This is a genomic window from Psychrobacter fulvigenes, assembly GCF_904846155.1.
GTDB classification, from domain to species: domain Bacteria; phylum Pseudomonadota; class Gammaproteobacteria; order Pseudomonadales; family Moraxellaceae; genus Psychrobacter; species Psychrobacter fulvigenes.
Window position 1 is genome coordinate 2133077 of the sequence record NZ_CAJGZP010000001.1, and the last position, 115343, is coordinate 2248419.

The 115343-nt window shown below is 44.5% G+C and carries 91 protein-coding genes and 2 pseudogenes (2 of these 93 running past the window's edge); 42 read left to right on the forward strand and 51 right to left on the reverse strand.

Annotated elements, in window-relative coordinates; all coding sequences use genetic code 11:
• Positions 1-663, reverse strand: partial view of an acyl-CoA dehydrogenase gene (locus JMX03_RS09065; RefSeq protein WP_201596275.1) — the start only. 1170 nt of this gene lie to the left of the window's left edge; only the first 663 of its 1833 coding nucleotides appear in the window; its start codon is at positions 661-663; its stop codon lies off the left edge, out of view.
• A 181-nt stretch (positions 664-844) separates the two neighbouring features.
• On the opposite strand from JMX03_RS09065, the gene JMX03_RS09070 reads away from it, so the two are divergent.
• Positions 845-1867 carry a GlxA family transcriptional regulator gene (locus JMX03_RS09070; protein ID WP_201596277.1) on the forward strand — a complete coding sequence of 341 codons (1023 nt, stop codon included), beginning with the start codon at positions 845-847 and terminating at the stop codon, positions 1865-1867.
• Between the two features lie 121 nt (positions 1868-1988).
• Here JMX03_RS09070 and JMX03_RS09075 read toward each other — a convergent pair whose 3' ends face one another.
• The 3 genes from JMX03_RS09075 to speB form a co-directional block, all read right to left on the reverse strand.
• Positions 1989-3395 carry a YjiH family protein gene (locus tag JMX03_RS09075; RefSeq protein WP_201596279.1) on the reverse strand — a complete coding sequence of 469 codons (1407 nt, stop codon included), beginning with the start codon at positions 3393-3395 and terminating at the stop codon, positions 1989-1991.
• 126 nt (positions 3396-3521) lie between these two features.
• Entirely contained in the window at positions 3522-5264 is a 1743-nt protein-coding gene (locus JMX03_RS09080; RefSeq protein ID WP_201596281.1) for a 5-guanidino-2-oxopentanoate decarboxylase, read from the reverse strand.
• A 120-nt stretch (positions 5265-5384) separates the two neighbouring features.
• Positions 5385-6353: an agmatinase gene (speB, locus tag JMX03_RS09085; RefSeq protein ID WP_201596283.1), complete on the reverse strand. Its 969-nt coding sequence runs from the start codon at positions 6351-6353 to the stop codon at positions 5385-5387.
• Between the two features lie 254 nt (positions 6354-6607).
• Here speB and JMX03_RS09090 point away from each other — a divergent pair, with 254 nt between their 5' ends.
• Positions 6608-7513 carry a LysR family transcriptional regulator gene (locus tag JMX03_RS09090; RefSeq protein WP_201596285.1) on the forward strand — a complete coding sequence of 302 codons (906 nt, stop codon included), beginning with the start codon at positions 6608-6610 and terminating at the stop codon, positions 7511-7513.
• 109 nt (positions 7514-7622) lie between these two features.
• Here the strand turns inward: JMX03_RS09090 and JMX03_RS09095 are convergent, their stop codons facing one another.
• Positions 7623-7961 (reverse strand): RidA family protein, encoded by a 339-nt coding sequence (locus tag JMX03_RS09095; protein ID WP_201597968.1) that lies wholly within the window; start codon positions 7959-7961, stop codon positions 7623-7625.
• A gap of 38 nt (positions 7962-7999) precedes the next feature.
• A complete protein-coding gene (locus JMX03_RS09100; RefSeq protein ID WP_201596287.1) occupies positions 8000-9259 on the reverse strand; it encodes an NAD(P)/FAD-dependent oxidoreductase in 1260 nt (419 codons plus the stop codon).
• Positions 9260-9496: 237 nt separating this feature from the next.
• Here JMX03_RS09100 and JMX03_RS09105 point away from each other — a divergent pair, with 237 nt between their 5' ends.
• Positions 9497-9841, forward strand: a complete 345-nt coding sequence (locus tag JMX03_RS09105) for a DMT family transporter (protein ID WP_201596289.1) — start codon at positions 9497-9499, stop codon at positions 9839-9841.
• Between the two features lie 14 nt (positions 9842-9855).
• Here the strand turns inward: JMX03_RS09105 and JMX03_RS09110 are convergent, their stop codons facing one another.
• The 3 genes from JMX03_RS09110 to surE all read right to left on the reverse strand — a co-directional run bounded on the left by JMX03_RS09110 (position 9856) and on the right by surE (position 14311).
• Positions 9856-12042: a UvrD-helicase domain-containing protein gene (locus JMX03_RS09110; RefSeq protein ID WP_201596291.1), complete on the reverse strand. Its 2187-nt coding sequence runs from the start codon at positions 12040-12042 to the stop codon at positions 9856-9858.
• 331 nt (positions 12043-12373) lie between these two features.
• Complete coding sequence (locus JMX03_RS09115; protein WP_201596293.1) at positions 12374-13171, reverse strand: LysM peptidoglycan-binding domain-containing M23 family metallopeptidase; 798 nt, start codon at positions 13169-13171, stop codon at positions 12374-12376.
• A gap of 297 nt (positions 13172-13468) precedes the next feature.
• Entirely contained in the window at positions 13469-14311 is an 843-nt protein-coding gene (gene surE / locus JMX03_RS09120) for a 5'/3'-nucleotidase SurE (RefSeq protein ID WP_201596295.1), read from the reverse strand.
• 470 nt (positions 14312-14781) lie between these two features.
• Between surE and JMX03_RS09125 the strand changes: the two genes are divergently transcribed.
• The 3 genes from JMX03_RS09125 (at position 14782) to JMX03_RS15170 (ending at position 17022) form a co-directional block, all read left to right on the forward strand.
• On the forward strand, positions 14782-15192 hold the full coding sequence (locus JMX03_RS09125; protein WP_227677664.1) for an MCR_0457 family protein: 411 nt from the start codon (positions 14782-14784) through the stop codon (positions 15190-15192).
• Positions 15193-15624: 432 nt separating this feature from the next.
• On the forward strand, positions 15625-16791 hold the full coding sequence (locus JMX03_RS09130; protein ID WP_201596297.1) for a D-alanyl-D-alanine carboxypeptidase family protein: 1167 nt from the start codon (positions 15625-15627) through the stop codon (positions 16789-16791).
• 105 nt (positions 16792-16896) lie between these two features.
• Complete coding sequence (locus JMX03_RS15170) at positions 16897-17022, forward strand: hypothetical protein (RefSeq protein ID WP_265090472.1); 126 nt, start codon at positions 16897-16899, stop codon at positions 17020-17022.
• Positions 17023-17185: 163 nt separating this feature from the next.
• On the opposite strand, the gene JMX03_RS09135 is transcribed toward JMX03_RS15170, so the two are convergent.
• The 3 genes from JMX03_RS09135 to JMX03_RS09145 form a co-directional block, all read right to left on the reverse strand.
• A complete protein-coding gene (locus JMX03_RS09135; protein WP_201596299.1) occupies positions 17186-17803 on the reverse strand; it encodes a flavodoxin family protein in 618 nt (205 codons plus the stop codon).
• Positions 17804-17879: 76 nt separating this feature from the next.
• Positions 17880-18911 carry a polyphenol oxidase family protein gene (locus JMX03_RS09140; RefSeq protein WP_201596301.1) on the reverse strand — a complete coding sequence of 344 codons (1032 nt, stop codon included), beginning with the start codon at positions 18909-18911 and terminating at the stop codon, positions 17880-17882.
• Between the two features lie 75 nt (positions 18912-18986).
• Positions 18987-20222, reverse strand: coding sequence for an RluA family pseudouridine synthase (locus JMX03_RS09145; RefSeq protein WP_227695569.1), 1236 nt, complete (start codon positions 20220-20222; stop codon positions 18987-18989).
• 509 nt (positions 20223-20731) lie between these two features.
• Between JMX03_RS09145 and JMX03_RS09150 the strand changes: the two genes are divergently transcribed.
• The 14 genes and pseudogenes from JMX03_RS09150 to JMX03_RS09215 all read left to right on the forward strand — a co-directional run.
• Positions 20732-21949 (forward strand): outer membrane protein assembly factor BamD, encoded by a 1218-nt coding sequence (locus tag JMX03_RS09150; RefSeq protein WP_201596303.1) that lies wholly within the window; start codon positions 20732-20734, stop codon positions 21947-21949.
• Positions 21950-22119: 170 nt separating this feature from the next.
• The gene (locus tag JMX03_RS09155; protein WP_201596305.1) at positions 22120-24285 is read left to right on the forward strand and encodes a DNA primase; all 2166 of its coding nucleotides are present in this window, start codon (positions 22120-22122) and stop codon (positions 24283-24285) included.
• 643 nt (positions 24286-24928) lie between these two features.
• Positions 24929-26812 (forward strand): RNA polymerase sigma factor RpoD, encoded by a 1884-nt coding sequence (rpoD, locus tag JMX03_RS09160; protein ID WP_201596307.1) that lies wholly within the window; start codon positions 24929-24931, stop codon positions 26810-26812.
• A gap of 486 nt (positions 26813-27298) precedes the next feature.
• A complete protein-coding gene (gene tenA, locus JMX03_RS09165; RefSeq protein WP_201596309.1) occupies positions 27299-27946 on the forward strand; it encodes a thiaminase II in 648 nt (215 codons plus the stop codon).
• 55 nt (positions 27947-28001) lie between these two features.
• Complete coding sequence (locus tag JMX03_RS09170) at positions 28002-28700, forward strand: class I SAM-dependent DNA methyltransferase (protein ID WP_201596311.1); 699 nt, start codon at positions 28002-28004, stop codon at positions 28698-28700.
• A 519-nt stretch (positions 28701-29219) separates the two neighbouring features.
• Entirely contained in the window at positions 29220-29615 is a 396-nt protein-coding gene (locus tag JMX03_RS09175; protein WP_201596313.1) for a YbeD family protein, read from the forward strand.
• Positions 29616-30138: 523 nt separating this feature from the next.
• A complete protein-coding gene (gene nrdA / locus JMX03_RS09180) occupies positions 30139-32415 on the forward strand; it encodes a class 1a ribonucleoside-diphosphate reductase subunit alpha (protein WP_201596315.1) in 2277 nt (758 codons plus the stop codon).
• A gap of 158 nt (positions 32416-32573) precedes the next feature.
• Positions 32574-34070, forward strand: coding sequence for a hypothetical protein (locus JMX03_RS09185; RefSeq protein ID WP_201596317.1), 1497 nt, complete (start codon positions 32574-32576; stop codon positions 34068-34070).
• A gap of 234 nt (positions 34071-34304) precedes the next feature.
• The gene (locus tag JMX03_RS09190) at positions 34305-34961 is read left to right on the forward strand and encodes a hypothetical protein (RefSeq protein ID WP_201596319.1); all 657 of its coding nucleotides are present in this window, start codon (positions 34305-34307) and stop codon (positions 34959-34961) included.
• A 469-nt stretch (positions 34962-35430) separates the two neighbouring features.
• Positions 35431-35805: a hypothetical protein gene (locus JMX03_RS09195; RefSeq protein ID WP_201596320.1), complete on the forward strand. Its 375-nt coding sequence runs from the start codon at positions 35431-35433 to the stop codon at positions 35803-35805.
• A 101-nt stretch (positions 35806-35906) separates the two neighbouring features.
• On the forward strand, positions 35907-37040 hold the full coding sequence (gene nrdB, locus JMX03_RS09200) for a class Ia ribonucleoside-diphosphate reductase subunit beta (RefSeq protein WP_201574354.1): 1134 nt from the start codon (positions 35907-35909) through the stop codon (positions 37038-37040).
• Positions 37041-37180: 140 nt separating this feature from the next.
• Entirely contained in the window at positions 37181-37447 is a 267-nt protein-coding gene (gene yfaE / locus JMX03_RS09205) for a class I ribonucleotide reductase maintenance protein YfaE (protein ID WP_201574353.1), read from the forward strand.
• Positions 37448-37537: 90 nt separating this feature from the next.
• Positions 37538-38056 (forward strand): helix-turn-helix domain-containing protein, encoded by a 519-nt coding sequence (locus JMX03_RS09210; RefSeq protein ID WP_201596322.1) that lies wholly within the window; start codon positions 37538-37540, stop codon positions 38054-38056.
• Positions 38041-38889: pseudogene (locus JMX03_RS09215) on the forward strand (IS3 family transposase); the annotation flags it as partial. The gene JMX03_RS09210 and the pseudogene JMX03_RS09215, both read left to right, overlap by 16 nt.
• An 80-nt stretch (positions 38890-38969) precedes the next feature.
• On the opposite strand, the gene JMX03_RS09220 reads toward JMX03_RS09215, so the two are convergent.
• Entirely contained in the window at positions 38970-40292 is a 1323-nt protein-coding gene (locus JMX03_RS09220) for a S1C family serine protease (RefSeq protein WP_201596325.1), read from the reverse strand.
• A 335-nt stretch (positions 40293-40627) separates the two neighbouring features.
• Between JMX03_RS09220 and JMX03_RS09225 the strand changes: the two genes are divergently transcribed.
• Entirely contained in the window at positions 40628-41470 is an 843-nt protein-coding gene (locus JMX03_RS09225; RefSeq protein WP_201596327.1) for a Nif3-like dinuclear metal center hexameric protein, read from the forward strand.
• 802 nt (positions 41471-42272) lie between these two features.
• Complete coding sequence (locus tag JMX03_RS09230) at positions 42273-43490, forward strand: MltF family protein (protein ID WP_201596329.1); 1218 nt, start codon at positions 42273-42275, stop codon at positions 43488-43490.
• Positions 43491-43619: 129 nt separating this feature from the next.
• Here the strand turns inward: JMX03_RS09230 and JMX03_RS09235 are convergent, their stop codons facing one another.
• From JMX03_RS09235 to JMX03_RS09245, 3 genes are all read right to left on the reverse strand, one after another.
• Complete coding sequence (locus tag JMX03_RS09235) at positions 43620-46625, reverse strand: lytic transglycosylase (RefSeq protein ID WP_201596331.1); 3006 nt, start codon at positions 46623-46625, stop codon at positions 43620-43622.
• A 388-nt stretch (positions 46626-47013) separates the two neighbouring features.
• On the reverse strand, positions 47014-47508 hold the full coding sequence (locus tag JMX03_RS09240; RefSeq protein ID WP_201574348.1) for a hypothetical protein: 495 nt from the start codon (positions 47506-47508) through the stop codon (positions 47014-47016).
• A gap of 181 nt (positions 47509-47689) precedes the next feature.
• On the reverse strand, positions 47690-48802 hold the full coding sequence (locus JMX03_RS09245; protein ID WP_201597981.1) for a CNNM domain-containing protein: 1113 nt from the start codon (positions 48800-48802) through the stop codon (positions 47690-47692).
• A 693-nt stretch (positions 48803-49495) separates the two neighbouring features.
• On the opposite strand from JMX03_RS09245, the gene yajC reads away from it, so the two are divergent.
• The 6 genes from yajC to JMX03_RS09275 all read left to right on the forward strand — a co-directional run bounded on the left by yajC (position 49496) and on the right by JMX03_RS09275 (position 56343).
• Positions 49496-49825, forward strand: coding sequence for a preprotein translocase subunit YajC (gene yajC / locus JMX03_RS09250; protein ID WP_201574347.1), 330 nt, complete (start codon positions 49496-49498; stop codon positions 49823-49825).
• Positions 49826-50183: 358 nt separating this feature from the next.
• On the forward strand, positions 50184-52061 hold the full coding sequence (gene secD, locus JMX03_RS09255; protein WP_201596333.1) for a protein translocase subunit SecD: 1878 nt from the start codon (positions 50184-50186) through the stop codon (positions 52059-52061).
• A gap of 9 nt (positions 52062-52070) precedes the next feature.
• On the forward strand, positions 52071-53351 hold the full coding sequence (secF, locus tag JMX03_RS09260) for a protein translocase subunit SecF (protein ID WP_201574345.1): 1281 nt from the start codon (positions 52071-52073) through the stop codon (positions 53349-53351).
• A 307-nt stretch (positions 53352-53658) separates the two neighbouring features.
• The gene (locus tag JMX03_RS09265) at positions 53659-55053 is read left to right on the forward strand and encodes an MATE family efflux transporter (protein ID WP_201596335.1); all 1395 of its coding nucleotides are present in this window, start codon (positions 53659-53661) and stop codon (positions 55051-55053) included.
• Between the two features lie 295 nt (positions 55054-55348).
• Positions 55349-55987 (forward strand): AzlC family ABC transporter permease, encoded by a 639-nt coding sequence (locus JMX03_RS09270; protein WP_201577186.1) that lies wholly within the window; start codon positions 55349-55351, stop codon positions 55985-55987.
• On the forward strand, positions 55984-56343 hold the full coding sequence (locus JMX03_RS09275) for an AzlD domain-containing protein (RefSeq protein WP_201574344.1): 360 nt from the start codon (positions 55984-55986) through the stop codon (positions 56341-56343). The genes JMX03_RS09270 and JMX03_RS09275 overlap by 4 nt, the downstream gene beginning before the upstream one ends.
• Positions 56344-56493: 150 nt before the next feature.
• Here JMX03_RS09275 and purF read toward each other — a convergent pair whose 3' ends face one another.
• The 11 genes from purF to JMX03_RS09330 all read right to left on the reverse strand — a co-directional run bounded on the left by purF (position 56494) and on the right by JMX03_RS09330 (position 67639).
• Positions 56494-58017: an amidophosphoribosyltransferase gene (purF, locus tag JMX03_RS09280; RefSeq protein WP_201574343.1), complete on the reverse strand. Its 1524-nt coding sequence runs from the start codon at positions 58015-58017 to the stop codon at positions 56494-56496.
• A 394-nt stretch (positions 58018-58411) separates the two neighbouring features.
• On the reverse strand, positions 58412-58909 hold the full coding sequence (locus JMX03_RS09285) for a CvpA family protein (protein ID WP_201596337.1): 498 nt from the start codon (positions 58907-58909) through the stop codon (positions 58412-58414).
• Between the two features lie 65 nt (positions 58910-58974).
• The gene (locus tag JMX03_RS09290; RefSeq protein WP_201596339.1) at positions 58975-60009 is read right to left on the reverse strand and encodes a quinone-dependent dihydroorotate dehydrogenase; all 1035 of its coding nucleotides are present in this window, start codon (positions 60007-60009) and stop codon (positions 58975-58977) included.
• Between the two features lie 172 nt (positions 60010-60181).
• Positions 60182-60703 (reverse strand): DUF4870 family protein, encoded by a 522-nt coding sequence (locus JMX03_RS09295; RefSeq protein WP_227695574.1) that lies wholly within the window; start codon positions 60701-60703, stop codon positions 60182-60184.
• Positions 60704-60816: 113 nt separating this feature from the next.
• Positions 60817-61338: a type II secretion system protein GspM gene (gene gspM, locus JMX03_RS09300; RefSeq protein ID WP_201596341.1), complete on the reverse strand. Its 522-nt coding sequence runs from the start codon at positions 61336-61338 to the stop codon at positions 60817-60819.
• A gap of 92 nt (positions 61339-61430) precedes the next feature.
• The gene (gene gspL, locus JMX03_RS09305; protein ID WP_201596343.1) at positions 61431-62747 is read right to left on the reverse strand and encodes a type II secretion system protein GspL; all 1317 of its coding nucleotides are present in this window, start codon (positions 62745-62747) and stop codon (positions 61431-61433) included.
• Positions 62748-62889: 142 nt separating this feature from the next.
• Positions 62890-63348, reverse strand: a complete 459-nt coding sequence (sixA, locus tag JMX03_RS09310) for a phosphohistidine phosphatase SixA (protein WP_201574338.1) — start codon at positions 63346-63348, stop codon at positions 62890-62892.
• 21 nt (positions 63349-63369) lie between these two features.
• Positions 63370-64743 (reverse strand): NAD(P)H-dependent glycerol-3-phosphate dehydrogenase, encoded by a 1374-nt coding sequence (locus JMX03_RS09315; RefSeq protein WP_201596345.1) that lies wholly within the window; start codon positions 64741-64743, stop codon positions 63370-63372.
• Positions 64744-64887: 144 nt separating this feature from the next.
• A complete protein-coding gene (locus JMX03_RS09320) occupies positions 64888-65571 on the reverse strand; it encodes a nitroreductase family protein (protein ID WP_201596347.1) in 684 nt (227 codons plus the stop codon).
• Positions 65572-65659: 88 nt separating this feature from the next.
• Positions 65660-66763 (reverse strand): cell division protein ZapE, encoded by a 1104-nt coding sequence (gene zapE / locus JMX03_RS09325; protein ID WP_201596349.1) that lies wholly within the window; start codon positions 66761-66763, stop codon positions 65660-65662.
• A gap of 222 nt (positions 66764-66985) precedes the next feature.
• Complete coding sequence (locus JMX03_RS09330) at positions 66986-67639, reverse strand: alpha/beta hydrolase (protein WP_201596351.1); 654 nt, start codon at positions 67637-67639, stop codon at positions 66986-66988.
• A gap of 535 nt (positions 67640-68174) precedes the next feature.
• Here JMX03_RS09330 and JMX03_RS09335 point away from each other — a divergent pair.
• The 5 genes from JMX03_RS09335 to JMX03_RS09350 all read left to right on the forward strand — a co-directional run bounded on the left by JMX03_RS09335 (position 68175) and on the right by JMX03_RS09350 (position 72419).
• Positions 68175-68543, forward strand: a complete 369-nt coding sequence (locus tag JMX03_RS09335; protein ID WP_201596353.1) for a hypothetical protein — start codon at positions 68175-68177, stop codon at positions 68541-68543.
• 237 nt (positions 68544-68780) lie between these two features.
• Positions 68781-70292 (forward strand): exodeoxyribonuclease VII large subunit, encoded by a 1512-nt coding sequence (xseA, locus tag JMX03_RS09340; RefSeq protein ID WP_201596355.1) that lies wholly within the window; start codon positions 68781-68783, stop codon positions 70290-70292.
• Between the two features lie 100 nt (positions 70293-70392).
• On the forward strand, positions 70393-70635 hold the full coding sequence (xseB, locus tag JMX03_RS09345) for an exodeoxyribonuclease VII small subunit (protein ID WP_201596357.1): 243 nt from the start codon (positions 70393-70395) through the stop codon (positions 70633-70635).
• 60 nt (positions 70636-70695) lie between these two features.
• Positions 70696-70830, forward strand: coding sequence for a hypothetical protein (locus JMX03_RS15175; RefSeq protein WP_265090473.1), 135 nt, complete (start codon positions 70696-70698; stop codon positions 70828-70830).
• Positions 70831-70864: 34 nt separating this feature from the next.
• Positions 70865-72419 (forward strand): IS3 family transposase gene (locus tag JMX03_RS09350; RefSeq protein ID WP_201596136.1). Its coding sequence is split into 2 segments (ribosomal slippage): positions 70865-71322 and positions 71321-72419, totalling 1557 coding nucleotides; the frame shifts between segments, so codons are not numbered across the junction.
• Between the two features lie 196 nt (positions 72420-72615).
• Here the strand turns inward: JMX03_RS09350 and JMX03_RS09355 are convergent.
• The 6 genes and pseudogenes from JMX03_RS09355 to JMX03_RS09380 form a co-directional block, all read right to left on the reverse strand.
• Positions 72616-73362: pseudogene (locus JMX03_RS09355) on the reverse strand (IS5 family transposase).
• A 548-nt stretch (positions 73363-73910) separates the two neighbouring features.
• Positions 73911-75137, reverse strand: a complete 1227-nt coding sequence (gene pncB, locus JMX03_RS09360) for a nicotinate phosphoribosyltransferase (protein WP_201596359.1) — start codon at positions 75135-75137, stop codon at positions 73911-73913.
• A 256-nt stretch (positions 75138-75393) separates the two neighbouring features.
• Positions 75394-77259, reverse strand: a complete 1866-nt coding sequence (gene msrAB, locus JMX03_RS09365) for a bifunctional peptide-methionine (S)-S-oxide reductase MsrA/peptide-methionine (R)-S-oxide reductase MsrB (RefSeq protein WP_406947710.1) — start codon at positions 77257-77259, stop codon at positions 75394-75396.
• Between the two features lie 460 nt (positions 77260-77719).
• On the reverse strand, positions 77720-78604 hold the full coding sequence (locus tag JMX03_RS09370) for an ATP-binding cassette domain-containing protein (protein WP_201596361.1): 885 nt from the start codon (positions 78602-78604) through the stop codon (positions 77720-77722).
• 24 nt (positions 78605-78628) lie between these two features.
• Entirely contained in the window at positions 78629-80572 is a 1944-nt protein-coding gene (locus JMX03_RS09375) for a glycine betaine ABC transporter substrate-binding protein (RefSeq protein WP_201596363.1), read from the reverse strand.
• Between the two features lie 341 nt (positions 80573-80913).
• Positions 80914-82362 (reverse strand): coniferyl aldehyde dehydrogenase, encoded by a 1449-nt coding sequence (locus JMX03_RS09380; protein ID WP_201596365.1) that lies wholly within the window; start codon positions 82360-82362, stop codon positions 80914-80916.
• A gap of 380 nt (positions 82363-82742) precedes the next feature.
• On the opposite strand from JMX03_RS09380, the gene lipB reads away from it, so the two are divergent.
• The 4 genes from lipB (at position 82743) to JMX03_RS09400 (ending at position 85667) form a co-directional block, all read left to right on the forward strand.
• Positions 82743-83681 (forward strand): lipoyl(octanoyl) transferase LipB, encoded by a 939-nt coding sequence (gene lipB / locus JMX03_RS09385; RefSeq protein ID WP_227695922.1) that lies wholly within the window; start codon positions 82743-82745, stop codon positions 83679-83681.
• A 145-nt stretch (positions 83682-83826) separates the two neighbouring features.
• A complete protein-coding gene (locus JMX03_RS09390; RefSeq protein ID WP_201596369.1) occupies positions 83827-84357 on the forward strand; it encodes an inorganic diphosphatase in 531 nt (176 codons plus the stop codon).
• Positions 84358-84501: 144 nt separating this feature from the next.
• Entirely contained in the window at positions 84502-84969 is a 468-nt protein-coding gene (locus tag JMX03_RS09395) for a hypothetical protein (protein WP_201596371.1), read from the forward strand.
• 158 nt (positions 84970-85127) lie between these two features.
• The gene (locus JMX03_RS09400; protein ID WP_201596373.1) at positions 85128-85667 is read left to right on the forward strand and encodes a hypothetical protein; all 540 of its coding nucleotides are present in this window, start codon (positions 85128-85130) and stop codon (positions 85665-85667) included.
• A 493-nt stretch (positions 85668-86160) separates the two neighbouring features.
• On the opposite strand, the gene JMX03_RS09405 is transcribed toward JMX03_RS09400, so the two are convergent.
• The 4 genes from JMX03_RS09405 to JMX03_RS09420 form a co-directional block, all read right to left on the reverse strand.
• On the reverse strand, positions 86161-87048 hold the full coding sequence (locus JMX03_RS09405) for an SDR family NAD(P)-dependent oxidoreductase (RefSeq protein WP_201596375.1): 888 nt from the start codon (positions 87046-87048) through the stop codon (positions 86161-86163).
• 338 nt (positions 87049-87386) lie between these two features.
• Complete coding sequence (gene dusB, locus JMX03_RS09410; RefSeq protein WP_201596377.1) at positions 87387-88424, reverse strand: tRNA dihydrouridine synthase DusB; 1038 nt, start codon at positions 88422-88424, stop codon at positions 87387-87389.
• 120 nt (positions 88425-88544) lie between these two features.
• Positions 88545-90590: a BCCT family transporter gene (locus JMX03_RS09415; protein ID WP_201596379.1), complete on the reverse strand. Its 2046-nt coding sequence runs from the start codon at positions 90588-90590 to the stop codon at positions 88545-88547.
• Between the two features lie 276 nt (positions 90591-90866).
• Positions 90867-91304, reverse strand: coding sequence for an HIT family protein (locus JMX03_RS09420; protein ID WP_201574321.1), 438 nt, complete (start codon positions 91302-91304; stop codon positions 90867-90869).
• A gap of 298 nt (positions 91305-91602) precedes the next feature.
• Between JMX03_RS09420 and JMX03_RS09425 the strand changes: the two genes are divergently transcribed.
• Entirely contained in the window at positions 91603-92370 is a 768-nt protein-coding gene (locus tag JMX03_RS09425; protein WP_227695576.1) for a hypothetical protein, read from the forward strand.
• Between the two features lie 172 nt (positions 92371-92542).
• A complete protein-coding gene (gene ilvD, locus JMX03_RS09430) occupies positions 92543-94453 on the forward strand; it encodes a dihydroxy-acid dehydratase (protein ID WP_201596381.1) in 1911 nt (636 codons plus the stop codon).
• Between the two features lie 80 nt (positions 94454-94533).
• Here ilvD and JMX03_RS09435 read toward each other — a convergent pair whose 3' ends face one another.
• The 4 genes from JMX03_RS09435 to JMX03_RS09450 all read right to left on the reverse strand — a co-directional run bounded on the left by JMX03_RS09435 (position 94534) and on the right by JMX03_RS09450 (position 99267).
• Positions 94534-95898 carry a serine hydrolase domain-containing protein gene (locus JMX03_RS09435; RefSeq protein WP_201596383.1) on the reverse strand — a complete coding sequence of 455 codons (1365 nt, stop codon included), beginning with the start codon at positions 95896-95898 and terminating at the stop codon, positions 94534-94536.
• Positions 95899-96027: 129 nt separating this feature from the next.
• Positions 96028-96540: a beta-lactamase hydrolase domain-containing protein gene (locus JMX03_RS09440; protein ID WP_201596385.1), complete on the reverse strand. Its 513-nt coding sequence runs from the start codon at positions 96538-96540 to the stop codon at positions 96028-96030.
• A gap of 108 nt (positions 96541-96648) precedes the next feature.
• Positions 96649-97566, reverse strand: a complete 918-nt coding sequence (locus tag JMX03_RS09445; protein ID WP_201574316.1) for a MaoC family dehydratase — start codon at positions 97564-97566, stop codon at positions 96649-96651.
• A gap of 300 nt (positions 97567-97866) precedes the next feature.
• The gene (locus JMX03_RS09450) at positions 97867-99267 is read right to left on the reverse strand and encodes a 3-oxoacyl-ACP reductase (RefSeq protein WP_201574315.1); all 1401 of its coding nucleotides are present in this window, start codon (positions 99265-99267) and stop codon (positions 97867-97869) included.
• A gap of 988 nt (positions 99268-100255) precedes the next feature.
• On the opposite strand from JMX03_RS09450, the gene JMX03_RS09455 reads away from it, so the two are divergent.
• Both JMX03_RS09455 and ppk2 read left to right on the forward strand, forming a co-directional pair.
• Positions 100256-101770, forward strand: coding sequence for an acetyl-CoA C-acetyltransferase (locus JMX03_RS09455; protein WP_227695923.1), 1515 nt, complete (start codon positions 100256-100258; stop codon positions 101768-101770).
• Between the two features lie 501 nt (positions 101771-102271).
• Complete coding sequence (gene ppk2 / locus JMX03_RS09460; protein WP_265090474.1) at positions 102272-103285, forward strand: polyphosphate kinase 2; 1014 nt, start codon at positions 102272-102274, stop codon at positions 103283-103285.
• Between the two features lie 112 nt (positions 103286-103397).
• Here the strand turns inward: ppk2 and JMX03_RS09465 are convergent, their stop codons facing one another.
• From JMX03_RS09465 to rsmG, 10 genes are all read right to left on the reverse strand, one after another.
• The gene (locus JMX03_RS09465) at positions 103398-103745 is read right to left on the reverse strand and encodes a PilZ domain-containing protein (protein WP_201574314.1); all 348 of its coding nucleotides are present in this window, start codon (positions 103743-103745) and stop codon (positions 103398-103400) included.
• Between the two features lie 99 nt (positions 103746-103844).
• Complete coding sequence (locus JMX03_RS09470; protein ID WP_201596387.1) at positions 103845-104984, reverse strand: DNA polymerase III subunit delta'; 1140 nt, start codon at positions 104982-104984, stop codon at positions 103845-103847.
• A 52-nt stretch (positions 104985-105036) separates the two neighbouring features.
• Positions 105037-105867: a 3-deoxy-manno-octulosonate cytidylyltransferase gene (gene kdsB, locus JMX03_RS09475; RefSeq protein ID WP_201596389.1), complete on the reverse strand. Its 831-nt coding sequence runs from the start codon at positions 105865-105867 to the stop codon at positions 105037-105039.
• Positions 105868-105915: 48 nt separating this feature from the next.
• Positions 105916-107058 (reverse strand): tetraacyldisaccharide 4'-kinase, encoded by a 1143-nt coding sequence (lpxK, locus tag JMX03_RS09480; RefSeq protein ID WP_201596391.1) that lies wholly within the window; start codon positions 107056-107058, stop codon positions 105916-105918.
• A gap of 14 nt (positions 107059-107072) precedes the next feature.
• Positions 107073-108797 carry a lipid A export permease/ATP-binding protein MsbA gene (gene msbA / locus JMX03_RS09485; RefSeq protein WP_201598006.1) on the reverse strand — a complete coding sequence of 575 codons (1725 nt, stop codon included), beginning with the start codon at positions 108795-108797 and terminating at the stop codon, positions 107073-107075.
• A 198-nt stretch (positions 108798-108995) separates the two neighbouring features.
• Positions 108996-109427, reverse strand: a complete 432-nt coding sequence (locus JMX03_RS09490; RefSeq protein ID WP_201596393.1) for an ExbD/TolR family protein — start codon at positions 109425-109427, stop codon at positions 108996-108998.
• Between the two features lie 116 nt (positions 109428-109543).
• A complete protein-coding gene (locus JMX03_RS09495; protein ID WP_227695578.1) occupies positions 109544-110302 on the reverse strand; it encodes a MotA/TolQ/ExbB proton channel family protein in 759 nt (252 codons plus the stop codon).
• A 157-nt stretch (positions 110303-110459) separates the two neighbouring features.
• Positions 110460-111608, reverse strand: a complete 1149-nt coding sequence (locus tag JMX03_RS09500; RefSeq protein WP_201596395.1) for a ParB/RepB/Spo0J family partition protein — start codon at positions 111606-111608, stop codon at positions 110460-110462.
• 138 nt (positions 111609-111746) lie between these two features.
• Positions 111747-112526: a ParA family protein gene (locus JMX03_RS09505; RefSeq protein ID WP_201596397.1), complete on the reverse strand. Its 780-nt coding sequence runs from the start codon at positions 112524-112526 to the stop codon at positions 111747-111749.
• Positions 112527-112874: 348 nt separating this feature from the next.
• On the reverse strand, positions 112875-113591 hold the full coding sequence (gene rsmG / locus JMX03_RS09510; protein ID WP_201596399.1) for a 16S rRNA (guanine(527)-N(7))-methyltransferase RsmG: 717 nt from the start codon (positions 113589-113591) through the stop codon (positions 112875-112877).
• Positions 113592-114166: 575 nt separating this feature from the next.
• On the opposite strand from rsmG, the gene JMX03_RS09515 reads away from it, so the two are divergent.
• Positions 114167-115343: the beginning of an ATP-binding protein gene (locus tag JMX03_RS09515; protein WP_201596401.1), read on the forward strand. It continues 1622 nt past the right edge of the window; the window shows 1177 of its 2799 coding nt (coding positions 1-1177); it begins with the start codon at positions 114167-114169; the stop codon falls past the right edge of the window.

Here is a 115343-nt window from a genome sequence, read left to right on the forward strand (position 1 = left end):
CGGACCGCCTGGAACTTTGGCCAATACCAAATGTACGATATTGTCAGACAACTCATGATCGCCCGCTGAGATATAAATCTTGCTGCCTTTAATGCGGTAGCTGCCATCTTCTTGTTTCATTGCCGTGGTTTTGATATCGGCAAGCGATGAGCCAGCATGCGGCTCAGTTAGTGCCATCGTTCCTGTGAACTCACCGGTTAGCATGCGCGGCATAAAGGCATCTTTAATCTCATCACTGGCGAAATGTGAAATGACATTAATCGCCGCCGTCGTCAAAAACGGATAAGCGGTGGTTGAGGGATTGGCGGCCATAAAGTAGCCTGCCACAGCGGTCATGACGGTTTCAGGTAACTGCATGCCACCATCGTCAAAGCTATAACGACCGGCGATAAACCCTGACTCACGAAAGGTATCAAAGGCGACTTTTACATCACTTATCATGCTGACTTTTTTGCCGTCAAACTGTGGCTCGTTTTTATCTGCCACATGGTTGTGTGGCAAAAATAGCTCGGTCGCGATTTTATTGGCAGTATCGAGTACCGCGTCGAACGTTTCGCGGCTGTGTTCTGCAAATTTCGGATGCTTGGTTAAATTTTCAGTACCTAAGACATCATACAGTTGGAACGGTAATTCAAAGTCATTGATAAGCGTATCTGCTGCCATAATATTCTCGTTAACAAATTAAAATCAGTTATCAATCAATATTAGTATAATTTACCCGCTTACCGTATTGTCATTTATGACATAATTATGGTCAAATAAGACATACGTAACATACATTGTGAGATGTATCAGTCAAAAGACGCCATTTCGGACAAGTGTAAAAAAGGGAAAGCAGACGCTCATGCCTTATTTCAAACCTTTTACAGTCATCATTGTTGGTTTTGACGGGGTGCTCGGTAGCGCATTAACAGGTGCGCTGGATCTATTTTCGTTTACTGGTGTCAGTTGGCAACGATTTTTGGGAGAGAGCGTCGAGCCTAGATTTAACGTGCAGATTGCCAGCCTTAGGGCCGGCGATATCAAATGCAGCAACCGCTTAATCATGCAAGCGCATTGCGATATTCAGGAAGTGACTGAATGCGACCTATTGTTGATTCCAACGATTGGCGATTCAATAGATAAAGTATTAAGCCAAAATAACGATTTAATTTTACATATAAAGCGGCTGGCAAACACCAAAGCAGATATTGCTAGTAACTGTAGCGGTGCATTCTTGCTCGCAGCCGCTGGCCTGCTAGATGGCAAACCTGCCACCACGCACTGGGGCTATGCTAGTAAATTTAAGGCAAACTATCCACTGGTTGATTTGCAGGAAAATCAGTTTGTTACTCATTCTAAAAGCCTGTCAAATAACCAGTTAGGTAATATATTTTGTGCAGCAGGGGGCAGTGCTTTTTATGACTTAGCATTATTATTGATAGAACGCTATTGTGGGCGCGAAATCTCTACCCAAGTGGCAAAAACCCAAATTATCGACAGCAAACGCGGCAATCAAAACAGCTATACCAATGTGACTTTGCACAAGCCACATGCAAATCCACTGGTCAAGCAGGTACAAGAGTTTATCGAACAAAACTTCACTCAGCCTATGCAGGTCAGCCATTTGGCTGCCATGGTCAATATCACCGCGCGCACCTTAAACAGACGCTTTCAAGCCTGCACAGCCATGCGCCCGATTGAGTATATTCAAGCAGTACGAATTGAGCAGGCCAAACGCTTATTAGAATCAGGTGAGGTAACGATAAAGTCGCTGGCAAGCCAAGTCGGTTATGAGGATAGCTCTTCGTTTACCCGTTTGTTCAAACGTGCCACCGAGCTGACACCCAAAGAATATCAAGATAAGTTTTCACGACTGGCGATTTAATAGCGCTTGTTAAGAAGCGCTTCAAACAGATAAAAAGCAAAAAATCGGTCTGATATTCAATCAAACCGATTTTATTAATGTCATTATACAAACACTGTAGCGACGTTATCTTGGCAAATTACTAATACAATAGGTGTGCCACTGACGTAATCACCACTAAGCTGATGAGTGTACGGAAAATGAAAATCATAAACAGCTCTAAGACATTAAGCTTAATATTTGACTTCAAAATCAGCGCACCAACCTCAGACATATAAATAATCTGGGTAATAGAGGCGGCACCAACGATAAATCGTGTCATCTCACTCTCAATACTCTTACCGACCAAGGCTGGCAAGTACATATCAGCAAAGCCCATAATCATTGCTGGTGCCGCTTCTGCTGCCTCTGGAATCTGCAACAATTCAAGCAGCGGTACCAGCGGTGCAGACAGCCAATTAAACACCGGGGTATATTCTGCAAGTCCCAGACCAATCGTGCCAATTGCAAAAATAACGGGAATTAAACCAAAGTAGATATCAAACAAGTTTTTGATACTGTTTTTAAACACACTACCTAGAGGTGGCATCGAATGCGCGCGAGTCACAGCGCGATTAACCGCCCATTGATAGGCAGTGTACTGAGCAGGAATATCTTCATCCAACATACATTTACCAGAGTGGTAAGTATCTGGCTTTAATGATAGCGGCGGTATACGCGGCATAATAATAGCTGCGATGAAGCCAGTTAGAGCAATCGTAAGATAAAAGAAAACAAAATTATTATCTACCCCAATGGTTTTGGCAACGACATAAGTAAAAGCGATTGAAGTGACCGAAAAGGTCGTGGCAATAATCGCCGCTTCGCGCTGACTATAGTAGCTTTTATCATACTCTTGCATCGTCACTAGCAGACCGATAGAAGCCGCACCAAACCAAGAAGACATGGCATCGACAGCAGAACGGCCTGGCAGTTTGAATAACTTGATAAATATCTTACTGGCCAGCGTTCCCAAAAACTCCATCAAGCCAAAATCCGTCAAAAACGGTAACGATAATATGGCAAAAAAGAACAACGGAATCAAAATTGGAATCAAATCTTCAAAGATGACACCGCCGGTATTATGATTGATAATAAACTCAGGGCCGACTTGTAAATAAATCATCCACGCAAACAGCACGCCCAAAAAGCGGGCAGCAAACCAAAACCAATCGACATCAAAAAGCTTTGTCCACATGGAGCCTGCGGGCAGATTGGGTCTTAAAACCTTAACGGTCAGCGCCCCGATAAAGGAGGTCGTCACAATTGCCAATACCGCGTAAACCACATAACTGCCCAGCACTGCTTGCAAGGTATCGCTTAATACGCCCAATAAAATGGTGACTTTGCCATCCCACTGAAAGGGAATAATAAACAGCGCAATACCCAGTGCTGAAAATAGCAAAAACTTCCACATGGAGGCGCGCCAATGTAGTCCTTCTGGCGTGCCTGAAACGATGGTATTGTTACCTAAGATTGGCTGCTGGGATTTATCTATATAGTTCGTCATTCAATCCTCCTTGATAGGTGACGAGCGTCAATTTTTTCTTTGGCGGCCCAATCTATCCATAGACTGAGCGCATTGCGCAAATAGTTAGATAACGTTTTATAAGTTATTTTTAGTAGCAATTATGCTTTAGCTAAAGCAGGTAAAACCTTTACCCATTTCAAGAAGAAATGCATCGGCTTCATCGACTTCATAAATAATTGGTTGTTTGCCTTTAATATCCTCTTGCAAGGCATCTAATAGCTGCTGCTTATCTGTGATTCGACGATAACCGGCGCTAAATCCTGCGGCTAACCGCTCAAAGTTCGGGGTTTTTATATTAACTCCAATCAAAGGCAAGCCACCCTCTTGCATATAGCGGCGAATCTCACCATGACCTTGGTTGTTCCATAACAGCACAATTAATGGTAGCTCAAGCTCAGCGGCACAGATTAATTCGGCAATGGTAAATTGAATACCGCCATCACCAATCAGGCTGATAACGGGCGCTTTTGAGCCAATCATGGCACCAATCGCAGCGGGCAAACCATAACCTAAGGTGCCAAAGCCCGTCGATGAGTTAAACCATCGACGCGTAGTTAACGCTTCAAAGCCAAGATTGCCGCTATAAACAGGCTGGGTTGAATCGCCAACGAAGATAACGTCTTCCACCTCATCTCGAATCAGCTGTAGCAGCGCGTTTTGACCAGCAAAATCTGGCGTCATTTCTTCTATCAACGCTTGCTTTACCTTTGCTACTCGCGGTGCTGCTTGATGATGCAGCGGTTGATTTTCTAAGCGCGTACATAGACCACTAATAGCCATTTGCGCATCCGACAATAGCGCAATATCCGCTCTAAACGGACGCTGTAATTGCTGAGCGTCACAGTCGATACGAATCAACGTGCCATTGATTTTGAACCCACCATTAAAAAAAACATCATAATCAGTCTCACCAAGCTCCGTACCTATCGCCAATACTAAGTCGGCCTCGCTAATGACGGCGCGACCAGCGGCCAATGATTGATTGCTACCCAAACTCAGCGGATGCGCAGGCGGCAGTAAACCTTTGGCATTGATGGTCAAAAATGTCGGCGCATCGATAAGTTCTGACAGTTTTTGTGCGTCATGATTAACATCCACGCAGCCACCACCATAAAGTAAGACTGGATTTTTTGCCGTTTTTAAGGTTTCAGCAATCAAATCTAATTGTGCAGGGTGAGGAAGTGGTTTGTTTGCTTGTAGTTGTGCCAAAATATTATTAGCAGATTGGCTGTTTAGAGAAGTATCTAGCTTATTTAGTTTAGGCGGCTTGGCGACATGGCGGGCATCAGCGGTAATCACATCAATGGGCAGCTGGATATGCACCGGCCCTGGACGCGCGCCATTAAATAACGCAAAAGCTTCGGCGATGACTTTCGGTAATGACTCAGGTTGCCAAATGGTTTTACTCATAAGCGCCACTTTACTGACCATGCCTTGCTGATCGTGCAATTCATGCAAGTGCCCTTCACCGCTGCCGGTATGCTGCACTTTATTGACACTAGATATCACCAGCATTGGTATAGAATCCGCCAATGATTGCGCCATCGCCGTCATGATATTGGTCATGCCGGGACCAGTGATGATAAAACAAACCCCCACTTTGCCAGACGCGCGATAATAACCATCCGCCATAAAGCCTGCGCCTTGCTCGTGACGCGGCGTCACGTGGCGAATATTGGTATTCGGCAGGCCACGATATAGCTCGACCGTATGTACGCCCGGAATACCAAATACCGTCTTCACCCCGTAATATTCTAGCCACTGTACGAGTAGCTCACCACAAGTTAGAGATGAGGCAGTTGGCGCGGAATTTGGCAATGAAGAAGGCGTTTGTAGAGAATGCGTCATGAGTTAATCATCCTAAAAAATTTAATAGCAATTAAATAAGTCGTTCAGTAGCAAATCCAAGCTAAACCTAAACTACCCTTTAATTCCTTATAAAGGACAGTTTGGGTTTATAAATTGTGCTCAATAAATAGCTTTAACCTTATCGTCATAACGCACGCCCGGTAAAATACATAGCATCTCAAATAGCAGGTTCGCGGCCAGTACCGAAGTATTGCCAAACGGGTCATACGGCGGTGACACTTCTACTAAATCGCCACCGACCACATCAAGGCCACGCATACCGCGAATGATTTCGATACCTTGAGTGGATGTCAAGCCACCGATTTCAGCGGTTCCCGTACCCGGTGCAAACGCAGGATCAATACCATCAATATCAAAACTTAAGTATACTGGGCCAGCGCCTAATTTTTCGCGCACTTCTGCCATTAATGGTATCAGTGATTTATACCAGCACTCCTCAGCAGGCACGACGCGAAAACCCTGCTCGGTTGACCAATCAAACTCTTCGGCGCTATAACCCGTGCCACGCAGACCAATCTGAACGACGCGATTGCCATCGATGAGGTTCTCTTCGACAGCTCGGCGGAACGGCGTACCATGAGCGATTTGTTCGCCAAACATCTCATCATTGATATCGGCATGGGCATCGATATGTACCATCCCAACAGGGCCATATTTTTTGGCGAGCGCACGTAAGATAGGCAAAGCAATGGTATGGTCGCCACCCAAAGTTAACGGAATAGCGTCGTGGCTGAGGATTTTTTCTGAATAGAACTTCTCAATAATATCGACGCTTTTTAGCAGGTTAAAGGTGTTGATAGGCACGTCGCCAATGTCAGCGACTTGTAAGGACTCAAAGGGAGCGGCGCGAGTGGCGACGTTATAAGGGCGAATCATACGGGATTCATCGCGAATCTGGCGTGGTCCCAATCTAGCACCGCTACGGTTTGAGGTGCCGATATCTAAAGGCACGCCAACAAAAGCCACGTCTAGCCCCTCAGCATCCGCTTGGGTTGGCAGGCGCATCATAGAGGCGAAGCCGCCAAATCTTGGCATATCGTTGCCGCTTAATGGTTGATTGAATTTCATCACTTACATCCTTATATCGATTGGTCAAAACAGACAGTGTGTCTACATTACTTTTTATCTATATTACTTTTTGTCTATGCCGTTTTTTCTATAGCTCTGACAATACCTAAATATCAAAGGCGAGACCATGGTAAAATTTAGAAGTAAACTTCTGGTTTTTCGTAGTAACTTTGATTTATTCGTTATTTATAGAAGTTATATAAAAAATTTGGTTAAGACGGTTTAAGATAATAGATACGGGGACATGACTTTCCATGCTAGATGAATTGATAAAAATTGACATCAAGACCCTGCGCAGCTTTATGGCCATCGTGGAATGCCAAGGCGTGACCGCCGCGCAGTCACGCTTAAATGTCACGCCGTCTGTCATTAGCGGTCATTTAACCCATTTAGAAGATCGTTTGGGTATGACGCTTTGTCATCGCGGGCGCGCGGGTTTTAAGCTCACCGAAGACGGCGCAGCGGTTTATGAGGCTTGCTTAAGCTTTAATGAGGCGGTGGCCAGCTTTCAGCATCAATTGCACTATATTCGGCAACTGGATTCGGTACGCGGCGGTCATATTCGATTATGTCTTATCGATCAGATGCCAACATTTTTTTATGATGTCTTGCGTCAATGCTTGGCTGCGAGCTATCGTCAAAACCCACTGATACACTTCTCTATCGATGTGCAAAGCCCTGAGAGTATGCTTGATAAGTTACTTAGCAATGAAAGTGATATTGGCGTGGGTTATTTTAGCAGCTTCCCGCCCCTATTGACCTTTCAGCCAGCATTTATCGAAAAGCAAGTCGTCTGCTGCGGACGCGAGCATCGGCTATTTTATGAGGCAGACGGTTTAACTTTTGAGGACTTGGAACAAAATTATCCTTGGATAAAACGGGGTTATATTACTGACCTAAGTATCAACCATGTGCGTCCAAAAACGTTAAGCGCCACCACTTATCATATGGAGGCGACTGCACAGTTAATTTTGGCGGGTCATCACGTCGGCTACCTTCCCAATGATTTGGCCAAGCGTTATGAAGAGAAAGGAATGATGAAAATACTATTGTCCAATGAGGCAAGCCATGAGGTCAAACACCATTGGGCTTATCGAGAAAATCTGCATAAACAGACTGGGGCGTTTTTAGAGCAGATGACAGGACTGCTAGCCGATTGAGCCCCACTCTAACTGAACGATTGACAGTCAGTCTCAAGTATATAAATATAAAAAAAGGACACGATACAAATATCATGTCCTTTTTTATGTCACTATCGAGGTAGAGTGGCTATTCAGCAGCGATGGCTGTCATTTCAACCAACAGCTCAGGACGTGCCAATGCAGACTCGCCACAAGCACGCGCTGGTGGCTGTATGCCTTCAAACCAGCTGTCCCACACTTCATTCATTGCGGCAAAGTCTGCCATATCTTTTATCCAAACCGTCACAGAAAGTAGCTTTGATTTATCGCTGCCAACTTCTTCTAACAATATTTGTATTTTCTCTAAACAAGTCAGTGTTTGCGCTTTGATATCATCTTCCGCATTGCCCACTTGACCACATAAATAAACGGTCTGGTTATGGACGACAATTTTGCTCATGCGTTGATTGCTATGGAACTTTTTAATCATGATTTATCCTTACTTTATTCAAATTTAGGATCAAACTATTTAGAAAAACGCGTCGCATTAAACGGCTTAACATCAACCGTCAATGGCTTATCATGAATCAGCTCTTCAACGAGACGTCCAGTAATCGGACCCAAAGTAAAGCCTTGATGACTATGACCAAAAGCAAACCATAATTTATCATGTTTGTCTGCTGGACCAATAACTGGCTTCATATCTGGCATACAAGGACGTGATCCTGCCCATGCTTCGCTCTCTACCGCATCTTCTAATGGCAAGATTTTCTTAGCCAGTTTCAACACGGTTTTTAGTTGGCCAAAGTTCTTTGGTGCATTCATCGTGGTCATTTCAGCACCTGTGGTAATACGAATACCTTGCTGCATTGGCCCCATGACAAAACCTTTATCCATATCAAACATGCTGTGATGAATGGTGTTTTTTGCATGTACTTTGAAGTGCTGATGATAACCACGCATTGGAAATAATGGCAAATTATACCCTAGCGGCTGTATTAGCTCATTTGACCACGGGCCTGCTGCGATAACCAGATGATCACTATAGTAAGTATCATTATTAGTCACTACCTTCCAGCCTTCACCATCCTCACTGCTATCTGGTTGTATCTCTTGCACATTGCTTTCAACTATCGTGCCTTGCATTTCTTCAAAGCTTTTGGCATAAGCTTTTACCAGGGCACTTGGGTTTGATACTTGCCATGAGTTGAGCCAATGAATGGCACCAACGAAACCGTCGAAGTTTGCGTTAGGCTCTAAGGCTTTTAATTCCTCTAAGCTCAGTACTTTATGTTCGACGCCTTTCTCACGATCAAGAATGGCTGTATCAACTGCTTTTTTTAGCGTCTCTTCAGAGCGATGCAGTTGCAACCAACCATCGCGGGCGATCAACTCGTCAGCGTTTGATGCTTCAATCATCTTTTGATGCTCACTGGTACAATGCGCAATCAGTGTCTGCCACTCTGACTCTATTTTTTTGACTGAAGCTGGCGTAGAATACTTCCAGTATTGCAGTAGCGCTTGGTGATAACGCAGCAAGGCTGGTATACGATAGCGAATATCTGTACCCTGATTGGGCAATACTCTTACCATTTCTGTGATCTGACGCGGGAATGGGTGCGTATGAACCGCTTCACGCTGAATCAATCCAGCATTGCCATATGAGGTTTCGAGTCCTGGTAGCTTTCTGTCCAACATCAGCACTTTTGAGCCGTTGTTTTGTAGATGCCAAGCCGCTGCCGTACCGACCATACCTGCACCAATTACAATAACGTCATAACGCATAGCCTATCCTTTTCTGGTAAGAATATAAAAGATTTAGGGGCTTATGGTAACGCATTTTGATAAATATTAAACCACCATTTAAAAGAAAATTTTGTTATCCGTTACTTTTGGTTATATAGCTTTGACTAACCTTATGACCTATATAAGATTTTGCTTTTACTTGCTACACCTAACGCTAATATCTAGATAATTCGGCATGTTATCTCATCTTTATTCTACTGGCTGGATCCTTACTTTATGAATCCTATTTTTATCGGTTACGGCTACTTGTTTTTAGCCATTATCTTCGAAGTACTTGGCACGTCCTTTTTGGTCAAATCTGAGCAGTTCACGCGCTTAGTCCCTACGCTATTAACAGCCATTCTTTATGTCTGCTCGTTTTACTTTTTGACCTTAACTCTCAAAACTCTCCCCTTAGGCATCGCTTATGCGATTTGGGGCGGCGTCGGTATCGTATTGGTCGCTATTATCGGGGTAGTGCTATTTAGACAAAGTATTGATATACCAGCAATTATTGGTATCGCACTCATTATCAGCGGTGTCATCGTGATTAATGTCTTCTCAAAAACGGTGGGGCATTAGATGTGCGCCTATTTTTACCACCACACTGGATCATCACTCGCCAGCGTCTCTAACAGTTTTTTAGAGCTTTTAACCTCAACCTCATCAGCAGACAATTCTGCGATAAATCGTGATGGCTTATCAAAGTAGCCAGAATAACTGGCAAAGTAATCTGGAGCTGTCAGATACAGTCTGGTCTTGGCGCGGCTACAGGCCACATAAAACAATTTACGCTCTTCTTCTAACTCTTCAAAGTCAGCCAATGAGCGATGGTGCGGCGTAATACCATCGACCAATGAGTTGACAAAGACCACTGGCCACTCTAGTCCTTTGGCGCTATGAATGGTCGAAATCGTCACTTTATCTTTGTCATCCTCTTCTGGCTGACTGGTCGTCGCCACTGAATCATTGGGTGGATCGAGCGCCAGATTTTCTAAGAAATTATCAAGGCTGCTGTACTCTGTTGCTAAGTTTTTTAGCACCCGAAAGTCTTCATTGCGCTCACGCCAGTTTTCCTCTAGCGTTTTTAGAATAGGAACATAAAACTCTAAAACATGCTCAATAATACTCTCGACTGATTCTGCCTGACTGGCCTTTGTCAGAGTGTGATACAAAGGCTCAAGTTGCTCACTTTTTTTGGCAAACTTTGCCGTGAGTAATGGCTCAAAAGAATTATTATCGCCATTAATCGCTTGGGTTAACCGAGTCGCAGTGACTGCCCCAACTCCTCTGAACAAGGTTAGAATGCGATGCCAAGCAATCGTATCGTTTGGGTTATAAAGGATTTTAACAAAGGCCAAAACATCTTTGATGTGCCGTCTCTCAATAAACTTAATACCACCTACCACGATAAATGGAATGCCGCGCTCCATAAACTCTAGCTGTACATAGTTGGACTGAAAAGATGTGCGACACAATACTGCAAAATCAGCAAAATCGTACTCTGCTTTGTGCTCAACAATCTTATCGGCGATATATTTGGCCTCTTTGGTCTCATCACTTGCTCGGCTAAAGACTGGCTTGTCACCACTTATTGCTGCGCTCGAATACAGCTGCTTTTGGTAGCCCAAGGTAATTTGCGCGGACAAGGCATTGATATAATTTAAAACAGCAGGCGTACTGCGATAGTTTTGTTCAAGCTTAATTAAACTTGCTTCGGGATAAGTCTCACCGAACAGGAGGATATTTTCGTAGTTTGCGCCGCGAAAAGCATAAATACTTTGATTGTCATCACCGCCCACCATCAGCGATACTGACTTAGGCTCACAAATCAAATCTATCAGCTGTTTTTGCGGGATATTGGTATCTTGATATTCATCGACCATGATGTAGCGATATTGATTTTGTAGCATTTGGCGAAAGGTATCGTTGGTCTTTAAATGGCGTACTACTTGGCTGATAATATCGTCAAAATCGTAAAGATGATTGGCACGCTTATACTCATGAAAATCAATTGCCAACTGCTCGATAATGGGAATATGTACAGCGATATCAGGATAATTATTTTCGATTAAGTCGCGGATATGAATGCGTCTGTTTCTAGAAGTGGAGATGATATTTTGCAAGGTCTTTTTACGCGGAAAGGCTTGGCTTTTGGTCTGCGCAGGATACTTTTTTTCTTTATGAATTAAATCGATGGCATCCTCGCTATCGCCTGTGTCCAAGATAGTAAAGCGCGGGTTGATACCGAGCAGCCCTGAGTACTGACGCAATAGCATATTGCAGAATGAATGAAAAGTGCCACTAGTGATATCATTTAGCATCTTACTGGTCGGTAGGGTATCTTTTGCCAAGTCATCGTCTGATAACGTATCAGCCAATAAGACTTTGGCGCGACTTTTTATCTCATTCGCCGCTTTACGGGTAAAGGTCAGTAGCAAGATGCTTTTGGGCGTCACCCCATTTTCTAACAAATAGCTGGTGCGATAAGTCAAGGTCTTGGTCTTGCCAGAGCCAGCACCTGCGATGACCAGTACTTTGCCATCAACCGTTGTGGCAGCTAGCAATTGATCGGGGTTTAGCTCGCTGGCGTAGTCTACTTTTAACCCTAACTCACTATTTAACCTTTGCTTGAGCAGTTCAACATTTGCCTCATCACCAGCATCGATTAAATTAGCTTCTAGCTTTTTGATCGCCTGCTCCAGACGCGTAAGCTTGGGCTTAATCTCCATGAAGTTCTGCGGATAGTTGTAGCTTTGTGTGTCAAAGATTGTGGTCGTCATGGTAGAGATTGGCCTTTCATATAATGTACAAGCTCGTTATTTAATAAACTTGGCTTAGTGAATGAGTCGTTAATTTAAAAACGTACCTGCCTGCAACTCTAGCAGAGTAGCATCGAATTATCATGGCTATCTTTTATGTCTAGATTTTATATAGTCATAAGAGATAGTCGTCAAGATTATGGGGAGTCATCAGTACCGACCCAATCTCAAAGCGCTTTAAATAAATTATAAAAAACCTGTCACCACTCTTTATAAAGCCTTGAGCAGTATAAAGAGTGCTAACAGGTTATTGAGTGGGTTCAACTTAAGTCAGAATCTGCTGATTGATACTCTAACGCCCTAATACGGCACGCGGGTCGATAGGATTACCATTCAAGCGCACTTGGAACTCTAACGCTACTTGATTGGTTTGACCACTGCTGCCCATGTTGGCAATACGCTGACCACGCTGCACCGAATCACCCTCTTTCACCAGTAGCTGACTGTTGTGAGCATAAGCTGTGATATAGCTATCACTGTGGCGAATCATGATGAGATTGCCATATTCTGGCAGTCCATCACCCGAGTACAGCACCGTACCACTTTGACTCGCAAGGACAGGATCGCCCATCTTCCCCGCAAACCACATACCCATGTTGCCTGTCGAGGCATCAAAGTTACGAATGACTTGGTTACGGCTAGGATACTCATATCCTAGTGTAGAATTCGCCGTTACTTGATAAGCAGGCGCTGCTGGGCTTGTCGTAGGCGGCGTATACTGCGGCTGCGGAGTCGGCTGCGTGGTGCCAACATTGTAGTTATTCGTACGCGCAGGACGCGCAGGAGTACCCTGGTCGCCGTGCCAGAGCTTGAGCCACTGACCAGTATAAATCGTATATTTGCTATCAAGATTATTCAACGCACCGACTTGGCGATAGTTCAAACGGTAGCGTGAGGCGATTTGACTGACGGTATCACCGCGTCTGACGAGATGATAGTTAGGCACACCTTGGCTGTTTGTGATGATGGTAGGGCTTGATTGCGTAGGGCTTTGATAAGTCGGCTTAGTCGCACAGCCCGTCATTGCAAGCGCAATAGTACCAACCATGGCTGCTGTGGCAAGCTGAGTTTTAGAGGTAAGCTTTTTCATACAAGGTTTCCTATTCTTTATATTAGCGGCTGTTTAGAATTCATTTATAGTCAAGGAATTTTACAATCGCTACAAGGCGACCGACCGCAGAGAGTACACTAAGTACCTCTAGGGCGGATAACACCGTAGCGGTTTAAAAGTGCTCCGACTATACTAGGACTGCTGATAGCTAAACAGCCCCTGCTCACGATCATTGTGTTGATTGCTTAAGGCGTGTTGAGGTATTTGTGCAGTCGCTATTATAGCCATAATTTACTGAGATTTATAATAAAAGCAACATTTTGCAACGCCTGCGACCTATAAACTTATATTCAAAAACGCATCAAGAGTGGAAGCCGGCGTATGATGCAATCGAACAGGCGATACGCTCATATAGCCTGCAGCCACTGCTTGGTAATCTGTATACACTGGCGATTGGCTCTCATAGTCATGACTATGACCCGCAGTGTCTTCTTGCTGTGGTGGGCTTGACTCGCTATTAAGCTGCTGACTCTTTCGCAGGCTCAACCAATACGCATCTCGGCCGCGCGGATCGATGATATGATGTACGGGCTGTTTTATCTGTCTGTACCCTAGGCTTGTGACTTTGCGACCCTTGATATCTTCGGCGCGCTCGACATTTGGAATATTGACGTTTAACACGTGATTGGGTAACTGCTTGATTACCTCCGTGATAGAGGTTTCAGTTAGCAGCTTGACGATTTCTGTTGCAGCCATGTCATAGCGACTCGCTTGTTGCTCATCATCACTCATAGTGCCACCGACCAATGAGGTGGCAATCGCTGGCACCCCAAAGACTTGAGCGGTTAATGCAGCACCAAAAGTACCTGAATAAAACACATTCTGCCCTAAGTTATCTCCAGCATTAATACCAGTAATCACACAATCAAAGCGGGTCTCACGGTATAGTTGATTCAAGGCCAAATAAACACAGTCAGCTGGTGAGCCATTCACTGATATAAACCCCGATGCTAGCTTATGAGTATACAATGGCTGAGAGATATTCAGTGAGCTGGCACTACCGCTATGCTCGGCATTGGGTGCAACGACCACCACTTCACCAACTTTGGACAACGCCTGATATAATGCCAACAGTCCTGGCGCATACACCCCATCATCATTACTAATCAAAAACTTCATATCAGCTCAATTTATTCATATATAGTCATCTGGTACCAAAAACTGTGGTGCCATAAGTTGGCGATTGATTATACCTGAATAGTGCACAGCCATAAACGCTAGCCAAATCATATTAAAATAAATGCACTGATACAGCGCTGCTGGGATACCTTTTTAAAATACAGTGGCGAAGTCTTTGGAGGACGAAGCGCCCAGCACGCATATCGGACAAACACTAGGGCGTCACCATTTTTGTTGCTACTTTAGTTACAATAGGCAACAATGCACAACGTATCCATTAAAGTGACGTAACTTACTATCAGTTGCTACCGATATGTTGCTATAAAACGCGCTTAGGTGACAAGACATCTACACATAAATCAATATTTTATGTGACTTTTGTTTTTATTCCAATTACCATAAGACCATCAAATAACGCAAAGCGAGTGTGATACCGAATGAAGACTCAATCGATATTATCTATAGTTCCTATGACCACAAAAACAGTAATAAAAACAGCTTCAAAAATTGGCATTGCCGGACTGATAACCTCCATTGCTATGTTGGGTCAATCAGCTAATGCCGCTAATAATGTCTCAACCATTCCGCTAGACATGTCAGGCATGAATATTACCAAACACGAAATTGCTGTGATGCAAGTTCTGTCTGAAATCTGTCCACCGATGCTCAATGGCAATCAAAAACAGCGTTTTTATAAGTCTTATAATGTTCAGCTAAAGGAGTTAATGCCTACCTTGGATGATCCTAAAGCTGCCATTCAGTACTTATCAACGCAGCAAGACTATCGCCAAATCCTACAGAGCATGCGTAGTTGGACACTGAGCTTTTCTAAACAAGACAACAAAGCCCTGTGTGAAGACTTGGCTAACGCCAGCTATTGATAATAAAGGCTAAAGGCTGTCGAGAGATAGCGATAATAACTTTCAAAAACCGCCAGACGTAATCATAGCAGCCACTTAAACAAACAACTTACTTGTATACCCTTTATAAAAAGCTTGCTGATACCTGCCCTAGAACTTAAGAGCAGCTCAGCAAGCTTTTTTATTACAGGCTTTCATATTTTTTAATATTTTTTAAATCATTAAATCTATGCGATAGTCATTATAGCTATTGCTGCAAACTGCTTTTTAGATTATTCTTGCCAGCGTTATCAATGTCTTATTTTATATTATTTATACATTTCACCTGAGATAGTATTTTGCTAAGATAAGGCGTTAATTTTATGTCTATCGCCTTAACCGCAGCCGCGCTTGTCAGCGCACTGTCGGTAGCACGGTAGACGCATTGGGTTTCATGATGTGGTGTAACAGTATATGACAGTAAAGCGTGTAAAAAACCAGCTCGTGCAGTTGGTAGTCGGTGTTAGCGTCTCTTTTGGGGCAGTCATGGCGAATGCTGCCATTCAGCCACCAGAGATGGAAAACACTGCCTATGTATTGATGGATTATAATACCGGTGAAATCTTGGCGCAAAAAAACGCCAACCAGCCCCTGCCACCGGCTTCACTGACTAAAATGATGACCAGTTACATCATTGAGCAGCGCTTAAGCTCAGGCGACTTGACTGAAGATGAGCAAGTGCTGATGAGCGAAAACGCATGGTGCCGTGGTAGCAGCAGCCAGTCTTGTATGTATGTACCCGTCAATAAGACGGCAAGCGTCATTGATATGCTACGCGGTATCATTATCCAATCAGGTAATGATGCCTCAAAGGCAATGGCTGAGCATATCGCCGGTAGTGAAGCCTCATTTGCTATATTGATGAACGAGCAAGCCAAAAAGCTTGGCATGGATAATACCCATTTCGTCAACGCAACGGGGATGCCAGATGAAGGCCATCAAGCATCGGCGCTTGATTTGGCCAAACTGGCGCAAGCGATCATCAAAAACAGTGGTGATTACTATGATCTGTATGCCGAAAAAGAATTCACTTACAATGGTATCACTCAAGGCAACCGTAATGCCCTGCTTGCCACAGACCCGACCGTTGATGGGCTAAAAACTGGCCATACCAATGCCGCAGGCTACTGCTTGGTCGCCTCGAGCAACCGCGATGACATGCGTCTAATCTCCGTCATCATGGGCACAGAGAGTCAACAAGCACGCGCTGATCAGTCACGTAAGCTGCTTAACTGGGGTTTTGGACACTTCACTACCGTGACCAAAGCGCCTACAGGTCAGTTCGTGAGTAAACTGCCAGTCTGGTTTGGTGAGGCTGATGAGATAGAGCTGGTAACAGGTGATAATCTACAAATCCTAACCACTAAAACGCAGAAAAATAAAATCACTACTGTCGTCGATATTCCTGATAGCCTAGAAGCACCTATCAAAAAAGGTCAGCAAGTCGGTAAAATGATGGCCGTCATTGATGGTAAAGCGGTCGCATCCGTCCCTATCGTCGCTACCAGCGATGTCGAGCAGTCAGGTTTTGTCAGCCGTATGTGGCAACATGTGGTACGCTGGGCGCAAAACTTGTTTTAATAAAGCCATCTAAAAGATGCTTGTTGATTCAAAAAAGACGCTTACTACTAAGCGTCTTTTTTGAATTTAGCATGATTTACTGATAGCAATATGTTGAGAACAATCATGAAGTCTTTTATTTTTACGTGTCTGTTTGCATTCATACCTGTGCTTGCGGGTTGCCAATCCTTGCAACTTGCAGAAAGCCCCATCCCAGTCACCTCTGATCCTATCGTAGTACAGAACAAGTAATACAGAATAAGTAATACCAAAAAAGCAGGCATCAATTTGATACCTGCTTTTTTGTTGACTGCTTACTTTTAACGATTACCAAACTTAGTCTATAACTATAGTCAATCCTGAATAAAACTAACACGTTTTTGCCATGTGCTGCTTTTAAAGTGTCTTAACCATACTATGATTCTGAACTTATCGGCTGATGCTTGATAATGGTTTTGGCTAAATGATCACCAAACCAAATAGCAGTATCAATATCACCCTTGCCTGGGGTTTCTTCAGGAGGTGCATCAAGCGATTGAGTCATCAACCCTAAGAAGCTTGATAAACGATTTAAATCTTCTTCACCATGTCCTGTCGGCATAAGCGGCAAACCAATCCAGTTCATACCATGTTGCATGGTATACAAACAAATCTGCTGTAATACGGCAAGCTTATCACCGCTTAGTCCACCAGAATTGGCAAAACCTGCTGCCCACTTCCCTTCCCACTTACGATGATACCAACGCTTGGACGTTTCATCCATAAAGGTCTTAAAGCCAGCCGGCACATTACCCATATAGACTGCACTACCAAATACCAGTAAGTCTGCTTGATCTAAAAACTCCCAATCTACATCATGCACATCGACAGCTTTAGCTTGGGCTGCTGGTAGTTGCTGGCGTGCGCCCGTGACTATGGCTTCGGCGACGCGTTTAGTATGTCCATAGTTACTGTGATAGACAACCGCCATGGATACCGTCGGTTTTTTATTAGTATTGACAGTAGACTGTGAGGATTTTGCAGATGTATTCATACAAGCTCTAATAATGGTAGTAAATGGACAATTTAGTGAGCTTTATCGGGCATGCTCGATACTCAAATTTAGATACTTAAATAATGGACGCATTAGCACGACTGCGTGCGATAACAAGTGCCATACGCCCAGTGGCTGATTGCTTTAGATGCGTCTGACGTCTATAAGAGTAATAATGCGCATCACCGTAGCTACAGTGTTGTGGCACATCAGTAGCTACTTCAACGCCAATATTGGCCAATTGATAGGCTGCAAGCTTTGGTAAATTTAAATTTATTTTACTTGTATTTACTTTAGCAGTATTTGAGAGGTTATAAGCTGTCTCAGGTAAAGTGTCAATATCAGTAGCAGCACCATTATTGGAGGCTGGTTCAGCGTCAGACGGTACACAAAAAAGTTGGTCAAAGCGATCTATGTCTGATGCTGAGAGCAATTGATTCTCTATGCAGCCATTCAGTAGTTGGTCACGGACAGCGGCGCCCACTTCGTAGTTGTCTTGACTGATACACACCCCTATCCACGCCATAATAGGAGCGGATAAATCAAAACGCGCCGCGGTGGTTTGTATGACACCGCAAGCCAATCCTTGCCAGCCAGCATGAATCGCTGCGATTCGTCCTGTCATCGGTTGGTATAAAACAATTGGCACACAGTCGGCAGTCATGATGGCAAGCCCAACTCCAGGCTGCTGACTAATCATTGCATCAGCATCCATCGGTCGCATGCCAAGGACTGTGCTATCTAAACCATGGATTTGATTACCATGAATCTGATTGACCCAGTGCAGACTGTTTATAGACTGGCCACTAGATAGACAGCTTGTAGACGCACTGCTAGACAAGTCGTTTTCAGTGTCTGAATCACTGCTTAGTTGCTGATTAATAGCGGCGAGCAGACGCATACGATTGCTCAGTACCCCAGTGGCATCGTCATTAACATGCAATCCAAGATTCAGCTCACCATAGCTTGTCTGCCCTGGGTGTAGCATGGTTTGAATTTTTTCTTCAGCAGCCTTTGACGCATCAGCATCCTCTGTCAAAGCTGCGGTCTGAAAAACAGTCACGTCATCGATTTGCGCCAACACGCTTATTGGAAGTTTATCCATCATATTTACTTGCTATCAGGGCTTATTATTAGGATTTATTATCATCGCTTATGATTATAGCTTATTATCGTAGTCGCTCTATTCTGCATAATAGCCGTCACTTAATACCGCCATCAGCTTTTCCATATCTTCGGGGATAGGTGTGGTGACTTCGATATCTTCGCCTGTAGTCGGATGTACAAACCCTAACGCATAGGCATGTAGTGCCTGACGCGGGAAGTTGCTAATCGTTTGGCGCTGCTCTTCTGTGAGACCTGCCCGCAGTTGACGGCGGCCACCATAGACACGATCACCTACTAGCGGGTAACCGATATGGCTCAGATGCACCCGAATCTGATGGGTACGCCCCGTCTCAAGCCCCACATCCAAGCGGCAGTAGTTTTCATTTAATGGCGTAATCTCAAGTAAATGCGTCACTGCATCACGTCCAGCCGTCATTACCGTCATTTTGGTACGTTGGTTGCGATGACGGCCGATAGGTGCATCGATCCTTTGATGGCGCTTGAGACTGGCTTGATCACCTGCGACCACGCACTGATAATGGCGATAGACGGATTTATCTTTGAGCTGCGCCATTAAGGCCATTTGCGCAGGTTTGGTTTTACCAATCAGCAACAGTCCCGAAGTATCTTTGTCAATACGATGTACCAGACCTGCACGCGGCAAATGATACTGCTGCGGATAATGATATAGCAGCGCATTGACCAGTGTACCTGTCTGATTGCCAGCACCAGGATGCACGACCATGCCCACAGGCTTGTTGATGACCAATACATCGTCATCTTCGTAGACGACATCGATAGCGATGTTTTCTGGCTGATCTTCGCTGTGCTGCTGTAACGTCGTCGAAAGCTGCAACACATCACCAGTTTTGACACGGTTTTTCGGCTTTTGAGTGCTGCCATTATTTAACAAGCTACCATCGCCAATCCAGGTTTGCAGCTGTGCACGCGAAAAATCTGTGAAAACCATCGAAGCTAGCTTATCAATACGCTGCCCAGCTTCTGTTTCAGTGACGGTATGCGACACATCGATCACTTGCTCTACCGCTTGCCCAGCACTAGGCGCCTCATGATCTTTTTCATAGCCTTCTTCATAATCTTCGGCATCATCGTCGTCATCTAATAAACCGTCATCGAGCAGCTCATCGTCTATAACCTCACCACTCTCATCAAGTGCTAACTCATCTTCAGTCATCATATTTTCATTGATACTTGCATCATTAGCGTCGTCTGCAGGCAACGCTTGCGCGGTTAATTCAGTATCTGACTGCTGTTTTGGTGGTACGTTTGTGCTCATAGCATTATTTTTCATAGAAGGTTCGTAGGTGACATTATTCATAAGTGAAAAGTCTGTTAAATATCGCCATAGTGTATCATGCCACGCGCTGAAGCCCTACAATTCCTATCATATATCTGCGCGAGATTATTGATGATTGCCTGAGGTTTTTACGTGATAGCAACTAAAAAACGGAGGCGCTTGAAACTCTCTGTAATATAACATTGCCGTAATTTACTGTATATTTATCAGCAATGGCGGGATTTATCATCGCCCATTAAAGTTGCTCATGCTAAACTATTGAAAATTTGTTGCGCTGAGTTTTATAGCAACTATTGTACTTTTATACAATAGTGCGCAAAAAATAGACGAAGCAGACGTTATTCTATAAAGTAGGCAAGGTTTTGCTGTATGCTATGGCACAGCCACGCTCAGTTACGGCAGAGATATTTTCTGCTGCTGTGATAAGTCGTCTTTTACCATCAACCTTGTTATATAGTGTGATAGCGTTATTGTTATTGCACGTTTTGTGTCGGAGAAGAAGTATGCGCCCTGTTGGCAACACGTTTATCAAACTATCATCGGTGACCCTGCTTGCCCTAAGTATCAACTTGGTGGGCTGTCAAACTTTCAAAAACCTGACTGGCAAGGATGACGATGCCGTTGAAACTGCCGAAAAGTCCGAACAAGCTTACTATAGTGACGCCATCACTCAGATTGACAAAGGACGCTATACGCAGTCCATTGAAGACTTGACCAATTTGCGCACCTTTTATCCTACTGGGCAATACGCCGAACAAGCGCTACTTGACATCATGTACGCGCAATATGCCAGTGGTAATTTCGAAACGGCTGCCGCAAGTGCCGATCGATTCATCAGTCTATATCCTTCTAACCCACAAGTCAGCTATGCTTATTACGTACGCGGCGTCGCCAATATGGAAGGCTCATCTGATGGCTTAAAGATATTTAAGCTCAATCAAGCTGAGCGTGATACAGCTTACTTACGTATCGCCTTCGCCAACTTCCAAGAGCTTATCAATAAATACCCCAATAGCCCTTATGCGCCAGATGCGGCGCAGCGTATGACCTTTATCTATAACCAGTTTGCCCAAAGCGAGCTGACGGCTGCTAACTGGTACATTGAGCGTCAAGCCCATGTCGCTGCCGTCAACCGTGCTAAGTGGGTCTTTCAGTACTATCCACTTAGTGAGGCAGTCCCTGAAGCCATTGCTATCTTGGCCTATAGCCATCAACAGCTAGGACTGACCGATTTAGCAAAAGAGTATAAAACGCTACTGCAAATCAACTATCCAAATTGGCTCACCAGTGACGGCCGTGTCAGACTGTCTACCAAGGCTGACCGCTCGTGGTTAAACAAGCTCACCTTTGGCCAGCTTGGACGTGCCAGCTTAAAAGATGAGTCTATGAGTGCAGGGGATTACACTGGAGCGACCAAAACTCAGATGGTGAGAGGTGCATCTCAGCTGAAACTACCAGCTGATAACATGGCGGCACCTGCTGCGGGTGCTCCTACCCAGCGCCGTGGTATCAATATCGGTCTAGGTCTACCTGAAAGCTCAACCGAGCAAGTTTCTGGTCAAGGCAGTGCGAGCGCGGCAGCAAAAGAAGCCGCTGTTGATCTACCAAATATCAACCCTACTCGCCGCACCGTGCTACCTAATGAAAGTGGCCTCGATCGTATTCGTTTGACACCATCTGATCCAGATACTGATATGACAGATATGGATGAAACAAACTAAGCGGCTTGGATAAACGAGCAAAAATAATACGAGCACAAACAATAAGGCCAACTATATAATGATAGTTGGCCTTATTTGCCTGTATTTACACCACTCAACTGCTTTTGTGCTATAAATATAAAATCAATAAAATAACTGTCATCTTATTCCGTGGTTAACTGTCTGTACCTATGAGCATCCCTAATCATATTCTCGAACAATTAAATAGCCAAGCTGATCTCATCAGTATCATTGGTCGTCATACCACGCTTAAACGCGCAGGCAGTGAATATAAAGGCTGCTGTCCATTCCATGGTGAAAAGTCACCCTCGTTTTATGTCAATCCACAAAAAAACATCTATCACTGCTTTGGCTGTAGTGTCGGCGGCAATGCCATTAGCTTTTTACGCGATTATGAAAACCTAACTTTTATCGAAGCGGTCAATGAGCTATCAAAGCAAACTGGCATCGAAGTACCAAAGGATGAGCAACGAAACGTTAGCTATCAGCGTACTAAACAAAAACCAGTCAGCCAGCCAGTAGCAAAGCCCGCAGCGGCAAGCACAAAAGTACAGCCCATTACAGCGAGACCTGAGTCCTCAGCAGACATACCACCCGACTATCATAATCAAGGTAATAATGATTATGGTAACCCATATAGCGATATCTATAGCAGTGGTTATGATGACTTACCGCCTCAAGCTCTTTATGATGCTGCTCCTTACGATAATGACGCTTATGCCCAGCCATATTATGATGAAGGTGATAGTAGCTATCCGCCAGCATGGCCGTCAGATACAGACGATGGTATGGTATTGCATGGCGATAATGGCAACGCTGAGCAAGATGGCAATCTATATGAGTTATTAGAACAAATTCAGCAGTTTTATCAGCATAACTTGACGACACATCCGCATGCCAAGCATTACTTTGTCGCGCGCGGCATTACTGAAGAGATCTTTGAGGCGTTTGGTCTTGGCTATGCGCCCTATGGTTGGCAGCATCTTGAGCATCAATTCCCACAAGATATTGAAGGGCTCAAAGCTTTAGGTTTGGTGCGCCAATCAGAGTCTGGACGCGATTATGACCTGCTGCGTGATCGTGTCATCTTCCCGATTCGTGACAATCAGGGCCGCACCATTGGTTTCGGTGGTCGGGCGCTCGATGATGAGGTAAAACCCAAGTACATTAACTCCTCAGATTCACCTATTTTTCATAAGCAGCACGTCCTGTACGGCTATTATGAATCTCGCCAACAGCGCGCAGACCGCTGGTTGGTCGTAGAAGGCTACATGGATGTCATCGCCTTATACCAAGCAGGTATTTATGGGGCGGTCGCATCGATGGGTACAGCGATTAATGAAAGTCAGATCTCGCGCTTATTAACGCTGAACCCTACATTAACGTTGAGCTTCGATGGCGACAGCGCTGGACAAAAAGCCGCTTGGCGTACGCTTGAAGTTGCCCTGCCTGTGCTGAGTGATGATAAAGAACTGCGGTTTTTGACTCTGCCCAACGGCCATGATCCTGACACCTTTATCAAGGCTAACGGTAGCGAGGCCATGCGCGAGCAAATCACCAACGCCATGCCACTATCACAGTATATTTTTGCCTATCTAAGTGAGCGTCATGATTTGTCTTTGGCAGAAGGCAAAGCCAAGCTGATGTCACAAGTACGCAACCTGACCATGTCATTACCCAAAGGCAGTAGTTTTCGCTATCTGCTCAATAACGACATTTACCAAAAGCTTGGTGGCAGACGCAGCCAAAATGTCGAGGCCAAAGACGCACTGCTAGATTTTGATGGTGACATGACCATCAGTCAGCAATTGCAGCTGTGCTTTTTGTTTCAACCGCGCAGCTTACGAGAAGACCCTATCGAGGATATCTGGCAACGGGCTGGTATTGACCGCATAGACTTGCCCGCTCATATCAAACAAAGAGCAGCGACGGATGCTTTTCGGCCACTCGCTTGGGAAGATCTACAGGATGTGGCACTATTAGATGTGGTCAGTACTATCAAACGCTGTCTTGCGTACTTGCCAGCAGATGTCAACGCCGCTGCGCATTTCATTATGTCCAATGTGCAGCCTATCACTCAAGAAAACCTGAGCCGCAGTTGGAGTGGGTTTTATAAAACATTGACAGCTAGAAACATTTTAAGCCTTGATGAGCTGATTGAAAACTTAGTCTTGCAACTGCTGAAGCTACTTATGCAAAAAAAGATGCAAGAGTTGATTAAAAACCCTGACCATATCAAACTGGCTATTGTCAGAAAACAAGCACAGCGCTTAGATGACTGGCTACGCGCACAGCAAGCCGAGCAATCAGCACAAATGGTGACCGTTCAATCTTAATTTGTATTAATAAAGTGGCAGCCCTTTAAAACATCGCCTATTGCCCCCATTGTTTATGGATATGGCATACATATACTAATAATGAAATATTTAGCCATATAAACCATAACAGTATGGCTGCACTGTGCTCGATAGCTGCGGTCTGTGTTAAACTATGCCGCTGTTTTATATTAGTTGCTATTTTCCAGCAGCTTAGGGCGTGTCCTCATTTTGAAAATGATGATAAAAATGAGATAAATTGAAGTCAAACAAGGAAAATAACGCAGATAATATCGGGATACTAGCCAGTTATTTGACGTCGTTTGGCAAAATTTAGCCATTTTTAGTCCATTTAGATGCAATCGTTCAGATTGAGGACACGTCCTAGTACGTCCAGAATTTATTGATAATTATATGATCTGTTTTTAAAAGCATTTAGGGTATTTAATAATTTTTTGCTTAGTAACTATTTTATTTATTTAATAATATTTTTATTTCGTAATTTTATTGTAGTTTTTTGAGCCTTTATTCATATCAACTCATTTTCGTTATCATTGACATCCCCTACGCCTTTTTGTGATCAATCGACTGATTGGATCCACGCACCGAGCAAGCGCTGGCACGTCATATCACGGAAATGTCCGACGCAAGTAAGTGAGTATTTATGAACGATAAGTCCATTTCTAAGTCCACCTCGCAACTGGCCACCTTAATTCAAATGGGTAAAGAGCAAGGGTATCTTACCTATGCTGAGGTGAATGACCAACTGCCCGAATCCATCACAGAAAGTGATCAGATCGAAGACATCGTCCAGATGTTGACAGACGTCGGTATCAAAATCTTTGAATCAGCGCCTGATGCTGATGACATTTTGATGAACGACGAATCAAGTGACGACGACATGGCAGCGGATGAAGCCGCAGCGGTACTTGCCTCTGTAGAGACTGAGCCTGGTCGTACCACCGACCCTGTGCGTATGTATATGCGTGAAATGGGTACCGTTGATTTGTTGACCCGTGAAGGTGAGATTGTCATTGCCAAGCGTATCGAGGAAGGTATCCGCGATGTGCAGCATGCCATGGCTTATTGGCCAGGTACGGTACAGTTTATTTTAGATGAATATCAGCGTGTATTAGACGGTGAAAAAAAGCTTGCCGATGTCATCACAGGCTTTTTAGATCTTGAAGAAGATACGGACAAAGCCGCTGAAAAAGAAGAGAAAGTCCCTGTCATCAAGCCAAAAGCCAATGCAAAGGCTAAAGACGTTGATGATGAAGACGAAGAAGAAGAAGTCGAAGAGGAAGAAGTCGAAGAGGAAGAAGAAGAAACAGGCGGTATTGATCCTGAAGAAGTGCGTATGCGCCTCGAAGAGATCGAGCATTTATTTATCAAAGCAAAAAAAGCTTTGGCTGAATATGGCCGCGGTAGCGAGCAAGCAAATGAAGCTTATGAGCAACTTGCCAGCCGCTTTATGCTGCTCAAGCTCAACAACCGTATGTCTGATCAAGTAATGGCGATTATGCACGATGTCTATGATGATGTGCGTAAACAAGAGCGTCAGATTATGCGTTTGGTGATTCGCCGTGGTCGTATGCCGCGTTCAGAGTTCCGCAAAACCTTCCCAAGCAATGAAACCAACGTTGATTGGCTCACCGAGCGTCTAAAAGGCAAGCCTGCCTTCGCTGAACATTTAGAAAAAGTCATTGATGACGTCATCCTCCTACAGCGTAAAATCCTTGATTACGAGCAAAGACTCGACATGGACATTCGTGATATGAAGGACGTCGCTCGCCGTATGGCTGTTGGTGAAGCCAAAGCCCGCCGCGCCAAAAAAGAGATGGTCGAAGCCAACTTACGCCTAGTTATTTCTATCGCCAAAAAGTATACCAACCGTGGTTTACAGTTCTTGGACTTAATCCAAGAAGGTAACATTGGTCTGATGAAAGCGGTCGATAAGTTTGAATATCGCCGTGGTTATAAATTCTCAACCTATGCCACATGGTGGATTCGTCAGGCGATTACCCGCTCTATCGCTGACCAAGCACGTACCATTCGTATTCCGGTACATATGATTGAGACCATTAACAAAATAAACCGCGTCTCACGTCAGCTCTTACAAGAGATGGGACGCGAGCCTACGCCTGAGGAATTGGGCGAACGCTTAGAGATGGACGAAGTCAAAGTGCGTAAAGTACTGAAGATTGCCAAAGAGCCTATCTCTATGGAGACGCCAATCGGTGATGATGAAGACTCGCATCTAGGCGATTTCATCGAAGATGGTACTATCTCAAGCCCTGTGGACGATGCGACGGCAGCTGGTCTGCGCGAAGCGACTCGTGATGTACTTGGCAACTTAACTGAGCGTGAAGCGCGTGTGCTAAAAATGCGTTTCGGTATCGATATGCCAACCGATCATACGCTTGAAGAGGTCGGCAAGCAGTTCGATGTGACGCGTGAACGTATCCGTCAGATCGAGGCAAAAGCGTTGCGTAAGTTACGTCATCCGTCACGTTCTGAGCACCTGCGCTCTTTCCTTGAGAATGACTGATTTATCTAAACGTATATAAACATTCTTAAAATCAAATCAAAAAAGCTGAGCATGTCTCAGCTTTTTTTGTGCCTGAATTATGCTTGTCAGATAGCCATTGCTGATGGTTCCTTGAACATGACTTGCTAATGATGACTGAGTTCGTCTATCATATGGCTCGACTGCTTGAATAATAGCAGCTCGAACTCATTTTATATATATTTCTAAAAAACCTTGTCGGGGTGCTTTGATTTTAGATTTCGTTTATAGACCGTAATTATTAAGTCTATTGAAATCTAAAATCATGGCTGAGAGTTACCCGCGAACCTGATGCAGTTAGCACTGACGTAGGAAACAAGCGTGACATTTTGCAGCACCTCTCTTAAGCATATATTGCTAAGTAATTCTTGCCGGTTTATTCACATAAGCTGGTAAGTTTTTTGTGTCTGCTCACTTCTCGTCTCCTACCCTTTGCTTACTTGCACTTTATAACAGTAAGTGAAAACCATGAACTACCAAACACTACGTCACAACTGCCCGTCATGGGATGACTACATTCAGCATGATTTTGTCAAACAGCTGGCCGCTGGCACGCTCGCCTCTGACAGCTTTCGCCACTACCTCGTGCAAGACTATTTATATCTGATTCACTATACCCGCGTGATGGCGTTGAGCGTGTATAAAAGTGACACATTGGCACAAATGCGCGTGGGTCAAGCAGGTATCAACGCCATGCTCGATATGGAGATTGGCATGTATTTGGACTTCTGTCGCCAATGGGACATACCACTTGCGCAGGTAGAGGGCGCTGCTGAATCTGCCGCAACCATCGCCTATAGCCGCTATATATTAGACGCTGCAATGTCAGGCTCACTGGCTGAGCTGTACGCCGCTATTGCCCCTTGCTTGATGGGCTATGGAGAAATTGGCAAACGCATCAAAGCCGAGGGCTTTATCGCGGGCAATCCTTACCAGCCATGGATTGATGTGTTTTCTAGTGATGAGTTCCAAGCGATTACCGCGCAAAACGAAGCACAGATTGATGCGCTCTTAGCAGAGGCCAGCCCTGCTCAGGCAGACAAGTTCCAACAGCTATTTGACACCGCTGCGCGTATGGAGGTCAATTTTTGGCAGCAAGCGTTGGATCTGTCATAGCCATATTTTTTATAAATAAATATCTAACTTAACCCACTACTTAAGGAGAAACACCATGGCAGCATTTGATGAACACGCAAGCGCCTACGACAGCTGGTTTTTTGATAATCAAAACTTACTCACCAGCGAGCTAAAACTGGTCGCGCATTTTTTGGACAAAGATAGTGAGATATTGTCTATCGGCTGCGGTAGTGGCCTGTTTGAGTCGCTACTAGCAAAGGATTACGATATCCATATTACCCATGGTATCGAGCCTTCAAAAGACATGGCAGCAGTCGCTGAGAAGCGCGGATTAAAAGTAGATATCAGCCCTGCCGAAACCTGCGAGATTGCGCCTAATACCTTTGACATCATCATGTTTAACGGCAGTGTCAGCTATATCAGTGACCTGGATATCTGTATAAAAAAGGCATTTGACGCTCTAAAAACTGGCGGCAAGCTCATCCTTATCGATGTCCCAAAAGAAAGCGGCTTTGCCAGTCTGTATAACTTGGCGAGCGCCGTCGATACTTGGGAGCATCCGCTACTTGCGCACATCTCCCCTGCTGACCCTTATCCTATTGAACTGGTGAAATCAGCAAACTGGCGCACCACTGATGAAAAAACCGCCCTGATGCAAGCCAATGGCTTTGTTGATTTTGAGTATGCCCAGACCTTACTGACGCACCCGATGTATGCCAATGACAAAGTCCAAGAAGTCGTCGAAGGCTATGATCGCGGTGACTATGTGGCGGTTTGTGGGTATAAAAGATAAGTCGCTTACTTGTAGTTATCATTGCTCATACTTATCATGCTTTATATTAAGCAATCACACGTCGCCATCGTCATCCCAGCACTTGAATAACCACCCAACTGCCACTATATATAGTGAACAGAGCGACAGGCATTAACAAAGCTATCCATCCAAAGCTTTAGATCCATGAAAGAGCTGAGCAAATCTCAGCTCTTTGACTTTTTTGGTAGTAGGGTCTATTGAACATTTAAATGTGGTACTGGCAGTAGCTATTTTTTAGGTAATACGCAGTGAAATTTTTGAGGCCTAGTCATTCTAGGTTAAACAATTTCGCCATGTATTAGCAAAAAATAGCCCTGCCCCGAAGGGCTGATGCTAGAATCACTCCAAACAGTGTTGCAACCCTAGCTAAGGTCTCGACATTATCGTCGGCTTGCGCCTAGTTTGGAGCGATTATAGCGATCAGCAGTCCTAATATTTGAATGTTCAATAGACCCTAATGTTAAAGCCCATATTTCAATAAAAAATAAGGATGCCATCATGAGTGATGACCCAAGAGACACCAGCAACCAAAACCACAGCAATCAAGATCAAGCGCCCAAAAGAGATGTCAAAGTCACAGAGCTAGTTGCCAACGACGGTATCTTGAAGGGTAAAAAAACTAATGTGCAGAATCCAGAGCTGTGGGAGTTCCCAATGGACTACCCGATGAGCATCATCGGTCACGAAGGTGAGCATGAGAGTCTGCTCAATGAATTGAAGCTGATTCTTGGTAGTCAGTTTCCAAAGTTTGATTTGGCCTCTATGCAAGTCAAGCCTTCCAAAACAGGCCGCTTTCATTCAGTCCGTGTCAACCTACACTTAACTGCTGTTGAGCAAGTGAACGAGCTGTATGCCGCACTTGAGAGTGCCAAGACGGTACGTATGGTGGTTTAATATAACGAGTCCAATTTATCTTTAAGCGCAAAATATTGGAAGTACAATCGCTGACAATATCCTCAATCGTCATCCATATGGGTGGCGATTTTTTGCGGTCTCAGGTACAATCAGCCGCGCTGTAGTCAGCATTATATTGACGGTTAAGGCTCAGTCATTTATCAGATGACAAAACGAGAATTGCAACCCATTTTTTACAAAATATTTTATTATTTTTGCCATTCTCGCCTAACCCTTATACCATCGTCCTTTGCTCAAATCCAAACCCCATTAATACCTACAACAACATATATCCACTATAAAATCAATATAGCTTTTTCAAAAATTTCCCGCTATATTGTGTCTACTTAACAAAAAACACGCTATATATAGTGCTCAGTGATATTAACCATCACTACGAGTAGATGTCATCTTTTGCCTAAAAAAACCTAGGCTTGCAAGACCATACTGTATAACGTGACAAAAATACTTGCTTGATTTGTCTACGCAAGATAATAACTAGCTATCAACAATAGAGGACAGCATGACACATATCGATAAAATCAAAGTGACCAAACGTGACGGACGATTAGAGCCTATTGATTTAGATAAGATTCATAAGGTAATCGAGTGGGCAGCGGATGGTTTGGATAATGTCTCCGTGTCACAAGTTGAGCTAAAGTCACACATTCAGTTTTACGAAGGCATCAAGACCCGTGACATTCACGAGACCATCATCAAGTCAGCCGCTGACCTCATCTCTGAAGACACGCCTGACTATCAGTATCTGGCTGCGCGTCTGGCCATTTTCCATCTGCGTAAAATTGCCTACAATCGTTTTACCCCGCCGCATCTGTTTGATCATGTGACCAAGCTGACCGAATCAGGCAAATACGATGAGCATATCTTGGCTGACTACAGCCGTGCAGAGTTTGATGAGTTAGAAGCTTATCTCGACCATTGGCGCGATATGAACCTCGCCTACGCTGCTGTTGAGCAGATGGCGGGTAAATACCTCGTACAGGACCGTGTCAGCAAGACCGTTTATGAGAGCCCGCAGTTCTTATACATGCTGGTGGGTATGTGTCTGTTTGCCAACTATGATAAAGCTGAACGCATGAGCTATGTCAAACGCTTCTATGACGCCACCTCACAGTTCAAGATTTCCTTGCCAACACCTATCATGTCAGGCGTGCGTACGCCATCGCGTCAGTTTAGCTCCTGCGTCTTGATTGAGTGCGGTGATAGCCTAGACTCTATCAACGCCACCACCAGCGCCATCGTGCGTTATGTGTCACAGCGTGCTGGTATCGGCATCAACGCTGGCCGTATCCGCGCCCTTGGTAGCCCTATCCGTGGCGGTGAAGCGCAGCATACGGGTTGTATCCCCTTTTATAAGCTGTTCCAAACGGCAGTGAAATGCTGCTCACAAGGCGGCGTGCGTGGTGGTGCGGCGACGCTGTTTTACCCACTGTGGCATTTAGAAGTTGAGTCGTTATTGGTACTCAAAAACAACCGCGGCGTCGAAGACAACCGTGTGCGTCACATGGACTACGGCGTACAGTTAAACAAAACCATGTATACGCGTCTGATCAAAGGGCAAGACATCAGCCTGTTCTCACCTTCTGACGTACCTGGCTTGTATGATGCGTTCTTTGAAGATCAAGACACCTTTGAAGAGCTATACACCAAGTACGAAAATGATCCAAGCATTCGTAGCCGTCAAGTACCTGCAGCAGAGCTGTTTAGCCTAATGATGCAAGAGCGTGCCAGCACCGGTCGTATCTATATCCAAAACGTCGACCATTGCAACACCCATAGCCCGTTTGACCCTACAGTTGCACCGATTCGCCAATCAAACCTCTGTATGGAGATTGCGCTACCGACTAAACCACTCGACAACATCAATGACGAAACAGGCGAGATTGCTCTTTGTACGCTATCAGCGGTCAACTTGGGTAAGATCGACAACGTCAGCGATATCGAAGAGCCAGCCGAGCTCATCGTGCGTGCGCTCGACGCCCTACTCGACTATCAGGACTATCCCGTCAAAGCCGCTGAAAATGGCAGTATGCGTCGCCGTACCCTAGGTGTTGGCGTCATCAACTACGCGTATTACCTCGCCAAGAATGGTGTGCGCTATTCAGACGACAGTGCCCTAGGTCTGACGCATCAAACCTTTGAAGCGCTGCAACTCTATCTCTTAAAAGCCTCAAACAAACTGGCAAAAGAGCAAGGCGCTTGCCCTGCGTTTAATGAGACGACCTACTCACAAGGTATCTTGCCAATCGATACCTATAAGAAAGACTTGGATGCCATCTGCCAAGAGCCGCTGCATTTAGATTGGGAAACGCTACGTGGCGAGATTACCGAGCACGGTCTGCGTAACTCTACCCTAACCGCCTTGATGCCGTCTGAAACTTCTAGTCAGATTGCCAACGCGACTAATGGTATCGAGCCACCACGTGGTCTGGTATCTATCAAAGCGTCAAAAGACGGTATCCTTAAGCAAGTGGTGCCTGAAATTGACAAGCTGCGTGGTCAATACGAGCTGCTATGGCAAATGCCAAACAATGACGGTTACCTAAAGCTGGTCGCCATCATGCAGAAGTTCGTCGATCAAAGTATCTCGGCCAATACCAACTATGACCCAACGCGCTTTGAAGGTCAGCGTGTACCGATGAAGGTATTGCTAAAAGACTTGTTAACTGCTTATAAGCTTGGCGTGAAGACTTTGTATTATCACAACACGCGTGATGGTGCGAACGATGCCCAAGCGGATATGGAAGATGATTGTGCTGGCGGGGCTTGTAAGATTTAGGGTTGCAAGAGAAATCCTTTAAATAGAATTTCTAGCGGATGGTGGGCTTGGCTTTTTGGTTAGGCTCGCTGATTTTAAACCCTTAAATCAAATATCTTTTTAGTGAGTTTTCTAGTTTTTAAAAATTTCAAATCGGTACTATTCGAGGAATTAGTAAAATGAATCGTTGGAATAAATTATATGATGAAACTAGAGATGAGTTAGAAAAGATTAGTACAGAAATAGAAAAACTAAAATCTCATTCATATCGTTTATACGAAAACTTAAAAGACGAGAAAAAAGTTTCTGTTCGTTTAATTAAAAATCATACTGATGAATTAAATAGACTAGAGAACGTCTACTATAAGCTAAGTTCTGGATTAAGAAATATGGACTATAATCTAGTTCCTCTAGATCACTGGAAAGAAGCTAAAAATTTAATGGCAAGTATTTCCAATCTCTTAGAACATAGTGACAACTACGATCTTTTAGAGAACAGAAGCCATGTTGGTACTTTAGAAATTTTCAAACAACTGAACTTATATACAGATGAGCTAATTAAAATATTAGCTCCATACTGTGACTTTAAAACTAACCGTTTGGCATCTATTGAAAATGATTTAGCTTTACAACAGCACAAGTTTAGTAAGTTACTAGAAGAATTCAAGGCAAGAAGTTCTAATTTTATTCAAACTCAAGAAAGTTTACTAAATCAGGCTTCAAATAAGCTTAATTCAATTTCTAAAATTGATAATGAATTTCAAAGACTTAATGAACAATATTTTGTAGGGATCGACGATCAGCCACTAAAAGACAAGTGGAATTTCTTAAATGAACAGATAACTAGAAAATCAAACGAAATCGATATTTTTTATCGTACTTTAATAACCGATGAAAAATCTATAAGGCAAGAGATAGTGTCTGCTGGAGATATAATACAAAAGTTGCGAAATGACTCCTCTGTTGCTTATGAGAAATTAAAAGACAAAATAAATGAAATTAAGGTATTTCATCAGGACATATACGGTAGCGTTGATGGAGAGTCTATTGGCTTAAAGTCGGATATCGAGTCTAGTAGGAAGGAGTTAATAGAGTTTGAACCTTTACAGAAACAAAAATATGATGCTCTTAACGATCAAATAGAAAGTTTATTACCAGGTGCAACTTCAGCTGGATTATCGAGTGCTTACCATACTCTTAGCAATTCATATGATAAACCTATTAAGTATAATACATGGATCTTCTTTGGTTCAATAATAATACTATCAGTCTTATCTTTCATATTTTTATCATCTAGTACTATAGAATTTAACAGTTTTAAAGATATTGGTACTTTCTTAGTATATCGACTACCCATTATTATTCCAATAGTTTGGATAGCAGTTTTTGCCTCTAGACGAAGGAGCGAAGCAGAGAGACTTAAACAAGAGTACGCACATAAAGAGGCTTTAGCTAAATCATATCAAAGTTTTAAAATTCAAATAGAAGAGCTTGGAGATGAAGCAAAAGAACCCTTAATGGAAAAATTACTAAAATCAGCAATAGACACTATATCAAATAACGCTTCACTTACTCTTGATAAAAAACATGGTGGCAGTCTGCCACTAACTAGTTTAATTGAAAGAACAGTAGACAAAGCTATTGAGAAATTTCCAACCAAATTGAAAAGTGAATAGACTTATACTAGATTAGTAAGTGTAGGTTGGGTGGAACTTGCAACACCCAACACTTTTAATTGAATAATTCGTTGGGTCTACTTCCTCGACACCAACCTACCTTTAGATCGTAGCGGTTGTTGTAGGCTGGGTTAGCATAAGCTTAACCCAACGATTTTAAATATATAATCTAAGTGCTTATCCTGATGTTTAGGTTTCGGCTAAATAGTTAACAAGTTCTTAAGAAGATAAGTTATGGATACTTTAGTAAACCAACTACTTGAATACGGTATTGTAGGGTTACTGATTATTGGATTAATAGTCCTAACACCGCTATTACCGAAGTATCTTGACGCGATCAACTATGTAAAAAGAACGAAAGAAAGAGCTATTATTGATGCTATAAATGACGATAGCTTAAGCGAGTCTAGTCAGAAGCTATTAAATCAAAAAAGGGAGACAGACCTCTATTTTAGAAATCTTAATATCCGAGCTGATTATTATTTGATACAGAGTATAAATAAATTAATTGAACATTCTCAGGGTGCAATTACTGTACGTACAGTAAAACTAGCTATTAGCCATTTATCTAATAATAAAGATGGGCTTATAGTAAAAATAGATAAACATGACATTTTGATTAAGCGCATATTTGGAATATTTTTTTGGTTATTCGTTTTTCTCACTATTGTTATGGTATTTTTTATAGTTTTTATTATAAGGAATATATTGCTAAACCCTACAACGGATTACATCGTCCTACTTATTATGTATTTCATATACTTTTTAGCAGCATCAATAGGAATGGTAGCTTTTCTAAAAGGTCGTATGGAGGTAGTATCCGCAGAAAAAGTTATTGATTATTTAAGCAATCATACAGATATTGAAGCCACTGTTGAAGATGCTAGATAAAGTAGCTAGTGTTGTAGGCTGGGTTTTTAACCTTGCAAGAGTAAGATGCTGGGTTAAAAACCCAGCCTACGCAAAAACATATCCAACTTTATAGCTTATGTTAGCTCGTGATGTAGGGTGCGCCCCGCGCACCGAAGATATTGAAGCATGATGGTGCGCGAGGCGCACCCTATAGCTCAACCATAATCTTTTATGTTGTTAAGAGGCGTAAGCGAGAACTAAACTAGGCTCCTTAGCCCCGACTATAGCGGTATCCTGCTGACGACGATGGCGATGCAGTCGGTGGCTGAACGTAGTATCGAGACAACAGGAATGCGGTCAGACACGATAGACTGCACGCCAGCGGCAAAGCAGATACAAGCGGTAGGCGGGATTGGCTACTTAATATTGATACGATTCACTAAAAATACTTTAGCTTTATCGCTATAATTAAGACACATAAAGAATAAAAACGACGGAGGTCATAGACGTGCAATATACCGCAATCATCAAAGACGGTGGTTTATTTATCCCCAACGTATTTTCCGACCTAAATGATGGCGGCTCGCACATCGTACAAGTAGAAATGAACATCGAAGACGTTCGTCAGCAATTAAACGCAAGCGCAGCACCTAACACAGCAGAGCCCAAAAAAGCAGTCGCAAAAAAACAACTAAAGAAGCAGCCCAAAGCACAAGCGTCAAAAGAACCACAAGACCAGAATGTGGGTACACTGCGTAAGAGCACTGTCGATGAACTGGCTGCATTGGATGATACGGAGCTCAGCGAAATATTCAAAGCCTATCTCAATGATGGATTCAATGATAAAGAAACACCGACACAGATATCTTTGGAGAATCTGTAACACACAGTCTATAAGATAGCGCCTATACGCAGTTTTGCTTAGATATTAGAGCCCTATTCCAAACTTAAATTAACCACCAAAAAACTTATAAAGGTAGAACAATGACTTATTCAGTTTTTTCTCAAAACCCAAATGACGCGCTAAAAGAGCCGATGTTCTTTGGTCAGCCCGTCAACGTCGCCCGCTATGACCAACAAAAGCACCCTATCTTTGAGCAACTGATTGAAAAGCAGTTATCGTTCTTTTGGCGTCCAGAAGAAGTCGATGTCTCACGCGACCGTATCGACTACGGCAACCTGTCCTCGCACGAGCAGCATATCTTTATCAGTAACCTAAAATATCAGACCCTACTCGACTCTATCCAAGGTCGTAGTCCAAACGTGGTGCTATTGCCGCTGGTGTCTATCCCTGAGCTTGAGACGTGGATTGAGACATGGACATTCTCTGAGACCATTCACTCGCGCAGCTATACCCATATCATTCGTAATATCGTCAATGATCCAGGTATAGTCTTTGATGACATCATGCAAAACGAGCACATCCTAGAGCGTGCGTCTGATATTGCAAAATACTACGACGACTTATATTACAACTCGCAACTGTTCAACCTCTATGGCGCGGGCACTCATACAGTCAATGGCAAAGAGGTCACGGTCGATTTAAAAACTCTAAAAAAGCAGCTGTATTTGTGCATCATGGCGGTCAACGTCCTAGAAGCCATTCGCTTTTATGTGTCCTTTGCCTGCTCATTTGCCTTTGCAGAGCGCAAACTGATGGAAGGTAACGCCAAGATCATTAAGCTGATTGCTCGTGATGAAGCGCTACATTGCACCGGTACACAGCACATGCTCAATCTAATGCGCAATGGCAAAGACGATCCAGAGATGGTAGAGATTGCCAAAGAATGCTACGAAGAGAGCCTAGCGATCTTTACCAGCGCTGCCGAACAAGAAAAAGAATGGGCAAGCTATTTGTTTAAAGACGGCTCGATGATTGGTCTGAATAAAGACATTCTCTGCCAGTATATTGAGTACATCACCAACTTACGTATGGAAGCAGTTGGCTTGCCAGCAGCATTCCCGAACTCGAAGTCTAACCCGATTCCGTGGATCAATACTTGGTTGTCGTCTGACAACGTGCAAGTCGCGCCGCAAGAGACGGAGATCAGCTCGTACTTGGTCGGTCAGATTGACTCTGACTTATCAAACAGCGACTTTGATGACTTTGAGCTATAAGGCTCACGTTATAGAGCGTGAACTGTAATGGGTTTTTGACATTCAATGATGATTAATAACTATTAATCATCATTGATAATCGTTAGTAATTGTCGTATTACTTATAAGGTTAACTGTAAAATAGCAGTACAGGATTGATTATGACTTGGGTAAAAACCAGTAAAAAAAAGTTCTACTTGCATGACGATGAGAGTCTGCTCGATGGGCTGCTGCGTACCGGCCATGACATAGATTATCAGTGCAAAGAAGGCTACTGTGGCAGCTGCCGCGTGCGCTGTATCACCAGCTCTCATCCTGTTGATTATCCATTCCCGCCGCTAGCGATGATTGAAGAGGATGAGATATTGCCTTGCTGCTGCCGTGTACAGGGTGTGATTCATATCAATCATGAGCCTATTACTGATTGATGCAGTCAGTTTTGAATTGAATCAAGCATAAAAAACCCGCCATCTTGAACTGACCCCCATAAGTTGGACACAACTTATGAGGGTTATTTTATGAAGTATGACATCGACTTTAAACTAAGGGTGATAGCCTATTATCAACAAGGACACTCAGGCCTTGCTACCGCAAAGCATTTTAATATTAATGATAAAGATGTTTTTAAGTGGGTCAACCAGTATTTAAAAGACGGTATACTTGCAATCAAACCTAAAACTGGCAAAGCCATCTACAGTCGTGAGTTCAAGCTTCAAGTCCTGACCACAATGGCAGGTGAAGGTTTAAGTCAATCACAAGCCGCTTTGAGGTTTAACATTAGCTCACCTGCACTGATTAGTGTATGGCGCACAGCCTATGCCCGTCATGGTATGCTAGGCTTAACTGCTAAAGTCAAAGGACGATCCACTGTGAAGCATCCTTATCTCACTGACAAACCTGACCATGAAAAGAGTATAGAAGAGATCAAACGCGAGAATGAGTATCTACGCGCGGAGAACGCTTATCTAAAAAAGCTCGATGCCTTGCTCAAAGAGAGGAAAGCCAACCAGACAAAGCAAGGCTCGTCAAAGGACTAAGAGATCAGCATCCGCTCGCTTTACTACTACTCATTGCAGGTATAGCAAGAAGCAGCTTTTACTATCATGTACATGCATTAAAAGCTGATGATAAGCATGCCGATCTTAAACAGCGTATCAGTGACATCTATCATCACCATAAAGGTCGATATGGCTATCGTAGAATCACTCAAACACTTAAGAGTGAAGGGTTAAGGTATAACCATAAGCTCATCGCACGGCTTATGAGTGAGCTTAAACTTACCGCGAGAGTCAGACGACAGAAGTATCAATCTTATAAAGGACAGTGCGGCGTCATTGCTAAGAATAGAGTTAAACGTAGGTTCAGAGCGAAAGCGCCCAACCGCAGATGGCTTACTGACATTACTGAGTTTAAGGTCGGTGAGGACAAGTTGTACTTGTCTCCTATACTGGATTGCTATAACAATGAGATTATTAGCTATACGCTCTCAAGACGACCGGTATATGACTTAGTGAAACAGATGCTTGAGCTGGCGGTTAAAGGCATACCATCAAAGCGCAAGCATAAGGAGGAGCTAACGCTGCACTCGGATCAAGGGTGGCACTATCAGATGAAACCGTTTGCGAATGCGCTTAAAGAGAATAACATTAAGCAAAGCATGAGCCGAAAAGGCAACTGCTTAGATAATGCATTGATGGAAGGCTTCTTCGGTACGCTAAAGTGTGAGACGATTTATATTGAGAAACCAGAAACTATTGAAGCGTTAGAACAACAGATTCATGAGTATATTCATTACTATAATCATGAAAGAATTCAGCTTAAACTAAAAGGACTGAGTCCCGTAAAATACAGAACTCAGTCCTTGTTGTAAACTTAAACCGTCCAAGTTTAGGGGGTCAGTCCATCTTAAATGTAAGATGGCGGGTTTTTATTCGTCTCGCTTATTGAGAATTACTGAGGCAAGCCTTCACTATCAAACAGCTTCATCAGCTCCTCACGCAGACGGTTGCGCTCCTCTTCCGACATCATCGGCGCATCTGGGTTGTCCAGATGCGGATCATCGCCTTGACCACCTAGGCGACCATCATGGAAGAGCTCTGGCGTCTCAACGGCTTCTTGGGTTGGACGCTCTTCTAGCAATACTTTGACCTGTCCGTTTTTGCCATTACGCAATATCTGAGTATTTAGCTCAGTATTTGGCGGCTTACGCGCGACGTATTGGATAAGCGTATTAGCATCCGTCATCTCAACACCATCAATCGTCAAGATAATATCACCCACCTGTAATCCGCTTTTGTCCGCAGGTCCTTGGTTGACCACATTGAGCACTTCCACGCCCGTTGAGGTCTCAAGACGCGTCGGATCTCGTAGCTGTGATTGGATTTCAATACCTAACCAGCCACGGCTGACACGCCCGTCTTTGATCAGCGCATTCATCACCTGCTCGACGATGGCGGTAGGAATCGCAAAGCCGATGCCCATCGAGCCGCCTGAGCGCGAGAATATCACCGTATTAATACCAACCAGCTCGCCACTGGCATCGACCAGCGCACCACCTGAGTTGCCTGGGTTAATGGCAGCATCAGTCTGGATGAAGTCCTCAAACTTATTGACACCCAGTCCAGTACGGCCTGTCGCTGAGATGATACCCTGAGTGACGGTCTGCCCGACCCCAAATGGATTACCAATGGCCAGTGCTAAGTCGCCTACACGGATAGGGTTTTCACGAAAACCTAGTGGCGTCAGTCCCGTCATCTCAACTTTAATCACCGCCAAGTCACTGTCAGGGTCGGTACCGACAACGGTAGCGCGGCTCTTACGGCCATCATTAAAAGAAACCGTGATCTCATCAGCCTTTTCGATCACATGCGCATTGGTAACGATGTAACCATCCTCTGAGACGATGACTCCAGAGCCAAGGTTGGTATTGCCATTGCCTTGCGACGGCCCACCGTGGAATTCAAAGAAACGGCGCAACACAGGGTCATCCATATAAGGATGCTCAGCCATTAGCTGTGTCGTATATATATTGACCACCGACTGCGAAGCACGCGCGACCGCATCATGATAAGACGCGATAGGCTCTGGCGCGTCAGATACTGGTTCGGGTAGCTGCTGCTCCACTGAGGTTCTTGGTGGCTCCCATGTCGCCTCTGATGGCGTTTTCATACTCATGAACAGCCAAACAAACCCAGCAATCACTACCAGCAGTAAGACCCAAGGTAACCACTTCCAAAAAGTTGCCTTGTCGTTGGTGTTTGGAGATGACGACATATAAAAAACCTCTATAAATTTGCTACGGACAGACAGTGGTAAATACGGTAAGACGGTTATTATCAAATAGTTGCTATAAATGAGCGCACAAAGCGCACAACAAGTCAGGTGCTGTCTAATAGACAGGCTCACGTCTGTAAATTATAACTGCCCACACAATAAAATAGTAACGTATCGTGTACCTTTTCAGTTATGGGGTTTATCTCCTCATTTACAACATCATGCTAGAATGATTGTCATAAAAACCTATTGATAAAATTAACCAATGGCATTTTTTTGTGCACTTGCTTGACCAATTGAAATAACTCTCTTAATTAACACTATAAGGACACACCATGACAGCTAAAGATAATTTGACCGAACCATCCAATACAGCGATTACCGTACAAGCTTTGACGCAATTTTGCGATGATTATCTCTCTACCGATGCCTTCAAAGACTATGCCCCTAATGGACTGCAAGTCGATGGCGGACAGCCGATCAAGCGCATTGTCACGGGCGTGACGGCTTGCGAAGCCTTAATCGATGCAGCCATAGCGGACAACGCCGATGCCATCATGGTGCATCATGGTTACTTCTGGAAAGGTGAGCCTGAGCCTATCACAGGCATGAAAGGTCGGCGCATTCGTAAATTGATGCAACACGGTATCTCCATGATTGGCTATCACTTGCCGCTAGATGCCCATCCTGTCATCGGTAATAACGCCAAGCTTGCTGAGATGCTAGGCATGACGATTACGGGCGCGCTCTACCCTCACGAATCCCACCCTGTCGGCAATGTCGCGGTTTGTACCCCGCAAACTGCTGAAACCCTGATTCATACGATTACTCAAGCATTAGGCCGCGTGCCGCTACATATTTCAGGTAATTATGACTATCCTGCTGATGACCAATCAAAGCAGACCACTGGCACCGCTGCAAGAATGATTGAGCGTGTGGGCATCTGCACTGGCGGCGCCCAAGACATGATTGAGCAAGCGGCGGCGATGGGCTGTGATGCTTATATCTCTGGTGAGATATCTGAGCGCACCACACACAGTGCGCGTGAGCTTGGTATTGACTACTTTGCTTGCGGTCATCATGCGACAGAACGCGGGGGCATTCAGGCGTTGGGCGCATTGGTGGCTGAGCAATTTGGGCTACCGGTTACCTTTATTGACATTGATAACCCAGCCTAAAAAAGACTAATTTGGGCAACTGTGCTATCATACGCGCCTGTTTTTTGCCAAATAAACATGGTTATTCTGTTAATTTTTGCAGGCTTTTTATTAAATCAACTTAACTTATAGTAAGTTTTATTGAATATTATAGCGACTAGCCACATATAGTTTAATTGTAAAACCGCGTTTTGTCATGAAACGTCCCATTTATTACAGCCTCCGGTTATGGTGTTAAATGGCGGGTACGATACTGCGTCCTTCATTTAACATTGCAATACATTGACAGTACGGCCTTATGAATGTGCATCATATGTACACCCAAATGACATTTCATAAGTTCTGCTGTTTATCGGCATTGCTGAGTGATAGCTTAATAGTAATATCGCACTCAATATCGTTTTGGTTGAGATATTACTAAGAGATGTGCAATCAAATTGACTTTAATGATGAATAAATCATCCTTTTATAAAGCCATATGATTGTCGTAGCTATTGTCTCAATGACTTATTCATGACCTTACTGATGTCCAATATCGTTACGATTAATAGCCAACACCCAGACCATCAGCTATATCGTAATTAATTTCATTATCAGCGAGTAGAGTGCTTTATCTGCTGGTTGCTAATAGAATTTAATCGTTATCCGCCGAGTATAGGCTATGGATAGCGTCTATATTGAGACAGGATGATGTGACGCTCATGTGATTATTGAGTTGTCCTTCATTTAAGATGCGTGTTTCATACTTCTCTGCTATTTAGAGAGCGTTATGAAGCAGCGGCACCTTTATGGTAAGCAGGATGGCTAAAATCAGGAGACATCCATGCAGCGTATTACTTATCGTGTAAAAGTATCCGCACAAGGTGCCAAACGCCGTATTTCTCATCTACTGCGTCCAGCCAAGCGCACACTGAACACTGAAAGTAACATCGTTTCATCCGTTCACCCTATTACGCCAACTGTATCGGCGCGTTTTGCCAAAACAAAAAAAATGGCACAAGTATCTAGTATTGCTCTACTCTCCTTGCCTGCTGACAGTCTCACTATGATGGACTCCAAAGTGCCAGCATATGATCGCGTCATGTTGGAGGAAACTCTTACCATCGCGGCTGTCCCTGGAGACAGTACCTATTTTGCTACTGATGGCTTCCAACATGGCTTTGGTTTCGACTTGGTACGCAGCTATGCTGATGAGCTTGGTGTTGAAGTGGATCTAAAAGCTTATGCAAGCGAAGAAGCCGCGCTACGAGCGCTCAAATCAGGTGATGCTGATATGGCGCTGACCACCGCCAGTACTCAGCTAAAAAGCCAGCTCAATCTATCCTCTGTCAATGTCAGCTGCGGCTATGATGCAAGCTTGACCAACAATGGCTTGCACCCTAAAGTCAGCTGGTCATTCACTCAAGCTGATGACCCATTATCAAAAAAAGCCAGCTACTTCTTATGTGACAGTATCAAGCTTGAAAACACCCAAAAGCTTGCTGCATTCTACAATCAGAAGTTGCTCAAAGACGCTTATAGTCAAGACCATTTCAAAAAGACACTCACTGAGCAGCTGCCCAATTATCAGTCTTCGTTTGAAGAGCAAGCGCGCAACTACAATCATGACTGGGAGCTACTAGTGGCTATGGGTTACCAAGAGTCGCATCTGGATGCCAACGCTGTGTCGCCGACAGGTGTGCGTGGTTTGATGATGCTGACTAACAGCACGGCTAAAGCAATGGGCGTCTCTGATCGTGTGGATCCTTATCAAAGTATTGGTGGTGGTGCGCGCTATCTAGAAGAGATGAAAGAAAGCTTCTCGGATGTACCAAAGACGGATCGTATTTGGTTTGCATTGGCTGGTTACAATATGGGCCCCAATGCGGTAAAACGCATTCAGCGCAAACTTAGCGAGCAAGGTCTCGATGATAAGAGCTGGGCAAACGTCTATACTTATCTATCAGAAAACAGAGCCTCCAATAGTCGTTATGGACAGGCGATGCATTATGTCAGTAACATCAGAAGCTACCTTGAAACCATCAAAACTCGTATGGTGTAATTCAGTCGCTTAATACATCAGTTAAAGCAGGTTGAATACAATAAGCCAAATAAAGATTCACACATAAAAAAGCTGCTCTTATATTTAAGAGCAGCTTTTTTTACGTCAATATTCTATTCAGAATTTAGACTAACGATTTGGTACCGTCAAACGTTGACCACGCTGTAGCATAGTGTCTGCTGCGATGTTATTCATATCAGCAAGCTCTTGCGTAGATACGCCATACTTACGCGCCAGCCCAATCAAACTATCGCCTGATCCCACTGTATAGCTCACGGTTGCTTTTGGTACTTTGATGGTTTGCCCGCGCTGCAGCTGGGCGTTGGCCGCCATATTATTGGTCGCTGCCAAGTCTTCCACTGAAACACCAAAGCGGCGTGCTAAGGCAATCAAACCATCGCCTGACTGTACTCTGTAGTTTTCAGTGTTACCAAGCTTTTTGCCGCTGCTGCTTGCTGTACTAGTAGTGCTACTTGAAGAACTACTGCCTTGACTGGCACTACTTGCAACGCTGCCACTAGCAGGAATGGTAATCGTACGACCCAATATCAAGTTTGAATTGGTATTCAGACCATTTGCCGCCGCCAAGTCACTCAAGCCGATATTGTAACGTCTGGCCACACCCGTTAAGGTGTCACCTGATTTTACTTTATAACTGACTGATTTATCATTCAGTTGACGATCCACCAATTCTTTAGAAACAGGTACTTTGATATTCTGTCCGCGTTGCAGGCGCGCTCTGGCATCGAAGTTGCTATTCACTGCCGCAATCTCTGTCACACTGACCCCCACACTATTAGCAATACCAATCAAGGTATCCCCTGATTTTACTCTATAGTTGGTCGTCGCTACTGAGCTTGCACCACTGGCACTGCTAGTGGTGTTGCTGGCAGCTGAGATATCAACATTGGCAGGCACTTTTAAGATCTGACCCACGTATAACGAATCCCTCACTCCCATGCCATTCAAACTGGCTAAGGTATCCGTTGAGATGCCGAATTGACGAGCCAGCGCAATCAGACCGTCACCAGATTTAACTTTATAGCTTTGCGTCGCTGTGGTCGATTTACTTGGTTTTGATGATGGCGCTGCAGGCGTGCGTGCAGGTGCTTTTACTTTACCTGGTACTAGCCACAGCTTCTGACCTCTCAGTAGGTCTGCACGGCTGCTCAAATTATTATAAGCTGCCAATTCAGTCACTGACAAACCAAAACGGTTGGCTGTGCCAATCAGGGTGTCGCCCGATTGCACCACATAGCTCTCTGGTTGACTGGCTGCAGCCGTACTGGCACTCTTCAAAGGCTCAATTGGTTTTGCATTGTACAGATATAGAGTACTGCCAGACAACAAGTTTGCACTGGCGTCTATTTGGTTCCATTCAGCAATATCACGCCAGCTGACACCAGCACGACTGGCAATATTTGACAGAGTATCACCGCGTTTTACGGTATAAGTGCTGCGTGTACCTTGTGGTTTTGGCTTGCTTGCTGGCGTTTTAGCGAAGCTCAGCTTTTTGTCTTCCCCACTGGCCTCTAGAATAGATTGCTGCGTTTGCACTGCTGATAAATTGATATTTCCGTCAGCATTGATGACATTCGTCTCAGGCGTTTTGCTGCGAATTTGATTGGCAATAAAATCACGCTCTTCTTTACTCAGCGGCGGCTCTTGCACGATGGTGTTATTCTGAGTGATCTGAGCTGAGGTAGTCGGTAAGCTATTGCTGCTTTGGAGCTCAGCGTTAATCTTACTGGTCTCCTTACTGGTAATCGGTGGCTCAGTAGTCACTGGTGCATTACTGCTATAGACAGAGCTGCTGGTTGGCGAGACAGAAGGAGAGATATAACTGGTGGTCTGCTGCGGTACCCTAGCACTCGCGGCATAATCAGCCAATCCACCACCTGTCGACGGCAACGACGTGCTGCTGCCACTATAAGAGGGAATATTATAGCTTGGTGTGGTGCTTGGAGTACTAGTAATGCCACTTGAGGCCAGCACATTACCAGTGCCATTGCCTCTCAGTGAGCTTAGTTTGGCATCTAGATTGAGATTGACATCATTAGGAATAATGACACGCTGTGGCCCTGAGGCATCGACACGTCCTGACGTCAGCGCGGTATTCAACCTTTCCAGCTCATCGCGACTGACACCAGTAATTTGTGAGATTTCGGATAAGCTCACGCCATAGTTTACAGGCACACTACGGAAATGCTGACGGTTGGCAATAGCAGGCAAGTAAACCCCATACTGCTCAGGCTTAGCAACAATTTCGGCGACCGCCAAGAACCGTGGTACATAGTTCATAGTCTCAGTAGGCAATCTGAGAGACCAATAATCCGTTGGCAGACCTCTGGCTTTATTAGCATCAATCGCATTTTGTACACGGCCAGGACCAGCATTGTAAGCGGCCAATGCGAGCTCCCAACTACCAAACTGGTTGTATAGGGCCGTCAAAAAGTCATAGGCAGCACGTGTTGACTCAATGACATCACGGCGACCATCATAGGTACTACTTTGATTCAGACCATAGATACGGCCTGTACTTGGGATGAACTGCCATAATCCTGCAGCGGCGGCACTACTGGTACCACTTGGATCGTAGGAGCTCTCAATCACAGGCAACAAGGCAAGCTCAGTTGGAATATTGCGGCGCTCAGCTTCGCGTACGGTATGATAAATATAGCGACTGGCGCGGGCAGTCAAACGGTTTAGATAGTCTTGTCTGCTAGTGAACCAGCTTTTTTGTCCTTCAATACGCTGATTATAAATAGGCTGACCGCCATTCATACGATAACCAGCACGCAGACGATTCCACAAGTCACCGTATTGCTGAATGGCAAGCTTATTGTCTTCAACCATTGTCATGTCAGTGGCTTCTAGCAGGTCAGCTAACTCATCTAAACTCTCTGCATCCAAAAACGCAGTCGAATAATCATCGCTAGTAGCAGGTCGAGTCACACTTTGTGTGGCCGGACGCTTAGTCACTGTAGACGAGCCCGTGCTTACGCCTGTATTTTTTACCGCTGAAGTATTACTACAAGCACTAATGAGTAAGGTCGACACCGCAAGCGTCAAAGGTAAAGCGATCAGTGAGCGAGGTTTGGTAGGTATAGTAGGTTTTGATGACACAGTAGACATGATAGTGGTTATTTCCTAGCAGCAAGAGATGACGAAAATGAGGATGAATGACAGTATAGTATGCAATGCAGACCAAAAACCATAGCGCTGTGAAAGATAATGTGCACCTTTAATAGATTGAGCCAAAATAACACGCTCATATTTGTTTTTCACAGCTCCTAACTATAAATTACAACCAGAAGATTACAACCATATTATAGATTACGATTAGCTAGGTATAAGGTTTGCTGATATTACTACGACAACGGCAGCACAAAGCTCAGCAGGAGATTAACGCTACGATTGTCATAGTCACAGCTCTTATGGGTTTTTTTCGGCCAGTGTTTTTAATCTAATGCGTTTAATCGGGTTAATCTGAATTGCTCTAAATGAATCAATAGTCACTTGATCAATCAATGGTCACTTGCGACACTGCCCGCAGTAATACCGCATTGCCCGTTGATAAAGTAAGCGTGACTCTTGAGGTAGTTACATACGAGACGTTTTTGCCATCTTTGACCCAACTCTCTACCGTTTTCACATTGGCTTTGGCTTGAGAGCCAGTAGTAACAATATTATCAACGCTGATTTCATAGCGATAGTTTGAGGTTTGATTCCAGCTATTCTGTAATAGTTTTAGATAGCCGTCTTTATCTAGACTGGTCGTTTTACCTCTTCTTGACAAAGAAATCAGCGCATCATCAGAGACGAGAGCCGCGACTTGATTGGTACTTTTGCTATTGGCAGCTGACTTCATTGCTGAGGCATAGTTTTTTACCAAATCTTCCGTCATGGTTGCTGCCTGTGCACTGATTGCAACACTACTAGCGACAGCGGCGATCGTGGCAACGCCTGCACTTTTAACCAATAGAGCAAATAGCCCTTTGTGCCATAGTTTTTTCATTATAATCCTTAGCGTTATTACTTTCGTTGCTTGGTTTATTGCTTAATTTCTTATATCACTGTTTTGATTGGCTTGCATAAACCCATCAATCATCATTTTTTATTGCAGTGAAACCTGATGTCATAAATGAATAGCTTTAGCCTAGCATTAAATCCTAACAGCCATGTAACGCCAATTTTAATTATTGCATGTTCGCTTTGCTATTATCATCTTGCTCGTCGTCACTGAGTTTCATGCCTAAGCGCTCTACCCGTCTATCCATCATCTGCCGTGCCAGTGCCTGCATGTCTTCCACACGGTCTATCTCATCTACGATCTCAAGACCTAATAGTGTCTCAAACACGTCCTCTAGAGTCACCACTCCTTTTACTTCACCATACTCACCCACGGTGATGGCAATATGCAGGCGGTTTTTTAGCATCAGCTCCAGCAAATCAAACAGCTTCATTTTTGAGAATACAAAAGTAATCTCGCGCTGAAACTGAATCAATGGTTTATGCATCGCATGATTCACTTTTGCAAGTAGCATATCGGTTTTTAAGACAAAACCCGTAATGTTATCTAGGTCACCATCATAGATAGGTAACCGCGAAAAAGTGAGCTTTGGACGATCAGCCAATACTTCAGCAACTGTCTTGTTTTGTTCAAATGCCAACATCACTGAGCGCGGTGTCATAATGTCTTCGACTTTAATCGCTCCAAACGCCAGTAAGTTACGGATAATACGCGACTCTAACGGATCAATTTGGCCTGACTCTTCGCCAATACTAGCCAGCGCTGCAAATTCACGACGACTAAAAGTTTGAGTTTTTTTGCCACGTACCAACAGCTTCGTCAAACGCTCCGAAATCCAAATGAGCGGATACAGTAGCATAATGATGCCGCGTACAAAATAAGCCACCATACCACTAAGCTGACGCCAGTAAACGGTTCCTAAGGTCTTTGGAATAATCTCAGACAAAAACAAAATCGCCAACGTCATGATCGCAGAAAAAAGCCCAAACCACGCACTACCAAAGACGATCGTTGCCTGCGCACCAGCCCCAATAGAGCCTAAGGTGTGTGCCACCGTATTCAAAGTCAAAATAGCCGCTAGCGACTGATCGATATTATCAATCTTTAAGCTTCTTAGCATGCTTGCTTTTTTTGGATTACTTTCTTCGACGTCAGCGATAAATGAAGGGGTCATGCTGAGCAAAACTGACTCTGCCAAAGAGCAGACAAAAGAGACCCCTATCGCTAAGAGCACAAAGAATATCAGCAATACCACACTGAGGGCGGTAGGCTCAGCCATTGCACTCGCCGCCAATGCTGGATAAGGCAACAATACTAGCGATAACGCCATTAGCATTGCTAACCTTGAATTCGGCGCTAATACAGTACCAAAACGCTTATGATGTGGCACTGTCGGGGGAGGTTTGGCAGACGCAGCTTTACGGTAAGCGCGTGGACGATATAAACGGGGTGTAGACATAGTTGTGTTGAACAAGTTAGGTAACCTAAACAAAAAAAATGAATAAAATAAGGGTTTGAAAATGATCACTATAATAGATAACAGCTTATCTATACTGTCTACTCTGTATTAAATGGTATATTCTGCGTAAAAACATACGTGAACCAACACCATGCCTGCCTATTCTTTTAGCTACGAAGCCAAGATAAAAGCAGCCGTTCGATATTAGCATTGATGCGGTTATTTAACAATATTTTGTCAGGCTGATGCTAAAATTGACTCATACTAGGATGCAACTCTAGCCAAGGCATCTGCATTGTCGTCGATTTCGCCTTGTTTAAAAAACGCTTTGATAAACCAATCGCAAGCAGCAGTGCTTGTTTTTGAATGTTCAACACGACCTATCAACACGACCTAGTATACCCATACACTAAGAAAAATACGCACATCCCATGATTAACAGTTACCAAGTCTGGGAATTTTTGTTACTATGCGTCTAATTTTATTGTTATCTGTTACTTACTGAGAAAATCTATGAGCTTTTTTATCCAATCTGCCCATGCAGCTGAGACTGCAGCATCAGGTGCTTCTTTATTCGGTCAAATCTTATTACCAGTTGCTTTTTTTGCTATCTTTTACTTTTTGGTCATCCGCCCGCAGTCTAAGCGCACCAAAGAGCATCGCGCTATGGTCAATGCTTTGACTGTTGGTAGCGAAGTCATCTTTGCTGGTGGACTTATGGGCCGTATCAAACATCTTGAAGGCGATTACGCGACTGTAAGCTTGAATAGCAATACCGATATTAAAGTACAACGTGCTTCTGTTATTTCGGTATTACCTGCAGGTACTATCGAAAGCGTATAAGTGCTCGTGGTATGTCTATCCGCCAACCACTCATACGATACGAATAGCTCCAGTTATTACAAATTGGCTATTAAAGACCAGTTGTTAAAGAAATGACCGTTAACTATTACGGTCATTTTCTGCTATAAGCCCATCAGGCAGATAGTATTATCTGTTTATGCTGCTTTAATAGTGAGTTTTACCTTTATCGCTATGGCCTCAAAGCCTGCCGTTTTTAGACCCTATTATCATAGCGGATGATCACAAAGATAAATGATTGCTCACATAAATCACGGCAGCCGTCTTTGTAGTCGCTAACTTCCCATCTGCTGACTTGTGGCCTGCGTCGCCAGTACTTTATCAACTTAAAGAAGTGATTATGCAATATCCCGCTTGGAAATACTTACTCATCACTGTCGTGCTATTCATCGCCGGCCTATATGCTGCACCGAACCTCTACCCTGATGAACCCGCTGTGCAGATTACCAGTGCTGCAGCAGGAACTCAGCTGTCTGAAGATATCTTGACTCAGTCACAAAGCTTATTAGAGGAAGCTGGGATTAATTTTCATGATGGTACTTTTGAGGGCAATAGCGCCCTAGTCCGTCTGAATAACCCAACCACACAGCTAAAGGCACAGGAAGTCTTACGTCAGAACTTGGGTGATAACTATGTAGTGGCGCTCAACTTAGCACAAACGACACCGCAATGGCTTCGTGATATCGGTGCCAAGCCGATGAAACTAGGCCTAGACTTACGTGGTGGTGTACGCTTCGTACTTGAAGTAGATATGGATAAGGCGTTAGAGCAGCGTTTGACCAGTGCCAGTCGTGATGTGCGCCGTGAGTTACGTGCCGAGCGTATAGCGGTTAAAGGCACTAAGACTGAAGCGCAAGGTATTGTGCTGCATTTTGCCGATACAGACGCTCGTAATCGTGCACAAAACGTCTTGCAAGGGACGATGGGTACTACCTTTAACCTACAGTCTTCTATAGATGACCAAGGTCCGTCGCCGATTATGGCGTATAACGATGCCACTATCGATGAGATCAACAGCTATGCAGTCAACCAAAACTTGACCACCCTACGCAACCGTATTGCTGAGCTTGGTGTGACCGAGGCTTTGGTGCAGTCACAAGGTGCTAGCCGTATCGTCGTTGAGCTCCCTGGTGTACAAGATACTGCTGAAGCCAAACGTGTCCTTGGCCGTACTGCAAACCTTGAGTTCCGTCTGGTCGCAAAAGACAGTGAAAATTTCATGGGTGGTATTCCGCCTGCTGGCACTGAAGCCTTCCCATTCAAAACCCTTGACGGTCAGCCAGTATTGTTAGAGCGTCAAGCAATCGTCACTGGTGACAAAGTCACCAACGCTCAAACCAGCTTGGATGAGAGCGGTCGCCCTGAGGTCAATATCACCTTGGATAGCGCTGGCGGTAAGCTCATGCAAAACGCCACGCGTACCGCTGTCGGTGAGCAAATGGCAGTACTGTTTATTGAAAACAAGCAAAAAGTCACTTATGAAGAAGACCCGGCTACTGGTGAAACGGTGGAAGTACGTACACCTTATGCTGAAACCAAAGTCATCAACCGTGCCAATATTCAAGCGGTATTGGGCTCATCATTCCGTATTACTGGTCTTGATAGCAACGCTGAAGCTGCTGAGCTGGCGCTATTGTTACGCTCAGGGGCACTTGCTGCGCCGATGTACTTCGTTGAAGAACGTACGATTGGACCTTCATTAGGACAAGAGAACATCGATAAAGGACTGTTTTCAACCCAGGTCGGCTATTTGCTGGTCTTTGCCTTTATGATTGTGTTTTATCGTTTATTTGGTGTGATTGCCAACATCGCATTGGCGATTAACGTCATTATTATCATCGCCATTATGTCGATCTTAGGGTCATCGCTTACCCTACCTGGTATCGCTGGTATTGTCTTGACCATCGGTATGGCAGTCGATGCCAACGTACTGATCTTTGAGCGTATTCGCGAGGAGATTGCAAATGGGGTGCGGCCAAAATCCGCTATCGTGGCAGGATTTGATCGCGCCTTTAGTAGTATTTTCGATGCCAACATCACCACACTATTGGTTGCATTTATCTTATTTGCGATTGGTACTGGTCCGATTAAAGGCTTTGCGATCACCTTAGCTATTGGTATTGTCAGCTCGCTATTTACCGCGATTTTGGTCACCCGCGCACTGGTACAAATTGCTTATGGCAAGCGTAAATCTATCAAACGTTTGAGCATCGGCTAGGAGAATAACATGGCGATTGAACAGAATAATCCCCCAAATAACAGCAGCTCAGGTGGCGGCTCAGGCAACAATTCTAACGACACAAATGATGCCAATCAACGTCGTCGCCGTAACAAGCCGCGCCGTGATGGTAAGGGCAGTAATAATCAGACAAATAACCCGACCGCTGCAAAATCGACTAAAACCAAATCTCGTCGTAGCGGTAAAGGTAAAGGCAGCAAAGACAATCAGGCGTTGAGTACACAAGCATCTAATGCTGCGGTGGATAATGACCTGAATCAAGAGGTTGATAGCGCCGCTGATGAAGCGGCAGCGAAAGAAGGTGGCATTAAAGCCATTGGCAATCAGCGCATCATCCCCTTTATGAAGTTAGAAAAGCCAATGGCAATTCTATCTATATTAATGGTCATTGGTAGTATCATCGCCATCGCCGTCAATGGCCTAAACCTTGGGCTTGATTTCACGGGCGGGGTCTCAGCAGATGTGCGTTATGAGCAGCCTGTTGAACAAGTTGAAGTTGTCGAAGCACTGGCTGACAATGGCTTTAACGATGCCATCGTCCAGTATCTAGGGACACGAGAAGAGCTACTTGTGCGCTTGCCTCCTCAGTCTGATAACGTTGATGGTCTCAATGCCAGCCTAGAGCAAGCGCTCACCCTACCTGATAATGTGGTCAATATTAGCAACGTTAATATTATCGGTAGTCAAGTCGGTAATGAAGTGTATTTGAACTCGGTAATGGCATTGGCACTAGCGTTACTTTGTATGCTTGGGTATGTCGCTCTACGCTTCCAGTTTAAGCTGTCTCTTGGCGCAGTGATGTCGCTATTCCACGATGCTATCGTTACCATCGGTGTGTTTGCGCTATTTGGCTTTCCGTTTGATTTGACGGTATTGGCGGCTATATTGGCATTGATTGGTTACTCATTGAACGATACTATCGTTGTTTATGACCGTATTCGCGAAAACTTCCGCCGTGTTCGTGGTATTACGCCGCGCCAGACGATTGATTTGTCATTAACAGAAACCTTGCGCCGTACCATCATGACTATCTCAACGGTACTACTCGTGGTATTGGCGATGATGTTCTTGGGCGGTGATGGTCTATACTGGTTCTCGGTGGCGCTCTTTATTGGCCTGCTTGCGGGTACTTACTCATCAACCTATATCGCCAGCTCTATCCCGCTAAGAATGGGCTTGTCACGTGATGACTTTGTGGTTAAAGTGAAGCCTGAGTTTGAAGAAGAGATCGTGACGTTTAATGATCCAAAGATGTTCGAACAAGATTGATCGTAGCGCCATGAATGATAGCTAAAACTGCTAACTTTTAGCTTCAATAGATTGTAAAATAGCATGATAAAAGCACCTAAGGTTAGGTGCTTTTGTCTTTATGTCGGTATTACACTTATTAGATAGCTCACACTTATCCCGCAATCAAGCAATATAGTCAAGGAATTTTAAAATCGCTACAAGGCGACCGACCGCAGATAGTACACTAAGTACATCTAGGGCGGGTAACACCGTAGCGGTTTTAAAGTGCTTCGACTGTATATTGGCGGGTACCGTTATCTGTGTTTTATGCACAAGCGATTATTATATGCCAACGACTACGCCCCCAAATGCAGTATCACCCATCGATACGCGCTACAAACATATCATCGCCATTGCTGTTCCAGTATTGCTGGCCAACCTTGCGATGCCGCTGCAAAGTGTGATTGATACTGCCATCGTCGGTAATATGAATGAGGCGGCAAAACTGGCAGGTATGGGATTGGCGATACAGCTATTATCTCTGATACTTGTGAGTTTTAACTTCTTGCAGTATGCCTCTTCTGGCTTGTCTGCGCAGGCACTCGGTCAACTTGCCGATAGTGATATAAAATCACCGCAGCAAGCATCACCACTGCTCTCTATTTTGCAGCGTGCGCTATTGCTGGCAGTCATGATTGGTTTGGTATTACTAATAGCAAAGCCTTGGCTCATAGATTTCGGCTTAAAAGCGCTATCTGCCAACCCAGCCAGCGGCGTGGCGGCAAAGACTTATCTGGATGTACGCTTTTGGGGGGTCATTGCTGAGCTCATGAACTTTGCCTTTATTGGCTGGTTTGCAGGTCAAGGCAAGACTCGCTACATGCTCTATCAGCAGGGCTTTATCGCTGTGCTGAATATTATTTTGACCCTATTCTTTGTCTACGGTATGCAGCTGGATATCGTCGGTGTCGCACTGGGCACAACCATCGCTTTTTGGTCAGGTGTGGTATTGGCATTATGGCTCAGTCGTCAGCACTTAAAACTGACTTGGGCGGCTTTATTTAAAGTAGATCCGCAGCATTTTACTAAGGATAAGATGCTTAGGCTATTTTCTTTAAACAAAGACATTTTTATTCGTACGCTTATTTTGACGTTGAGCTTTGCTTGGATTACGCGCTTATCCGCCCAAAGTGGCGATCTGGTATTAGCAGCCAATGCGATTTTATTACAAGTGCTGAGCATATCAGCATTTGCGCTCGACGGTGTGGCCGTATCCGCTGAAACCTTGAGCGGTCAAGCAGCTGGACGGCGCGATTGGCCACGCTTTCGTCTCATCGTCAAGCGGACAGGTGTGGTCAGTTATGCCCTCGCCATTGTATTAAGCACTATTTGGTGGCTAGCGATGCCAACTTATCTGCAGCTGATGACCAATATCGAGGAAGTGTTTGCATTGACCAAGGCTTATCAAGGTTATGCCGTACTGCTGCCCCTCGTTGGCGTGGGTGCTTACTGGCTCGATGGTATCTTTTTTGGCTTAACAGCAGGTCATGTCATTCGTAACGCGGCTTTGATATTGGCTGCGATGTTTTTTCCGCTGAGCTGGTTACTGTACCAACAATGGGATATGACAGGAATTTGGCTTAGTGTCTGGGCTTTGCTGTTATTACGCTTGTTGATTCTCAGTGGCTTTCTGTACCATGCGCACAAAACAGGCAGCTATGAAAAACTACAGCCTGTCTAATGTTTGAATGTTCAACAGACCCTAATGTTTGCTCTCATATTTAATTAACAATACCCCTAACCTTTGATAAAACCTTTTAATAAAAATAAAGTCATACCATTTCCAAAAATTAGAGTCGCTAAGCAAACGAGTTTCAGAACTACATTTTAGTAGGCGCAGCGAGTTTGACACTGCTTATCGAATTTTGTGAGACTGGTATCAGATAATTGTAGGATACTACGTGAATACTTACTCTGAACAACAAAGCGCCACCTACCAATGGGCAGAAGGCTTCAAAAGGAGCATTCCGGTGGCGATGGGCTATTTACCAGCCGGCATTGCTTTTGGCGTGCTGGCTCAGGTCGCTGGGGTGCCTATCTGGGCGACTATCATGCTCAGTGTCGTACTATACGCGGGTGCTGCTCAATACGCCTGCTTACCGATGCTCAGCGCAGGATTGCCAATTGGCAGTATTGCAACCAATATTGCCGCCATTAACCTACGCCATGTATTTTACGGCGTACCCTTGCTACAGTATTTACCTAATCATAAGCTAGCCAAGACCTATTGTTTATTTGCCCTTACCGATGAGACCTTTTCAGTGATGACCAGCTTACCCAATGAAGCTCGTCGCGCACTGATACTACCCATCAGTTTGTTTAATCAAAGCTGGTGGGTGCTGGCCTCTATCATTGGCGTAATGATAGGCAGCGCGCTCAATGATCTGGTGCCACATTTGGATTTTGCGCTTGTTTGTCTGTTTGCAATTTTGGCCTATGAGCAATTTCAAAGTATCAAACGTTACTTCCCGATTGGCATTGCTGTACTTGGCTTGGCAATGGCTTCGCTATTTACCAGTGACTGGTTGTTGTTAGTAGCTATTACCATTTGCATGCTCATGATTTTGGCGCGTGGATTTTGGATACAGCGCAAAGAAGCAGGAGAAACCAAATGACCAGTAGTTATCTCATTGCCGCAACCTTTGCCATGGCGGGCGTCACCTTCATTACCCGTGCTATTCCAGCTCTGATACCCAAAAAAGTCCTCGACACACCTTGGCTACATCGCCTAAATGAAAGCTTACCGCTATCAGTAATGGTACTATTAATTTTGACCAGTCTTTCTTATCAAGATTTGTCTGCTAGTACCGGCCTGAGTAGTGCAGAGCTACATCTATTACTGGCACAGATTGGGGCTTTAATTCTGGTGTTAGCCGTTTACCATCTCAGTCGCCAACTATTAGTAAGCATGGTTGTCGGTATTGCTGCGCTCAACGGCTTGCTGTGGTTATTTACCCGTCTTTTAACTTGAGGAATCGGTTGGTTTAATCTGTTTTGATAACCGCACTTTTAATCACGCTTTTAAGCGGCCTTTAAATGACTTTCAAATGACTTTCAAATGATAAAAAAGGGGCTGAATTCTATGAATTCAGCCCCTTTTATTAACTGCTATTTAAAGTGATTACTGCTCTTCCACACCCATCATATCGACAGAAGTATCAGCGACGACTTGTACGCCTTTAGCACTATCATTACGCTGCTCTTGAAGATGCTCAAGATAGGCTTCATTGATTTGACCAGTGATATAACAACCATTGAACACTGCACAATCAAAGCCTTCAACGCGGCTATGTTTGGTATCTTTTACCGCATCAATTAGGTCGTCTAAATCTTGAAAAATCAGACGATCAGCACCGATAATCTGACGCACCTCTTCGACACTATGGCCTGAGGCGATAAGCTCACTACGTACGGGCATATCAATGCCGTAGACGTTAGGATATTTTACAGGTGGCGCAGCACTGGCAAAAAACACCTTTTTGGCACCCGCATCGCGTGCCATTTGGATAATCTCATGACAGGTAGTCCCGCGCACGATAGAGTCATCTACGAGCAAGACATTTTTGCCTTTAAACTCTAAAGGCACTGCACTCAGCTTTTGACGGACGGACTTTTTGCGTTGCTGCTGACCTGGCATAATAAACGTACGACCGATATAACGGTTTTTCATAAATCCTTCACGGTACTTGATATTCATCTTCAGAGCCAACTCCATCGCTGAGGTGCGGGAGGTATCTGGAATCGGAATCACAACGTCGATATCATGATCTTCGCCCCACTCATTAAGGATTTTTTGCCCCAACTTCTCACCCATACGCAGGCGTGATTTGTAAACAGAGATATTATCCATAATCGAATCTGGGCGCGCAAAATATACATACTCAAAAATACAAGGTGTATATTCTTTTTGCTCTACGCACTGATGTGTATGGAGCTTATGGTTTAAGTCGATAAAGATGGCTTCACCAGGTTTGACATCACGAATGATGGTAAAACCACAACCCGTTAAAGCCACTGATTCAGAAGCGACCATGTATTCGGTGCCGCCATTAGCAGCCAGACGCTCACCAAACACCAATGGACGAATACCATTTGGATCACGAAACGCCAAGAGGCCTTGGCCAGTAATCATCGCTACCACGCCATAAGCGCCTTCACAGCGACCATAAACGGCTTTTACTGCCTCAAAGATATCGTCTGGTTTTGGATACTTCTTACCAATATTTTGCATCTCATGTGCCAATACGTTTAGTAGCACTTCAGAGTCGGAGTCGGTATTTAGATGCCGACGATCTTCTTGATACAAAGACTTAGCCAAGCTCTCAGCGTTGGTCAAATTCCCATTATGTGCCAAAGTAATGCCATAAGGAGAGTTGACATAAAATGGCTGAGCTTCTGCACTGCTTGAGGTGCCTGCAGTGGGATAACGCACGTGACCGATACCAAACTTACCAACCAGTTTGAGCATGTGACGAGTCATGAATACGTCGCGTACCATGCCGTTTTCTTTGCGCAAATAAAAGCGACCATCTTGCAAAGTCACAATACCCGCAGCATCTTGACCACGGTGCTGCAACATAGTTAAGGCATCATAAAGAATTTGGTTAACTGGCTCATGAGCTGCAACCCCAACGACTCCACACATAATTATGTCCTATTTCGTACTACACATTGATGACGCAATAACGGTACGCTTGATGGCAGTACTAACTACCAGCGAACCGACAATCTCATGATGTTTATTTACTAAGAGTGATTTCAATGAATCTTGTTTCATGCGATTAGGTTTTAATATTCCTAATGATCAAATGATATAAGCGTTCAGATATAATAGAATCAATTTAAAAGTGTTACAGCGCTACTGGGGTGAATTTTTCGCAGCCTCTGGGAACGCAGTAAGCAAGCAAAATTTATACCAGTAGCGCTTTTGAACTTATGACAGTTTTGTTTCAACTGACTATAGTTTAACGATAAAAGATGAGTTGTATATTATAAACAATAAAACGAATAATTGATTGCAATTTATGACTGATTGCCATTTATGATTGATTGACCTGTTCACAAGCAACGCCTAGAGCAGCTGACACCATCAATTTAGCCATCGGTGCATAGAGTAGCAGCTCAGGCGCTAAGACAGAAGTCTCCCACTGAGGCATTTGCACTAGCAGTGGCGCACTCACACTGAGTACTACTAAAACGACAAGGACATTTTTGGCAGCGCCTAACACGCCACCCGCCATTTTATCTAACATCCCTAAGCGCAAGGTCTTCAGTACGCCTGAGAATACAAACGCCACTAGGTGCATGATGGCTAATATGATGATAACCACCAATAAAAATGCCATTGCCATCTGCAACACTGGGCTTTGTACCAATCCTGAAAACTGCGGAGAAACCACCCCTGCCAAGCGTGTGGCAGCAATCAGAGCAATAAACCATCCTGCTAATCCCACCGCTGTCTTGATGAGACCTACTTGAAAGCCGCGCCACAAGCCAATAAGAACAACTATGGCAATCACAATATCCAGACCACTCATATTACTGTCCCATTATTCTATTTAGCTCTATTTGCACTTGGCTTTAATTGATTGATGGCTATAGATTAGCTTTCATGAGCATCGTAGTAACCACCAATGGCTTGTACGCACGATTGTACAAGTCCTGGGCCTTTATAGATAAGCCCTGTATATAGCTGCACCATATCAGCACCTGCTTTAATTTTTCTAACGGCCTTTTCACCGCTATCAATACCGCCAACCCCAATGAGCGCCACTTTATCATCTAACTGATCTGAGAATTGTTGCAAAATCTGAGTACTAATATGACTGACAGGACGACCAGACAAGCCGCCTGCTTGCTCACCATCTGACAAGTCCTCAACCCCTACTCGGCTCAAGGTGGTATTGGTGGCAATAAGACCATCGATCTCAAAGTCCAATAGTTGCTGTGAGATATAGTCGACTTGTAGCGGCTCTAGATCAGGGGCAACTTTTAATACTAATGGCACATAAAAACCATACTCTGTCGCCAGCTGGCTATGGCGGTTTTTTATCACATCTAATAGCTGGGTTAAGGCCTCACCACTTTGCAGGTCACGCAGGTTTTCAGTATTGGGTGATGAGATGTTAATCGTGATATATGAGGCGTGCGGATAGACACGCTCTAAACAATAAAGGTAATCGTCTGCGGCTTGCTCTACAGGCGTGCTGGCGTTTTTACCGATATTAATGCCGATATTGCCTTTGTATTTACAGCGCTTCACATTATCAATCAGATAGTCTACGCCCTGATTATTAAAGCCCATACGATTGATAATCGCATCTGCTTGTTTCAGTCTAAACAGACGCGGCTTCTCATTACCGACTTGCGGTTTTGGTGTCACGGTACCAACTTCGATAAACCCAAATCCTAGTTCAGCAAGCGCATCAATATAGTCGCCATTTTTGTCCAATCCAGCCGCCAATCCAACAGGGTTGGAAAACTGCAAACCCATACAGTCTGTTGGCTGCATAGGTTGACCATAAGCCAGACCTAAAGCACGTGCCTTATGGGCTTTATCTAACAAAGACAGGGTCATTTCATGAGCGTGCTCAGGGTCCATCTTAAAAAAAAACGGGCGTAATAAGGCGTAGGACATAATGACAATAAACCCTGCTTAAATAAAATAATGAATGAGAGAGTTTCAATAAAAAAACCAATGAAACGGTGACCACAATAGAGCGCTGCGATTATATCAGCTTAACAGAAATAAGACCAAAGTTTCATACGTAACAAGCTTAACAAGCGCTTAATATCAAAGTATAGAGCGCTTAAGGTACAGGGCGATTGTCAGTAAGCGCAATCCAGCCGCGTACAATACGGTACAGGTGCCAGATAAAAGTGAACGCTATAATCATGATACCAAGACCCGTTAGCACAATAGAACCTATTGCTAAGTTACCGCTATCTGCCATGACACTCACGCCCAGTCCTCCTAGTGCAAATAATATCAGCATAGATCCTATGACAAAAAACACAATGCTGTACCAAAAGGTCTTAATCTGCCAGTCAAAATGTGTCGCCAACCAAGTACCATCAGCCTCACGGCGTTTGGCATAATTCATAAAGATAGGCAAAATCCATAAGATACCTGCTGTGAAATAACTGACGACATAGAGCAAATAAGTGACGTGGTTATATGTCACTAGGGAGCGTTGCTCTTGCTGCGTCAATGACGGCCCTCGCCTTTGGCGCATAAGCTCATGGGTTGACTGGGTGCCGACAACAGGCTCGGTCGTTGAGGTCTGATAATCTAAACGCTCATCAGAATTAGAGTCAGGAGATTGGTTCATAATAGATATCCATAACTGGCATTAGCCACTAAGCATTGTATTGTGGCAAAGCGTACAGTTTTCAAGACAGGTAGTACAACAGCTATTATTTACAAGCCAGTATGTAGCAACGATTAAAGAGCGACCGTGGCTTGTACTTGGATTTGTCTGGTGGCTGAGTCTTGCTGCATCGATAGCTGAGTGAACTGCCACCCTTGCTGTTCAAGCTTACCAAGCGCAGCGCTGACGACTGCTTGGCTAGGATGACTGAAGCTGAACTGTACCCCTCCTTCATTAGCAGCAATGACTTGCGCACTATCGATACCTGAGTTTTGTAAGATGGTGTTTATGCGGCTAGCAGGTGGCATCGCATTAGCGCCATCCTGTGCATCATTTACACTTAGTGCACTTGGGTCAATATTGTCTGCTTGCGCACGCAACCAAAAATAATCAGCAACTTGCTCCTGATAGTTTGACTTACTGTCTTTTGCCGCCTGATGCACACTGTAGCCACCATAACCACCGACGAACACCAATAAAAATACCAGCAATATGCTCAGTGCCATTTGATCACGTGATGATAGAGCTTGCCAACGCGACCATAACGCATTGGTGAGTGGCTCAGTACGCTTGGCTTGGCGCTGTAGTAAACTCATTACCTGTTTGACCTTAATGAATGGAGTATAGTTTTACGTATTTATAGATAACTAGCCAACTGCTATATTTTATGTTGACTCAAGCTGCAGTATCAAGACGCTGCAAGGCCATTACTCGTAGCGCTGTCATCGGTGACATTCACTGTGACTTGACCGCTAAACTGACCTTGCTCATTGCTGTCGACACGTTCTAAGGTGGCTGCTACCCCTTGCGCCGTCAACGTACTGGTAAACTGATCAAGGCTGTTACGATCTGGCGCTATTAATGTAAAGCTCAGCAACCGTGGCTCCATAACCAACGCCTGCGCATGCAAAGAGGACTGTTTAATAAGGGGTGATATCCGCGCCAGCACTGCTATATGTGACGCCGACGCTGCATCGCCGCTTTGTAGCTTGGGCTGCATTTGCACTTGTAGCTTGGTGCGGCTAGTATTTAGCACCTCATTAGGAAACCAAGCTTGATACTGCGCTGCAACGGCTGTCTGTGTCGCATCAGCAGCGGCATTATAACGATAGACTTGTAAACCATCCGCGGCAATCTGCAATAGCAGTGCCGACAAAGCGACCATCATGGCCACACGTAGATAAGGGGATAGTTGTGAGTCCGAGGTTTTAACAAAGAAATTTAATGCGTGGCGTTCAGGGTTTTCTACAGGTATGGGAGTGGTAGGCAATGTAGTGAAAACAATCTGTTGCTCAGCCAATAGTGCAGCGGTCTCTGTGACGATTTGCGATTGTGCCGCCATATTTGCGATTGGTTTTTGCAAATCAATATTGCTGTCAACTGAATCATCAAGTTCATACCCTGCAAAAGCGCTAACTGCAACCGCCTCAGACGACTCAATGGGTGGGAGCGCACAGACCTCACTTAAATGTGGCAAGCGCTCAAGAATTAAAGGCAAATAGCTGATTGCCATGCCTTGCTGCTGCGACTGTCGTAATAAGGCAGTGTGTTGATCTTGATACAAAACTACTTGCTGCCCTGCTCCTTCTTCAGGAATGGGCAGTAGTAAAAAGTCAGGCAGTAGCGCACTGATACTCATACCGACCAGCGCAGCACTTTGCTGCCAAGTTTCAATGTCACTTTGAGCCAGTGCATATAGATGCTGTGTATGAGCATGGCTAAGCTGCCGCACCGCCAGCTGCTCAACTGCTGTCAGTGAGGTTTCTTCGAAGAGATATTGCTTGCCAGTATTGCCCAACTGCTTGAGCTGAGCCGTACTAAGCTCAGTATCTACATGCAATAGATGACTGGTAGGAAAATAAAGACAGAGTGATTTATGGCTGTTTTTACCTTTATTATAAGTATCGTCAAGCTGCTGCCAACCACTAACAGGTTGCCACTTTTGTGTTTCAGCATGCCAAACTGCCAGCGGGCTATGCTGCGCTCTTAACCAAACATGTAACACCAAACGTGTCCTTACTTAACTTATGAAGCCAATGATTAAACGGCTAAGGCCTTACTTTATATTTAAAGTCTCGCACTTAAAGTGTCTTATTAAAAAACTCTGGCTGCTCAAACAACTGCTTAAATCAATTCAACCAATAGCATCAATACGGCTGCTGCGGCACAAAGCGATCGATTTCAGTGGCCATGCCAGGCATCACAAATTCCATCTCAAACACCCGCGCCTCAGCCAAGGCAAATGATTCAGGGCTGTCACCCGTCAGCAAACTGGCAAGATAGGCAATGATAGACATATGACAAACCACCACCAAGCACTCTGCTTCGACATGACCAAGTTCAAGCAATGCCGTACGCGCATCGTCAGACGGCGTGATATTGTCCTGCACAGTGACTGGTACTACAGGCGCGCGCGACTGCAGCTCAGCTAGCGTTTGCTGAGCTCTATCGTAAGGACTGACCACGAAGTGATCTGGCGTATAACGTTCAACAATATACTCTGCCGTTTGCGTGGCTTGCTGCTGTCCATAATCCGTTAATTGGCGCGTGCTGTCTGAACGACTCATGTCTTCGGCTTGTCCATGACGCATCAATATTATCTTCATAATCTTCCTTGATTTAAGCTGTTATTCTTTGCCTTTGGCTACGTTGTCATCTTCTGGATTAGCAGTTGACGCCTGCATTTGCGCAGTCAGTGCAGCGTTACTATGATCATGTGGCATCACAAACTCCACATCACTACGGAAACCTGCCTCCATCAAATGTAGGGCAACGCCTAATGCTGCTTTGTCTTCATAAATAACGGCATATAAAGCGTGGGTGATAGGCATATAGATGCCTTCTTTGGTAGCCTTTTCGTGCACCTGCTGAATGGTATTGACACCTTCGGCTGTCTGTCCAAGTTTTTTGACGGCAGCATCGATGGTCATGCCACGGCCAAGCATGTTCCCAATGCGGTAGTTACGACTAAGCTCTGAGCTACAAGTAGCGTATAGATCACCAACCCCAGATAAGCCCAAGAACGTGAGCGGATTGGCGCCAGTCTCAACCCCAAATCGGCTCATCTCAGCCAAAGCACGTGTCAATAGCATGGCTTTGGTGTTTTCGCCCACATCATATGCTGCAGCCATACCCATCGCAATCGCATAAATATTTTTCAGCGCACCGCCAAGCTCCACACCTTTTACATCATCACTGGCAAACACACGAAAAAAAGCACTATGTAGAGCTGCTTGTACCGCATGACGTAATGGTTCTGAGTCACTCGCAATGACCGTCGCTGACGGCATGTTTTTCATAATCTCGATTGCAAGGTTCGGTCCTGACATGACACCAAAGTTCACTTCTGGTAACTCATCTTTAATGATGTCACTCATCAAGGCAAAGGTATCTTTTTCCATCCCTTTGGTCAGAGAAACAATCGACTGACCCGTAATAAAGGGTGCAATATTTCTCAGAGTTTCACGAAAGGCCAGGCTCGGTACAGCAAGAAAAATAATGTCTTTATCTTTAACCGTCGCTTGTAGGTCATGACTATACTTAAGGCGATCATCAAGCTTGTAGCCTGGCAGATACTTTTTATTAGTTTGAGTCTTTGCCATGGCTTTAACGGTACGCTTATTGCGTACCCAAAGCGTGGCATCACACCCATTACGAGCGGCTAAGTTTGCCATCGCGGTACCGAAGCTGCCACCACCTAAAAAAGCCAGACGCAGCTTGGTTGGATTATCACGTATTTGCTGCATGTTTTTTTCGACATCTGCTTCAACGACACTAGGATCTAACTTTCTACGTCCGAGACCTGACTTGGTAGCGCGATCAATAATACCCGCCAACAGTCCACTGGGCTTTTCCGCATTGTCTGTATCTGACTTGCTATCTGTTTCAACATCCACTTGCTCCGCAGGCTTTTTATTAAGCGACTTTTTATCCAGAGACTCTTTATTAGTAGGGTGATCAGTAGTGTCATTAGCAGTGTTGTCTGTATTAGCACTTGTCATATCTAGGTATCCGTGTCGTTCGGCTTATTTTATTCATGCAGCTTATACTGTCTACATAAAAAGGTATAGCATTATGTGGCGCCCTAAGCTTAATTTGTTACTGCTTTGGTCACTTGTGACGGCTTTGATTAGCTAGCGTTATTTCTAAGACTCAAAGCGTAGTAACGGCTCAAGATCAATGGGCTTACGTATTGGCATATCACAATGAGTAGAGCCAGTATAAACAAAAGCACTGACATAATCATCTTCACCAATATCAAAATAAGCTTTGACTGCGGGCTCGTTACAGAGCAGTCCAGTACGCCATACTGTGCTAAACCCTTGCGCTTTTAGTGCCAGAATTAGGTTTTGCACGGCAGCGCCGGTACTAAGCAATTGCTCAAAATGCGGTACTTTTTCATGCGCTTGCATTTGAGTGGTGACAGTAATGATAACAGGCGCTCGCAGTGGCATATTATAAGTCTTCTGCTGATCTTTTTCAGACAACGCCACTCCTTCTCTAGCCGCCTTTGCTTCTGCCGCTGCCAAAAGCGCACGACCCAGCTCATGACGGGCGTTGCCTTGAGTAACGATAAAGCGCCATGGTTGCAGCTTTTTATGATCAGGAGCTGTGACGGCACAATCTACGGCCGCTGTAATCTGCTCAGGTGTCGGTGCGGGGATGGTTAAATTACCAATACTGCGTCTTGATTTGATCCAGTTAATCAGCTGTTCATCTGTCACTTGGGAGTTAGTAGCGAAGACGTTTTCCGCATCACTCTCTACACCGCCCTTATCCAAGTCAGTATCTATATCCGTAGCTGAGCCCGTTTGTTCAGACATACTCATGACTTCTCCTTAGTTATTATTTATTAGTCATTATTTATTAGTTATTATGTATTATTGACTATAACCGTTTGCTTGAAACCATCATCCATTACGCGACTTCAACCTCAACACGGTGTTCCATTTTTAGATAGTCTTCTGATTGCATCTCAAGCAGCCGCGAGCGTGTACGCTCAATCTCGAACGCCAGTTTTTCTCCTTGATACAATTCAAGAATCGGTTGCTCTGCTCGCACCAATAATTTGACACGGCGATCATAAAACTCATCAACCAGATAAATGAAGCGGCGGGTAGGATCGCGCAGCTCATCACTTAATGCGGGTACTGAGTTGATCAATACCGTACTAAATTGCTTGGCTATCTCGATAAAGTCCGCAGCTGAGCGTGGCTCCATGCACAAATGACGGAAATCGCAAAATAGAATATCTTCAGTACGGGCGTTCACTTTTATTTCACGGCCATTAATAATGATGGGCTCGTTACTGATTTTTTGATTATTGGACAAGCTTGCAAAACGGTTAGCCAGCCAATGATGATTGGCTTTGGTCAAGGGTGACTCATATAACTCCGCTTGCTGCAAGACACGCAAACGATAGTCGATACCTGAGTCAATATTCATCACCGTGGTATGCTGCTCAACTTCAGCAATAGCAGGCAGGAAACGGTCACGATGCAGGCCATCTTTATACAGTCCTGACGGCTCAATGTTTGAGGTCGCGACCAAAGTCACACCACGATTGAACAACATGGTAAACAGATCTCCTAAGATCATGGCATCAGAGACATTGGAGACAAAAAATTCATCAAAGCAGATAACCACTGCTTCTGCATAAATAATATCAGCAACTTTTTCTAAGGGGTCACTTTGGCCTTGTAGCTTATTGAGCTCTTGGTGCACACGCTGCATGAAATGATGAAAATGCTGACGCATCTTACGATCAATGGTCAACGAATCATAAAACATATCCATCATCCATGTCTTACCACGGCCAACTCCGCCCCACATGTACAAACCTTTTGGCGCGGTGGGCTTAGATTTTAAAAAGCTAAAAAAGCCCTTTTTTTGCTCTGCGCTATTGTTGAGCTGATGATATAACTCATCAAGATAGCTCATGGCCTGATATTGCTGTTCATCTCGAGTAAACTCATCAGTGCTGATGGCTTGCTCGTAACGCTGCAACGGAGATAAACTCATAATGCGACTCATCATTAAATAAATAGTATAGAAATGTGTTTGTACCGTCAGCCGTCACTCACTGTCAGCTTTTATCCCAGTATTGACACTGATAAGATAACAACAGCTGAATTGTTAGATTGGCACAGTCTAATCCACTGTGCACGGTAAAACACGGCTAAATTTAAACCTTACTTATGAATAGAAGTACTTATTAATCAAAATACTCATTAATCAAGACCATTATTCATCAAAACTGTGCTGCTCTAGTAGTTTTTTTAGTTCAGACAGGCGTCCGTGAAAAAAGTGTCCAGCACCCTCTACCACACTGACAGCTATCCCTAAGCGTTCGGCAAAAGCCTGCATACTGTCAGGATCAATCACCTCATCCGCATTGCCATATATCTCAAAGGTTTTATCAGCCGGTAAGCTTAGGTCACTGCTGTCATTTTTTTCGACGGATGGCGCAATAAGGGCAATCTTAGCAATTTCAAAATCACTCAAATCCCATACATGCGGCGCTATTATGACTTGCTCAGCGACGCGCGCAGTGACGTAACCGCCAAAGGAAAAGCCACCCAACCACAGTTTGCGCGCATTGGTTTGCCCTGCAATCCATTGTAACACGGTCATTGCATCTACGACTTCGCCATCAGCATAATCATGCTCACCCGTTGACTGCCCAACCCCGCGAAAGTTAAAACGTACCACGTGCATGCCATTATCACGGGCAAAGCGATACATGGTCGTGACCACTTTATTATTCATCGTGCCTTCAAACAGCGGATTGGGATGACATAATAGCGCCACCGTATCAGTGTTCGGATCATTAGGATTGTCTTGTTGCCATAGCGCATCCACTTCGAGCACGCCAGCAGGAGCAGGAATTAATTGCATATAGTTACTTATTAATTGAGGGTGAAAGTTAAGAATGAATCTCTCAATTATCCTAGATATGGTTTATATTTCAAGTCATTTGCTGTGTACTGACGAGGTATATGGCTTTTTTGCCTGAATCCATGCTATGGAGTAGCAAAATACGATTGCTAGAAGTTGCTACATACCGCTACTTAACATAGCAGCTATAGTCGATGCACTCTAAAAAGAGTATAGCGCTATTGGAATGAGTTTTACGCAGCCTCTGGGGACGCAGCACGCAAGTAAAACTTATCCCAGTAGCGCTTTTCAACCTATATAACAGTTTTACTTTCAGCTAACTATAGCACTCTGCTCGTCTTTGGCTTTTCTTCGTTCATGGTTATTCAGCGCAAACTTGGCGGGTAATATAAGCGCAATACCACACACAATAACTGCCTAGACACTTAAGACTCTAATAGGTTAGATTCATACTGCTGTTTGTTAACGGGTATCTGATAGGACGCCTGTGTCATTTACACTTAAGATGCTTAACTTTTAATTTGAGGAATACTTTATGATCAGTTTTAATAAAACCGCAACCTTAACGGCTACTTTAGCTGCAGCCCTCGCTTTGAGCGCTTGCCAAAGCACGCCTTCATCTCCCGTTATCCAGCGCGCCAACTCTATTTATGAGACAACAGGCATCGCAGATACCAAAGTAAAAGCTCAGCAAAATGCGATAGACAGTGCGCAAAAAACCTGCCGTGGCAAACAAGTGATTATCGTCGATGACAAAGTCACCTATAACGGTGTCTTAGATGAGCGTACTGGTCGCATGGTCGGACAAGCTGGTGCGGTTATCGGTTCCATCTTTGGTACTGGTACACCAGACTTGTCGCGTAATGATGATTATGAGTACAAAATCAACTTCCGTTGCCAGTAACCCAATAGTAATAAAACGATTGCTATTTAGCATTTAGCCAATAAGTCTGCGAAAATAATAATATATGAATCGCAGGCTTATTGGCTTCTCTTTTTGTGTGCGCGCTTTTGCGGTAAACTACCCTATCGAATGCCTAGCATACCCCATTCTCAACTATTCTAAAGTTATTAGTGTAGGCTGTGGCTTTAGCCCAGCATTTTGCTTCTATAAAGTTTCAATCCTCTTTGGTCTCCTATTATGCGTAAACCCAATCTCTCAAACCTCAAACAAGCTAAAGTCTTAGCGCCTGCCAAAGATTTGGCGACTCTAGAGGCCGAACTTGCTGAGCAAGAAAACAGTCTTGAGGGCAATTTAGAAGACACCGTCTTGCGTCTCAGTGATTATTTATCAGCGGTTCAGATGGTCATCAAGCAAACCTTTAATCACCGTGTATGGGTAAAGGCAGAGATTCGCAACCTGTCTAGCAAAGGCGGACACTATTACTTTGAGCTGGCAGAAAAAGACGATGACGGTAAAGTCATTGCCAGCTGCCGTGGTAACCTCTGGCGCTTTAAAGCCGCGCGCGTCTTAGCCAAGTTTGAGCGCGCAACGGGCATGCCGCTTGAGCGTGATTTAACAGTACTGCTAAAAGTATCAGCAGGTTTTCATGCGCAATATGGTTTTTCAATCACCATTGAAGATATCGACCCTAGCTATACGCTAGGAGACTTGGCGCGGCAATATGCCGAAATGGTTGACCGCTTGACGGGTGAAGGACTCTTACATCTCAATCAACAGCTACCGACTCCATTTGATATAGAGCATGTGCTGGTCATCGCCCCTGAAAAAGCCGCAGGGTTAGGAGACTTTCAAGCCGATGCCGATCGCTTAGCCAGTACAGGTGCTTGTCATTTCCATTATCATCACGCTACCTTTCAGGGCAATCATGCGCCAGGCGAGATTCGTCAAGCAATCGTCAGCGCTCAGCAGCAGTTTTATGATACTTATCAGCACTTGCCTGATTTATTAGTGATTATTCGCGGCGGCGGCGCCGTTGGTGACTTGGCCTATCTCAATGATTATGAACTCGCTGCCTTAGTCGCTGAGCAGCCCATCCCGGTGTGGGTCGGCATTGGTCATGAGCGCGACAAAGTCATCTTAGATGAAGTGGCACATACTAGCTTTGATACCCCATCAAAAGTCATCGCTGCCATCAGTAGCCATTTAGCCCAGCTGGTCACTCAGACGCTGCAGTACCAAGCGCAAATCAAACAAACCGCCCAGCGCCAACTGAATGTGGCGGAGCAACAGACATCGCGGCAATTGAGCCAAATACAGTCGCAAACGATTGGAAAATTGACCGCGCTGCAAAAAGACAGTGACTATGCGTGGCGTAGTATTCAGCAAAGTGCCCAGCGCCAAGTAAAGCAAGCCGCAAGATTAACAAGTGATCTGCGCTCGCAGACTCAAGCCTCTGCTTATCAGCAATTAACAATAGCTGCTACTGCTAGTAAAGACTATCAAGCAAGCATTATGCAAACTGCCCAACATCAGTTAATACAAGCGCAGCGCGACAGTGAACATCTGCGTGATATCGTGCTCTTGCATCGACCGTCTCGCGTACTAAAGCAAGGCTATACCATGCTGACTGACGCAAAAGACAAACAAATACTGACGAGTAGTACCCAGCTCTATCCCGAGCAGACCATTCACATCGTCTTAAAAGACGGCAAAGCAAAAGCGCAGATTATCGATGTGGTGGCCAAGTAGTCATAATCTATTTACTATAAGATATACAGCGCTGCTGGGATAAATATAACTATTTACCCACCTTTTTTATTAACCTTACATTTGAACATTAGGAAATCTCATGACAACTCCTACTCGCCGACGCAAAAAATCCGCCCCAAAAACCTTTAAGGCGGCTTACGATATTCTAAAAACCAATGCTGCTGAATTACAGCAACAAGACGAGCCAGATATTGATAATCTGATGACAACCGTTGAAGAGTCTATCGTGGCTTATCGCGTTTGCGAAACCCGCATCAATGCCGTACAACAAGCGCTAGATGCTGCTTTTGCTGAGGAAACTGTAGATAGTACCGATATTTAGTAACTAATAGAATGTGTTTAGAAGATTACTATAAGTTAGTTCTTTTTTTAGGAGTGTTATATGAGTATTGAAGATTATACTAGGCTAGGCGGAGATTTTTCAGAGCCTTTTGATTTGAAAACTATTAAAGCCTTGTTGGATACTAAAGACACAATTGGTGCAGTCCCCCTATGGCAGGATAGTTGTCACCCCTAAATAATAATTCCAAAGGGGACAATGAGGACACATCATGCCACGATATAGCGAAGAACGTAAACAGGCTATACTCAGCAAACTGCTACCCCCGCTGAGCCTAAGTGTTGCCGAGGTTTCAAGAAGTGAAGGCATCGGATTACAGACCCTGTATAATTGGCGTGCCCAAGCTAGAGAACAAGGTCACCCCATGCCAACGAACCATAAAACCCCTGATGACTGGTCAAGCGAAACCAAGCTTGCCACCATTATAGAGACGGCCACCCTAAGCGAGAGTGAACTTAGCGAATACTGCCGCAGCAAAGGCCTATATGTTGAGCAAATCAAAGCGTGGCGTACTGACGCCTTACAAGGCTTTAGCAGCAGCAAACAACAAAGCCTGAAAGACAAGCGTCAGCAGCAGAGCGATCGCAAACAGATCAAACAACTCACCCGAGAGCTTGCTCGAAAAGAAAAGGCTTTAGCTGAAACTGCCGCCTTACTGGTACTGCGAAAAAGCTGGATGCGTTTTGGGAGGAGCGCGAGGACGACTGACCTCGCTTCCAGAGCGCAAACAATACATCGCATGGATACAAGAAACCAATCAATCAGGTGCCAGACTTAACCTTGCCTGTATTGAAGTTGGCATTAGCATCCGCACCTATCGGCGCTGGTACCGCGCAGGTCACGTGAATGGTGATAAACGGTGTGACGCCGTGCGCCAAGCTCCTAAGAATAAACTGAGCGCCTCTGAACAAGCCGCCATTATTGCCGTGTGCAATCAGCCCCGCTTTGCCAGTCTGCCGCCCACCCAAATTGTACCGACCCTGCTTGATGAGGGGATATATCATGGCTCAGAGTCTACCTTTTATCGGGTGCTGAGGCAGCATGAGCAATTGGCTCACCGCGGTCGTGCACTTGCCCCTAAAGCCTCAAGCGCCCCAAAGACCTTTACTGCCACTGGCCCTTGCCAAGTGTTCTGCTGGGATATCACCTATCTGCCAAGTCCGGTACGGGGTCAGTTCTATTATTTGTACATGATAGAGGATGTCTATAGCCGTAAAATTGTTGGCTGGGAGGTTTATGACCACGAGTCAGGTGTACTGGCAGCTCAGCTGCTTGAGCGTACTTTAATCAGTGAGAATGCATTGCACACTGGGGTGGTGCTACACTCAGACAATGGGGCACCGATGAAAGCTCAAACCATGCGCATGAAAGCGTATGAGCTTGGGGTACTCACCTCTTACAGCAGACCGCGTGTCAGTAATGACAACCCGTTTGCAGAGTCTTTATTTAAAACCTGCAAGTATCGCCCTAATTGGCCCACCGAAGGCTTTAAAAGCGTTGAGGCGGCAAGACGATGGATGCTGAGCTTCACGCGCTGGTACAACAATGAGCATAAGCACAGTCAGCTTAACTTTGTGACGCCCAATCAGCGCCATACGGGTGAGGATAAGGAAGTACTGGCGAAGCGTCTGCTCACGATGCAGCGCGCTAAAGATGAAAACCCGATACGCTGGGGAACTCAGGAGGTGAGGAACTGCGAGCCTGTAGGGCCAACAACGCTAAACCCTGTAAAAGAGCAACAACAGCAAAGATTACAAGCCGCTTAATTTAGCTTGATGGTGACAACTACCTTGAAAAACTCCGCAGTACTTCGAATACACTTCTGTTTTGAGAGATTCCTAGAGCTTTGGTGCAATAAAATTACAAACTGTGATGAATTTTTTGATTTTGGTAGAGTCACGTTTGGTATGAAAATTGATATATCTAAGAAACTAGGATTACCTATTGAGCTAGGGCGTGTCATCAATTAAGCCAAACGACACAAGAAACTAAGTGAATGGCACTAAGGAAATGACTGGCTAACTTATCATAGCGAGTGGCAATCGCACGATACTGCTTAATCTTGGCAAAGAAGTTCTCTATTAGGTGCCTCGCTTTATAAAGCTCTTTATCGAAGTCTCTTGGCTGCAGCCGATGACACTTAGATGGTATAACTGCATTACCTTGCACTGCTTTAATCGGTTCAATAACGCGGGCATCAGCATCGTAAGCTTTATCGGCAAGCCACGTTTGGCTAATACTGACATCAAGCAATTCATCTGAGCCACACAGATCATGAGCTGCCCCACCTGTTAGATAAAAGCCAGTAGGATTGCCTAGCGCATCTGTTCGAGTATGTATTTTAGTCGTCAGTCCACCTTTGCTGCGTCCAATGGCTTGATCCCTTTTTTCCAGCACTGTGCTGGTGGGCTTTAACAATCGTGGCATCTAGCATGGCATATTCGTCATCGGATTGTTCAGAGAGTTGATTAAAAACCTGCTCCCATACGCCTTTTTTGACCAGCGACTAAAACGAGTATGAATCACTCTGAAGTCGCCAAAGCGTTCAGGTAGGTCACGCCAAGGTATGCCGGTCTTGTAACGGTACAGAACCGCATCTACGAACAAGCGGTTATCCTTTGCAGTAGCACCAACGTCACTTGGTTTACCAGGTAGAATGTCTTTAATTCTCTCCCATTGGTCATCACGTAGGGCATGTCGTCTTGTCATAGTCATTGAGCTCAAATTCCTAAATACGATCTAAGTATAGCTTATTCTGAAATATCTATGCTAATTGATGACACGCCCTAGCTGTAGTTTTTAAAAAATTTAATAACATTAGAAATAGCTTTGCTCATAAAGCAAATTTTACTATCTCAGCTCAAGACCTTGATGATCTTCGTCATTTAATTGATCGAATACCATCTCACAGCAATCAACCATTCCCTAAAATGGATGATCCATCTTGGAGGGGAGAGTTTGATGACCGTATAGTGTTTTGGAATATGCCTAATATTTCTGAAATTGATAAACTTCTATTTATTTACTTCACCTTTAGTATGAAAACTACTGGTGTTTTTGTAAAAGAGTTTGCAGAGAAAGGAATAATTCATTCTTATTCGGATAAGTAAAGAAAATCATTATAAGATGTAATCATCCATTGAGTATCATAAAATTTTATTTACTTTATAACTTCTCTGCTACTATTCGACATTACAATTTTACATAGTGGTTTGCTGGGTTAAAAACCCAGCCTACGCAAATAACAGAAAACTAAGCTATTCTGGCTCATCAACCTCAAAGACTTGGCGTAAATAGGCAAGATACGTATCATTATTGATCATGGTCTTGCCTGGACTATCAGACAACTTAGCGACTGGCTGGCCGTTGCACTCGACTAACTTGAGGACAATATTAATCGGCATTATGCCCATATCATTGGTAAGATTGGTACCAATGCCAAAGCTGGTTTTTATCTGGTCTTTAAAGTACTGGTGCAGCTCCCAAGCCTTTTCAAGATCCAAACCATCGCTAAAGGTCAATATCTTAGTCTTAGGATCTATCTTTAGTTTTTTATAGTGGGCAATCGCTTTGTCACCCCAGATATAAGGGTCACCGCTGTCATGACGTAGGCCGTCAAAAAGTTTGGCAAAATACAAATCAAAGTCGCGCAAAAACGCATCCATCCCAACGACATCGGTCAGCGCAATACCCAAATCGCCACGATATTCATGCACCCAAGCTTCAAGGGCGGCTTTTTGTGAGTCGCGCAAACGCACATCTAATGCCTGAAACGCCTGCATAAATTCATGTGCCATCGTTCCAATTGGCGTCATTCCTAATTTTTTTGCCAGATAAACGTTAGAAGTACCGCTGACAATATTTGGCTGTGCTTTATTTAAAGTCTCTACCACATGGGCTTGCCAGCGCTTACTAAAGCGGCGGCGCGTACCAAAATCAGCGACGATAAAAGGCGGCGTATCCTGACTATATTTGCTTTGCTCCTCTGCATAGTGATTCAATAATGCCACTTTTGCATCTAGCCTGCGCTGCCCTTCCTCAATGACACTGGGATCGGATAAGGCATTGAAATATAGCTCATTAACAATCGCTAGCACAAATATCTCAAAGAACATCGCCTGAATCATAGGCCCTTCAATGTCGATACATAAGCGACCTTTACCATCGGTACTGACAGTGATAAAACGGCGCTTGAGCTTAAACAGCTCCAAATAGTCGACAAAATCTGAGCGCAAAAAACGCAAGCCGCGCAAATATTCCAGCTCATCTTCTGAAAAACGCAGCTCACATAAGCTGTCTAGCTGCTGCTCTAACGACTCTTTGATGTCAGCCAGTGGATAGGCCGTATCTTTATTATTACGGCAACGAAAACGATAGACACCATGCGTCTGCGGAAACTGATGCAGCATGGCTTGTAACATCGTAAATTTATACAAATCGTTATCAAGTAACGAGGTAATAATAGGTGCGTGGGTAACGGTCATGTTACAGCCTTAAACAAACACAAAAGTAAGAGGTCAGCTTCTATGAATAAACGAAGCGATACAATAAAAATTATGACAATTAAATAATGATAATACTTCTATCAAAGGATAAGTATAACGAAGTTTAGTAAAACTTTCAGAGTTCATACCAAACCAAAAAGATACGATTAAATTTATCAAATATATTATAAAAAAGACGCTAAGAGTGCTCTTACCGCCTTTTGATAGATTATGGTCTGTTGCACATTCAAAATAGTTAGGATTTAATCAATTTCACCAAGGGTGCATAACCTGACTGCGGCATCACATCGACTGGGATAAATTGCAGCGCGCCACCATTGATACAATAACGCAAACCGCCACGGTCTTTTGGACCATCAGGGAATACATGACCCAGATGCGAGTCTGCTACCCGTGAGCGAATCTCCGTGCGTACCATGTTAAAGGCTTTGTCTTCATGCTGAGTAATCACCTGCATGTCGATGGGCTTGGTAAAGCTTGGCCATCCGCAGCCAGATTGGTACTTATCAGTAGATAAAAATAGCGGCTCACCGCTCACCACATCGACATAAATACCTGGCGCAAATAAATCATCATACTCATGACTGAATGCTCGCTCAGTACCAGCGTCTTGCGTGATATTGTATTGCGCTTTAGTCAGTGTATTCTTCAGCGCATCTTTATCAAATCCAGCATAACGCTTGGGATCTAAAGTTTCAGCTATAGTATTGGCGGGGGCAAACTTAACGCGGTTAGTACTCTCTATCTTATCATCAGCAAGGCTTAAATCAACATGGCAATAACCATTGGGGTTTTTGGCCAAATAATCTTGATGATACATCTCAGCCAAGTAAAAATTGTCTAATGGCTCATTTTCAACCACGACTTTTTGATCGTATTGGCTTTGTACGCGCTTGAGGGCAGCATCAATGACGGCTTTGTCTTCTTTATCGGTGTAATACACACCTGAACGATACTGTACACCGCGGTCGTTGCCTTGTTTGTTTAGGCTGGTTGGATCTATCACGCGCAAATAGTATTTGAGAATGGTATCAAGGTCAGTCTTATCCGCATCATAAGTGACTTTCACCGCTTCAGCATGCCCTGAACCGCGAATGACCTGCTCATAGCTTGGGTTGGCAGTATCGCCATTGGCATAGCCTGATACCGCATCTACGACGCCATCGACGCGCTCCATATAAGCTTCCACACCCCAAAAACACCCACCCGCCAGATAAATTGAGCGCGTGTTAATCGCTTTGCCTTGGTCATTATAATAGACACCATCTTTGTGCTTAATGGTTTCGATTTTGCTGTTGCTATCCAGTGCTTGTGCGTTTGCAGGCTTGGCGCTACCCGCTTTGAGCTCAGCAAAGTCATTTTTGCCATTGTCCGCCAGTGCATAAGCCTGCTCTGTCGATATATTGCCTTTAACCAAATGCACTAAGTTGCCGTTTTTATCGAGTATCGCCCAGCTTGGATAGACCTGCACACCAAGCTTATTGATCAGCTCACCTGAGGCGTCCATCAACACAGGTAATTTTGGATAATCTGCTTGAATGCCAGCATACCAAGTACTGAAGTCGCCATCGGCTTTTTCATTCAGGTGGCCGGGACTGGCAACAGTGACCACATTTAAGTCTGCAAACTTAGGATCCGTACGCCATTCTTCAGTCTCTTCAAGGGTGCCGAGACATAATGGGCACCAACTTGCCCAAAACTTAATCAAGGTGGGTTTATTGGGATCGATAACGGCAGCACCAGTGTCACCCAAGCCTTTGGTAAGCTGCGGTAATCCCTGCATTTGCCCAAGCATATCGGATGGTAACATATCGCGTGAGCTCGTCACTCCACTGTTTTGCTTGGCTGATTTAGCATTGCTACCCTTGTTATCCGCACTACTCATTTGGCCACAAGCGACTAATAGCCCTGCGCTTAATAATGTCATCATACCAAATGTACTGGCATTTTTTAGCCAACGTGATGACTGAGAGCTCGAGGATTTTAAGTTATTTTGCTTTGAGTGTAAGCGACTTTGGTTTAAGCTTTTTTTCATATTGTCATTTTTATTGCTGTCACTGCGATCGTCATGGTCGCTGTTGCGAATGTTTTTATGTGGCATAACCTGTCCTTTTACTGGCACTGCTTTCACGGGCAATTGGTTCAAAGCCTTGAATAGGCGTTGATTTAATATACATTGTTTTAATCTAAGTTAGAAAAACGCGTGTTCAGGATTTGATGAATATAGTTTGATAAATATGGTTTGCTAGAGATCGCTAGAATTTTGTATAAGTTTAAATTTATTAGCCTAACGTATGAAGTTTTTGCTTTGCTATCGAGGGCGCAAATAAGACGCAGACCAAAGGCAGATCAAAGAAAGGGATGAACAGAATTTATCGCTATATTGCTAGGTAATATATGGATACTACGACCATAACTGTGCAAATACAATGAGTTATTATTAACAACGGCCAATTATGATTGAGATTTTGTTAATAGTTGTGTACATACAGATACATTGCCGCTTCTGGTCAGTGATAAATAAGAAACTACATGAATAAGTACGCTTAAAAACACACTATTTAGGATTTAGCACTCATAAACTGTGCAACATAATCATCTGCTGGGTTTTGTCGCAAATCATTGGCCGTGCCCGTTTGTACTAAGCGCCCACCATTCAAAATACTGATACGCTGACCGACTTTTACCGCCTCATCAATATCATGGGTGATAAAGACGATGGTTTTCTGTAGTCGTGCTTGTAGCTCAAGCAGTTGATCTTGCAGCTGCGCACGAATAAGCGGATCAAGCGCAGAGAAAGCCTCATCCATCAGCAAGATTGGACTGTCCATTGCCAGCGCACGCGCCAGCCCGACACGCTGCTGCATACCACCTGACAGCTCATCAGGATAGCTGTGCTCTAGGCTGGGTAGCCCGACTTCGTTGAGCCAGTACCGAGCAACCTCATGGCGCTCGCTAATGCTCATCTTACGTACACGCAGCCCATAAGCGACGTTTTGTATGACCGTCATGTGTGGCACTAAGCCAAAATGCTGAAAAACCATGCTGACGGTTTGCTGCCGATAATGTTGCAACTCCTTATCATTCAGCTCTAAGATATTGATAGCCGAGCTTGATTTGGTAGTCTCTGTAGACCAATCATCCTCTGTCATCGCAGTTTGCGCATTGATACTGGTATCCACCCATATCTTGCCACTGGTTGGATCAATCAGGCGATTGATATGGCGTATCAGGGTTGATTTCCCAGAGCCTGACAACCCCATAATGCAATGTATCTCACCTGCTTTGATATTTAGATTGATATCGTATAGCCCGACTGAATAGCCAGTTTGCTCTTTCACCTTAATACTATCCATGCCCTCAGCCAATAATGCCAACGCCGACTGTGCTTGCGAGCTATTGGCATTATAAATCTTACTGATGTTTTCTAGTTGAATATGATTCATTATTGCTCTCATTTTTATTGTTATTTAACCAATCGGGCGTTTGCCTGCGTCAATGGTCTTTTGCCGTGCGCGCTTACCTTGACCAAAGGCTTGCGTGATACGGTCAATGATAATAGCGACAATGACGATAGCGGTACCTGCTTGTAAGCCTTGACCGATATTGAGTGTTTGGATAGATTGCAAGACATCCTCGCCAAGACCAGGCGCACCAATCATGGAGGCAAGTACTACCATGGCAAGCGACATCATCACCGCTTGATTAATACCCGCCATGATACTGGGCAACGCTTGCGGTAATTTGATCCAGATAAGCAGCTGCAAATGCGTACTGCCGAACGAGCGCCCTGCCTCGATCATTTCATGATTGACTTGGGTGATACCCAAGGTCGTCAGACGAATGAGTGGCGGCAGTGCATAAATAATAGTCGCAAAGAGCGCAGGCACTTTACCAATACCAAATAGCATCAGCACTGGTATGAGATAAACAAAGCTTGGCATCGTCTGCATGACATCTAGTATCGGGGTCACAATTTTACGCAGGATTTTACTACCTGACATGGCAATGCCAATCGGAATACCAATCACCACCGTGACTAATACGGATACTATTAGCAGCGCAGTGGTATCAATCAAAGCGCCCCACAGTCCAAATGCGCCGATGAGAAATAACCCTGCCCCGCATGCCAGCGCAAACCATATTTTACGCACACCAAACCATGCCAATACCGTCACGAGCACAATGATTAGCCAAGGTGGAATGATGGTTAATAAACGCTCAATGGGCAGTAATAAATAGGTCAAAGTGACATTGCTGATACTACGGAAAACACCGCCGTAGTTTTGGACGACGCTTGCTAAAGTATTATTAAGCGGGGTCTCAAGCGACCATGAAGGGAATCCTGATGTTAAGCCAAATCGATTATCACTACTTGCACTGTTACTAATGACACCATTATTAGCAACAGCAGCACCTGTTAGGCTAATACCTAGCTTAGCAGCAAGACTCGTGGCCGCTTCATCGGATATCCACTGTTGCCAAACGTTAGGGTTATCACGCAAAAACACTAACGCTTGCTCATCGCCACTACGTTTACTCTCACTCATCTCTAAGATGGCGCCATTGAGCTCATCGGAGGTGAATTGAACCTTTTTAAAGACCTCTGCCAGCTCGGGATTAGACTCAATAAATGGTGTCGAGACGGCGATACCTAAAGGCGATACAGGAAATCCAGAGACGCAGTCGGCTGTACCATCAGCAAGTAGCAAGTCTTGCCAACAGGCGTCGTCATAAGCAGGGAACTCTAACGGCGCAAAGTCATACTTTGCCATCAAGCCCGTAGGCTGCCAGTAATAGAATAATAGCGGTTTGTGCTGCTCAAACGCGGAAGCAATCTCGGCATCGAGAGCCGCACCCGTTCCAGGGTGGGCGTTATTGAAAATATTGTCCAAACCAGTATTCTTAAGCAAACGAGTATTAAAAATCTCACACGTCCAACCAGACGGACAGTTCATAAAACGCGACTTATTAGGGTCTTCAGGGTCTTTAAATAACTCAGCATGCTTGGGCAAATCTTGATAACTGCGTAGACCTGGGTTTTCTTCTAGTACATATTTAGGAACATACCAACCTTGAGTTGCGCCACCCTTGAGAGTATCACCGATGATCGCCACTTTATTCTGTGCAATGGCTTGCTCCATGATTGGCGAGCGTCCAACCCACTGCTCTCCAATAACCTGAATGTCATTTTGTGATAATGCCGTTTCAAGTGCAGGACCAGCTCCTGGCACCTCTTCAATCGTACAGTCGTAGCCATCTTCAGCGATGTACTTGAGCACCCCAGAGATAAACTGACCGCTCTCCCATGTCAGTGCGCCAAATTTGATGGGTGAGTCGCAGGCTGCTGATGCCGATACCGGCAGTAACAACGCACTCATACATAATAAACTTAACGCAATCCATTGGCGCATGGGATATCCTATTCTTTATTTTATAGTCATACTAAAAAAGCAACCGTCTGTATCATTACTATTGTTTAGCCTTATTTGGCAGTGTAGTGATTTATAATACTGATGACAAATACTTATTCAAAAAATAAAAACAAGATATAGTCGATTCAATGTTAAAGTGTTACCGTGCTGCTGGGATGAATTTTGCGCAGCCTCTGTATAAGCAGCACGCAAGGAAAATTTATACCAGTAGCACGTTGAAAGATTCATACCTTTTTTATTTTGAACTGACTATAATAAAAAAATAGCGCCTATATCAATAGGCGCTATTTGCATAATCGTGCCCATCAGTTACCAAACGCTTACTTCAAAAACAGTGCCATGGCTTTTCTAAACAAATCACCATAAGGCGGCAACAACAGATTCATACCATTAAGCTTGGCTTGTACAAAAACAGGCTTCATATGACTTAAACGCTCAAATCCAGCTTTGCCATGATAAGCACCGATACCAGAGTCCCCAACCCCGCCAAACGGCAGATCATGCTGTGCCACATGCAGAATAACCTCATTGACACAAACGCCGCCTGAGACGGTTTGTGTACGCACCTGATATATCTCATTGTCATCATTACCAAACACATAAAGCGCCAGCGGACGAGGACGCTCGTTCACAAACTGAATCGCATCATCAAGGTTGTCATAATGTATCAATGGCAAGATTGGCGCAAAAATCTCATTTTGCATCAGCTGACTACTCAAAGCAGGTTCAGAGACAATGACAGGCGGCATCAAACGTATTTCAGGGTTTGCATCGACACCTGTTAAATTATGCACGCTATCGGCGGGCAACTCGTCCAAATAGCCTTGTACGCGGTTGAACTGTGCAGCATTGATAATATATGAATAGTCTTCATTATTTTCGATATTGGGATAGTGCTTTTGTAGCCACTCAATCGCTAGACTAATAAAATGTTGATGATGCTCACGCTGAATCAACACATAGTCAGGCGCGATACAGGTTTGACCCGCATTGAGGGTTTTGCCCATCATTACGCGATTGACCACACTTTCTAGATTGACGTCTTTGGTAACGATCACGGGTGACTTGCCGCCCAGCTCAAGCGTTACGGGCGTCAAGTTCTTAGCCGCTGCCGCCATGACAATTCTGCCTACTTCGGTTGAGCCAGTATACAGCAGATGGTCAAATGGTAGCTTGCTAAAGGCTTCTGCGATATCGACTTCACCAAGCACCACACATACCATGTCTGACGAAAAATAATGATCCACAACTTTGGCAAATGTTTCGGCAAACTTGGGCGCTGCCTCACTCATTTTTATCATGACGCGATTGCCTGCGGTTAATGCATCAATCATCGGTCCTACTGCCAAATACAGCGGATAGTTCCACGGCACCATGATACCCACAACGCCCAATGGCTGTGGTTGAATCTCATTGTGCGCAGGTCTATACATCGCAGAGATAGAAGCTCGGCGCGTTTTCATCCAAGATTTACCGTACTTCTTAGCATGGCTAATACCAGTAAAGCTTGGAAATAGCTCGGCAAACTGAGTCTCTGACTCACTACGATGTCCAAAATCCGCACTGATCGCATGCGCCAGATTTTCTCGATTATCGCTCAATAGCATCTCAAGATCGTCCAGTAGCCTTTCACGAATTGCCCAATCGTTTATCGGATTAGAACGACTTAGCGCGTGCAAGCGTGAAAACTGCTTCTGTAGCTGCTCAACAGTAGTAATGATACTCTGCGACTTTACAGCAGCGCTTGTGGTCTTATCATTGTCAGTCATCTTCTTTCCTTGTTATATACGTTGGAGTCAGTACCTTATATCGGGTCAAAGACTCTCTATTTCTAGTCAAGCGTTTACTCCTACAGCGACGCCCAGCCGTAAACACTCATGAGATTCCATTCATTGTCGTTTAATGTAGCGTAATGCTTGCTGAATGAAAAGCACGTTTCACGTACTAAGGCGTATTATTTGTGTTTATGGCTATTACCTTATTTTCTCATGCTGCCATTTAACCTTGGGTGACAATATTAAAAACTGCTAAACTTGGTACTGATAAACTTGATATGATTGTCAGTATTATTAATAGGCGCACCCATCACGTATCTCAGTTATAAAATCTGCCTATAAACCATAAGAAGCCAACTTTCATGCAAAACTCGATGCCAAAAAACATATCAGAACCTTTAGCGCAGATAGCGTCAGAAGCGCTGCATCACATAACCGATACCTTGGTCAGCCAGTCTCTAACAGCTGCCGACTACAATCCCACTCATGATGCAATGCTACAGCGGACGCTAGAACGCATCCGCCTAAAAAAAGAACAAGGGCTACGGACGCCTGATGAGTTATGGATAGTCGATCACAACGACGTGTATACGCTTGGGCAAGCAGGTAAGGAAGAGCATATCCTGCAGCATACTGACACGCCCATCATCAAGACCGATCGCGGTGGACAAGTGACTTGGCACGGTCACGGACAACTGGTTATATACTGGCTGTTTGATTTAAACAGCCTTGGTTGGAGCGTGCGTAACTTGGTCTCACATGCCGAACAAGCGATCGAAGACGTGGCCAATGACTGCTTAAACAATCGCTCCCTATCAGATAATGCTCATATCAGTGCCCATGCTCGCCGTGATGCACCAGGAGTTTATTTATATGCTGATAGTTTGAGCAATACTGATGACCATCATCAAAGCGATCGTCAAATGAATAATCAAAATAACGAAAAACAAAACGATAATGCATCTAACCTGCCCGCTGACGATGCCATTATGCTTGGTAAAATCGCATCGCTGGGCTTCAAGATTAAACATGGTTTTAGCTATCATGGTATCGCGATCAACTTAGACTGTGACCTATCCGCATTCAATGCCATCAACCCTTGCGGCTATGCTGGCATGCAAATGCTACGCTTAGCAGACTTCGTCGCAATGGATAGCAACCAAAATAATACCGTCCATCAGCAAGCTGGCTCTACATTCAGCTATCAGCAGGTGACGCAAAAGCTGATTGATAATATCGCTCAGCGCCATGCAGGGCTAATCGAGCTACGCCCAGTCACCCCGACTAAACAGCAATATAGCCATTTGCCTTAATTGGTTTTAATGGTGGTTTTTGCATAGCCTTGTGCCTGTTTAGACTTAAGCAGAACGAGAAAAAATTATTCAAACTTGCTATACTCGCAAACCGAAGCAACCCCGCAAACTTGTAAAAATTCATTTAAATAAATAGGAGCTCTTAATGGCAGACTTTAATAAAATCTTAGACGCAGGCGATGTCGACGGCGGCATCATCAACGTAGTCGTAGAAATCCCAACGGGTAGCAGCCACAAGATTGAGTGGAATCGCGAGTTGGCCGTATTTGAGCTTGACCGTATTGATCCACAAATCTTTGCCAAGCCTTGTAACTATGGTTTCATTCCACAAACACTTGACGAAGACGGTGATGAGCTTGATGCTTTGATTTTGACTGAGCAGCCATTAACCACTGGCATCTTCTTAAAAGCCAAAGTAATCGGCGTGATGAAATTCGTTGATGATGGCGAAGTGGATGACAAAATCGTCGTCGTGCCAGCGGATGACCGCAACAATAGCAACGCGTATAACAGCTTAGCAGACCTGCCTGAGCAAATCATCAAGCAGTTAGAGTTCCATTTCAACCATTATAAAGACCTGAAAAAAGCAGGCACCACTGTGGTTGAATCATGGGGTGATGTGAGCGAGGCCAAAGAAGTCATCAAAGAGTCTATCCAACGTTGGAAAGACCTATAAACGATAAGTAATGGCTTTGACTAAGCATTAAGCAGACTTAAAATACCGCTCTCTCATCGATGATAGCGGTATTTTTTTGTGCAAAGCTTATACAAAAAAAGTTGCTATAATATAGGGCATATAGCCAAGACCTTAAGGATAACCATGTTTAACTCTGACCCAAGCCTAAAAACTAAAAATCCAAAGTTACCCAAAGCGGTGATGATGATGGTCGAAAAGAACAATCTGGTCATGGCGATTAAGACTTTAGCCGAAGAGGAAAATATCAGTATGGAGGCAGCGAAAGCCCGTATTGATGCTTATGAACATAGCCTAAAAGTCAAACAACAGCAGAAGCTAACGACTATCGCCAACAAGCAAGGCATCCCTAACGAAGCGCTCAGCTTTGACAGAGAGCCAGAAGTGAGAGAAGACACTGGTATCTTGATTAAAAACAAGGTCAAAACCACTAAGTCTGAACAAGGCTTTAAAAGCCTGCAAAGTGGCGTCGAGAGTAAGCTGGGTGACATTGGTTATAAAAAACCACTCATCCCCTACTGGGCCAAGCGAGTGTCCGTCATTGCTATCGTGATGATAGGGATGTTTTGGATATTGTGGCGGGTTTTTGGATAATATTTTTAAAGTGGTTCAGTTATAGCAGTATATTTTAGATAGTCTATTAATTGTTTAAGACGTCTGTTTTGGTGGTTCCTATGGGCTATACATTGAAAGCTAATTGTTTCAGATGTATGGTATGAACTATTATTGATAAATAAGCTCTTGGGGCTAATATGAAAAAAACTATCTACCCCATTTTTTTATCATTTGTAATGGGGTTAGCAATGCTTCCTGCTAATGCAGAAGATAGTATTGCTTCAGCACGTAGCACTCTTTTAAGTGAATTTTTACAGTCAAAGCTTCAAACACATTTAAAACTTAGCGATTATAATAACTTTTACTCTAATTTGGAAGATTTTAGCTCACCCTACAGTCTTAAAAATGGCTCAAAATTTTATGAAGCTAGAAGAGATGAGTTAGGTTCAGCGTCAGCTATTATTATAGATCCAGAAGGTTATTTTTATTTAGCATATAAAATGCCTGAATCCAATGAAATTAAGTACATAACCAATGATGGAAGCTGTAATAAAGAAGCTCATGATGCCATAAAAGTGTTCGCTAATACTTTTCAAGGTAATAATAAAATAATATTTTCAAACTCTATCAAGGTTAATAATAGACCTCACGTCTGTAACGAGATCTATGGCAACCTTATTTTGAGAAATGGTCGCCTTAAGCGATCTTACTCTTACATGAATTTAGGTCAACAATAAACATTCCTACGTGTAGAAGGTATATAGTCTTGATAGCATGGTTAGCTTTTTATTTGATACTTAGTTTAATAAATTTTTGGATAATATTTTGGGGTGGCGCTAAAAAAATAGAAGGCTGGCTGTCTTTTTTTCTGGTAGGTTGGTTTTCTCTAGACTGGAATTCTGAGCAAATAAAATTTTATGTCTTAATTATACAATGTGTCTTCACGCTAGTATTCTTATATGGACTATTTAACAGAGACTTTAGAGAAGAGTATCTGTTTTATTACTTTAATTAACCTCCAAATTTTTATCACCAACTTTGGTTGGTCTTAAATGGATTAAATGCTTCTGTGACCCATGCCGTCAAATTCTTACAAACAAACTTGGGATATTTAAATCATACCGCTTAACGATAATGCCCATTCTTCCCACAACAGACATTATGACAAACAAAAAAGGATACCGCAGTATCCTTTTTTGTTTGCTATCAAAGCTAATAAATAACCCTATTCTAGTGATGCTCACCAGGAAGGATTTTTGCAAAGGCACGCTGAGCAAGGTTTGGTTTGGCATCTGCCGTTTGCGCCGCTGACGAATTTGGAAAGAGACGATAGCCGATAGACTGAATACCCACATTGATCGCTGGTGCTAAGGAGTAAGTGGCTGAAGCAAACTTGCCCATATGACTGGCAATACTGTTTGGTTTTTTGACGATGGCCTCTGCCACCATCATTGCCGCCTCATCAGGCATGAGTGCTGGCATATAACGATACAGCTTAGTGGGTGCAATCATCGGCGTGCGCACCAACGGCATGAAGATGTTGGTAACCGTGATGTTATGACCTTTTACTTCTGCCGCCAAACAGCGGCTAAAAGCATCTAACGCTGCTTTTGATGCCACATAAGCTGAGAAGCGCGGACTGTTTGCCAATACGCCAATCGATGAGATATTGACGATTTGACCAGATTTGCGCCCTATCATTACTGGCAAAAAGCCAAGAATGGTTTTGACGGCACCAAAGTAGTTGATATCCATGGTACGTTCAAAATCATGGAAGCGGTCAAAAGACTCGTGAACTGAACGGCGAATGGAGCGACCAGCATTGTTTACCAATACATCAACATGGTCAAATTCTGCTAAAACCTGCTTAGTTGTGTTTTCGATATCATCCATATTGGTCAAGTCACATACATAATAACTGGCCTGTCCACCAAGCGTTTGAATCGCTTCTTGAACTCTTTTTAGCTTCTCTTCAGTACGTGCCAGCAAGATGACATGAGCACCGCATTCACTGAGTAAAAACGCTGTACGTTCACCAATACCGCTTGAAGCGCCAGTAATAATGATATTTTTGCCTTTAACTTTTCTTTTGATGGTTTTTTTTGAGAGCTTGGCCATAAAACGTCCTTGTAATATTTATACTGTTGATGATACTGCCATTCATACTCAAGCATTGACATCGACACTTCGTTTCAATGCTCTTTTTGTAGCATAGCAAAATTATATTGTCTTGAGTTAACAATGTTAACGTATATTTTTTGTAATATGATGATTATTGACCAATCGCATAAACCTGACAAGTCTACTGATTCTCATTGACTATCAGAATTTATTAACCATGCGGTAGACCGCGCTTTTGGCGCGTTATATCAGTCTAACTGCCAGATCTGTTGCATTTGTCAGCGTGCTGATTGTGTTCTTTGGGCTGTTTTATGCATTTTTGAAATAGAGAACCTTTATTCATGAGCGTGCAAAAACGCTTCCACCACACGGAATTGTCCAGCGGTGCTCTCCTCGCCATACATCGCTTGGCGAAAAGCGTTGGAGTTTGGGATACCAGTGGTGTACCAAGCGATATGCTTGCGCGCGATACGGCAGCCAGAATACTCACCGTAGAAGCCATATAGCTCTTGTAAATGCGCCAGCACAATCTCTTTTATTTCGCCAACGCTAGGTGCATCAAGGTTTTCTCCCGTTCGCAAAAAGTGCCCGATATCACGAAACAGCCACGGCTGTCCTTGGGCAGCACGTCCAACCATCACCGCATCACAGCCCGTCAGCTCATAGACTCGCTGCGCTTTTTGCGCACTATCGATATCGCCATTGGCTATCACTGGAATGTTGATGCTTTCTTTAACTTCACGTATCAGCTCATAACGTGCCTCGCCTGTATACATATCTTCACGCGTGCGCCCATGAATGGCAATGGCAGCAATGCCTGCTTGCTCAGCCCGCTTCGCCACTCGCAGGATATTCTCGCGGCCATTCTCAAAGCCCAAGCGCGTTTTTAATGTTACGGGCGCATTGACACTATTTACCGCAGCATCTAACAAACGCGCGACCAAGTCTTCGTCTTGCAGCAGCGCAGAACCTGCCAGCTTACGGCAAACCTTTTTTGCAGGACAGCCCATATTGATATCGATAATCTGTGCACCATTATCAATCTGATAGCGCGCCGCTTCAGCGAGTTTATCTGGCTCTGCCCCTGCTATCTGCGCAGAGATAGGCGCAATCTCATTATCGAAATTTGCACGATACAGCGACTTTTTACGCGCATAGAGCGCAGTATCGGCAATGATCATCTCGCTGACTGCGTGACCTGCACCAAAGGATTTGCATAGTCTGCGAAAAGGATTGTCCGTCACCCCTGCCATCGGCGCGACCATCAGACGGTTTTCAATCGTCAACCCACCGATGGTCAACGGTCGTAACAGTGGATGGTCATCAGTAGTGTTGACTGACGCTTGATAAGACACTGGATTATTTATAGGCATAAAAAACGGCTTGATTCATGATGAAAACAAGCCGTTATTCTAAGGGTTCTTAACTTTAATGCAAGCCATTCACAAGAATAACTTGCACTGACGAATCCTCAATTTTAATAGCCAAACCAACTATTTATCAAATACACTGCCCTGCTCAAGCGTCAGATCTTCATCATGCTGCTGCATGCGCCATGGCAGGCTGTCAGGCGATACATTCAAGAAATGTAGATACTTCTCAAACTGGTCAATGATATCGTTAATCACTGATTCTGACTGATAACCATACAAGTCATAAGTTTGACCCCCTCGGCGCAGATAGACCTCGGCGCGATGATAGTGCTCTTGCGGTAAATTATCTGCCATCTCTTCCGTATAGTAGTCTGGCAACTCATGTTCGGACAAACGTACCTCATACCAAAACTCGACGTCATCACCACGTTGCAGCTCAAGTACGGCACGGTTATTGACCTCATCATAATTAACCTCAGGTATCCAGCCAGTTTCCGCAAACTTCTCTGAGACCTCCGTCATGGATGGCATGACCACCTCTTTGATATAAGCCAATACATTGTCGCGGGTGGGCTGCTCGGTGATATAGTCAATGCGATCACGCCATGCTGAAGGCTTCAGCAGATGCGGTGGCAACCTGTTGTCTTTATCCAAACTTTGATTACGATGCCCCTCTATACGTAGCGCACGCCACATACCAAAGATAGCAATCAATATAATAATGGCAAAAGGTAACGCACTGACAATCGCTGCCGTTTGTAAGGCGGTGAGTCCACCAGCAAGCAACAAGACAGAGGCCACCGCACCTTCCGTCACTACCCAAAAAGAGCGCTGCCACCAAGGCGTATCACTACGGCCGCCTGCTGCTAGCGAATCAATGACCAACGAACCTGAGTCCGACGAGGTCACAAAAAAGGTAATAATTAACAAAACCGTTAACGAGGAAACAAACTCAGTAAAAGGTAGGTTTTCTAATAATTTAAATAGTGCAATCGCTTGGTTGTTTTGCACTTCGGTGATTAACGAGGTATAACCATCGTTCATAATCATACTGAGCGCCGTATCACCAAACACCGCAAACCAAAAGAAGGTAAAGAAAGTAGGCACCAACATCACGCCAAAAACAAACTCACGAATGGTGCGACCACGGCTAATCTTGGCGATAAACAGACCGACAAAAGGCGCCCAGGCGATCGTCCATGCAAAGATAAACAAGGTCCAATTACTGATCCAATCACTGAGCTGATACGCTTGCAAGCTAAAGGTACGCTCAACGATATTACCCAGATAACTGCCCGTGTTTTCCATAAAAGCGTTCAGAATAAATATCGTCGGACCAACAATAAAGACAAAAATCATTAAGGCTGTCGCAAGCACCATATTTAGAATCGATAAGCGCTTTACGCCTTTATCCATGCCCGCTAATACCGAAACCAGCGCCGCTACGGTTATTAGCGCAATGGTAATGACCTGCACGGTCGTACTGACTGGAATCAAATCTGGCAATAGATAATTCATGCCCGCATTAATTTGCGATACCGACAAACCCAAACTGGTGGCAATACCGAACATGGTGCCCAAAATAGCAAACACATCCACCGTATGACCGATAGGGCCATAGATTTTATCCCCAATCAGCGGATATAGCGTTGAGCGCATGGAGAGCGGCAAACCATGGCGAAATGAGAAATAGGCCAGTGACAAACCGACTACGCCATAAATCGCCCAAATATGAAAGCCCCAATGAAAATAAGCAATCTGCATGGCTTCTTTTGCCGCGGCAATCGTTTGCGGCTCAGACAAGGGTGGACTAGCAAAATGCAGCACTGGTTCAGCGACGCCAAAGAACAATAAGGCAATACCGTAACCAGCCGAAAACAGCATGGCGAACCATTCAAGAAACTTGTATTCAGCCTCTCCATGGTCAGGGCCAAGCTTAATACTGCCATAAGGCGAAAACGCCAGCACAATGATAAACATCAAAAATATCGCCACGGCCAGCATATAAAACCAGCCAAACGTCTCTGTGATGTAATTGAGCACATCACTGAACAATGCGCCTGCTGCTTCTGGATTGATAGACGTACCAATCACCAATAAAATCATAACAACGGCTGCAGGTATGAATACCGGCAGCAGGATAGTAGAGCGAGGTAACTTACTCATAAAAGATAATGTCCTCAAATTAAAAGCGCTTTTACTGAATGAAAAAGTCATCTGTAAAGGCAAAATGGAGCAAATGCGCCCAATAAAGGATATTTTGTACCATACTATTTAAGTGAACCCCAGATAGAAACTGGGTTTGTAACACTACTTTAACGATTGTTACATGAATATTACCAATAATAAACGAGAAACAAAAAAGGCAGCTTGCTAGCTGCCTCGTTATCTCTTATAGGAGTCTATTAATACTTAGGAATCTATTAGTACTGGTATCAATGATTAAGACGCGATTGCAGCGGCTAGCTGCTTGGCCATCTCAGCAAGCTCACCCTGATCTGCTTGTGTCACTGCATGACGACCCAGCTCATGGATATTGGATGGAATCAGGTGTACATGGTAGTGGAATACCGTCTGACCTGCTTGCGAGCCATTCAGCTGCATTTGAATGATGCCTTCACGCTCAAAAACCTGACGCTGCGCCTGCATCACTTTTTTAGAGGTCATCAATACCGCCGCCGCATATTCTGGCTCAAGGTCAACCAAATCAACGGCTTTTTGCTTTGGGATCACCAATACATGACCTTCTGCTTGTGGCATGATGTCCATAAAGGCGAGGGTTTTATCATCTTCATAAACCTTATGATAAGGAATCTCACCGTTTAGCATTTTTGCAAAAATATTATTATCGTCGTATGTAGTTTGATTGTTTTGACTCATTTTTATTCCCTTAGTTATTTTAAAGTTGTTTGTTTGACACTGTTTATTTAACATTGTTTGTTTGAAATGTTTTGACAGCTTTTAGCGCGAGTTGCTGCATCACTAATATAGTGGACGAAATCAGGGTTAAGCACAAGATGCAGCCGTCGTTATTAGTAGTTAATCACAGTAACCCATGCAGACAGGTGCAGGTTTGCAAACTCGTATCATAACAGTCACAACACATGAATTTATTGGCGTGCACGCCCCATTCAATGTTATATTAAGCCTTCACTTTGCTCATGTTAGGTTTATCAATTTGACCACTTTACCTACTCAGTTATCGTCCAATTCTGATTCTAATACCTTATTATCTATAACTACAGAATCAGCGCCCATAGACATAGAGGTGCCAGATAATAGTGCCAGTCCCAAGCTTGTCGATCCAAATGCTATTATCTTAGCGGAAGCCTTGACAGATAACGCTATCAGCTGGCGCATTCATAATTGTAAAGTCACTGAAAAGACCGTCACGCAAGACAAGCCATTGCCGTTCCTATATCACTATGATAGCTTAGACGATACGATCAAACAGGCCAACCCTTTGACGCCTGAGCTGCTGGCGCACTTTAATACGCCGATGACACCAAACGCGGCAGCAAAGCTTATCGGTATTGAAGAAGGTATCATAGCCAGCCCTTGGCATGTCAAAATCATTGGCTCATTAGTCGTATTTAGCGAAGCGCTGCAGTTGGCAGTGCGATTGCACTGGACCAATACAGGCAAAGCGACGCAGCAAATATACACTCAAAATCAAGCCGATGCTATTAGCGCTGCCTTTAAAGACTGGCAGTTTTTTGGTCGTGTGGATGTTCTGTATAAAAATAACAAGCAAACCCTAGTCAGTATCGATGAGCAACCATCTAAGACTCACTCGCAACCAGCTGAAGCGCTATTGACGATTGAGCCTAGCAGCGACTATCAGCAGCTAGTGGCCAACCATGCACTGGCAGTCATTATCAAACTGGAAGCAGATAAAGTCGATTTGCCTTGGTTTGATAAAGCCATATTGGAGCGTCTTGAGTAGTCCCTTGCTTACTGATTTTATTAGCGAATCATTTTCAGTTACTCATATCTAATGGTATGGTAACGGCCTAGTATTATTCACTAGTCTTCACACTGTATAAAAAGCACACTATCAACATCAAAGCTGAGGCTGCTCATTTTAATTAACCTCGTCTATTTGTAAGGAATATCACATGGATTATCGCTCAAAAACCTCTACCGGTGGTCGTAATATGGCAGGTGCCCGCGCGCTATGGCGTGCGACTGGCATGACAGATGATGACTTTGGCAAGCCGATTATTGCGATTGCCAACTCCTTCACTCAATTTGTCCCTGGTCACGTACATTTAAAAGACTTAGGTCAAATGGTCGCGCGCGAGATAGAAAGCGTCGGCGGCGTGGCAAAAGAGTTTAATACCATTGCTGTCGATGATGGCATCGCCATGGGACACAGCGGTATGTTGTATTCGCTACCAAGTCGTGACCTTATTGCTGACTCGGTTGAATACATGGTCAATGCTCACTGTGCCGATGCCTTAGTTTGTATCTCGAACTGCGACAAAATCACTCCTGGCATGCTAATGGCCGCCATGCGTCTGAACATTCCTGTTGTTTTTGTCTCTGGCGGACCGATGGAAGCTGGTAAGGTCATCGCTAGCACTGTTGCCCAAAGCCACAACAACGATGGCGGCAGCGACTCACACGGCACTGATAGTAAAGGCAATGCGATTCGTAAGCTGGATCTCGTCGACGCCATGATGGACGCTGCTGACGACAGTATCAGTGATGAAGACGTATTGGCGATTGAAAGCTCAGCCTGCCCGACTTGCGGCTCGTGCTCTGGTATGTTTACCGCCAACTCAATGAACTGTTTGACTGAAGCCTTAGGTTTGTCTCTACCTGGTAATGGCTCGCTACTCGCGACGCACTCTTTACGTCGTGAGCTATTCTTAGAAGCGGGTCGTACGATTGTTGATTTGGCCAAGCGCCGCTATGAGCAAGACGATGATTCAGTACTGCCGCGCTCTATCGCGACCAAAGCCGCGTTTGAAAATGCGATGAGTCTAGATATTGCGATGGGCGGTTCCACCAACACCATCTTGCATCTACTCGCTGCTGCCAATGAAGCAGAAGTTGATTTCAAAATGGCCGATATTGACCGTTTGAGCCGCGGTGTGCCTTGTCTTTCTAAGGTTGCCCCTGCTTCGCAAAAATATCATATGGAAGATGTGCACCGTGCTGGCGGTGTGATGGCGCTACTGGCCGAGCTTGACCGTGCTGGCTTACTCACCACTGATATACCGACCATCCATAGTCCTTCGATGAAAGCAGCCATCGATAAATGGGATATCATGAATCCTGACAACCTTGAGGCGCGTGCACGTTATATCGCCGCTCCTGGTGGGGTACGTACCACGCAAGCTTTCTCGCAGTCACAAGAATGGCCAAACCTCGACGTCAACCGTGAGTCTGGTTGTATTCGTAGTGTTAAGCATGCTTATTCAGAAGATGGCGGTCTTGCAGTGCTCTACGGCAACATCGCTGAGCGTGGCTGCGTGGTCAAAACCGCAGGTGTCGATGAGAGCATCTTAACCTTTACAGGACGCGCACGTATATTTGAGTCACAAGACGCGGCTGTAGCTGCTGTCCTTGATGATCAAATCGTGGCAGGAGATGTCGTTATCATCCGTTATGAAGGGCCAAAAGGAGGTCCTGGCATGCAAGAGATGCTCTATCCAACCACTTATCTAAAGTCTAAAGGCTTAGGTAAAGAATGTGCGCTGCTAACGGACGGTCGTTTCTCTGGTGGTACCTCAGGTCTATCGATCGGTCATGCCAGCCCAGAAGCGGCTGAAGGCGGTGCGATTGGTTTGGTCGAAGAAGGCGATACCATTCATATCGATATACCAAACCGTACCATCAATATGCAGGTCAGTGATGAAGATCTAGCTGCCCGCCGCGCTGCCATGGAAGCCCGTGGCCGTGATGCTTGGAAACCAGTTAGCCGCGAGCGTCACGTCTCGCCTGCACTACGTGCTTATGCTGCGATGACTACTAGCGCTGATACTGGCGCGGTACGTGATGTCAGTCAAGTCGAGCGTTAAGCTTGATCTCTTATTAATACCTTTCTTCTTATCACAAAAAAACCAGCATTTAAATGCTGGTTTTTTTTGTAGCAGCTGCATTAAAGGGTGTCATCAATATACGCTAACAAAGCTTCCGTCAGCGCAAACTGACGTATATCATTCAGCATGGTCACATCAAAATTATGCACGAAGGCAAACGATAATTGCCGTGTAGGGTCACACCATGCAACCGAGCCATTATAGCCCATATGACCAAAACCCGACTCAGCATCAGTATTATCACCAATACTAAATAATCGATGATAGCCCAAACGCCAATTCATATGCGCAGGCATGACGGCATCTCGACCACTCACTTGTGGCGTCGCTAGTTGCGCGAATGTCGCTGCATCAATAAGCGTTTGTCCTTGCCATGTGCCGCCGTTAGCGAGTAGCGCATACACCCTTGCCAACGCTTGGGCAGAAGCGACGCCATTGGCGGCAGGAATCACGGCCTGCATGGTCAGCTTGTCATGATAATCAATAGGCTGCTTGTTAGCAGGTACCAGTGCCGCTCTATAGTTACTGGCATTGATAGCAGCATGATCAAAATATAAGCGATTGATTTTATTGGCGCTTAGCCTCTCGTTAGCCGACTCAAGATTGCTGTCAGTACTGGCAAGCTGTTGCCAACGCTGATAACTTGGCAAGCTGGCATAAGTCGCCAATGTCTGCTCAGAGTCCGGCTTTAAGGTCGGCTTATGGCGTTTGCTACGCAATTGGCCACTGTCTGCTTTTGACGTCTCAAAATCTTTGACCAGTTTGGCAACCTCATCTACTTTATTATCTGGCACTCCAAAATAGCAGCTATCAGCGATGCCTAACGGCTCTGTCAAATAACGCTGTAACGCATCAGCAAGCGACATATCAGTGACAGCTTCTATCAGGCCCCCAACTATCCAGCCATACACCAAGGCACTATAGGAAGAATCATAAGCGCTGGCATTATCAGGCTCAGTGATTGGCATGGCTGCGACTTTTGCTAGCATCGCCTCCCAATCAAGAAAGGTTTCGCTATCGGCATCGATAGAATTAAGCGCAAATAAGTTGGCTTGATGCGACAGCACAGCACGTAGCGTGATGTCTGCTTTGCCATTATTGGCAAATGCTGCCCAGTAATCAGCGATCGGCTTATCATAGTCAAGCAAGCCGTTTGACACTAATACATGCACCAACGTCGCGAGCACGCCTTTACCAGTCGAAAAATTAATGGACAGCGTATCTGACTGCCAAGGCTTATCCGCCTGCGCCATACCCACACTTGCCTTTGCGATGCAGTTACCCGCTTGATAAACAACCAATGAACCGCCCGCGGGCGCATCATCTAGCTGCAAGTCAGTCAGTAACTGTTGCAATTTCTGTTGGATTTCAGCATTAATAAAACTACGCTGTTGATGACTTTTTTTATCATTGTTGTCTGTCATTGTGGCTCCATTCGTTATTATGATCTGTTGAACATTCAATTATTGGAACTGCGGATAATAAAACAGGCCACCAACTGGTCGCCCGTTTTTAAACTATATACTTTTTTTAGTGACCGATACGACTGTTTTTTAACGCGGCACTAATAGTCGATTATGCACTTCTTGCTCAAGGCTATCATCCAACCCATGACTACGCCCACGCTCCATCGCAGTGTCCATCTTACGCCCACGTAACCAACCTGCACGTAATGCCATTGCCGCTCCAGCACGATTGCCAGATCCACAGTGCATGGCAACTTTTTTGCCATGGTATTGACGCAATATATTATCAAACGCCAATATCTTGAGCTGCTTTAAATCATCTGCACCGCCTATTGGAAGCTGCTCGTAATACATACCTGCTTGCCTCACTGCTGCCGCTTCATCAAAACTAAGCTCCTCATCAGGCTGCAAGTTGATGACGAGCTCAACCCCTGCTTTTGCTAAGGCAGTTATTTTTTCATCATCAAGCGCACCGCAAACGATGGTTTGATTGTCAGGACGGAAATAAGGATCTAAAGAGTTGGCAAGATCAATACCGTTATCCGCGTCGTTGTTGGCAGCGTCATTAGCGGTCGATTCAGAATGAGTGTGTTGAGTCATGGTCATAATTTTAAAAGTAATAATATTAAGGAAAATGGGTTGATTAGGAGCTATTTAGAATTCAGCTATCGTACTGATAGCTGAACTTTATACAGCTTGTAGCAGTTTTTATGCGTCGTCTGCAAGCAGCTTGATATCACCCGCTAGATGCGGCTTATCGTTTTTGGAACTATACAAGCCAAAATGACAAACATCCTCTGGCGTCTCAAGCTTAACGACTGGCTCTGCTATCAGCTCCACTTCCGCTGGCAAGAAAATCGGTAGCTTGAAAGAAACCTCAACGCTGCAAGCATCAGGCAAATCTCCCATCATCGCCAAGCATTTCGCTTTGGACCACATGCCATGAGCAATGGCTTTAGGGAAACCAAACGCCCGTGCTGATAATGAGTGTAAATGAATGAGATTAAAATCTCCTGAAATAAAGGCATAGCGACGGCCGATATCTTCTGGTACTTCAAAGACACTATGTACCCCATCAGCATCAGGAATTGGCTTGACCGTTACAGGACGCGGCTTACTCTTAGCACCTTTCTTAGTATCAGGCTTTTTGCCGCGAGCCAAATAAGTCGAGGTTCCTTGCCAAATAGTCTCGTCTTGAGACTTGATGGTAGTCACAAAATCAAACTGCTGACCTTGCGCATGGTCGCGTAAATTATCAAACGCCACCGACATACTGACCGTCTCACGCTCACCGATAGGACGATACTGAGTGACACTGTTATCGACATGCACCAAACCTAACATCGCAAATGGAAACGGCTCTTTGACCATCATATTCATTTGTAACGCCTGCGATAGCACCGAAAAATAGGTAATAGGCACTTTACCATTGTCAGCAAAACCACAGATTTTGCGATAGTCTTTGAGGTTACTCTGATCAATGTGCAAATCATTTACATAATAAGTCGCTTGCGGTAACTCATCTTTACCGACTTTGGCATTATCACCGATAGGCAACAAGCTTTTGATAATATTAGCGTAAGTGGTATGCGCTTTTGGCAACGCATCATAATGTTTATCTGACATAAATCAATCCTAAGTGTGGGGCTTAAACAAAGTATTTTTAGCCCAACTATTGAGCCATTGCGTATCTCTTACAGCTCTCAGCAAGCTTAACAACTTGACCTAAAATGATCATTATAATCGACAGGATGGCTGAATACAAAAGTTGTAAACACTGGTTGAGCGTATTGTTGCTGTGTTTTTATCATAAAAAGCCGCCCTTGGGCAGCTTTTTCACTGTCAATTGATATTTTTTGGTAAGTATTTGTGATTAATTTAAATAAACACCAATAATATCAGAGTCTTAGTTATAAACAACTACTATTAAGCACCGAGCAAGCTTTGACCACAGACACGTACTATATTGCCATTGAGGCCGCCGGATGCAGGAGAAGCTAACCAAGCAATGGTTTCAGCCACGTCGACAGGTAATCCACCTTGGCTCATTGAGTTCATACGGCGACCCGCTTCACGAATGGCAAATGGAATCGCTTCTGTCATCTGAGTTTCGATGAACCCTGGAGCAACCGCATTAATCGTCATGCCTTTGTCATTGTCTGCCAATTGTTTGGCAGTCGCATCGACCAATCCAATCACGCCAGCTTTAGAGGTCGCATAGTTGGTTTGACCTAGGTTACCTGCGATACCCGAGATTGACGAGACACAAACGATGCGCGCATCATTCTTTAGGACGTTATTGTCAAGTAAGTAGCGGTTGATCTTAGCGATACTGGCAAGGTTGATATTGATGACCATGTCCCACTTCTGCTCATCCATTTTTGCCAGCGTCTTATCACGGGTTACACCAGCATTATGGATAATAGCATCAAGACCCCCGCGTTTTTCGGCAGCATCTGCAATCTGTGCGCCCGCATCATCACTGGTGATATCTACCATCAACGTCGAACCACTGATTTCGCTTGCGACTTTTTGTAGGTCCGCTTGCTGCTGCGGCACGTCAAGACAGATCACATGCGCGCCTTCACGAGCCAATACGCGAGCCATGGCTTCACCGATACCGCGGCTTGCGCCAGTGACCAGCATGGTTTTGCCGCCCAGTGGCTGCGTCCAATCTACTTCTACAGCCGATCCTTGACCGACACGTACTACCTGACCTGATACATAGGCTGAGCGTGCTGAAGTAAAGAAACGCAGCGTCGAATCCAGGTTTGACTCAGCACCTTTTGAGACATAGATCAATTGCGCGGTGATACCACGTTTGAACTCTTTACCAACAGACTTCACAAACCCTTCAAGCGCACGCTGAGCTAGTGCCGTATCGATATCTGTAATCTCTTCAGGTGGGCGGCCAATGATAATCACCCGACCTGACTTGTCCACGCGGCGCGCGACAAAATGAAAGAACTCATAAACTTGCTTTAGCTCATCTGCATTGCTCACGTTACTGGCATCAAACAGCAGCACTTTGAACTTATCTTCACTGCCCGTATTGGCTTTGGCGTCGATGTTTGCATCAGCAAGTGCGTCTTTGATGCTATCACTGCTATTCACAAAAACTTCAGTATGCAAATCAGACAAAATACGAGCGACTGATTGGCTCACACTTTTATCATCACCAGTGGCTGAGCCAACCAAGACACTACCGCGTACCAAACGCTCACCGCTCTCAAAGCGATCAAGGGTTACTGGTAGCGGTAAACCTAAGTTTTTAGCAACTTTTTTACCAATAGAAGATTGTACAAAATTACCATAACGATCTGACATAAAATACTCCTGTTCTTGTGAATGAAAATATTGATTGATAGTTATAAAATGAATGTACCTTAAATAAACATACCTTTAATAAACGTGCCTAGTGCCTATATTAATATACCTATATAGGTACAACTATTAAGAATGCAGCCATTATAAAGGCTCATTGTCACCACGATTATTAATAATTATTAGTCTTTAGTAAGTAAGCTTCAAGCCGTCACAACTATACACACCTAGTGCAAGCATGTCCAAAAGTCAAGGATATACATGATAACCAATGAATATGTCAATAGCTGTCAATAAAAGGGACAAAACGAGTCAGTTACTTTCTCTCTATTAAAAAAACTTGCGCTTATGTTAGAATCAAGCCTAGAAGTTATGGCTAAGATAAACATTGATAACAATATATTATCAGATAAGTGTTCAAGCAATACTAATAATTAATACTGACCAGTGCACATATTTAATGTTTACTTAGCTTCTAACATACGTTATTTAACTTGTTATAGTCATATAATGGCATGGTAAAAATTAGTATCATCAGGCATTAATATTCTATAAGTGGATACCCTGTCCTACTCTACTTATCATACTTTTTACTTATCATAATATTTAACTATTTTCGTTTTTTGTCATAACCTTGCTTATTGTTGTTTTACACCATATTTGCCTCTACTTTTTATCACTCCATTTACACCCACTCTTTTTTAAGGATAATTTTATGAGTAACAAAAAAGACAGTCCGATCGTTGAAAGCTCAGTTGTAAAAAGCTCCGTTGTCAAAAAAACTGCTGCAGCAACTGACAACAAACAAGCCAGTGCTCAAACCAAAGGCAGCACTAAAAAAAACACTGACAACTATGACTCAATCGCTGAGCTCAAAAAAGCGACCGACATCGTTGATGAGAGTGCAAAAGATAATACTACCGATAGCCAAGCTCAGAAAAAAGCCAAGCTTAAAGATGAGTTAATCAACGAATCCAAAGAAGCGAGCGCTATGGAAACTGAGACTGACGCTAGCGCTACCAAAAAACCAGCATCAAAAACCAATGAACAGAGTGAGAAAAAGATGGAAGATACGACCGCAAAAAAACCAACGACTGCTGCTAAAAGCACTGCATCTACAAAAAGCGCTGCCGCTACGAAAACTGCTACCAAAAAGACCACCAGCACTGCTGCTAAAAAGACAACACGTACCGCTAAAAAAACCAATAACTCTAAACTGAGTGCTGGTCAACATCGCGTTGCTATCTTAGGTGCTAACCGTATTCCTTTTGCACGTTCAAACGGCCCATACTCAGATGCCAGCAACACTGACATGCTGACAGCTGCGCTTAACGGTTTGGTAGAGCGTTACAACCTAGAAGGTGAGCGTATGGGTGAAGTGGTCGCAGGCGCCGTACTTAAGCTTAGCCGTGACTTAAACCTAACTCGTGAAGCCGCTCTTAATACGGCTTTGGATCCGCACACGCCAACTTATGATGTCTCTCAAGCTTGTGGTACTGGCTTGCAAGCGACCTTTACCGCAGCGAACAAAATCGCACTTGGCATCATCGACTCAGCCATTACGGGCGGTGTTGATACCACCTCAGACGCTCCGATCTCTATCGGTGACGGCCTACGCAAAGTCATTCTAAAACTAGGCGCAGCCAAGAATAATAAGCAACGCCTGCAAGCACTGACGGGCTTTAATCCAAAAGACTTAATCGAGTCACCACAAAACGGTGAGCCACGTACAGGTTTATCTATGGGCGACCATCAAGCCATCACTGCGCTTGAGTGGAACATCAGCCGTGAAGCGCAAGATGAATTGGCATTCAATAGCCATAAAAACCTAGCGCGTGCTTATGATGAAGGCTTCTTCGATGACTTGATTTCTCCCTATAAAGGTCTAACCCGCGACAATAACTTGCGTCCAGACTCTACCATCGAAAAAATGGGCAAGCTCAAGCCTGTATTCGGCAAAAACAACGCCAATCCAACGATGACTGCTGCCAACTCTACCCCATTAACTGATGGTGCTTCTTGTGTATTACTCGGTACAGATGAGTGGGCAAAAGAGCGTGGACTTAAGCCGCTTGCCTACATCGTACATCAAGAGACTGCTGCGGTTGACTTCATCGGTAAAGACGGCGACAAAGAAGGCCTACTCATGGCACCAGCTTATGCTGTACCACGTATGCTTGAGCGTGCAGGCCTGACTTTGCAAGATTTCGACTTCTATGAGATTCATGAAGCCTTTGCCTCACAAGTCTTATCAACACTTGCTGCCTGGGAAGATGAAACTTTCTGCCAAGAGCGCTTAGGTCTTGATGCGCCACTAGGCTCTATCGACCGCAGCAAACTGAACGTCAATGGTTCATCACTGGCTGCTGGTCACCCATTTGCAGCAACTGGCGGACGTATTTTAGCAACTGCTGCTAAGCTACTGGATCAAAAAGGCTCAGGCCGCGTTTTGATTTCAATTTGTGCTGCTGGTGGCCAAGGTGTGACTTGTATTCTAGAGAAGTAACTTTCTATGCAAGCCGCTATGCAAGCCACTCCAGATAAGCCTCTCTATGAAGCACTGTAGAGACCATAATTGGCTTGCTAGTACAAGAAGTTAGCTGATTTAGTTGGCTTATTAGACTCCCTTTAATCTTAGGATTAAAGGGTGTTTTTTTATTTATAGTCGACAATACTTAGACCAAATACCCTACATAATAAAAGCTATAGTCAAGGAATTTTAAAATCACTATAAGGCGACCGACCGCAGATAGTACACTAATACCAAACCCAAAAAGTACGATTAACTTTGTCAAACTTGCTAAGTCTACTAGGAATAGTACTTGCACAAGTTTTCCGCGTTACTCTAATTTTTGGGAATAGTATAAGCACCTCTAGGGCGGATAACACAGTAGCGGTTTAAAAGTGCTCCGACTATATGGAACAGTTAATCTCTATTACAGACTCCACATCAAGATATGCTAAAGTAGATAATACATAAAGCAAAATTGAATATCAGGAGTGTAGTATGTCAAGGATACCTTCAACAACCAATCCTGAGTCCTTAACGCCGCAAGAATATAACGAACTTAGCAAGCCTGAGCGGAACTGTTTCATCGGACGGATGGATAAAGAGATATTCAATGATGAGCTGCGGCGCAAAATGCACCAAGACTTAATCGATAGCTATGATGAAGAGCTGGAAAACGAGATTGACGACTATGTGCGCGACTTTCGGTTTGATGGAATCGAGGTGACAGAACAAGAAAGAATAGATCGTCGAACCTATTTTCAAGAGCTGCTACGTTTGCAGCGTGAGCTGATCAAGCTGCAAGATTGGGTGGTCGAGCATGGTGAACGTATTGTCGTGATATTCGAAGGCCGCGACTCAGCAGGTAAAGGCGGCGCGATTAAGCGCATCACGCAACGCCTCAATCCACGTGTCTGCCGCGTTGCTGCTCTGCCTGCGCCGACTGAGCGCGAGCAATCACAGTGGTACTTTCAGCGCTATGTAGCGCACCTCCCAGCGGCTGGTGAGATCGTATTATTTGATCGGAGCTGGTATAACCGTGTGGGCGTTGAGCGGGTCATGGGTTTTTGTACTGATGCGCAGTATGAGGAGTTTTTTCAATCAGTACCAGAGTTTGAGCGCATGCTGGTACGTTCTGGCATTCGCTTGGTGAAGTATTGGTTTTCGATAACAGATGATGAGCAGCATTCGCGCTTTATGAGCCGAATCCATGACCCGCTAAAACAGTGGAAGCTCTCAGCCATGGACTTGCAATCACGACGACGCTGGGAAGACTATACCAAAGCCAAAGAGACCATGTTTGAGCGCACTCACATCCCAGAAGCCCCTTGGTGGGTCGTTGAAGGCAACAACAAAAAACGCGCGCGCTTAAATTGTATTGCCCACCTACTCGATCAAATCCCTTATAAAGAAATACCGCGCGAAGAGGTTGAGCTACCCGATCGTAAGCGCGATGATGAGTACTATCGAGAGCCTATTCCTGACGATATGTATGTGCCGCCGCGTTACTAAGGCCTGATGCGATAAAGTAGCAGTAAAGACTCATTCTGGCATTATTGTGTGGCTTTCAAAATATCTGAATGATTCTACATCTTGTCAGTCAATGAATTTTTTAGGCTTAGAATTACATTGTATAGGTCGCTAGCTGACTATCAATCTTACCTGCTAATAAGCGCTCGACCTCATGTTTAATCCTTTGACCAGCCACATCCGTACCAATCTGCACGGCAAACCCTGCTGGACGATTGGCTTGGGATTTTTGATTGATCCAAACCACTTTACCGTTCATTGGTAAGCGCTCGCTTGAGTTGGGCAAAGTCACAGCGACGAACACCTCATCTCCAAGCTCCTGTTTACGGCTCGTAGGCACAAACAAAGCGCCATTATCCACAAAAGATAAGTAGCTGGCGTACAGCTTGTCGATATCCTCAATGTGACAGGTAAGAATCCCGCCACGTCCTTGCATAGCCATAGTCAGCTCCTTGTTCAGATTTATTAGTTAGAGTAGTCAGATACGTTTTTTGAAACTCTTTTAATTACACTTCTAGTATTAAGATGTGCTTTACCTAATTTACAACCGTGCTAACTGTTGCATCAGATTATCATAAGCAAACTTTTCTTGCACGTTTTGCTGCAGCGCGGTTTTTATCTGTTGTAGATCCATCGTCAGTGCCTCTAATGCACTATCGGCTGGTGGATAAGAAGCTAACACTGCTGATAGATCAATGTCGTTTTGACTGCTCACAAGCCCTAAGCAGACGCGGCGAATATCAAGCAGCATCAGCTCAGTAAGCTTGATAAAATCTGGCAAACTGAGCTGAGTTTGCCAATAGTCACTTGCCGCTACCGCACTGCGTTTACCACTACGCAATGCCTGCCAAGTAGTCAACCAAAGCGCACGCTTGCTATACCATGCTGCCTTTGCCAGATCTATCGCTGCTAACGGCGCACCATTCGCCAGTTGCAGCAACTGCTCAATTTGAGTCGGACTCACTGCCTCACGATTGACCGTACTGCCGAGCTGATGCGTGACATAGTCTAGGGCAATAGAAGGTACGATGGTCTGTAATGGCAATTGCTGGACGCGGCTCTTAATCGTCGGTAGCAGCTTGGCTGGCATATCACTGATTAAAAACAAATGCACCTGTGCTTGCGGCTCTTCCAACGTTTTTAGCAAGGCATTGGCAGCGGCAATGGTCATTTGCTCAGCATGATCCAATACGCAAATCCGCATGCCCTGCCCACCTTGATAGATAAAAGGTTGCAACGCGCGAATGTCATCTACTTTTATCGTCAGCGCCGCACTGCTCGCAGCTTTTGAAGATTTTTTATCTGCTTTGGCTTTTTTGCCAGAATGACCTGAGGCTGCACTATTTTCTCGACTTTCAGCACTAATAGGCATACTGGCGATAGGTAACACTTGCAGGCTTGGATGCGTGCCAGATTTTAGCCATTGGCAACTCTCGCAGCTACCACAGGCGCCAAGCGGATTCTGGTCACGATTACGACATAGCAGCCAAGCGACCAAGCGCCATACAAAAGCGCGCTTGCCCATTCCTTGCATGCCAGCGGCAAGTAAGGCATGCGGTAAATTGTGCGGCGGTGTAGACACTCGCTTGGTAAGCTGTGTCCATAGTGTTTGCTGCCATGGCAAAAGCGGTGCAAAATAAATACTCTCTGTTATATCTGTCGTATTTTCTATATCTACCATTTCGCTCACGCCTGCTGTTTCATAATTTACTATATGTTTTAGGGGCTATTTATCAGTGTATATCAGTTTGAAACTCACTCAGCGCCAGCGCATTTAAGCGATCCAAATCTTCTTGAGTATCCACACCAGCAGGCAGATGAACAGAGGCTTGGGCGATCGCAATCATGCCGCCATTTTCTAGCACGCGTAGTTGCTCTAAACTTTCAAGCGTTTCAAGCGGGGTTTGTGGCCAGTGAATGTACTGCTGCAATAGGCTGACACGATAGGCGTACAAGCCTAAGTGTCGATAAGCGTTTTTTGGTGCAAATTGCTCTGCTGTGTCTAGATTACCCGCAGCCACTGCTAGCGCCACCTCACGATCACAAGGAATCGGAGCGCGACTAAAATAAAGCGCCCGTTGTTTATTGTCAATCGTCGCACTCACGACTTTGACCACCGACGGTCTTGTAAAAGTCTCATAATCTGCAATAGGCTCGTACAAAGTTGCCATGACGCTCTCGCTATCTTGCAGCAACAACGTCTTTACTTGCTCCAATAATAGCGGTGGTACCAGCGGCTCATCGCCTTGCATATTGATGATAATATCATCATCCGCCCAGCCTTTTATCGCAGCGACTTCAGCTAAGCGATCGGTGCCTGACTCATGCGTCGCGCTCGTCATGACGACCTCATAGCCTGCATCAGCGCAGACCTTAGCAATACGCTCATCGTCGGTGGCAATACACATATCATCGGCAAAGTCTGCCGCTTGAGCCTTTTCAGCGACCCACAATATCATGGGTTTACCATGGATGCTTAATAGCGGCTTACCTGGCAGGCGCGTGCTTTTAAAGCGTGCAGGAATGACAATATGAGTTTTGGCAGATACTGGTGCAGTCGACATAGATGATTCCTATCATAAACAGGTAATACATATTAATTTAAACAGTCTTTACTTAAGTAGCGATTCAAATATCGGCATAGTAATACCAAATCTTGTTAGTTGCTGTTGTAAGGTCTGATAGCAAGCATCCGATAGCTCGGCAGTCACGGGTAACACCCATAATCGACTGACAAGGTCTTGATACTCATCATTTATATTTTTTTCAGCGGCAGTCTTCAGTAGTATCGTTCTTATTTTCACCGCATCTTTACTGGTCACAATGATGGGATACTGACTATATTGCAGCAGCTCAGTCAAACTAAAATCATGATGGTCAGGATAAGGATGCTCGATGACTTCAAAACCAAGCGTATTGAGCGTAGCAAAAAAACGCTGTGGATAGCCAATACCGCTAACGGCATGTACTAACTCACCTGCTTTAGGTGCTGAAGTAACCGCTGATGAAATAACCTCATCTAGCCCGTGACTGTCATGTTTGGATAATAAAAGATGCAAACCATCTGGTTGCAACTGCATGGTCAAACTCTTATTTGAATGCTGGTCTAAACCTCCACTTCGCTCAGATGCTAGTTCTACATCTGGTTTTTTATGATAAATAACCGTCGCAGCTGTCAAACGTGCCATTGGTTCACGTAAAAACCCTGTTGGTAATAACTGCTGATTGCCAAAGCCACGCGCGACATCTACCACGATCCATTCAATATCACGTTGCAGAGCATAATGCTGCAAGCCATCATCGGCAATAATCAGCTGCAAATCAGGATGCACAGCCAGCAAGGTTTCGATGGCTTGCTGGCGATTGGGACATACGGCCATTGGCACCGCAGTCATATTGACAATTAAGCAGGGCTCATCGCCCACAGCACTTGGTAGGCTCTCTTTGGTCACTAATGCTGGCATCTGGTTGCTATCGCCCCCATAGCCACGACTGATCACTCCGACCTTGATACCTTGCTGCTGCAAATAATCAACCAAGGTTATGATTAAGGGGGTTTTACCGCTACCGCCCACCGTGATATTACCTATCACCATCACAGGTACTGGTGCGCGAAAGCTTGCAAACCATCCTAACTTATAAGCCTGATGCCTCAGCCATATTAAGCCGCCATACAGCCAACTGACAGGTAGCAGCAACCACAACCAAGCTGCTTTGCGCTGCCAAGCACGTGTGATCGCCGTCTCAATACTCATCTGTTATCAGCCACTTATTTGAAATCACGGGCATACATCTGTGCATAATGGCCTTGTTTTTCCATTAGCTCGCTATGAGTACCAAGCTCAACAATCTGCCCAGCGTCTAGCACTGCAATGCGATCAGCAGACTCAATGGTCGTCAGACGATGCGCAATCACTAAAGTAGTACGGTCTTGCATCACATTATCGAGTGCCTTTTGAATATAGAACTCTGACTCGTTATCAAGGGCACTCGTCGCCTCATCCAGTATCAAAATAGGCGCATCTTTTAATAAAGCACGCGCAATCGACAAACGCTGACGTTGACCACCTGATAGCTGCAAACCCTCAGCACCGATCTGGCTCTGATAGCCTTGAGACATCTGCATGATAAAGTCATGCGCAAAGGCATCTTTTGCAGCCGCTTCCACTTCAGCCTGTGACTTGTTGGCCAGACTACCGTAAGCAATGTTATTAAAAACTGTGGTATTAAACAGTACCACTTGTTGATTGACCATCGCAATCTGAGCGCGCAAGCTCTCAAGAGTAATGTCCTCGATAGGCACACCATCTATCGTAATCTGCCCTGAGGTAGTGGTGAGCGTACGGGTTAATAAGTTAACCAATGACGACTTACCAGCACCACTACGTCCAACTAGGGCTACTGTCTCACCCGCTCGTATATCCAAGCTAAAGTCTCGCAAAGCCACTGTCGAATCAGGATAGACCAGGCTGACATTATCCAGTTTAATCTCGCCAGATAATTTGGGGTTAAGTATGCCTGTATCTTTTTCTTCAGGCTCATCTAGCAAGGCAAATATAGACTCACCCGCCGCGATGCCACGCTGCAATTTTTGGTTGACATCCGTTAGTGAGCGTACGGGCTTACTGAGCAGCCCTGCCGCTGCAATATAAGAGATAAACTCACCTGCTGAGATACTGTCAATCACTGATGGACGTAGAGCAAGCCATACCACCACCGACATTGCCATCGCCATCAATAGCTGCACTGCTGGAGTGTTGATACTATTAGTCACCACGACCTTCATGCCTTGGCGCAAGTTCTTTTTGGAGACATCATCAAAACGCTGTGACTCGTACGCTTGACCACCATAGTTTTTGACTACATGATAGCCGCTGATCACTTCGTTGGTGATATGACTGACATCACCCATGGTTTCTTGAATGCCTTTGGACAGTCTCAAATAGCGCTTAGAAGCAAAGTTAACCAACCATAATATTGGCGGTAGTACTAAAAATAGGATCAAGGTTAAACGCCAGTTGGTATAAAGCAAGAATCCAATCAAAGCGATTACGGTCAAGCCATCACGTAGCAATGTCTTCATTGAATCAGTGCTGGCGGCCGTCACTTGCTCAACATCAAAAATCAATTTAGATGAGATGGTACCCGCTGGATTGGCTAAATAGAAAGAGCTTGGTAAACGCAGGAGTTTGTTAAATACCTGTACCCGAATCTCATAAACCAGATTACGCGATACCAAGGCTGAAAAGTAATTACCCAAGAAGCTACCAACTCCGCGCACAAAAAACAGCATAATAATCAAAGCGGGAAACCAAGCTTGTTTGCTGCGATCATTTTGATTGATGGCATCAGTGATGTATTGCAGCATCTTAGCGATCCAAATCTCTGTCGCCGCATTAATGGCAAACCCTACTACTGTCAATAGTAACGCCCACCAGTACGGCTTAAGATATCTTAATAATCGTAGTAAGGTCTTAATTTTAGATGGTGGCATTGCCTGTGCAGTCGCATCAGAGGTTTTGGTTACATCGGATTGGCCCATAAAAGCCTCAGTTCAGGTATGAATAGATAAGTTGGTAACATCAGTCGATAACGTAAATCGATAAAATAGTTAGAAGGTGCGACTACATAAAAAGCGGGTTAATGATAATACACAACCACAGCAAACAATGACAATCAGTAGGGTTAATATTTATTGCGCTAACGACTGACCAATTGGCATCACCGTACTGATATTTAAGTTGATAAACCCCATTTTACCAGCCACATCCATCACCTGCACCACAGACTGGTGCGTCGCATTCGCATCAGCCGCAATCACAAACAGCATATCACGCTCACTACCCACTTCTTGCTTTAGCATATTGGTCAGCTCAGCCGCATTATTGTTAGCCAGACTGATGCCATTGACCAGATAACTACCGTCCTCTTGTACCGCCACCTCAATACTCTCAAGCTGCTCGGTCATAGCCACCCCTTCAGCTTCAGGTAAGACGATGTTTAAGCGGCTAAAATGATTGAATGAGGTCGCCAATAGTAAAAACACAATTAAGAACAGCAAGCAATCAATCATCGGTGTCAGATTGATTTCGAGCGGCTCAACGGTAGGTTTTCTAAAACGCATGGCAATATCTCTGATAGACATAATCTTATAAAACAAGATTTTTAGTAAGAAGCCTTCATAGCTCTTTTTGTTTCATGGCTCTTTTTATTTTATAGCAACTTTAGTTTGACAGTCACTTAAGAAGTAGTGACGGCTGCTTTTTGCGCTGACTGATGCATACTTTCAGGTTCGAAATCTAACGCATCGCTTAACGCCTTTTTCTCTGAATCTACGCCTTTTTCTATAGCTATCGCTGCATCCATAGAGGGTAAGCGCGCCTCTGCCAACAGCTTATAATCATAAAGCTCTTGAATCATAAGCCCTGCTTCCGTTTCAAACTGAGCATTAATATCGACAATGCGGCGCTGGAAATAACGATATGCTACCAATGCTGGTATCGCCACAACCATTCCCGCAGCGGTGGTAATCAACGCCTGTGAGACGCCTGCTGCCAGTAAGGTGGGATCTTGCATCGCACCATCTGTGATGGCCAAAAATGAAGATATGATTCCCAAGACTGTCCCTAACAAGCCAAGCAATGGCGCAATCGCCCCAATTGTCCCGAGCATATTGATGTTTTTTTCTAGCTGATGTACCTGCACGCTAGCACGGTTTTGCATGTGCATGGTCATTGAATCCAAACCATAATGACGGTAGAGTAAGCCAGTGGCCAAAATATCACCCAGCGGTGTCTTTTCTTTGACATTCATCAATTGTGTGCGACCGATATCACCGTTTTCACGCAAGCGATTAATCAGCTGTTCACGCAATCTACCAGGTACTATTTTCTCAAACTGTAGGGTACTACTACGCTCAATGATGATGATCAGCGCAACGATTGAACAGACGACGATAGGCATCATCAACCAACCGCCAGCCTTTACCAACTCCCACATAACGACTCTCTTATTTATATTGTCAATCTACTCAAGACATATAACTACTGCTTACAAGCAAGACTATTACTTAATAAAAATCACGTATAGTATAGTGCAAGAAAAATACCTAAAAGCTAAGTATGCTCTTTAAAGAATGACCATGCAGGTTATTATATTAGCGCTGCGCTTCTAAATGCTTGATTAACGCTGACAGCTCATCTTGATTGTGAAAAAATATCTCCACGCTCCCTTGGCCGTCTTTCTTGTGCTTTAGCTTCACCTCAGCCCCTAACATATCTGTGAGACGCTGCGTCAAACGCTCAGCATCGCGAGACTGTGCTTGTTCTGTGCGGTCAACTTTGGGGGCAGGATTCAATATTGATTTGACCAGCTTCTCAGCTTCGCGCACGGTCATGCCGCCATCGATGATTTTTTGTGCGATGATGGGCTGTTGCTCGGATGATAATGCCAGCAGTGTGCGTGCGTGACCCATATCTAGGGCGCTGTTGGCTAAATGGTCTTTGACCGTATCATGCAGCTGATTTAGTCGTAGAAGATTCGATACCGTGGTACGCGCCTTGCCGACTACCTCTGCAATCATGGCGTGACTCATACCAAATTCCGTATGAAAACGCTGTAAAGCAGCCGCCTGCTCAATCACTGATAAGTCTTCACGTTGGATATTTTCAATCAGTGCTAAGGCTATGGCCAACTCATCTGACAAAGCACGCTCAATCGCAGGGATGACTGATTTTCCCGCCATTTTTGCCGCACGCCAGCGGCGCTCACCAGCGATGATTTCGTGAGTCACCTCTGCTGAGCTTTTATCTTCACTGGCCAATAGCGGCCGAATGACAATAGGCTGCATAACGCCGTGCTGCTCAATAGAAGATGCCAGCTCAGCTAACGCCGTCTCGCTCATATCACGGCGCGGCTGATACTTACCCGCTTGCAACTGCGTCACCGCAATCTGCACCAAGCTGATTTGATCTTCAGGAATACTGGTATCGACGCTTTCGCTACGTGTTTTGGCATGACTACGGGTACTACGCGGCGCCCGAACCGTTGTTTCGGCAGTGGTCTTTTTGTTGGTTTTGGCAGCGCTGCCTTTAGACTTAGCAGCTATTTGGGTGTCAGGCTTAGTATTATCTGGCACGTCAGAATCACTTAACTTATGATCACGTAATCTAGGCTCACGTAGCTCAGAGCCGTGCATAGCCGTATCGTCTTGCAAAGCAGAGGCGGTAATTTGCTTTTCTTTTTTGATTGACCCTAATAAGGCATCTAAACCTCGATTGGCAGCCAATCCTCGTTTTTTCGCCATGATTACCTATCCTTTAACGCTAAAATAAAAGCCCAATGATTGTTGATAGCTCTTTACTAATACAGCTACTGATATCGTTACTTATTAAATACTTTACTGTCTGACTACTCATTCGTTGTCGTTCGTCGCTGCGCACGTCTAGCTGCTTTGCTTCATCACTTCAGCTGCTAGCTTTTGATACGCGCGCGCACCTTTTGACCATCTCTCATAAGCAATCGCAGGTAGACCGTGTGCAGGAGCTTCTGCCAAACCAACATTTCTTGGAATGTGGGTTTTGTACATAATATCGCCAAAGTGAGCTTCAAGCTCCGCAGAGACATCGCGAGCGAGCGTGTTGCGCGCATCAAACAAGGTTCTCACTACACCGCGGATATACAGCTTAGGATTAAGCTCAGTGAGACGCTCAATGGTCTGCGACAAGTCGGCTAAACCTTCTAATGCATAGTACTCGCACTGCATCGGAATAATGACGCTATCAGTGGCAACCAACGCATTAATCGTTAACAGATTTAAGCTGGGCGCACAGTCTATAATCACATAATCATAGGCGTCTTTATTGGTCGCTACCTGATCACTGACCAAGTCCGCCACTGCCGTTTTAAACAGCTCGTGACTGTTGGTTTGTCCCATCAAGGTAACGTCCATGCCTGCCAATTCACGATTGGCACCGATGACATCAAAGCCTGCTGGACTTTTAACAATAGCATCAGCTAGAGAAACCCCGTCCAGTAGGACATCTGCCATTGTTAATTCTAAATCATTTTTATCTAAGCCAGTCCCACTGGTCGCATTGCCTTGTGGATCTAGGTCAATCAGCAGGACATGCTTGCGCTTGGCAGCCAAACTGGCGGTCAAATTTACCGCTGTCGTGGTCTTACCAACGCCGCCTTTTTGATTCGCAATGGCTATGATTTCCATACACTCACTCAATTTAATTAGGATCTATGACTGTTTTTACTCTAATAACTCTTAAAACGTGTTCAACATTCAACCATGGCTCTGACAGAGACTATTCGTAATATATTCAACACACTCTCCTGCTAAAGACTATACGATAACGTCTGTTCTATAAATCAGTTTTAATTAATTTTGTAAGAACTGCCCTACTTAAAGCACTCCGCTATCGAAACACTATACTACTTAGATGCTTGCAGCTTATCAGATGCTTGCAACTTACTATTTAAGTGCCAGCGCTCAATAAATGCTAGCAGTAAATATGTTTCACAAGATTATATACTGTTTCATGATTAAAAACGTGCTCATAGCTTAGACATTTTTGTCAGACATTTCAATCAAATGACGACTATCGTGTAAACGTGGTACGTCAAGTTTAATGGTCTTAATCTGCCACTCCGCTTCAAGTGCTTGTAGCTCTTCATCCGTAGGCGCTTTGCCTTTCATCGCACATAAACGACCATGATCTGCCAATCGCGGCTGTGCTACTTCTACAAAATCTATCAAGCTGGCAAAAGCTCGAGAAGTCACCACATCATAGCTGGCATCATGCGCTTCAATACGAGAAGCAATGGGCTGCATGTTGGTCAAACCAAGCTCACTACTGATCTGCCTAATAAAACGAATCTTTTTTTGATTGCTATCAAGTGCCGTACATGCGCGCTCAGGCTGACAAATCGCGACAATAACGGCTGGCAACCCAGCACCTGTACCGATATCTAACAACGACCCAGGCGGTAAATGCGGTATAATAGCCAAGCAATCGATGACATGCTTGATCAACGCCTCTTCTGGATGGGTAATGGCGGTCAAATTATACGCTTTATTCCATAATAAAAGCTGGTCTAAGTATAATAATAGCGTACGCTGCTGCGTCTCACTTAAAGGCAAACCTAACTCGTCTATTGCCTGCGCTAAGATATTAGCCAACGTTGGTAACTGCGTGCCAAGCTTTACAAAGCCAGTAGGATCTATACTGACAGTAACCGTGCTAGCAGACGATGAAGCGGTTTTAGCGGAAGCTGACATACAACAAATCATCCAGTTTTGACATGTGAACCGTCTATTTTATCATGCAGGCTGCCTATTGAATAGTTGCAGATTGCGCCAATGTCCGCCATCTTATACTATCTGCACTGACATTGAGACGTTATTCTTCATTGATAGGGTCAAATTTACTATTGATTCGTTATTTTTAATAAAGCTATTAGATCAATTATTGACTCAGTTACTGACTCAATCAGCCACGTATATATGATACAAAACTGCCTTTAATAATCTGTCTAAAACACTGCCACATCTTGTAAGATGGATGGTGGAAACTAGGGCGTGTTCTCATTTTAAAAATGGAGATAAAAATGAGATAAATTGCCGTCAAACAAGGAAAATAGCGCAGATAATATCGGGATATTACCTAGCTATTTAACGCTGTTTGGCAAGATTTAGCCATTTTTAGCCCATTTAGGTATCCTTCGTTTGAATTGAGGACACGCCCTAAGATAGATTAAGATAAACAATGACAACATACCTATTCACAAAACATCTGTTTTATAAAATACTTACCTTAAAACCTCTTCTACTTTAAAAATGAATAACCTACGCCTATGACCGAACAGCTAACTGCTCCTATGACACAAACTTCAGACGCTATCGATGCAACCACTGTGACCGAAAACGACCCTGTAGCAGTAAACAACCAAGCTGAAAAAGATCAGCAAGATGCCCTATCACCTCATCCGATATTTGCAGAGGTCAATCAGCGCTGCCTGATAACTGCTGAGCAGCTCAAGCGTTATAGTGATGCCGATAGCTTACCGACCGACACACGCACAGCTCCAGACTTAGATATTGGCTTTGGGCAGCAGCGCGCGCTCAAAGCCTTACACACGGCACTAGATGTTAATGCTAGTGGCTATCATGTGTTTGCTGCTGGAGAAAACGGCCTTGGCAAACGTACCGTTATCAGTCGCCTACTACATAAAATCGCTGGCGACGCACCAACACCTGATGACTGGGTTTATGTGCATAACTTTACCGACCCACGCACCCCATTGGCACTATCCTTGCCTGCTGGACAAGCGCATTTATTACAGCAGCAAGTCAACGAATTATGGACGCAGGCCAAAAAACGCTTAAGCCAGCGCTTTCGTAGTGATCAGTATCAAAGCAAAATTGAAGCCATCAAAAACGAGACCCATCAAAAAGAAAGCCTCGCTTATGACGCCCTAAATGCTGAGGGTAAACAGTATGACTTGGCTCTGACCTTTCGCTCGCATGACAATAAAGCGATATTTGTACATCCGAGTAAACTGTCTGCAGAAGAAAACGAGCAGTTTACAGATGACACAAAGGCATCTAGCAGCCATAGCCATAAAAGCCAGACAGCGACAGAAAAAACGGCGCGTACTACTGCAGACGATTTCAATGATGATGACCAGAATGACAATAATGAATACGGCACTAGCAGCAATTACGAGTCTGAGCTGAGTAATTTCACCCAAAAGAACCACATGCAAAAGCGTCTTAGTCAGCTGACCATCACTTTAGAACAACTAGAAGATGAGGCCAATGATGCGATAGAAGCCCTACATCGCAATATTGCACGCCGCGCGCTACAGCCTTTATTTGCGCCCATTCGTCAGCAGTTCTCTAAGCTGCCGCCTGTCATTACTTATCTTGATGCCATATTTGCCGATATGGTCACCCATGCCCCGCATATCGTCAATGGCGATGATGAAGAGTTTGTCACTGCTGTATTGGCGACCACTCCTAGCCGCTATG

What these genes read in the sequence shown, in the direction of transcription:
- JMX03_RS09235 (WP_201596331.1), bottom strand. Translation starts at nt 46,625, where the DNA reads ATGTCTACTGTGTCATCAAAACCTACTATACCTACCAAACCTCGCTCA.
- JMX03_RS09105 (WP_201596289.1), top strand. Translation starts at nt 9,497, where the DNA reads ATGAATCCTATTTTTATCGGTTACGGCTACTTGTTTTTAGCCATTATC.
- JMX03_RS09335 (WP_201596353.1), top strand. Translation starts at nt 68,175, where the DNA reads ATGATCAGTTTTAATAAAACCGCAACCTTAACGGCTACTTTAGCTGCA.
- JMX03_RS09075 (WP_201596279.1), bottom strand. Translation starts at nt 3,395, where the DNA reads ATGACGAACTATATAGATAAATCCCAGCAGCCAATCTTAGGTAACAAT.
- msrAB (WP_406947710.1), bottom strand. Translation starts at nt 77,259, where the DNA reads ATGCCACATAAAAACATTCGCAACAGCGACCATGACGATCGCAGTGAC.
- gspM (WP_201596341.1), bottom strand. Translation starts at nt 61,338, where the DNA reads ATGAGTTTACTACAGCGCCAAGCCAAGCGTACTGAGCCACTCACCAAT.
- JMX03_RS09390 (WP_201596369.1), top strand. Translation starts at nt 83,827, where the DNA reads ATGGCAGACTTTAATAAAATCTTAGACGCAGGCGATGTCGACGGCGGC.
- secD (WP_201596333.1), top strand. Translation starts at nt 50,184, where the DNA reads ATGCAATATCCCGCTTGGAAATACTTACTCATCACTGTCGTGCTATTC.
- pncB (WP_201596359.1), bottom strand. Translation starts at nt 75,137, where the DNA reads ATGACCGTTACCCACGCACCTATTATTACCTCGTTACTTGATAACGAT.
- JMX03_RS09080 (WP_201596281.1), bottom strand. Translation starts at nt 5,264, where the DNA reads ATGACGCATTCTCTACAAACGCCTTCTTCATTGCCAAATTCCGCGCCA.
- JMX03_RS09285 (WP_201596337.1), bottom strand. Translation starts at nt 58,909, where the DNA reads ATGAGTGGTCTGGATATTGTGATTGCCATAGTTGTTCTTATTGGCTTG.
- JMX03_RS09110 (WP_201596291.1), bottom strand. Translation starts at nt 12,042, where the DNA reads ATGACGACCACAATCTTTGACACACAAAGCTACAACTATCCGCAGAAC.
- JMX03_RS09145 (WP_227695569.1), bottom strand. Translation starts at nt 20,222, where the DNA reads ATGAAAAATAATGCTATGAGCACAAACGTACCACCAAAACAGCAGTCA.
- JMX03_RS09465 (WP_201574314.1), bottom strand. Translation starts at nt 103,745, where the DNA reads ATGGCTATGCAAGGACGTGGCGGGATTCTTACCTGTCACATTGAGGAT.
- JMX03_RS09330 (WP_201596351.1), bottom strand. Translation starts at nt 67,639, where the DNA reads ATGCAATTAATTCCTGCTCCTGCTGGCGTGCTCGAAGTGGATGCGCTA.
- JMX03_RS09395 (WP_201596371.1), top strand. Translation starts at nt 84,502, where the DNA reads ATGTTTAACTCTGACCCAAGCCTAAAAACTAAAAATCCAAAGTTACCC.
- nrdB (WP_201574354.1), top strand. Translation starts at nt 35,907, where the DNA reads ATGACTTATTCAGTTTTTTCTCAAAACCCAAATGACGCGCTAAAAGAG.
- yfaE (WP_201574353.1), top strand. Translation starts at nt 37,181, where the DNA reads ATGACTTGGGTAAAAACCAGTAAAAAAAAGTTCTACTTGCATGACGAT.
- JMX03_RS09400 (WP_201596373.1), top strand. Translation starts at nt 85,128, where the DNA reads ATGAAAAAAACTATCTACCCCATTTTTTTATCATTTGTAATGGGGTTA.
- JMX03_RS09295 (WP_227695574.1), bottom strand. Translation starts at nt 60,703, where the DNA reads ATGAACCAATCTCCTGACTCTAATTCTGATGAGCGTTTAGATTATCAG.
- JMX03_RS09230 (WP_201596329.1), top strand. Translation starts at nt 42,273, where the DNA reads ATGCAGCGTATTACTTATCGTGTAAAAGTATCCGCACAAGGTGCCAAA.
- nrdA (WP_201596315.1), top strand. Translation starts at nt 30,139, where the DNA reads ATGACACATATCGATAAAATCAAAGTGACCAAACGTGACGGACGATTA.
- JMX03_RS09445 (WP_201574316.1), bottom strand. Translation starts at nt 97,566, where the DNA reads ATGTCAGATAAACATTATGATGCGTTGCCAAAAGCGCATACCACTTAC.
- msbA (WP_201598006.1), bottom strand. Translation starts at nt 108,797, where the DNA reads ATGCCACCATCTAAAATTAAGACCTTACTACGATTATTAAGATATCTT.
- sixA (WP_201574338.1), bottom strand. Translation starts at nt 63,348, where the DNA reads ATGAAGATAATATTGATGCGTCATGGACAAGCCGAAGACATGAGTCGT.
- ppk2 (WP_265090474.1), top strand. Translation starts at nt 102,272, where the DNA reads ATGTCAAGGATACCTTCAACAACCAATCCTGAGTCCTTAACGCCGCAA.
- JMX03_RS09495 (WP_227695578.1), bottom strand. Translation starts at nt 110,302, where the DNA reads ATGTGGGAGTTGGTAAAGGCTGGCGGTTGGTTGATGATGCCTATCGTC.
- JMX03_RS09405 (WP_201596375.1), bottom strand. Translation starts at nt 87,048, where the DNA reads ATGGCCAAGCTCTCAAAAAAAACCATCAAAAGAAAAGTTAAAGGCAAA.
- JMX03_RS09290 (WP_201596339.1), bottom strand. Translation starts at nt 60,009, where the DNA reads ATGTCCTACGCCTTATTACGCCCGTTTTTTTTTAAGATGGACCCTGAG.
- JMX03_RS09115 (WP_201596293.1), bottom strand. Translation starts at nt 13,171, where the DNA reads ATGAAAAAGCTTACCTCTAAAACTCAGCTTGCCACAGCAGCCATGGTT.
- JMX03_RS09170 (WP_201596311.1), top strand. Translation starts at nt 28,002, where the DNA reads ATGGCAGCATTTGATGAACACGCAAGCGCCTACGACAGCTGGTTTTTT.
- surE (WP_201596295.1), bottom strand. Translation starts at nt 14,311, where the DNA reads ATGAAGTTTTTGATTAGTAATGATGATGGGGTGTATGCGCCAGGACTG.
- JMX03_RS09265 (WP_201596335.1), top strand. Translation starts at nt 53,659, where the DNA reads ATGCCAACGACTACGCCCCCAAATGCAGTATCACCCATCGATACGCGC.
- JMX03_RS09210 (WP_201596322.1), top strand. Translation starts at nt 37,538, where the DNA reads ATGAAGTATGACATCGACTTTAAACTAAGGGTGATAGCCTATTATCAA.
- JMX03_RS09175 (WP_201596313.1), top strand. Translation starts at nt 29,220, where the DNA reads ATGAGTGATGACCCAAGAGACACCAGCAACCAAAACCACAGCAATCAA.
- purF (WP_201574343.1), bottom strand. Translation starts at nt 58,017, where the DNA reads ATGTGTGGAGTCGTTGGGGTTGCAGCTCATGAGCCAGTTAACCAAATT.
- rsmG (WP_201596399.1), bottom strand. Translation starts at nt 113,591, where the DNA reads ATGTCAGCTTCCGCTAAAACCGCTTCATCGTCTGCTAGCACGGTTACT.
- JMX03_RS09185 (WP_201596317.1), top strand. Translation starts at nt 32,574, where the DNA reads ATGAATCGTTGGAATAAATTATATGATGAAACTAGAGATGAGTTAGAA.
- JMX03_RS09415 (WP_201596379.1), bottom strand. Translation starts at nt 90,590, where the DNA reads ATGAGTAAGTTACCTCGCTCTACTATCCTGCTGCCGGTATTCATACCT.
- JMX03_RS15170 (WP_265090472.1), top strand. Translation starts at nt 16,897, where the DNA reads ATGAAGTCTTTTATTTTTACGTGTCTGTTTGCATTCATACCTGTGCTT.
- xseA (WP_201596355.1), top strand. Translation starts at nt 68,781, where the DNA reads ATGCGTAAACCCAATCTCTCAAACCTCAAACAAGCTAAAGTCTTAGCG.
- JMX03_RS09070 (WP_201596277.1), top strand. Translation starts at nt 845, where the DNA reads ATGCCTTATTTCAAACCTTTTACAGTCATCATTGTTGGTTTTGACGGG.
- JMX03_RS09450 (WP_201574315.1), bottom strand. Translation starts at nt 99,267, where the DNA reads ATGTCAGATCGTTATGGTAATTTTGTACAATCTTCTATTGGTAAAAAA.
- lpxK (WP_201596391.1), bottom strand. Translation starts at nt 107,058, where the DNA reads ATGAGTATTGAGACGGCGATCACACGTGCTTGGCAGCGCAAAGCAGCT.
- JMX03_RS15175 (WP_265090473.1), top strand. Translation starts at nt 70,696, where the DNA reads ATGAGTATTGAAGATTATACTAGGCTAGGCGGAGATTTTTCAGAGCCT.
- lipB (WP_227695922.1), top strand. Translation starts at nt 82,743, where the DNA reads ATGCCAAAAAACATATCAGAACCTTTAGCGCAGATAGCGTCAGAAGCG.
- JMX03_RS09220 (WP_201596325.1), bottom strand. Translation starts at nt 40,292, where the DNA reads ATGTCGTCATCTCCAAACACCAACGACAAGGCAACTTTTTGGAAGTGG.
- JMX03_RS09090 (WP_201596285.1), top strand. Translation starts at nt 6,608, where the DNA reads ATGCTAGATGAATTGATAAAAATTGACATCAAGACCCTGCGCAGCTTT.
- yajC (WP_201574347.1), top strand. Translation starts at nt 49,496, where the DNA reads ATGAGCTTTTTTATCCAATCTGCCCATGCAGCTGAGACTGCAGCATCA.
- JMX03_RS09470 (WP_201596387.1), bottom strand. Translation starts at nt 104,984, where the DNA reads ATGGTAGATATAGAAAATACGACAGATATAACAGAGAGTATTTATTTT.
- JMX03_RS09380 (WP_201596365.1), bottom strand. Translation starts at nt 82,362, where the DNA reads ATGACTGACAATGATAAGACCACAAGCGCTGCTGTAAAGTCGCAGAGT.
- kdsB (WP_201596389.1), bottom strand. Translation starts at nt 105,867, where the DNA reads ATGTCGACTGCACCAGTATCTGCCAAAACTCATATTGTCATTCCTGCA.
- JMX03_RS09140 (WP_201596301.1), bottom strand. Translation starts at nt 18,911, where the DNA reads ATGATGGATAAACTTCCAATAAGCGTGTTGGCGCAAATCGATGACGTG.
- JMX03_RS09455 (WP_227695923.1), top strand. Translation starts at nt 100,256, where the DNA reads ATGGAAACTGAGACTGACGCTAGCGCTACCAAAAAACCAGCATCAAAA.
- dusB (WP_201596377.1), bottom strand. Translation starts at nt 88,424, where the DNA reads ATGCCTATAAATAATCCAGTGTCTTATCAAGCGTCAGTCAACACTACT.
- JMX03_RS09135 (WP_201596299.1), bottom strand. Translation starts at nt 17,803, where the DNA reads ATGAATACATCTGCAAAATCCTCACAGTCTACTGTCAATACTAATAAA.
- JMX03_RS09315 (WP_201596345.1), bottom strand. Translation starts at nt 64,743, where the DNA reads ATGACAAGTGCTAATACAGACAACACTGCTAATGACACTACTGATCAC.
- JMX03_RS09370 (WP_201596361.1), bottom strand. Translation starts at nt 78,604, where the DNA reads ATGAATCATATTCAACTAGAAAACATCAGTAAGATTTATAATGCCAAT.
- JMX03_RS09245 (WP_201597981.1), bottom strand. Translation starts at nt 48,802, where the DNA reads ATGGCTGAGCCTACCGCCCTCAGTGTGGTATTGCTGATATTCTTTGTG.
- JMX03_RS09130 (WP_201596297.1), top strand. Translation starts at nt 15,625, where the DNA reads ATGACAGTAAAGCGTGTAAAAAACCAGCTCGTGCAGTTGGTAGTCGGT.
- tenA (WP_201596309.1), top strand. Translation starts at nt 27,299, where the DNA reads ATGAACTACCAAACACTACGTCACAACTGCCCGTCATGGGATGACTAC.
- JMX03_RS09505 (WP_201596397.1), bottom strand. Translation starts at nt 112,526, where the DNA reads ATGGAAATCATAGCCATTGCGAATCAAAAAGGCGGCGTTGGTAAGACC.
- JMX03_RS09155 (WP_201596305.1), top strand. Translation starts at nt 22,120, where the DNA reads ATGAGCATCCCTAATCATATTCTCGAACAATTAAATAGCCAAGCTGAT.
- JMX03_RS09440 (WP_201596385.1), bottom strand. Translation starts at nt 96,540, where the DNA reads ATGACTCAACACACTCATTCTGAATCGACCGCTAATGACGCTGCCAAC.
- JMX03_RS09275 (WP_201574344.1), top strand. Translation starts at nt 55,984, where the DNA reads ATGACCAGTAGTTATCTCATTGCCGCAACCTTTGCCATGGCGGGCGTC.
- rpoD (WP_201596307.1), top strand. Translation starts at nt 24,929, where the DNA reads ATGAACGATAAGTCCATTTCTAAGTCCACCTCGCAACTGGCCACCTTA.
- JMX03_RS09150 (WP_201596303.1), top strand. Translation starts at nt 20,732, where the DNA reads ATGCGCCCTGTTGGCAACACGTTTATCAAACTATCATCGGTGACCCTG.
- speB (WP_201596283.1), bottom strand. Translation starts at nt 6,353, where the DNA reads ATGAAATTCAATCAACCATTAAGCGGCAACGATATGCCAAGATTTGGC.
- xseB (WP_201596357.1), top strand. Translation starts at nt 70,393, where the DNA reads ATGACAACTCCTACTCGCCGACGCAAAAAATCCGCCCCAAAAACCTTT.
- JMX03_RS09240 (WP_201574348.1), bottom strand. Translation starts at nt 47,508, where the DNA reads ATGAAAAAACTATGGCACAAAGGGCTATTTGCTCTATTGGTTAAAAGT.
- JMX03_RS09375 (WP_201596363.1), bottom strand. Translation starts at nt 80,572, where the DNA reads ATGCGCCAATGGATTGCGTTAAGTTTATTATGTATGAGTGCGTTGTTA.
- JMX03_RS09490 (WP_201596393.1), bottom strand. Translation starts at nt 109,427, where the DNA reads ATGCGTTTTAGAAAACCTACCGTTGAGCCGCTCGAAATCAATCTGACA.
- JMX03_RS09225 (WP_201596327.1), top strand. Translation starts at nt 40,628, where the DNA reads ATGACAGCTAAAGATAATTTGACCGAACCATCCAATACAGCGATTACC.
- JMX03_RS09190 (WP_201596319.1), top strand. Translation starts at nt 34,305, where the DNA reads ATGGATACTTTAGTAAACCAACTACTTGAATACGGTATTGTAGGGTTA.
- JMX03_RS09270 (WP_201577186.1), top strand. Translation starts at nt 55,349, where the DNA reads ATGGGCTATTTACCAGCCGGCATTGCTTTTGGCGTGCTGGCTCAGGTC.
- JMX03_RS09435 (WP_201596383.1), bottom strand. Translation starts at nt 95,898, where the DNA reads ATGACAGACAACAATGATAAAAAAAGTCATCAACAGCGTAGTTTTATT.
- zapE (WP_201596349.1), bottom strand. Translation starts at nt 66,763, where the DNA reads ATGAGTTTATCTCCGTTGCAGCGTTACGAGCAAGCCATCAGCACTGAT.
- JMX03_RS09125 (WP_227677664.1), top strand. Translation starts at nt 14,782, where the DNA reads ATGACCACAAAAACAGTAATAAAAACAGCTTCAAAAATTGGCATTGCC.
- ilvD (WP_201596381.1), top strand. Translation starts at nt 92,543, where the DNA reads ATGGATTATCGCTCAAAAACCTCTACCGGTGGTCGTAATATGGCAGGT.
- JMX03_RS09100 (WP_201596287.1), bottom strand. Translation starts at nt 9,259, where the DNA reads ATGCGTTATGACGTTATTGTAATTGGTGCAGGTATGGTCGGTACGGCA.
- JMX03_RS09420 (WP_201574321.1), bottom strand. Translation starts at nt 91,304, where the DNA reads ATGAGTCAAAACAATCAAACTACATACGACGATAATAATATTTTTGCA.
- JMX03_RS09320 (WP_201596347.1), bottom strand. Translation starts at nt 65,571, where the DNA reads ATGAGTATGTCTGAACAAACGGGCTCAGCTACGGATATAGATACTGAC.
- JMX03_RS09500 (WP_201596395.1), bottom strand. Translation starts at nt 111,608, where the DNA reads ATGGCGAAAAAACGAGGATTGGCTGCCAATCGAGGTTTAGATGCCTTA.
- secF (WP_201574345.1), top strand. Translation starts at nt 52,071, where the DNA reads ATGGCGATTGAACAGAATAATCCCCCAAATAACAGCAGCTCAGGTGGC.